We start from the raw sequence: 113549 nt of genomic DNA on the forward strand, positions 1-113549 counted from the left end.
TCCTGGCCTACATGGACTTCCATCCCGACCATTGGACCAAGATCAGCTCGACCAATCCCCTCGAGCGCGTCAACGGCGAGTTCAAGCGGCGCACCGATGTCGTCGTCATCTTCCCCAATGAAGCGGCGATCTTCCGATTGGGAGGGGCCATCCTGCTGGAGCAAAATGATGAGTGGGCGGCCAGCCGCCGCTACATGAGCTTGGAGACCATGACGCCACTGGGGCATAATGACGTTTCCAGGTTGTCCGCCGTGGCAACCTGACCCGGCTCAACCCGCCGGAGAGCGATGACCAACCCCTTCGCTCGTACACCACGTGCCGGGGCACGATCCAATCCCCCCGCATCGATTCCCAGTCGCCGCGCGATTGAGGACCGCACCTCGGCAGGATCAAGGCTTTCCCCTTCGATGGCCGAGGTCTTCACAACATCGCTGGTGAGGGTCGTCAGACTCGCCTCCGCCCGCACGTCGAAACCAAGGGCTTCCATGCGTCCCAGCAAACGGCCTTGTCGGTGGCGGACATCCGCCAGGATCATGGACAGCGCCTCGCTGTCCCACGAGAAAGACGGCCACTCGGGCCGTTCATGGATGAATGCCATAATCGCCGCACTCCTTGCGGAGATTATGCCCTCCAATCCCCGCATCGGCAATAATCACCGCACCGCATGCGGCGAATGCTGCCCTTAATCGCCGCAGCGTCCCGGCAACGCGTCATGCCGTGGGTATCGTCCCGCACAGTTGCCGTCACGTGGGCGGCAATCATGGATTTCGTCTGTTCAACAGAGGGCAACCCGTCCGAATCGCCCGACCGTGCCGCAACGGTCCTGGCGGGGGCGCCGACCATTCGGGCTACGCTGTAGACATCGCCCCCGAAATCGACCGCCACGTCGTCCCAACGGCGATTATGTGGCCGGTCATGGCGGGTCTCCCCTGATGATTTCCACGTCGCGGGCGACACAACCCGCCGAAGGTTGGGAAGCCGTGCGGGGCTTCGTCACCGTAGACATGCCGGTGGTCGCCACTGCCCCGCGCATCGTTGTACCCGACCGGACGCTCCCCGTCCCGGCCATAGATGAGGTGGGGCGTGAACCGCTCCGTCACGGCCAAGCCCGCCCTTGCGACCACTCCGTCCGCATGTCACACCTCGGGTATGGCGAGCCACGGGCCGGCGCGGTCGGCGGAGTGGGGCGGGGGCGGGGCGGGGGAGTGCAGCATGCGGATCGTCGGTGTCGCGGTGCTGGCCGGGCTGGGCATGGCCGTTGCGGGCGGTGGTGTCGTGCGGGCGGCGCCGTCCTTCGATTGCCGGGCGGCGGGGACGCCGGTGGAACGGGCCATCTGCGCCGATGAGGCGCTGGGGACGCTCGACCGGCGCATCGCCGAAGCCTACGCCGAACTGATGGGCGCCGTCGGCGATGCGGAGCGGGCGCGGCTGCGGGCCGGGCAGCGGGAGTGGCTGACCACGGTGCGCAACGCCTGCGCCGGCCGGCCGGCCCCGGGCGCCTGTCTGGCGCAGACCATGCAGGCGCGCGCCGGGGACCTGGAGGCGGCGGTGGAGCCGGCGTACGCGGCGCTGGCGGACCTCGTCCGCTCCATCCCCGACCGGCCCGGCGACGCGGCGGCGGCGCTGGCCGAGCGGCGGGGGCCGCCGGGGCAGGCGTGGCTGGCCTATGTCCGGCGCTACGGCCCGCGGCCCGACCCGGCGGCCGCGGCAGCCACCCTGTCGGGGGCCATCGGCGGCCTCACCGATTCCTTCCCCGCGTCCATCGCCGCCGACCAGGACCTGAACACCGACGAAGGGTTCCTCACCGCGCTGCGCCTGGTGAACGACGTGTATGGCACCGCCATCCCCTGCTTCGTCCTGCTGCGCCACGGCGAGGCGGCGTGGGACGCGGTGCAGCCCATCTACGGCTCGTCGCGCGACGGGGCCGCGCCGATGCCGGACTGTCCGGCGGACGGCGGACCGTTCGATACCGCGGCGTGGCAGGCGGTGTCGGCGCTCATCGACCCGCTGGTCGGCACCGCCTATGGGCGCACCGGCACCATCCGGTCCACCTTCGGGCGGGCGATCGCCGTCACCGAACTGAGGGCAGCGGTCGATCCCGGCGGCTTCCGGGATGCCGGGACGCTGGACGAGGCGGTCGCCATCATCCGCGCCTGGCGCAACCCCCGCTGGGTGGGCGGAGGCTGGCAGGAACGCTTCACCGCGGTATTGGACGGCGCGCTGCGCGAGGTGGAAACCGTGATGGCCACCCGTCACGGCCTGGCGCCGGAGGCGGCGCGAACCGCCGCCCGCGGGGCCGTCGGCGCGGTCCTCCTCATCACCGCCGAGTTCGTCGCGGACACCATCGACCTGGAATCCGACACCCGCGTGCCCGACTGGCTGCACGGCACCCGGGCGTGGACTCTCGGTGGCGGCCGCGGCGCGGGCGAGGCGCCGTCTCCCTTCAACGCCGCGCAGGGACGCCTGACCATCGCCGCCGACCGGCTCTGCGTCGCCGGCGCCGGGGAGTGCCACGGGCCGGAGGCCGGACCCGCCGAAGACGACGCCCGCACCGCCCTGCTCGCCGCCGCCCGCGGCGCCGCTCCGCCCGCCGCCCCCGCGGCCCCCCTCGACGCCGTCACCGTGACGGTGGGGGAGACGCCGGACGTCAGCTTCGACGCGCTGCGCCTCGCCGACGGAAGCGTCCTGGTGCGCATGGACGGCACCCCGCCGTTCCGGCTGACCCCGGTGCGCTGACCGCCCCTGCGCGTTTCCCCTCGCCATCCTGCTGCGCCGCAGCGACGAATTGCTGCGGCGCGGCGACGCAAACGTTTGCGCAAACGGTTCGATGGTCATAGGCTCGTCGATGTTGCGTCGGGAAGGGGAGGCGGGCGCCATGAAACGGATCGGTCTTCTCAACGCGCCGCTCAGCCACGCCATCGCGTCGCTGGGGCACACGCAGTCGCTGGTGATCGCCGACGCGGGGCTGCCGGTGCCCGCCGGGCCGCTGCGCATCGACCTGGCGGTGACGCCGGGCGTGCCCTCGTTCCTTCAGGTCCTCGACGCCGTGGCGGAGGAGATGATGGTGGAGCGGGCGGTGATCGCCGCGGAGATGGCCGCCGCCAACCCGGAGCTGCGGGCCCTGCTGGCCGGCCGGCTGGCGCGGATGGGCACCGCTCAGGGCCGCCCGATCGGGCTGGAGGAGGTGCCGCACGCGGCCTTCAAGGGCCTGACTGCCGACTCCGCGGCGGTGGTGCGGACGGGCGAGTGCAGCCCCTACGCCAACATCCTCCTGGTTTCCGGTGTCACCTTCTGACGGCGAGGGCGCCATGGCTCCGGCACCCGGCACACCCGATCCCGATGCGATCCTCGACCTGCGCGGGGTCGACAAGGCGTTCAACGGCGTGTCCGTCCTGGAAGGGGTGGATTTCAGCCTGCGCGCCGGCGAGATCATGGCGCTGATCGGCGAGAACGGCGCCGGCAAATCCACCCTGATGCGCATCGTCACCGGCATCATCACCGCCGACCGCGCCACGACGATGACATGGCGCGGCGGCCCCGCCGGCTTCGCCACGCCCCGCCGGGCGATGGACGCGGGCATCGCCATGATCCACCAGGAGCTGAACCTGCTGCCGCACCTGACGGTGGCCGAGAACATCGGGCTGGGGCGCGAGCCGCTGACCCGGCTGGGGCTGATCGACCGGGCGCGCCTGCGCCGCGATGCCGCCGCCCTGCTGGCCCGCCTGCGCCAGCCCATCGACGTCGACCGGCCGGTCGGCACCCTCAGCGTCGGTCAGCAGCAGATGGTGGAGATCGCCCGCGCCCTGTCGCTGGACGCCCGCCTGCTGATCATGGACGAGCCCACCGACGCCCTGACCGACGTGGAAACCGCCGTCCTGTTCGAGGTGATCCGCGGCCTGAAGGCGGAGGGCAAGGGCATCGTCTACATCTCCCACCGGCTGGGCGAGATCTTCACGCTGTGCGACTCCGTCACCGTGCTGCGCGACGGCCGCACGGTGCACCGCGGCCCGGTGGCGGAACTGGACGAGGCGACCCTGATCCGCCACATGGTCGGGCGCGCCATCACCGACCAGTACCCCTATCTCGCCTGTCCCCCCGGCCCCGAACGGCTGGCGGTGGAGGGGGTGAGCGCCGAGGGGGTGCGCGACGTCAGCTTCACCGCCGCGGGCGGCGAGATCGTCGGCTTCGCCGGGCTGATGGGCGCCGGGCGCACCGAACTGGGCAAAGCCATCTTCGGCGCCAGCCCGCTGCGCGCCGGCCGCATCCGGGTCGACGGGCAAGAGGTGCGGCTGCGCCACCCCCGCGACGGCATCACCGCCGGCATCGCCTATGTGCCCGAGGACCGTAAGGCGGAGGGGCTGATCCAGCCCCATTCCATCCGCACCAACATGTCGCTGGCGGCGCTGGCGCGGTTCTGCCGCCCCGGCGGGGTGATCCGCCGTGCCGACGAACGGGCCGCGGTCGACCGCTTCATGGCCGCCTTCGCGGTCAGGGCCCGCGGCATCGGCGCCGAGGTCCGCACCCTGTCCGGCGGCAACCAGCAGAAGGTGTCGCTGGCCAAGGCGCTGATGCTGTCGCCGCGGGTGGTGATCCTGGACGAGCCGACGCGCGGCGTCGACGTCGGCGCCCGGCGCGAGATCTATGGCCTGATCAACGAACTGAAGGCCGGCGGTCTGTGCATCCTGCTGATGTCTTCCGACATGCCGGAGCTGCTGGGGCTGTCCGACCGCATCCTGGTGATGGCCGGCGGGCGGCTGACCGGCCGCTTCGCGCGGGGCGAGGCGACCCAGGAGGCGATCATGGCCCGTGCGGTCGGCTGAAGACGGAAAGGGGAGACACGGGATGAACGCGCCGCTGCAGGTTCTGTCGCGCAACAAGCCGCTGATCGGCCTGATCGTGCTGATGACCGCCGTGGCGGTCATGAGCCCCAGCTTCCTGACCGTCGACAACCTGCTGAACATCCTGCGCCAGACCTCGATCAACGCGGTCATCGCCGTGGGCATGACCTACGTCATCCTGTCCGGCGGCATCGACCTGTCGGTCGGCTCCGTGCTGGCCCTGTGCGGCGCGGTCTGCGCCTGGCTGGTGGCGGGCGACGTGTCGGTGTGGCTGGCCATATCCCTCACCCTGCTGCTGGGGGCCGGGCTGGGGGCCATGAACGGGGCGGTGGTCGGGTTCGGCGGGGTGCAGCCCTTCGTCGCCACCCTGGTCGCCATGACCATGCTGCGCGGTGCCACCCTGGTCTTCACCGACGGCCGGCCGATCACCACCGGCACCGGCGCCGGGGCGGACGCGTTCTGGAGCGTCGGCGGCGGCTATGTGGCGGGCATTCCCGTCCCGGTGGTCATTGCCGCCCTGGTCTTCACCGTCTTCGGCCTGGTCCTCACCCGCACCCGCTTCGGCCGCTACACCTACGCCGTGGGCGGCAACGAGGTGGTGGCCCGCCTGTCGGGCATCCGGGTGGGCGTGCAGAAGGTCGCCATCTACGGCGTGGCCGGCCTGCTGGCGGCGCTGGCCGGGGTGATCCTCACCGCCCGGCTGGAAAGCGCCCAGCCCACCGCCGGCGCCGGCTACGAGCTGGACGCGATCGCCGCGGTGGTGGTCGGCGGCACCAGCCTGGCCGGCGGCCGGGGCACCCTGTTCGGCACGCTGGTCGGCGCGCTCATCATCGGCGTGCTGAACAACGCGCTGAACCTGATGGACGTGTCCTCCTATTACCAGATGATCGCCAAGGGGGCGGTCATCCTGCTGGCGGTGCTCGCCGACGGCCGCCGGTCGCAGTGAACCGGTCCGGCCCCACACCGGCCGGGTCCGACAACAACGAGGAAGGAGAGCCCAACCATGCGTACGTTCCTGACCGCCGCGGTCGTCGCGGCCACCGCCCTGGTGGGGGCGGCCGAAGCCCGCGCCGCGGACACCATCGCCCTCGTCGTGTCCACCCTCAACAACCCGTTCTTCGTGACGCTGAAGAACGGCGCGGAGGCCAAGGCGAAGGAGCTGGGCTACACCCTGCTGGTCCTCGATTCCCAGAACGACCCGGCCCGCGAGCTGGCCAACGTCGAGGACGTGGTGAGCAAGAAGGTCAAGCTGCTGCTGGTCAACCCCACCGATTCCGACGCGGTGCGCTCGGCGGTGCGGGCGGCCAACCGGGCGCAGATCCCGGTCGTCACCCTCGACCGCTCGGCCAACGGCGGCGAGGTGGTGTCGCACATCGCCTCCGACAACGTGGCCGGCGGCCGCATGGCCGGGCAGCTCGTCGTCGACATGCTGAAGGGCGAAGGCGCCGTGGTGGAACTCCAGGGGCTTCCCGGCGCCTCGGCCGCCCGCGACCGCGGCCAGGGCTTCCGCGAGGTGGTGGACGCCGCCGCCGGGCTGAAGGTCGTGGCCAGCCAGCCCGCCGACTTCGACCGCACCAAGGCGCTGAACGTGATGGAGAACATCCTCCAGGCCCAGGCGAAGATCGACGCGGTGTTCGCCCACAACGACGAGATGGCGCTGGGCGCCGCCAAGGCGATCCAGGCGTCGGGGCGCACCATCCCGGTGGTCGGCTTCGACGGCACGGATGAGGGAACGGCGGCCGTCGAAGCCGGTGCGCTGGCGGCGACCGTCGCCCAGCAGGCCGGCCTGATCGGCGAGAAGGGCGTCGAGACCGCCGCCAGGGTGCTGAAGGGCGAGACGGTCCCGGCCTACACCCCGGTCGAGCTGAAGGTGGTGACGAAGCAATAGCGGTTCCGGACGGTCGTGACGGCCGTACCCGGAATCAGGGAGCTGTTCCCGTCCGGCAGCCGCGGGGTGCGGTGCCGGACGGGGATGCCGGCGGAGCGGATCCATGGTGACCATCAGGGATGTGGCCGGTGCGGCGGGCGTGTCGGTGAGCACGGTGTCCCACGTTCTCAACGCCACCCGCTTCGTCGCGCCGGAGACGGAGCGGCTGGTGCGCGAGGCCATCGAGCGGCTGGGCTACGCCCCCAACGGCATCGCCCGTGCGCTGAAGGGCAACCGCACCCGCACCCTGGGGATGATCGTCACCGCCAGCTCCAACCCCTTTTTCGCGCAGGTCATCCACGGGCTGGAGACGGCCAGCTCCGACCGCGGCTACAGCCTGATCCTGTGCAACACCGACGACGATCCGGACAAGCAGCTCCGCGCCTTCGAGGCGCTGCACGGCCGCCGCATCGACGGGCTGGCGGTGATGGCCAGCAACGCCGATCTGGGTTTTCTCGACCGGGTCCGCGACCGCGCCCCGGCCCTGCCGCTGCTGCTGCTCGATTCCGATCCGCAGCCGGGGGCCTGCGCGGTGGCCGACGATTCCGCGCTGGGCGGGCGGCTGGCCGCCGGCCTGCTGGCGCAGCGCGGCTTCCGCCGCATCGCCTGCATCACCGGTCCGGCGCGCCATCCCCGCTCCCGCGCCCGGCTGGCCGGTTTCACCGAGGGCCTGCGCGCCGCCGGGCTGACGCTCGACCCGGCGCTGGTGCGCACGGCGGACCTGACCATCGCCGGCGGCTACGCGGCGGCCGCCGCCCTGCTGGACGGCGCGGCACCGCCCGATGCGGTGTTCGCCTTCAACGACCTGATGGCGGTGGGCGCGCTGCGCGCCGCGGCGGAGCGCGGGCTGCCGGTGCCGGAGCGGCTGTCGGTCATGGGCTACGACGACATCGAACTGGCCGCCTACCTCACCCCGCCGCTCACCACCGTACGCCAGTCGGCGGCCCTGTTGGGGGCGCGCGCGGCGGAACTGCTGATCGACCACCTGGAGCACGACCGGCCGTTGCCGGACCTGCTGTCCCTGCCGCCCGACCTGGTGCTCCGCGCCTCGGTCGGCCGGCCCCCTGCGAGGCTTCCATGACCGCGTCCCGTCCCATCGTCGTCTTCGGCAGCGTCAACATCGACGTCTGCGCCTACTGCGACCGGCTGCCCCGCCCCGGCGAGACGGTGCACGGCACCGGCTATGCCATGGGCCTGGGCGGCAAGGGCGCCAACCAGGCCGCCGCCGCGTCCCGCCTGGGCGCCGCGGTCGAGATGGTCGGGCGGATCGGCGACGACGCCTTCGGCGCCATGGCGCGCCGCCGGCTGGCCGACTTCCATGTCCGCACCGGCCATCTGTTGAGCGACCCCGGCAACCCCACCGGCATCGCCGTGATCGGGGTGGAATCGTCCGGCGAGAACTGCATCACCGTGGTCGGCGGCGCCAACATGGCGGTGAGCGCAGGGGACGTGGCGGCGGCGGGGGACCTGTTCGGCAGCGCCGCGGTGCTGCTGTTGCAGCTCGAAATCCCGCAGGATGCGGCGCTGGCGGCGGCGGCGGCGGTGCGCGCCGGCGGCGGCCGCGTCATTCTGGACCCCGCCCCGGCGCCGCATGGCGGCCTGCCCGCCGACGTCTTCCGGGCGGTCGACGTCATGACCCCCAACGAGACGGAGACCGAGGCCCTGGTGGGCATCCGCCCCGCCGACCCCCGGGATGCGGCCGCCGCGGCCGACCGGCTGGCGGAGCGGGGACTGTCCGTCGCCATCGTCAAGCTGGGGGCCAGGGGCGTCTGGTACCGGGGGCCGGCCGGCAGCGGATTCGTGCCGCCCTTCCCGGTGACCGCGGTGGACACCGTGGCGGCGGGCGACAGCTTCAACGGCGGACTCGCCGTCGCACTGGCCCGCGGCGACGACCTGCCGGCAGCGGTGCGCTTCGCCGCCGCCTGCGGCGCGCTGGCCACCACCCGCGCCGGCGCTGCGGAATCGGCCCCGACCGCGGCGGAGGTGGCGGCCCTGCTGGGCTGATCCGCCCGTTCAGGGCAGCGGGCCGGTCCGGTACAGCGTCACCCGCACGCCGCCGTGGGACACCGGGGCGTCGGGCGGGCCGAAGGGCAGGCCGGTGGAGCGGGCCAGCGCGGCGTCGCTGGTCACCAGCCCCACCCGCCAGCCGCCGAAGCGGGCCAGCAACGTCTTCCCCAGCGTCTGATAGAGCGGAAGAAGCTGGCGGGCCTCGCCGATCCGGGCGCCATAGGGCGGGTTGACGATGACCAGGCCGGGCGGGCCGTCCGGCGGGGTGAGATCGCTGATCGCGTGCTGCCGGAAGGCGACCAGGCCGGCGACGCCCGCCCGCTCCGCGTTGCCCCGGCTGAGCGCGATGGCGCCGGCGTCGCGGTCGCTGCCGTGGAAGCGCACGGCCGGCGGCGGTGCCGCGGCGGTTTCGCGGACGCGCAGGCGCTCCCACGCCGCCGGGTCGAAGCTGGCCAGGCGTTCGAAGGCGAAGTGCCGCGACCGGCCGGGCAGCAGGCCGGCGGCGATCTCCGCCGCCTCGATGACGAAGGTGCCCGACCCGCACATGGGGTCCACCACCGGCTCGGCCCCGTCGAAGCCGCACAGACGCAGGAACAGGGCCGCCATGGTCTCGCGCATCGGCGCCTTGTGGACCGCCTCCTTGTGGCCGCGCTTGTGCAGGGACTCGCCGGAGGTGTCGAGGCTGAGGGTGCAGAGGTCGTCGTCGATGCGCGCCTTCAGCACCACCGCGGTGTCGGCGTCCGCGTCGGTGGGGGCGGGGGCGCCCAGCTCCTCCCGGATCGCCCGCTCGATGCGCTGGGCCGCCGCGCCCGCGTGGTAGATGCGCGAGCCCTTGCACGACGCCTCCACGCGCACCGGCACGTCGGGGCGCAGGACGTCGCCCCACGGCACCCGCCGCGCCCGCTTGTCGAGCTGCGCCAGGTGGAAGGCGCGGAAGGCGCCGATGCGCGCCAGCACGCGGGTGGCGCCGCGCACCTCCAGGTTGGCCCGCCACACCTCCGGCCAGCCGCCGCGGACGGTCACGCCGCCCTTGACGGGTACGGGGTCGGCGAAGCCCAGCGCCTGCAGCTCCGCGCACAGGGCGGGTTCCAGGCCGGGGGCGGTCACGACGAAGATCTCGAAGGCGGCATCGCTGTCCATGGCGCCCTGGATATCGCGCCGGCATCCGGCCGGCGACTCCTTTCTCACCGCTTGCCTTGAAACAGATGGCTCCGGCGGTACGTTCAGGGGACCGGAGACCAGGAGGATTCATGGACGGAGCGACCGATCACACCGCCGCGCACCGGCGCCGGATGCCGGTGGCGGCGTTGCTCCTCCTCCTTGTTCCGATCGCCTGCGGACCGGCGCCGGACACGGCCGGCGACGCGGCGCCGCAGCCGCGGCCGGTGCGCGTCGCCACCGTGCAGGACGACGCCGCACCGGAGGTCCGCCGCTTCGTCGGGCGGGTGACCACGGTGCAGACCGTCGGCCTGTCCTTCCGGGTGCCGGGTCGGCTGGTCGAGCTGCCGGTGCAGGAGGGGCAGGAGGTGCCGCGCGGCGGCGTCATCGCCGCCCTCGACCCGGCGCCCTTCGAGCGGGCGGTGCGCGAGGCGCAGGTGCGCCTGACCGCGGCGCGCCAGGAGTTCGAGCGGCGCTCCACCCTGCGCGAGCGGGGCATCGCCTCCGAACAGGCGCTGGAACAGGCGCAGACCGACCTGGACCTGGCCGCCGTAGCCCTGGAGAACGCCCGCCAGGACCTGGAGCACACGCGCCTGCCGGCGCCCTTCGACGCGATCATCGCGCGGCGCCTGGTGGCCAACCACACCGACGTCCAGGCGGGGCAGGAGGTGGTGCGCGCCCAGGACGTCACCGAGGTGCGGGTGGTGGCCGACGTGCCCGAGGCGCTGCTCGCCACCTTCCGCGCGCAGGACGTGCTGTCGCTGGAGGCGGAGTTTCCCTTTCCGGAGCGCCGGCGCTACCCCCTGGCCTACCGCGAGCACGCGACCGAACCGAACGCGGTGACGCAGACCTACCGCATCACCTTCGGCATGCCGCGGCCGGAGGCCGGGGTGATCCTGCCGGGCATGTCCGCCACCGTGGTGGCGGTGCTGGACCGCTGGCGCGGCAACGGAGCGGCGGCATCGGTCAGCGTTCCGCCCACGGCGCTCGGGACCGATCCGGACGGCCGCTTCATCGTCTGGGTGCTGGACGAGGACGCCGGCACGGTGCGGGCGCGCCCGGTGACGGTCGGCACGGCGCGCGCCGACCGGGTGCCGGTGCTGTCCGGCCTGGCGCCGGGGGAGCGCATCGTCACCGCCGGCGTGCCCTACCTGCAGGACGGCATGCCCGTGCGTCCCCTGGACGGCGTGCCCGTGGCGAGCGAGTGAGGGCCACCCGTGAACATCGCGCGCGCATCGATCCGGCGGCCCGTCAACGTCTGGCTGATCGTCCTGGCCTGCCTGCTGGGCGGCGTCTGGGGGCTGCTCACCATCGGGCGCCTGGAAGACCCGGCCTTCACCATCAAGCAGGCGCAGGTCATCACCCCCTACGCCGGCGCCTCCGCTATGGAGGTGGAGGAGGAGGTCACCGAACGGCTGGAATCCGCCATCCAGCAGATGCCGCAACTGGAGCGCGTCACCTCCGTGTCGAAGCCGGGGGTGTCGGAGATCACGGTGGAGATCCGGCGGGAGTTCCGGAGCGCCGTCATGCCCCAGATCTGGGACGAGCTGCGCCGCTACGTCGGCGACGCGGCCGGCAGCTTGCCGCCGGGTGCCGGCCCGCCGGCGGTGCATGACGATTACGGCGACGTCTACGGCCTGTTCTACGCCCTGACCGCCCCCGGCTACGCCCCGGGGGAGGTGCGCGCCATCGCCCGGTCCCTGCGGCGGGAGCTGCTGACCGTGCCCGGCGTCGCCAAGGTCGCCACCGCCGGCGAGCCGCAGGAGAACATCCACGTCGAGGTGGCGCACGACCGGCTGGTGCAGATGGGCCTGCCCATCGACCGGCTGATGCAGCTTCTCGACGTGGAGAACGCGGTGCAGCCCACCGGGGCGGCGCGCTCGGGCGACCGGCGCGTGCGCATTCCCGTGGGCAGCGCCTTTCCCACGGTCGGCGCGGTGGAGGACCTGATCTTCGGCGTTCCCGGATCGACCGAGATGATCCGGCTGGGCGACATCGCCACGGTCACCCTGGCGCCGGTCGAGCGCCCCGACCACCGCGTCCGCCATAACGGGCACGAGGCGGTGACCCTGGGCGTCGCCGCCGTCGCCACCGCCAACGTGGTGGAGGTGGGGGAGGCGGTCGCCGCCCGCCTGGCGGCGCTGCAACCGTTCCTGCCGGTGGGCGTCGAACTGCACCCCATCTACGACCAGGCCGCGGTGGTGGACGCGGCGGTGTCGGGCTTCGTGCTGAACCTGGCGGCCTCGGTCGCCATCGTCATCGGCGCCCTGTGCCTGTTCATGGGATGGCGCGCCGGGGTGGTGGTGGGGTCGGTGCTGCTGCTGACCGTGCTGGGCACCGTGTTCGTCATGCGGGTGTTCGGCATCGAGCTGGAGCGCATCTCCCTGGGTGCGCTGATCATCGGCATGGGCATGCTGGTGGACAACGCCATCGTGGTGGCCGAGGGCATGCTGATCGGCATGCAGCGGCGGCGCACCCGTCTTCAGGCCGCCATGGACGTGGTGCGGCAGACCCAGTGGCCGCTGCTGGGCGCCACCGTCATCGGCATCATGGCCTTTTCCGGCATCGGCCTGTCGCAGGACACCACGGGGGAATTCCTGTTCTCCCTGTTCGCGGTGATCGGCATCGCCCTGCTGCTGAGCTGGGTGCTGGCCATCACCGTCACGCCGCTGTTCGGCAAGTACCTGTTCCGCGTGACCCCGGCGGCGCCGGGCGCCGACCCCTATGACGGCCGGCTCTACACCGCCTACCGCGGCGTGCTGGCGGCGGCGCTGCGGGCGCGCTGGCTGACCATCGGGGCGCTGGCGGCGATCACCGTGGCGAGCGTCTACGGCTTCGGCTTCGTCAACCAGGGGTTCTTCCCCAACTCCAACACGCCGCTGTTCTATGTGCACTACTGGCTGCCCCAGGGCACCGACATCCGCGCCGTCGACCGCGACCTGCGCGCGGTCGAGGAGATCGTGCTGGCCCAGCCGGAGACCGAGGCGGTGAGCGCCTTCGTCGGCCGCGGCGCCACCCGCTTCATGCTCACCTACGCGCCGGAGCCGGCGAACCCCTCCTACGGCCACCTGATCGTGCGCGCCGCCGACCTGGAGGCGATCGAGGCGCTGGCCCCGCGGGTCGTCGCCGCGGTGCAGGAGCGGTTCCCCGAGGCGCAGGTGTCGTCGGAGCGGCTGGTCTTCGGGCCCGGTGCCGGTGCGCGCATCGCCGCGCGCTTCTCCGGCCCCGACCCGCGGGAACTGCGGCGTCTGGCGGCCGAGACGGAGCGGGTGCTGCGGGACGACGGCCGCATCCTCGACATCCGGAACGACTGGCGCCAGCGCGAGATGGTGGTCGTCCCCGTCCTGTCGGAGGACCGCGCCCGCCTGGCCGGCGTGACCCGCGCCGATCTGGCGCAGACGGTGCAGTTCGCCACCGACGGCATCCGGGTGGGCGGCTTCCGCGCCGGCGAGGAGACCCTGCCCATCATCGCCCGCGCCGCGGGGGAGGGGCGGGGCGACGTGGAGGCGCTGCGCGACCGGCTGGTGTGGAGCCGCTCGGAGAACGCCTATGTCCCGGTCATGCAGGTGCTGGACCGCCTGGACACCGCCGCCGAGGAGGTGCTGGTGCGCCGCCGCGACCGGGTGCGCACCCTGACCGTGCAGGCCAACCCGGCGCCCGGGCAGACCACCGCCGAGGCGTTCGCGCGCATCCGCCCCGCCGTTGAGGCCATCGCCCTGCCCCCCGGCTACCGCCTGGAGTGGGGTGGCGAGCACGAAAGCACCCGCGACGCCCAGGGGGCGCTGATGACCCGGGTGCCCATCGGCTTTTTGGTGATGGTGGTCATCTCGGTGCTGTTGTTCGGCCGGGTGCGCCAGCCCCTCATCCTGTGGCTGACGGTGCCCATGGCGATCTGCGGCGTCACGGTGGCGCTGCTGCTGACCGGGCTGCCCTTCGGCTTCATGTCGCTGCTGGGGGTGCTCAGCCTGTCGGGCATGCTGATCAAGAACGCCATCGTGCTGATGGACGAGATCGACCGGCAGGTGGCCTCCGGCAAGCCGCCCCCCGACGCCGTGCTGGACGCCGGCGTCAGCCGCCTGCGGCCGGTGACCCTGGCGGCGGGGACCACCATCCTCGGCATGCTGCCGCTGCTGGGCGATGCCTTCTTCGTCGACATGGCCGTAACCATCTCCGGCGGCCTGGCCTTCGCCACCGTCCTGACCCTGGTGGCGGTGCCGGTGCTCTACGCCCTGTTCTTCGGCATCCGCCCGCCGCCGCAGCGGCAGCCGACCGCGCCGGCGGCCGACGACGGCGGGGCTTCCCGCCCGCCGCCGCTTCCGATATGACGGCGGTCGGCACCGTCGCCCGGCCGGCAAAGGACCGCACCCCCCGTGTACGATTTCGCTTCCGATCCGCTCATCGGTCTGACGCAGACCCGGCTGGGGTGGATGTTCTACCCGCGCAACGACCGGTATGTCGGGCGCTCTCTCGAACTCTACGGGGACTATGCGCGCCTGGAGTACGAGGTGTTCCGGCGCATCGTCCGGCCGGGGGACACCGTCGTGGACGCCGGCGCCAACATCGGCGTCCATACCGTCCACTTTTCCGCACTGGCCGGCCCCGGCGGCCACGTCCTGGCGTTCGAGCCGCAGCGCGCCCTGTTCCAGATTCTCAACGCCAACCTGATGATGAACCGCTGCGCCAACGTGCAGCCGCTGCCCTTCTGCGTCGGGGCGGAGGACGGGTGGGTCGATTTCCCGCAGGTACCGCTGGACACCCCCGTCAACTTCGGCGGCATCGGCCGGGACACTCCGGCCGCCCGACGGGAGCGGACGCAGACCCGGGCGATCGACGGCTTCGGGCTGGAGCGCTGCGATTTTATCAAGATCGACGTGGAAGGCGCCGAAGCCTCGGTGATCGAGGGCGCCCGTCGGACGATCTCCGGCCTGCGCCCGACGCTGTGCGTCGAAGCGGAGAGCGCCGAACGGATCGCCGGGTGGTTCGACGGGCTGCGCAGCTCCGGCTACCGCGCCTTCCGAATGGTCCCGCTGCTGTTCACCCCCGGCAACTGGAAGAAGTGCCGCGAGAACGTGTTCGGCCGAACGATCAACATCAACCTTCTGGCATTCCCCGGTGACGCTCCCGATTGGGCCGCCGATCCGGCGCTGGGGCTGCGTCCGGCCGACACCGTCGACGCCTTCTTCGAGGGGCTGAACACCGCGTCCCGCGCCTGACGCGACAGCCCCGATCGTTCCGGCTACCCCGGCCGTGCCGGGAATGGCGGGGTGCCGGGGAACGTATGTGTTGTGACGTCATGGAGCGCCGGGCGGGACCCCGGGGAGCTCCGGGCTCATGGTGGTGCATCACTGGCCGGGCGCTTCCCGACGGGGGTGTCCGGCCGATCTTTTGCCCGCACCCCCACCCCCCGCGAAACGCATTGGTGCTGCCGCGGCGGCTGTGACAGCGTGCCGCACCATGACCAGCGTTTCCCACGACCCTCCGCCTGCCGCCGGCGCGCCGTCGCGCTTCCGGTCCGCCTTCCGCCACCGTGCCTTCACCCTGTTCTGGGGAGCCCGCATCGCGGCGGCCCTGGCCCTTCAGATGCAGGTGGTGGCGGTGGGGTGGCAGATCTACGCCATGACCGGCAACCCGCTGGACCTCGGGCTGGTCGGGCTGTTCCAGTTCCTTCCCACCCTGGCGCTCGCCCTGGTGGCCGGGCACGTGGTCGACAGCCGGGATCGCCGTCGGGTGCTGCTGGCCTGCCTGCTGGTGGTCACGGCGGCTGTCGCGACGCTGGCCCTGCTGACGGCGGCTGGGCGGCTGACACCGTGGCTGATCTTCTCCGTCGTCTTCGTCATCGGCGCCGCCAAGTCGTTCGAGGGGCCGGGCTATCAGGCGCTGCTGTCGGCTACGGTGCCGGTGGAGGAACTGCCCAACGCGGTGGCCTGGTACTCCTCCGCCCACCAGGTCGCCACGGTGGCCGGGCCGGCGCTGGGCGGGCTGCTCTACATCGCCGGGCCGACGGTGGTCTACGGCACGAGCACGGCGCTGCTGGCCCTGGCGGCGCTGGCCATGCACCGGCTGCGGCCGCGGCGGGTCGACCTGCCGCCGCGCGCCATGAGCTGGTCGACGCTGCTGGCCGGCATCGGCTTCATCCGCAGCCGGCCGGCCATCCTCGGCGCCATCTCGCTGGACCTGTTCGCGGTGCTGCTGGGCGGGGCGACGGCGCTGCTGCCGGTGTTCGCCGGCGACATCCTTCACGTCGGCCCGTGGGGGCTGGGGGTGCTGCGCAGCGCGCCGGCGGTGGGGGCGCTGCTGATGGCCCTGGCCCTGGCGCGGTGGGGGGTGGAGCGGCGTGCCGGGCCGAAGATGCTGGTGGCGGTGGCGGTCTTCGGCGTCGCCACCATCGTCTTCGGCCTGTCGCGGGACGCCGTCCTGTCCTTCGTCGCATTGGCGGCGCTGGGGGCGGCCGATCAGGTCAGCGTCTTCGTGCGCCAGACGCTGATTCAGCTCTCCACGCCCGACCAGATGCGCGGCCGCGTCGGTGCCGTCTCGTCCCTGTTCATCGGCGCGTCGAACCAGTTGGGGGAGTTCGAATCCGGGGTGGCGGCGGTGCTGCTGGGGGCGGTGGGATCGGTGGTGGCGGGCGGCGCCGGGGCGATCCTCATCGCCGCCCTGTGGGCCTGGCGCTTCCCCGCCCTGCGCGGGATCGACCGCCTACGCGATCTCGGCCGCGCCGTCCCATAGCAGCTTCGCGCCGACCGCGATCAGCAGCAGATAGACGATGCGGTAGAACAGCGGCCCGTCCAGGCGGCGCACCAGCAGCACGCCGGCCCGCGTCGCCACGACGGCCAGCGGCATCAGCGCCGCCGCGGTCAGCAGCGTCGGCGCCGTCATCTGGCCCAGCGCCGCGTAGGCCGGCACCTTGATCCAGTTGATCACCGCGAAGAAGACGACGCTGGTGCCGATGAACACGTCGCGCGGCAGGCGCTGCGGCATGACGTAGACCTGAAAGGGCGGACCGCCGGCGTGGGCGATCATGCTGGTGAAGCCGGCCACGGCCCCCCACAGCCAGCCGGCCGCCGTCCCTGCCGGGGCCGCGGGCACCACGGCGCCGCCCCGCTCGACGATCAGGCGCTGCACGCCGAAGACGATGGCGATGACGCCCAGCACCAGCTTGACTGCCCCGCCCGGAACCTGTGCGGCCAGCAGGTAGCCGGCCACGATGCCGACGGTGGCGGCGGGGATCAGGATGGACAGGTTGCGGCGGTCCCGGGTGTGCCGATAGGACCACACCGCCACCACGTCCTGCACCAGCAGGATGGGCAGCATCACCGCCGCCGCTTCCAGCGGCGGGACGACCAGCGCCATCAGCGGCAGCGACAGCACGCCCAGCCCCGACAGCCCGCCCTTGGCCAGCCCCAGCAGCAGGACCGCCGGCACGGCGGCCAGGTAGAACAGCGGGTCGGTGATCACGGGGGCGCAGGCTCCGACGGGGGCAGGATGTCCGGCGCCCCTTACCCCATCACCAGCCCGCCGTCCACATAGAGCGTCTGGCCGGTCATGAAGCGGCTCCGGTCCGAGGCGAGGAACAGCACGGGGCCGGCGACGTCGTCGGGCGTGGCGATGCGGCGCAGGGGTGTCTGGGCGATGATCGCCTCCCGGACCTCCTCCCGCGTGCTCCGGCTGGCGTCGGTGGGGTGGACCAGGCCGGGGGCGACGCAGTTGACGCGGATGCCCAGCGGGCCGAGGTCGGCGGCCAGGGTGCGGCTGAAGCCGATCAGCGCCGCCTTGGCGGTGGTGTAGTCGTGATAGGGGACGGTGGGGCGGGCCACCAGGTCGCTGGCCATGTTGACGATGCTGCCGCCGGGGTGGCGCAGCATCACCGGCAGGGCCGCCCGGCAGACCAGGTAGGTGGCGTGCACTGCCCCGTCCACCTGGGAGCGGTAGTCGTCCCAGGTGGTGTCGGTGAAGGTGCGCCGCCGTTCCGGGTCGAAGCGGTAGGGGCGGAAGGCGTTGTTGACCACCGCGTCGATGCGGCCGGTCTCCCCGGCCACCGCGTCCACCAGTGCGCGCACCGCGTCGGGATCGGTCACGTCGGCGCGCACCGCCCAGCCGTCGCCGCCGGCCGCCCGGCACGCGGCGGCCACCGCCTCGGCGGAGTCCGCGTCCTGCCGGTAGTTGACGGCGACCGTCGCCCCCGCGGCGGCGAAGGCGCGGGCGATGGCGGCCCCGATGCCCCGGCCGGCGCCGGTGACGAGGACGGTGCGGTCGCGGAAGTCCATGAGCCCCTCGCCGCCTTAACGTCCGTCGGGAAGCAGGTCGCTGCGCACCCGCGCCGCCATGTCCTGCGGCTGGCGGATGAGGCCCAGCGCCAGGAAGGTGTCCGCGCCCTTCTGCATGATGTCCGGGTCGAAATGGCCGAGCCCCCTGGCGTCGGTGGTGGCCGACACGGAGGAGGCGTTGCGCAGCTTGATGATCTCCAGGTTCATCGCCTCGTCGCGGCCGTTGATGGCGCGGGTGACGGCCAGGCGGGCCGCCTCCTCCGGGTTGTCGATCATCCACTGCGCGCTGTCGCGGTAGGCGGCCAGGAAGCGGCGCAGCACCGGCGCCTTCGTGCGGTACGCCTCGGCGGTCACCACGAAGATGTCGCTGGGCAGGTTCAGGTGGTCGCGCACCTCGATCACGTCGACATCGCCCAGCCCCTTCCGGCGGGCGACCAGCAGGCCGGTGTCGGTGGCGGCGGTGGCGTCCACCTGCCCCTGGATGACGGGGGCGAAGTTCAGCAGCCCCGTCACCTCGATGGTCACATCCGCCTCGCTGAGACCCGATTGGTGCAGCAGCACCTGCAGGTTCTGGCGGGTGCCGCTGGACAGGCTGTAGACGCCGATCCGCTTGCCCTTGAGATCGGCCGGCGCGGTGATGCCGCGGTCCTTCGGTGAGACCACGTTGAAGACGTTCTGCGGGTAGATGTTGTAGATGGCGACGAGATCCTCACCCTTGTCCAGCGCCAGGTAGAAGGACGCGGGGTCGGTGAAGGCGATGTCGGCCTGGCCGGTCAGCATGTTCTGGATGGCCGAGCCGCCGCCGGTGCCGGGCACGTAGCCGAGGTCGATGCCGCGGGCCCGGAAAAAGCCCTTGTCGGGCTCGGCCAGCAGGTTGGTGATCTCGCTGATGGGCTGGCTCCAGCCGGCCACGGTGACCTTGTCCGGCTCCGCGGCGCGGGCGCCGCCGATCAGGGTGGCGGCGGCGAGCACCAGGGTGCCGAAGAGACGCAGGCACGCGTTCATGGGGTCTCTCATCCTTTCGACAGACGGCGCAGCAGCCACCGTTCCAGGTGGACCGTCGCCTGATAGACGATCAGGCCCAGCGCCGTGATGACGGCGAACAGGGCGAACATCAACGTGGAGTCCATCATCCCCTGGGCGGCGATGATCGAGGCGCCCAGCCCCTGGCGGCCGCCGATGAACTCGCCGACCACGGCGCCCACCAGCGCCAGCACCACCGCCACGCGCACGCCGGCCAGGATGACCGGCAGCCCCGCGGGGATCTTCAGCCGCACCAGCGTCTGCAGGCGGGTCGCCCGCAGCATGCGGAACAGCTCCAGCTTGGCCGGATCGACCTGCCGCAGGGCGGTCATGGTGTTCTCCAGCAGGGGGAAGAAGCAGATCAGCGCGGTGATGACCACGACGGAGGTCATGCCGAAGCCGAACCAGATCAGGAACAGCGGCGCCAGCGCCAGCTTCGGCACCACCTGGCTGGCGATGACGTAGGGGTAGAGCAGGCGGCGCAAGCCCTCCACCTCCCCCAGCACCACCCCGGCCAGGAACCCGACGGAGCAGCCGAGCGCCAGGCCCAGCAGCATCTCCGTGGCGGTGACGCGGATGTGCGGCCACAGCCGGCCGGTGGCCAGCTCCGACACCAGCGTCTCCAGCACCGCCGACGGCGCGGGCACCACCAGCGCCGACACGCCGGACAGGCGGCAGTACGCCTCCCACCCCCCCAGCAGCACCGCCAGCAGCAGCCAGGACCCGGCGCGCGCCCTCATTGCGTGTCCGTTCATGGCGCACCGTCCATGGCGGCGCGCAGGTCGCGGCACAGCGCGTTGAAGTCGGCGCCGTAGCGCAGATCGCGCCCGCGCGGGCGGGGCAGGGGGATGTCCAGGGTGTGGCGGATGCGCCCGGCCTCCATCACCGCCACCCGGTCGGCCAGGAACACCGCCTCCGCGATGTCGTGGGTCACGAACAGAACGGTGGTGCGGCGCAGCGCGCACAGGCGCAGCAGGTCTTGTTGCAGGTCCTCCCGCGTCAGGGCGTCCAGCGCCGCGAAGGGCTCGTCCAGCAGCAGCACCGCGGGCTCTCCCGCCAGGGCGCGGGCGATGGCGACGCGGCTCTGCTGGCCCCCCGACAGCTCCCCCGGTCGGCGCCCCTCCAGCCCGCCGAGCCCCACGAGATCCAGCAGTTCCAGCGCCGCCGCCCGGTCGTCCGGCCCGGGGCGCCGCTTCAGCGACACCGGCAGCAGCACGTTGTCCAGCGCGCTCAGCCACTCCAGCAGCGTCGGCGCCTGGAAGACGAAGCCGACGCGCCCGCTCGGCTCCCGCACCGCCGCGCCGTCGATCAGCACCCGCCCGTCGGTCGGCGCCAGCAGGCCGGCCGCCAGCTTGAGCAGCGTGGTCTTGCCGCAGCCGCTGCGCCCCACCAGGCAATGGAAGGCGCCATGGGCGATGCGCCAGTCCACGCCGTCGACGATGACCTCCCGGTCATAGGTGTAGCGGGCTCCCTCCAGCGTGACGAACCCCGGGGCGTGGGGCCCCGCGGCCGGCGGACGTCGCAGAGCGGCAGTGCGCATGGTGGCCACCGGTCCCTCCTCAATCCCTGTAGGGCGCCAGGGCATCGGCGGCCAGTTCGGCGCCGCGGTCGATCTCGGCCATGGCCACCAGATCCGACAGGTTGAACCGGCCGTCGTGGTGCCATCCCGCCTCCGGCGCGGCCATGGCGCCGGGCGCGCACACCCGCGTCACCCCCGCCGCGCCGAGCAGGCCGGCGATCCGGAACAACTCGCGCGGCGGCGCGGCCACGGCGGCGGTCTGAAGCAGCGGGCGGAACGGCGCCACGCAGGGCAGGGCGTCGTCCAGCCGGTCGACGGCGACCACCGTGACCGTGCGGTTGAGGCCGCAGGGGGCCAGCGGCTGCGGCCGGTCGGCGTAGGCGACGGCCCAGGCGCCGGCGGGGTCGGCCAGCAGCTCCCGCGCGGGATCGGCGACGCCTTGCATCTCCTCCGCGTGGCGCCAGGCGGCGACGCCGCCGGCGTCCCCCGGGTCGAGGGCGCGGCGGGGAAAGCGGATGGCCTGGCAGGCCAGCTCGTGGGCCAGATGGCGGGCGAATCCCCGCGGGTCCACGCCGCCGCCGCGCTCCACATAGACCACATGGGGGGAGTAGCAGCCCTGCTGGTCCCAGCGGGCGACGTCGTGGGCGACACCCCTGGCCGTCGCCCGCACCGTGTGCGGGTCCAGCGCGGCGTGCGACACCAGGGCAAAGCTGATCTTGTGGCCGTAGGGCAGGAAGCGGGTGGTCACCGGCACCCGGGCGCGCAGCGCCTCCAGGGATGCGGTGGAGCCGTAGGCCAGCACCGTGTCGGCGCGGCGCAGCCATTCCGCCTCGCGCTCCGCGTCGCCGCCCTTCCACCAGACCACCGCCAGGCAGCCGGCCAGCCGCGGCTCCACCTCCGCCAGCAGGCGGGCGAACCAGCCGGCGAACAGGGGCTCGGCGCTGGGCACCTTGCCGACGCCGCCGGCCTTGACCAGCAGGCCGCACACCAGACTCCACAGCGGCAGGCCCGGCACGTTGCCGGCCCACACGTGCAGCAGCAGGTCGGGGCCGAAGGCGCGGGCGAAGCCGCCCTTGGGCACGGGCTGGAAATCGTCGAGCACGCCGGGGTTGGCGAAGTCCTCGGCCAGGAAGCGCAGCAACTCCGGCTTGCGGAAGGTCTTCAGATACGACGTCAGTCCGTGGCGGACCATCTCCGCGTCGTAGCCGGTGACCAGCGGCAGCAGCCGTTCGGCCCGGCGGCGCCACGGGTCGTCGCGGTCCAGCAGGCGGGCCACCGCGGCGTCCACCGCCGTGACCACCTCGGCCACCGGCATGGTCTTCAGCACGCTGCGAGCGTGTGCGCGCACGCGCTCCGCCAGGGCCGCGACCTGCGCCGGCGTCAGCTCGGGCACGGCCACCTCCAGGTCCGTGCCGCCGCGGCCGAAGGCCAGCGTCCGCCACGCCACGCTGTCCGGGTCGAGACCCGGCAGGTATCCCGCGACCTCGCGCACCGGCCTCACCCCTGCGCCGCCGCCAGGAACTCCGCGACCGCCATGGAGCACCCTTTCGCCTCCGCCCCGTCGGCGCGGCCGAGCAGCAGGAACCCGCCCGCCACTGCCACCCCGGCATCCTCGGTCAGGATGGCGGACACGTTGTTGAAGTGGGCCAGATCGTGGTGCACCAGCACGCCGGGGGTGCCGACGGGCATCTCCGCCCCGCTCAGCGGATCAATGACGCGGGTGCGCACCCAATGGGGGCCGGACTTGACCGAGGGGCAGGATTCGTTGCCGTCGTCGTAGAACTGGCTGCTCAGCTCCGTCATGCCGTACATGTTGATGCAGCGCCGGCGGGGCACGCCGAAGGTGGCGGACAGGCGGTCGTAGAAGGCATCGGCCTCCATGGTCCGCGACTGGCCCTTGAAGCCGCCGGTGTCCAGGATGCGGCTGCCCTCGGGCAGGGCGACGCGGCACCCGCGCTCCGCCAGCGCGTCCATGGCGTGGACGAAGCTGAAGCTGGCCCCCAGCAGCGCCAGGGGCCGCCCCGCCGCCGCGGCCGTCTCCAGCATCGTCACCAGCCCGTCGACGTCGAGCCCCGAGCCGTCCACCAGGTGCCGGCTGTCCGCCGCGCCGAACTCCCGCACCGCGACGGCCAGATAGTGGGCGAGCGAGGAGTTGGGCATGGCGGCGGCGTCGGGGAACAGGATGGCCATGGGCAGCCGCGCGTCCCCGCCCATGAAACGGTGGCGGAAGGTGCGCGTCATGGAGCGTTCCCACACCGCCATGGTGGGGTGATAGCAGGCGCCGCGCACGCCGGCGCGGGTGGTGCCGCTGGTCATGAACACCCGCTCCGCCTCCTCGGGCGGGCGGCAGCTCAGGGTCAGTTCCTTGAAGGCGGCGATGGGCACCGCGGGGATGGCCTGCCACGAGCGCACGGTGCGCGGCGTGCGCCCGCGCTGCATGGCGACGCGGCGGTAGGCCGCGTTGTGTTCGAACTGGTAGGCGAACAGCCTGAGCGCCATGGTCCCGAACGCCGCCTCGTCGGCATCGTCCAGGGCGAGGAAGGCCAGCAGCTCCTCGACGATCTGCGCGTGCGTCACGACACCAACATCCTTCCGGATACCGAATGCACCAAACGGATCCGGGAGATGCGGCGGCGGCACGGCGATGAGAAAACGGGCGCGCCCGGCGCCCCATCGTCCCGCATCCCTACGCCGGCATGACCCGGATCAGGTTCTGAGGGTCACCGCGTCGCCCGGTGCGCACACCGGACCGGCGGAGTCTCAGCCTCCTATCGAGGCTCCCCTGGGAACGGGGGAAGTGTAGGGATGCGGTATGCGGTGTGTCAAGGAACGGCGGACGCCCGGTCCAGCCGCGCCGCGAGGTCGGCGAAGCCGTCGAGGATGCCGTCGTGGGGCAATTCCTCCAGGGGCACGCGGGCGTAGCCGTGGCGCATCAGGTACACCCGGCGCACCCCGGCGGCGCGGGCGCAGGCCACGTCGTGCTCGTTGTCGCCCACGTACAGGGCGTCGCCGGGCGGTACATCCAGGTCGGACAGGACGCCCAGCAGCGGTTCGGGCGCCGGTTTGCGGGTGGGATAGCTGTCGCCCCCCGCCACCGCGGCGAACCGGTGGGCGATCCCCAGGTCGGCCAGCAGGCGGCGCGTCGCCGTCAGCGGCTTGTTGGTGCACACCGCCAGGCGCAGCCCGCGCGCCTCCAGCTTCTCCAGGGTCGCGGCGGCGCCGGGGAACAGCGCGGTGGTGGCGCCGGGGTCGGCCTCGTACAGGGCGATGAAGCGGCGCACATGCGGACCGGCGTCGCCGCCGGGGATGCCGCCGGTCGCCTCCAGGGCCCGCTCCACCAGCCGGGCCGCCCCGTCGCCGATGAAGCGGGTGACCGTCGGCAGGTCCAGCGGCGGGCGCTCCAGCTCCTCCAGCACCGTGTTGACGGCGCGGCGGATGTCGGGCGCGCTGTCAACCAGCGTGCCGTCCAGGTCGAAGACGACGGCGGCGATCACAGGTTCCGGCTGTTCCCGGTCCATCATGGCGTTCCTTTCCCGGTCGGCGGGGGTGACGGTGGCACTATGGGCCGCCCCGGCCATCAAGGGAAACAGAAGGTTTCTATACGGTCTATAAACCCCGGTTTATGATCGGATGCGGTATCATAGTCGGTCCTTATCGGTTGGGGGCGGCGTCTCCGATGGGGGCGCCCGGCTCGCTGCCGGTGGCGTCATCGCCGGCGGTCAGCGGGCCCGTGCCCCCGCCGCCCATCGCCCCGGCGCAACGACGTGGACGACGTCGTCGACCAGTGCGTACAGCACGGGGATCACCAGAAGGCTCAGAAAGGTCGAGGTGATCAGGCCGCCGATCACGACGATGGCCATGGGAGCGCGGAAGCCGGGGTCAGCGCCGAAGCCGAGCGCGACGGGCAGCATCCCGGCGCCCATGGCCAGGGTCGTCATGATGATGGGCCGGGCACGCTTGCGGCAGGCGTCGAGCAGCGCCTCCAGCCTGGACAGGCCGTGCTCGCGCTGCGCGACGATGGCGTACTCCACCAGCAGGATCGAGTTCTTGGTGGCGATGCCCATCAGCATGATCATCCCGATCATCGCCGGCATGCTGAGATGGGTGCCGGTCACGAACAGCGCCAGCAGGGCTCCCGGGATCGACAGCACCAGCGCCCCGAGGATCGTCACCGGCTGCGCCCAGGCGCGGAACAGCAGCACCAGAACGATGTAGATGCAGGCGATGCCCGTGCCCATGGCCAGTTGGAACCCGTGGCCGAGTTCGTTCGAGGTTTCCGCGGGGCCGATCTCGCTTTTCGTCAGGCCCGGCGGCAGATGCCTCAGAGCGGGCAGTGCCGCGACGCGCGCCTGCACGTCGCCCAGCGCCCGGCCGTTGAGGTCGATTTCGAAGGTCACGTTGCGCAGGCGGTCCAGGCGGTTGATCTGCGCGGGGCCGCTGACGATCTCGATCTCCGCCACGTCGCCCAAAGGCACCGGGCCGCGCGCACCCGGCACGGCGAGCTGACGCAGCAGGTCCGGGTCGGCCGCGGCCGCCTCGGGCAGGCGGACGACCACCGGCACCTGGCGCTGTCCGAGGTTCAGCTTCGGCAGGAACTGATCGTAATCGCCCCGGGTGGCCACCCGGATCGTCTCGGCGATGGCCTCGGTGCTGACCCCCAGATCCGCGGCGCGCGCGGTATCCGGGCGCAGGATCAGCTCGGGCCGTTGCAGGTTCAGGCTGCTGATCACCTGGCCGATGCCGTGCAGACCGCGCAACGCCTGCTCGACCGCGGCGGCATGCCCGGCCAGAAGCTCCCGGTCCTCGCCCGAAAGCACCAGCGAATAGGCTTCGCCGGCCACCAGCGTGATGCGGGCGCCGGCCACATCGCGCAGGCTGTCGCGCATGTCGCGCTCGATGTCCTGCCGGGTCAGGCCGGGGCGGTCCTTGCGTGGCGTCAGGTTGACCGTCAGGGTCGCCATCCGTGCCTCGGCGACCCCGCCGACGGGGTTGTCGGAGGCGCCGCCGCTGCCGATGGCGGTGAAGACGCTTGTGACCTGCGGATGCCCCGCCACGGCGCGCCGCACCTCTTCGGCGGTCGCAAGCGTCCGGCCGTAGGTGCTGCCCGGCGGCAGTTCGACGGTGATGCGGATGCGGCTCAGGTCGCCGGCCGGCATGAAATCGCCCTTGATCGCGCCCGACAGCAGCGGCATGGCGCTGGCCAGACCGAACAGCCCGACGATCGCCAGCGTCGCACCCTTGTGCGTGAAGGCGCAGCGCGCCGCCTTCAGATAGGCCGGCATCCAGAACGGTTCGGCGTGCGGCCGGGCGGGCGGCTTCAGCAGGTGGGCGGCCATCATCGGCGTCAGCATCCGCGCCACGACCAGCGAGAAGAACACGGCGATGGACGAGGTCCAGCCGAACTGCACGAAGAACTTTCCCGCAAGCCCCGGCATGAAGGCCGTCGGCAGGAAGACGGCGATCAGGGTGAAGGTGGTGGCGATGACCGCCAGGCCGATCTCGTCGGCCGCCTCGCGCGCGGCAACCGGGGGAGGCTTACCCTGTCCCATGTGGCGCACGATGTTCTCGATCTCGACGATGGCATCGTCCACCAGGATGCCCACCACCAGCGACAGCGACAAAAGGGTGATGATGTTCAGCGTGAAGCCCAGCCACTGCATGAACAGGAAGGTGGGCAGGATCGACAGCGGCAGGGCCACCGCAGCGATGAGCGTGGCGCGCAGGTCGCGCAGGAAAAGCCCCACCACGACGACCGCGAGCACGGCACCTTCGATCAGCAGCGACATGCTGCCTTCGAAGGTCTCCACCACCGGGTCGACGGCGTTGAATGCCTCGACAATCTCGATGTCCGGGTGTTCCTGACGCAACTCGGCAACGGCCGTGCGGACGCCCTGCGCGACGTCGATGTCGCCGGCGCCGGTGGTGCGCAGGATCTCGAAGCCGACCACGGGCCGGCCGTCCAGGAAGGCGCCGCTGCGGCGCTCGGCCCCGGTGTCGGCGACGGTGGCGATCCGGTCGAGGCGGATCACGCGGCCATCGGGCAGCGGGATGTCCATCGCTGCCAGCTCTTCCGCCGAGGCCGCCCCGGCCACCGTGCGCAGGGTCTGTTCGCCGCCGCCCAGTCTGGCCCGCCCGCCCGGAGCTTCGAGCTGCACCCGGGCGAGCCGGCGCGAGATATCGGCGGCGCTCAGGCGCAGGGCGATGAGCCGGTCGGGGTCTAGCTCCACCCGCACCTCGCGCGTCACGCCCCCCACGCGCGTCACCGCGCCGACGCCGGGCACGGCCAGCAGGCGCCGGGTGATCCGGTCGTCCACCAGCCAGGACAGAGCCTCTTCGTCGCGGCGCACGGAGGCCACCGTGTAGGTCAGGATCGGATCGTTCTTGAACTCGATCTTGCGGATGACGGGATCGCGGAGTGCGGCAGGCAGGTCGCCCCGCACGCGGGCCACGGCGGCGCGGGTGTCGTCCAGGGCTTCCTGCGGCGATGTTTCCAGCCGGAACTCGGCCGATACCGTGACCATCCCGTCCTGCACCACGGTGTGCAGATGCCGCAGGCCCTTCATCGTGGCCATGGCGTTTTCGAGCCTGAGCGCCACCTCGGTTTCCATCTGCGCCGCGGCCATGCCCGGCACGCTGGCCATGACCGTGATCATGGGCAGGTCCACGTCCGGAAAGTTCTGCACCTTGGCGGTGCGGAACGCGAAAAGGCCCGCGAGTGTGAGCATGACGAACAGCAGAACGGCCGGAACCGGGTTGCGGATCGACCAGGCGGAAACGTTCATGGTATTCCCCTACCGCGTGGCCGGGGCGGACGCGCCGCTCCCGGCCGGAACGACGCGCACCGGCAGACCGTCCGAGAGAAAGCCCACGCCGGATTCGACGACCGGCGTGCCGGCGTCCAGCCCCGCCCGGATCTCGACCCGGCCGCCGCGCCGCGCGCCGGCCGTCACCTTCCGTTGCCGCGCCCTGCCGTCCTCGATGAGGAAGACATGGCTGAATCCGTCGCGCAGCAGGACGGCGGTGTCCGGCAGTGTCAGGACCTCGCGCGCGTCCAACAGGATGTCACCGCGGGCGAAGAGGCCCGCGCGCAGCAGGCCGGAAGGTTCGAGATCGACATGCACGATGCCGCTGCGCGTCAGCGGATCGACCCCGGGTGAGACCCGGCGCACGCGGCCGTCGACCGCCCGGTGGCCGTCGAGGGCGAGACGGACGGACCGGCCGGGCGCCAGCCTGGCCAGATCGGGCCCCGGCAGTTCGGCCCGCCATTCCAGCCGGCCCCGGCGTTGAAGGCGCAGGATCTCCTGCCCCGCGTGGACGAGCGCCCCTTCCACGGCGGCCACGGCGCTGATCACGCCGTCATCCGGCGCGTGCACCTCGGTGAACCCCAGCCGCAACCGGTCGGCCTCCACCCGCGCGCGCGCGGCCCCGAGCCGCGCCTCGGCCATGTCAGCCTCTGCGACGGCCTGCTCGAAGGCGCGGGTCGCCAGGGCTTCGCGCCGCTGCAAGGCCCGGGCGCGTTCGGCCGCACGGCCCGCTTCGGCGGCGGCAATCTCGGCTTCCCGAAGGGCCGCGCGGCTGGCGTTCAGTTCGGCCTCCAGCGTGCCCGTGGCGATCCGCGCCAGAAGCTGCCCCTTCGTTACCCGGTCACCGGCCTCGACCAGGAGCCGCGACAGGCGCAGCCCGCCGATCTCGGCGCCGATGACGACCTCCTGCCAGGCGGCGATGCTGCCGACCGCCGGCAGGGTCTCGGGCCAGTGCTCGGGCGCTGCGGCGGTCAGCCTGACCGTCAGGGCCGGCGGGACGGCGGCGGGTGGTTCGGAAGGGGCGGCGTCAGGCACGAGCGCCGGCCATGCGGCGCCGACGGCTATCAGGGCGGCCAGCAGGACGGCCAGCCCGACAAGGGCGACCGGAACGACACGGCGAAGGGTCATGCCACACCTTGTTCAACGACGCCGGTCGCCGGCATCTCGTCCGGCGACGACGGCATCGGATCGGCCAATGCGCCACACTGCGGCGGTGGATCGAAAGCGGTGAAGACGGCAGCGTTCACGGAGCCTTCCCTTCCGGGCACACGGTCGATTAAGTTCGCATTACGAACCTGATTTAGTACTTAATACGAACCATGTCAAGATGGAGCTGCGATGCCGATGCAAGACGACACGTCCCCCGCGCCCGGCGAAGGGTTGGTCGATGCCCTGGTGATGACCGCCTTCGTGACGACGGCCGTCATCAACCGGATCGGCGCCGAGCACGACCTCTCATTGTCGCTGATGCGGGTCCTGGGCATCCTGTGGGACCGCCGTCCGCGCATGACCGAGCTTGCCAACCATCTCGGGCTGGAGAAGCAGACGATGTCGGGGCTGATCGCACGGGCGGAAAAGCGCGGGCTGGTTGCCCGGGCGCCGAACGCAGAGGACGGCCGGGCGACCGACGTCTTCCTGACGCGCGAAGGGGTCGAACTGGTCGCGCGGCTGCGCGCCGAGGGGCAAGGGGCTCTGGCCCCGATCATCGAACGGCTCGATGCCGCGGATCGGCAGCGTCTCGAGGATCTTCTTCGGCGTCTGATCGGCAACCGGCAGGGCTGACGGGTTGCCGATCGGTTGCGGGGCAGATCCGGCAGCGGAATCGGAGATCTGAGCGGGACCGGTGTCCCGGTCGGGCCGGCTGTACTGCTAAGCGGTTCCCGGTGCGGCGGCCTTCAGCAGGTCGCTGATGGCTTCGGCCAGGGCCTCCGGGCGGTAGGGTTTGTGGAGCAGGACGAACCCGTCCTCCACCGCGGCCGTGGCGGCGGTGGAATAGCCGGTGGTCAGCATGATCGGCAGGCCGGCGTAGCGATCGCGCACCGTGCGCGCCAGATCGAGGCCGTTGAGATCGCCGGGCATGACGATGTCGGACAGCACCAGGTCGAAAGCCCGGCCCGACGCCAGGGTGTCCAGCGCCGCACGGGCGTTGTCCACCAGGGTGACGGTGTAGCCGAAGCCTTCCAGCAGCGTCGTGGTGGTCCGACCGATCTCCGGGCTGTCCTCCACCAGCAGGATGCGGCGCCCGCAACCATCGGGCAGACGGGCCGGGCCGGAGCCGGTGGTGCCCGCGACGGTGCCGGTGGCACGCGGCAGGTACAGGGTGACCGTGGTGCCCTGGCCGACCGTGCTGTCCAGGGTCACCATGCCGCCGGATTGCGAGGCGAAGCCGAACACCTGGCTCAGCCCCAGCCCGGTGCCCTTGCCCACCTCCTTGGTGGTGAAGAACGGGTCGAAGACACGGTCGCGCACCGCCGGGTCGATGCCGCAGCCGGTATCGACGACGGACAGGGCGACGAAGTCTCCCCGCAAACCGGCCGGTGCGTCGGGGCCGCCGTCCGGGCGGACGTTCGCGGCGCGCACCGTCAGCCGGCCGCCGCCCGGCATGGCGTCGCGCGCATTCACCGCCAGGTTGAGCACGGCCAGTTCGAGCTGGGCGCGGTCCGCCTCGATCGGCCAGGTGTCCGGCGGCAGGTCGGTGCGAACCTCGATGTCGCCGCGCAGGGAGCGCTTGAGCATGCCATCGACCATGGCGTTCAGGCTGGCGGGAAGGTCGATCGCCTCCGGCTTCAGGGTCTGCTGGCGCGAGAAGGTGAGGAGCTGCTGGGTGAGCTGGCCGCCGCGATAGGCCGCCTGCATGGCGGTGTCGATGAACGGACCGGCACCCTCCGCCCCCTTGGCGGCGCGCGCCTGGGCCAGGTAGAGGTTGCTGGTGATCACCATCAGCAGGTTGTTGAAGTCGTGGGCGATGCCGCCGGCGATCTGCCCCAGCATCTCCAGCCGCTGCACCTTTTCCAGCAACTCCTCGGCGCGGCGCCGCCGGGCCTCTTCCTCGCGGTAGCGGATGACGGCGGCGCGTTCGCTGCGCGCCTTGCGAACCACCAGCCACGATACCGTCGCCAGCAGCAGGGCGAGCGGCACCGCCACCAGGGCGTCGACGGCGAGCCCGCCGGCCCATTGCTCCCGCACCGTCTCCACCGCGCGGCCATAGACCACATAGACCGGAAAGCCCGACAGCTTGCGGTAGGCGAAGATGCGCTCCACGCCGTCGATCTCCGCCGTGGCGCGGAACATGCCCGCCTCAGGCGCCGTCGCGACGGCACGGCGGAAACCGCTGTCCGGGGACAGGGTGACCAGGGGTCCCTCACGGTCGAGCGCCAGAACGGTGCCGTCCGCACGCACCACCCACACCGAGTCGCGGGGATCGTCGATCACCCGCTCGAAAAAGGCGCGAAACTCCTGAATGTAGACCGCCACCAGGATCACGCCGTTGAAGCTGCCGTCCGGCGCGGAGTGCCGGCGCGCGACGTTGAAGCCCATCCGGCCGGTGGTTCGCCCCGGATAGGTGGCGGAGATGAAGACGTCGCCCGCCTCGCCGTCGCGCAGGGCGACGAAGTAGTCGCGGTCGGCCGCGCTGACGTTGCCCGCGGGAAACCGCAGGCTGCTGATGGCGGCCCGGCCGTCCGGCGCGTACAGCCACACGCTGCCCACCTGCGAAAAGCCGTCGTCCACCCGGGCCAGGTAGCGGTGAATCTCCTCCGACGCCGCGATCTGTGCCCAGGACAGCCCTTCGATGCGTTCCGCCGCCGCCTCGACGGAGAAGCGGAAGGTCTCGAACTGGCGCAGGGTGTGCTCGTAGACCAGCGCGCCGGTCCGTTCCACGTGCCGTTCCGCGTGGTCGAACGCCTGGTCGTAATCGCGCCACGCCACCATCGCCAGCAGCATCAGCGGCACCAGCAGGGACGCGATCGGAAGCAGCCAGGTGTCGCCGAAGGTGCTGCGTTCTCTCATCCCGGTGAGGCGATCCATGGTATGGGCGGGTGGGTGACCCTACCAGATCGTCACACCCTGTCATTAGGCCATTCGGGAGTATCCGGACAACGTCACGGTGTGCGGCGCGACATCGGCGCTCTGGCATATGCCGCACCGATCCGTTAGTGTGCCGTCCCGATCGCCGGGCCCCCGCCGCACGGGTTGCGGGGCCACGCGTGCGCACGGGCCCGCGCACGGACCCGGGCACGACGTACGCCGCCGGATCCGGTGCCAACCACTGCTCATCCCCGCCGCCGTCACCCCGGCCTGTCGCGATCCGCGCACCTGGAGCAAGCGCCATGAACCGTTCCGTGGTCATCGCCGGACTCGTCACCGTCGCCGCGGTGGCGTGGGTTCTGTCGGGCCAGATCCGCCCCGCCGCCGTGCCGGCAGCGCCGGAGCCGGAAGGCGCCGCGCCGGCGCCGGAGGAACCCGCGGCGCGGGCCGTGCGCGTCGCCCGCCTGGCCGCCCGGCCGATGACCGACACGGTGGTGCTCCAGGGCCGCACCGAGGCGTCCCGGTCCGTCGAGTTGCGGGCCGAGGTGCGGGGTCGGGTGGAGGCGGTGCCGGTGCCCCGCGGCGCCGCGGTCACGCAAGGCGACGTGCTCGTGCGTCTGGCGGTCAACGACCGGGAAGCCCAGCTCGACCAGGCGCGCGCCCTGCTGGAGCAGCGGCGCATCGAGCATCGCGCGGCGCGCTCCCTCAACACCCGCGGCCACAACACCGACATCCAGCTTGCCCAGGCCGCGGCGGCGCTGGAGGCGGCGCAGGCCGCCGTGCGCAAGGCCGAGGTGGACCTGGCCAACACCGTCATCCGGGCGCCCTTCGACGGCGTGCTCGACCGCCGGCCGGTGGAACTGGGGGATTTCCTGGACACCGGCAACCCCGTGGCGACGGTGGTCGACCTTGACCCCGTGCGGGTGGTCGGCTTCGCCTCGGAGCGGCAGGTGGGGAACCTGCGGGCCGGCGGCTCCGGCACGGCCCGCATCATCGGCGGTGCCGGCGGGGGCGGTGCCGGCGGCGGCGGAAGCGACGCTGAGGGAACCATCGCCTACGTCGCCGCGGTCGCCGACCCGGCGACCCGCACCTTCCGGGTGGAGCTGGAGGTGCCGAACCCCGACCGTCGCATCGTCGCCGGGTTGACCGCCCAGCTCCGCCTGCCGGTGGGCGAACGGCCGGGCCATTTCGTGTCCCCGTCGGTGCTGTCCCTGGCCGACGACGGCACGATCGGCGTCAAGGTGGTGGACGGGGACCGGCGGGTGCGCTTCCTGCCCGTGCAGATCCTCGCCACGGAACCGGACGGCGTGTGGCTGGCCGGCCTGCCGCACGACATCGTGCTGATCACCGTCGGCCATGAGTTCGTGGCGGCGGGCAACCCGGTGGTGCCGGTCGAAGGGGCCGGCGGGGGTGCCACATGAACGCCCTCATCGGTGCGGCCCTGACCCACAGCCGCACCGTCCTGGCGACCCTGGTGCTGCTGCTGGTCGCCGGCTGGGTCGCCTACAAGGAGATCCCCAAGGAGGCGGCACCCGACGTCAACATCCCCATCATCTACGTCTCGCTCCATTACGAAGGCATCTCGCCGGAGGATTCCGAGCGGCTGCTGCTGCGCCCCATGGAGCAGGAGCTGCGCACCATCGAGGGGCTGAAGGAGATGCGCTCCACCGCCTACCAGGGCGGCGGCAACGTGATCATGGAGTTCGACGCCGGGTTCAACGCCGACAAGGCCCTGTCCGACGTGCGCGACCGGGTCGACCGGGCGAAGGCGGAGCTGCCGGCCGGCACCGACGAACCCACGGTCAACGAGGTGAACTTCTCCCTGTTTCCGGTGCTGGCGGTGATCCTGTCGGGCGACGTGCCGGAGCGCACCCTGCTGACGGTCGCCCGCGACCTGAAGGACCGCATCGAAACGATCCCCGCCGTGCTGAAGGCGGAGATCGGCGGCGACCGGGACGAGCTGGTGGAGGTCGTCATCGATCCCCTGCGGGTGGAAAGCTACGGCATCAACCCGGCCACGGTGGTGCAGCTCTTCAACCGCTCCAACCGGCTGGTGGCGGCGGGCAACCTGGACACCGGCGCCGGGCGCTTCCCCGTGAAGGTGCCCGGCCTGTTCGAGACGGTGCGCGACATCCGGGACATGCCGGTCAAGGTCAACGGCGACGCCGTGGTGGCGTTCCGCGACGTCGCCGAGGTGCGCCGCACCTTCAAGGACCCGGAGAGCTTCGCCCGCGTCGACGGCAAGCCGGCACTGGCCCTGGAAATCACCAAGCGCACCGGTGAGAACATCATCGAGACGATCGAGCAGGTGCGCGCCGTGGTGGAGGCGGAGCGCGCCTATTTCCCGGCCGGGCTGATCGTCACCTATTCCCAGGACCGCTCCCGCGACATCCGCGACATGCTGGGCGACCTGGAGAACAACCTGGCGGTGACGGTGCTTCTGGTCATGATCATCGTCGTCGCGACGCTGGGCGTGCGCACCTCGACGCTGGTCGTGGTGGCGGTGCCGGGGTCGTTCCTGACGGCCATGCTGGTCCTGGCGGGCATGGGCCACACCATCAACGTGGTCGTGCTCTTCGGCCTGATCCTGGCCGCCGGCAATGTGGTGGACGGGGCCATCGTCGTCACCGAATACGCCGACCGCAAGATGGCCGAGGGCATGGACAAGCGGCGCGCCTACGGGCTGGCGGCGCGGCGCATGGCATGGCCGATCCTGGCCTCCACCGCCACCCAGCTCGCCGCCTTCGCGCCGCTGCTGTTCTGGCCGGGGATGGTGGGCGAGTTCATGAAGTTCCTGCCCATCAGCCAGTTCGCCACCCTGACGGCGGCGCTGCTGATGGCGCTGATCTTCATCCCCGTTCTGGGTGCGCTGTTCGGCAAGGCCAACGCGCCGCTGCTGCCGCAGGCCCCCGCCAATCGCCTGCGCGCGGACTTCGCCGCGGACGAATCCGACCCGGTGGAGGAGCGCCGGCCACTGGGCGGCTGGTACGTGGCGCTGCTGCGCGGCGCGCTGCGCCATCCCGCCAAGGTGCTGCTGGGCTCCACGCTGCTGCTGGTGGGAATCCAGGGCTATTACGCGCTGCACGGCAACGGCGTGGAGTTCTTTCCCGACATCGAGCCGACCAACGCCACGGTGCTGGTGCACGCCCGCGGCAACCTGTCCATCCACGAACAGGACGCCCTGGTCCGCGAGGTGGAGGCGCACATCCTGCGCCTGGACGATTTCGAAAGCGTCTACAGCCGCACCGGCAAGCCCCCGATCGGGCGCGACGTGCCGGCCGACGTCATCGGCCAGATCACCCTGGAGTTCAAGGAGTGGCAGGAGCGCCGCCCCGCTACCGTGGTGCTGGAGGACATCCGCGCCCGCACCGCCGGTCTCGCCGGCATCGTGGTGGAGCCGCGCAAGCAGGACGAGGGGCCGCCCACCGGCAAGCCGGTGCAGGTGCGCCTGTCATCGCGCCATCCCGACCTGCTGCCCGACGCGGTGCGCCACGTCCGCGCCGGCATGGCGGCGGTGGGGGGGTTGATCGACGTGGAGGACAGCCGGCCGCTGCCCGGCATCGAGTGGCAGGTGGAGGTGGACCGCGCGCAGGCGGCCCGCTTCGGGCTCGACGTCACGGCCGTCGGCGATGCCGTGCGCCTGGTCACCAACGGGCTGAAGATCGCCGAGTACCGGCCCGACGACGCCGACGACGAGATCGACATCGTCGTGCGCTACCCGCGCGAGCTGCGCTCCATGGATCAGCTCGACTCCATCCGCATCGACACCGGCGCCGGGGCCGTTCCGGTCGCCAACTTCGTCGACCGGGTGCCGCGGCCGCGGGTGGGGCAGATCGACCGCGTCGACGGCCAGCGCACCATGACCGTCAAGGCCGACGTCGCCCCCGGCGTGCTGGCCGACGACAAAGTGCGGGCCCTGCGCGCCTGGCTGGCCGCCAACCCGCCGGACCCCCGCGTCGACCATGTCTTCAAGGGCGAGGACGAGGAACAGGCCAAGAGCGCCGCCTTCCTCAGCCGCGCCTTCGTCGCCGCGCTGTTCATCATGGCGATCATCCTGGTCACCCAGTTCAACAGCTTCTATTCCGCCTTCCTGATCCTGACGTCGGTGATCCTGTCGACCATCGGCGTCACCATCGGCCTGATCGTCACCGGCCAGCCCTTCGGCATCGTCATGACCGGGGTGGGCGTCATCGCCCTGGCCGGCACGGTGGTGCAGAACAACATCGTGCTGATCGACACCTTCGATCAGTACAAGCAGACCGAGCCGACGGTCTTTGACGCCATCCTGCGCACCGGGGCGGAGCGCGCGCGCCCGGTGCTGCTGACCGCCTTCAACACCGTCCTGGGTCTGCTGCCGCTGGCCTTCGGCATGAACATCGACCTGCTGACCCGCGAGGTCACCTTCGGCGCCCCGGCGACCCAATGGTGGATCGGTCTGTCCAGCGCCATCGTCTTCGGCCTGGCCTTCGCCACCGTGCTGACCCTGGTGGTCACGCCCTGCGCGCTGATGGTGAAGGCCAACCTGCACGACTGGCGCGTTGCTCGCCAGCGCCGCCTGGCACGCTGGTGGACCCGCAACCGCCCCTGGCGCCGCCCGGACGGCGCGCAGGACAATGCCGGCGTGCGCGACGCGGCGGAGTAGGGGGGACGGTCGTGATCGTCCGAACCGATCACGACCTTCGGAAATACCAATTGGACCGGCGGGGTCCGGGACGGTTAGTTTTGAGACGTTCCAAACAACGGAACACCCGGACACACCGCCGCACCCTGCCGGCGGTGTCGAGGGACGGACGGGCACCCCGGCCCCCCCACCCCCAAGCGGGGTGCCCGTCCGCCCTCCTAACGCGCGAGGCTTCCCCCGGCGCGCCAAGTCTGGCAAGACTCCCTCCAACGGCCCGAAACGGGTGCCGATCGACGAAGGGGGGAGAACCGCATGACCGCCGCAGCGCGCCATCCGTCAGCGCACAACCCGTACGAGATCGACCTGGACCGCAACGCGGCCAACCACGTGCCGCTGACGCCGCTGTCCTTCATCCGGCGCACCGCCGCCGTCTATCCGGAGCGTATCGCGGTGATCCACGGCGCGCTGCGCCGCACCTGGGCGCAGACCTATGAGCGATGCGTGCGCCTGGCCTCCGCCCTGGCGCGGCGCGGCGTCGGGCCGGGCGACACGGTGGCGGTGATGGCCCCCAACATTCCCGAGGCGTTCGAGGCGCATTTCGGCGTGCCCATGGCCGGCGCCGTGCTGAACGCCCTGAACATCCGTCTCGACGCCGAGGCGCTGGCCTTCATCCTGGACCATGGCGAGGCGCGGGTGCTGCTGACCGACCGGGAGTTCTCCGGCGTCATCCACCGCGCCGTGCGCATGCTGGCCCCCGAGCGCCGGCCCCTGGTGGTGGACATCGACGATCCCCTGGCCGCCGGGGGCGAGCGGATCGGCGCGCTGACCTACGAGGCGCTGCTGGCCGAGGGCGACCCGGCCTACGACTGGGCCATGCCGGCGGACGAGTGGCAGGCCATCGCCCTGAACTACACCTCGGGCACCACCGGCAATCCCAAGGGCGTCGTCTACCACCACCGCGGCGCCTACCTGAACGCGCTGGGCAACGTGGCGACCTGGGCGCTGCCCCACCACCCCGTGTACCTGTGGACGTTGCCCATGTTCCACTGCAACGGCTGGTGCTTCCCGTGGACGGTGGCGGTCATGGCCGGCACCAACGTCTGCCTGCGCCAGATCGCAGCCGGGCCCATCTACGACGCCATGGCCGACCACGGGGTGACGCACCTGTGCGGCGCCCCCATCATCATGGGCCTGATCTGCAACGCGCCCGCGGACAAGCGGCGGGAGGTGCCCCGCGGCATCCGCATGATGACCGCGGGCGCGGCGCCGCCGGCCGCGGTCATCGAGACGATGGAGCGCATGGGCTTCGCCATCACCCACGTCTACGGCCTGACGGAAGTGTACGGCCCGGTCACCGTCTGCGCCTGGCACGAGGACTGGGACGCGCAGCCGCCGGAGGAGCGCGCCCGTCTGAAGGCCCGCCAGGGCGTGAGCTACCCGACGCTGGAGGGGCTGGCGGTGATGGACCCGGTCACCATGACCGAGGTCCCGGCCGACGGCCGCACCATGGGCGAGGTGTTCATGCGCGGCAACACCGTCATGAAGGGCTATCTGAAGAACCCCCGCGCCACCGCCGAGGCGTTCTCCGGCGGCTGGTTCCACACCGGCGACCTCGGCGTGATGCACCCCGACGGCTACATCGAGCTGAAGGACCGCTCCAAGGACATCATCATCTCCGGAGGCGAGAACATCTCCACCATCGAGGTGGAGGGCGTGCTGTACCGCCACCCCGCGGTGCTGGAGGCGGCCGTGGTGGCCCGTCCGGACGAGAAATGGGGCGAGACGCCCTGCGCCTTCGTGACCCTGCGCGACGGCATGACCGCGACGCCGGAGGAGATCATCGGGTGGTGCCGCGACCATCTCGCCCACTTCAAGTGCCCGAGGACGGTGGTCTTCACCTCCCTGCCCAAGACATCGACCGGCAAGATCCAGAAGTTCGTGCTGCGCGATCAGGCCAGAGCGTTGTAGCACCATGTCCGGTGAAACCGAGTTCGGGCCTTACCGCGACGGTGACGCCGGCGCGGTGGCCTACCTGGCGCGCCACGCCTTCGGCCTGACGCGCGAGAGTTTCGAGCGGGCGCGCGACCTGTTCGGCGCCGACACCCTGCGCGTGCTGCGCCGTGCCGGCCGGCCGGCCGGGTCGGCGGCGGTGTGGACGTGGAACCAGTGGTTCGGCGGCCGGCCGGTGCCGTCGCGGGCGGTGGCCTTCGTCAGCGTCGATCCGGCGGCGCGCGGCGGCGGACTGGCCACCGGGCTGATGCGCGCGGTGCTGGAGGAGGCGCACGGGGCGGGGTGTGCGCTGGCCGTCCTCTACGCCGCCACGCAGCCGCTGTACGCCAAGGTCGGCTTCGCGCGCTCCGGGTCGTGGTTCCGCTACCGGATCGCCCCGGACCGCCTGGCCGCCGGTCGCCCCGGCGCATTGCCGCAGCCCATGGAGACGTTCGACGCGGATGTGCTGGCCGGCCTGCGGCGGCGCGAAGCGGCGCAGGGCAACGGGCTGGTGGAGCGCACCGAGGCGGCCTGGACCTATGCGCTCCACCCCTTCGGGGAGGAGGGGCGGGCCGATGTCTTCCTTACCGGGCCGGCGGGCGCTCCCGACGGCTATGTGGCGGTGATGCCGCCGTCCGGCCGGCGCCTGGTGGTGGTGGACCATTGCGTGCTCAGCGGATCGGCCTTGCGTCGGGTGCGGGACTTTCTGGCCGGCTACCGGTCGATGGTGGACGAGATCGTGTGGGTCGGCGGGCCCGAGGACCCCCTGGTCCATGGCGCCCATGAGGCCCGCGCCGCCGTCGATGGCTGGGAAGAGTGGCTGCTGCGCGTGGTCGATGTGGAGGCGGCGCTGACGGCGCGCGGCTATCCGCCCGGCGCGACCGGCGACCTGACGATCACCGTGGCCGACCCGCTGTTCGCCTGCAACCACGGGTGTTTCCACCTCACCGTCGCCAACGGCCGTGGCACGGTGACCCGCCCGGCGGACGCCGGTACCGGCGGTCGCGGCGTCCGGCTGTCCGTGGCGGCGTTGGCGCCGCTCTACACCGGGCACCTCGGGCCGGCGGCGCTGGCCCGCCAGGGCCTCATGGAGGGGACCGCGGACGACCTGGCGACGGCGGCGCGGCTGTTCGCCGGGCCCCGTCCCTGGATGCCGGACCGCTTCTGAGACGCTGCGTCGCAAAATAAGCAAAGGCCGATCCATTGGTTATGCGACGTCGCGTCATCTGTAAAACGAGAAATTAACGTTTATGATTTATGGGTATTAGAGTTTATGCGCCGAATGCCGGGGAAGCCACTATGACGATCGGGACGCGCATAGCGCTGGGATTTGCAACCGTTCTGCTGCTGACGGTGGCGGTTGCCTTCGTCGGGTGGAACAGCTTGCGCACCTATGCCGAGCGGGTGGAGTTCGCTGCCCACACGGCGGAGCTTGACGCGCGCCTCAACGCCGTCCGTCTCGAAGAGGCCCGGTTCGTCAGTGAGCGCGGCTCGGTACCCGCGACCGGAGTCACCGGCCTGATCGACGCCTTGCGCGCGGAAGCGGAGGAAACGCGCCGGGCGCTCGGGGCGGGCAAGGGCGGCGCGCTGGTCGGCGACATCCTGTCGGGCATCGAAGGCTATCGCGATGCCTTCGCCCGGTTCGCCGCCCAGGACACCGAGGCGGCCGCCCGCACCCGGTCGATGGCCGAAAGCGCGCGGGCGCTGCGGGTCGTGGCGGAGAAGATCGGTCTTCAGCAGACCGAGCGTTACGACAACAACATGATCAGTTTCAACGACGCGGCGCTGGCCGCCCGTCACAGCCGCGACACCGCCGACGTCGCCGACCGACTGATCGAGCATCTGCTGGAGGTCCGCCGCCTGCAGGGCGAGTTCGTGCGCACGCGCGACGCCGGGATCATCACGGCGGCCGACGAGCGTCTGGGCGAACTGCTGGCCAACGCGGAGCTGCTGCACGCGGAGGTGGTCGGCACCAACGACGAGGAACTGGCGGAGCACATCGTCGCCGCCGTCCAGGCGTATCGCGACACCCTGGCCGAACAGGCCGTCTACGCCGCCGGTGAGGACGATGAGACCTTCCAGGCCCGCATGCTGATCCTCGATCGCCAGGCCGTGCAGGTGCAGGACCTCGCCCACGACATGCAGGACAACCAGATCGCGGTCGCCACCGCCCTTCAGGGGGCGGCCGACTTTGCCAGCGAAGAGGTGAACGAGGCGGTTCTGCTGAGCGGTCTGGCCATGCGCCTCAACACCGCGGCCCAGGCCGCCATGCTGGGCGAGCGCGACTACCGCCTGCGGGGCGGCGACGAGACGCGGGCCGCCGTCGCGTCCGCGGTGGCGGACATCCGCGACCTGGCCCGCCGGGCCGGCGAACTGCTGGTCGATGCCGAAGGCAAGGAGCTGATTGCCGCCGCCGGCACCGCGGTGGACGCCTTCGATCAGAGCTTCGCGGCCCTCGTCACCGCCGTGGAGGCGCAGCGCGCGGCATCGGCGGCCATGGCCCGGGCGGCCACGGCGGTGAGCGGCGACGTCTCGCGGCTGGTCGCCCTGCAGCGCGACGAGCGGGAGGAGGGGCGGGCCAACGCCGGCCTGTTCATCGCCATCGGCGCCGCCGTCGCCCTGGCGCTGGGCGCGGTGCTCGCCTGGTTTATCGACCGCGCCATCACCGTGCCCATGCGCGCCCTGACGCGCGCCATGGACCGGCTGGCCGAGGGCGACCTGTCCACCGACATCCCCGGAACCGACCGGCGGGACGAGCTGCGCCACATGGCCAACGCACTGGGCGTCTTCAAGGCCAACGCCCTGGAGATGCGGCGCATGGAGGACGAGCGGGAGGGCATGCGCAAGCAGATCGAGGCCGACCGCCGCCGCGCGATGAACGAGTTCGCCAACGGCTTCGAGGCGGCGGTCAGCGGCGTCGTGCAGACCCTGTCCGCCTCCGCCGACACGCTGGGCCGCGACGCCCAGGAGATGTCGTCCGACGCGGCGCTGACCAACGCCAAGTCGCAGGCGGTGGCGTCGGCGTCGGAGCAGGCGTCCAGCAACGTCCAGACCGTGGCCGCGGCGGCGGAGGAACTGTCGGCGTCGGTGGCGGAGATCTCCCGCCAGCTCACCGCCAGTTCCCGCGCCGCCCAGGACGCGGCGGAGAAGGCGCGTCAGACCAACAGCATCGTCGAAGGGCTGGCCGACGCCGCTCAGCGCATCGGACAGGTCGTCGATCTGATCGGCGAGATCGCCGAGCAGACCAATCTCCTGGCGCTCAACGCCACCATCGAGGCGGCGCGCGCCGGCGAGGCGGGCAAGGGATTCGCGGTGGTCGCCACGGAGGTGAAGAACTTGGCCGGCCAGACCGCCCGGGCGACCGAGGAGATCTCCAGCCAGGTGGCGCAGATGCAATCGGCGACCGGCGGGGCGGTGGGGGCCATCCGCACCATTTCCGACGCCGTCGACACCATCAGCAACACCGTCACCGGCATCGCCGAGGCGATGACCCAGCAGGGTACGGCAACCCGCGAGATCGCCGCCAACGTCCATCAGGCCGCGGAAGGCACCCAGGAGGTGAAGCGCAACATCACCGAGGTGACCACCGCCGCCAGCAAGACCGGCAGCGCCGCCGACGCGGTGCTGTCCGCCTCGCGCGAGCTGTCCCGCCAGGCGGAGATGCTGCGTGGCGAGGTGCGCGGCTTCCTCAACAAGGTGCGCTCGGCCTGACGGCCGCAGCCCTCGAGGGGGCCGCCGCCCGGTATCACGCCGGCAGCGGCACCCCGTGCGCGGTCAGGGCGACGCGCTGGCGTTCGGCCAGGGCATCCGCGTCGAAATCGCGGATCAGGTCCTGGAACAGCCGGAACCAGTTCACCTCCGCCTTCAGGTGCAGGAAGACCGAGCCCAGGCCGATGGCGGCGCGGTCCATGAAGACGAACTCCCGCGGTATCTCCACCCCGCCCACCCGGCGCAATTCGGCGTGCACCCGCTCCGCCGTCTCGCGGCCGTAATGGCCGGCGTTGGTTTCCTCGATGCGCCGCGCGCGGTCGTCCATGATGGGGGCGTAGACGAAGCGCGCCCAGATGTTCAGCACCTCCACCAGCTCCTTCGACGGGTTGGCGAATCCCCAGGTGCGGTAAGCGGCGACCGCCGCCTCCTCGTCGTCGGTGCGCAGGGCGTTGTAGAGGTCGATCACCCCCTTGACGAAGCCGGGCGGGAAGACCCGGATGCAGCCGAAGTCCAGCAGGTTGACCGAGCGGTCGGGGCGGACCGTGTAGTTGCCCAGGTGCGGATCCCCGTGGATGACGCCGTAGCAGTAGAAGGGCACGTACCACGCGCGGAACATGTTCATGGCCAGGTCGTCGCGGGACTCCGGATGGTCGGCGACGAAGTCCAGGATCTTGCGACCGTCCAGCCATTCCATGGTGAGCAGCCGGCGGGTCGACAGCTCCGGCAGCACGCGCGGCACGTGAACGCCCGGCGTGTCCGCCAGCATGGCGCGGTAGAGGGCGGCGTGGCGGGCCTCCAGCGCGTAGTCCAGCTCCTCGCGCAGGCGGTCGCCGATCTCCGCGTGGATCTGGCGGGTGGACACGGCGCTGTCGTAGCGTTCGAAGATGGCGAAGATCACGCGGAGCTGCCGCAGGTCCGCCTCCACGGCCGAGGCCATGTCGGGGTATTGCAGCTTGCAGGCCAGGCGGCTCCCGTCCGGAGCCTCCGCCCGGTGCACCTGTCCCAGCGACGCCGCTGCCGCCGCCGTGTGCTCGAAACTCTTGAACAGGGTGTGCCAGCGCGGCCCCAGTTCCGCCGTCATGCGGCGCCGGACGAAGGGCCAGCCCATGGACGGGGCGTCGGCCTGAAGCTGCGACAGCTCCGCCACATATTCCCGCGGCAGGGCGTCGGGAATGGTGGCGAGGATCTGCGCCACCTTCATCAGCGGGCCCTTCAGCCCGCCGAGTGCCGCGCGCAGTTCGGCGGCGTGGCGTTCCCGCTCCGGGCGGATGCCGAGGACGCGCTCCCCGGCGACGCGGGCGGCAAAGCCCCCCACGGCGGTGCCGACCCGCGCGTACCGCGCCAGCCGCCCGCCCAGCGTGTTCATTTCTCGATCGGACATGGTGGGTAAATGGGTGCGTGGCGGCGTCCCGGCCAGGGGCGGCCGCCCGTGCTTGACCGCGGGCGGGCAGGGCGGGCAGGGTGCCGGCGGTGTGCGAAGCAAAGGGGAGGTGCTGCGGAATGCTGCCACGGATGGGGGTGATCGGGCCGGTCGCGGCGGTCCTGGTGTCGGGGGCGGCGGCCACCGCGGCGGCGGCGGACCGCGGCGTCTATCTGCGCGCCGACCTGACCTACGATTGGTCGCGGTCGACCGAGTACAATGATTGGAACTGTGGCGGCACCGATCCGACGCGGGTGCCGCTCTATGGCTGCGACGCCCGGGCCGCCGGCGACTTCGGCGGCAGCCCCGGCGTCGGCGTGGGCATCGGCTACCGCTTCAGCCCGCTGTTGCGGGCCGACGCCACGCTGACCTACCGCCGGGGCTGGACCTTTTCCGGACAGGCGAACTTCCCCGTCGCCGGCGACCAGCCGGTCGCAGGCGACGCCACCACGCTGACCGGGATGCTCAACGGCTATGTCGACCTGGCGCCCCTGGTGCCGGGCGGGCTCGGCCGTTTCCAACCCTATGTGGGTGCCGGTGTCGGCCTGTCCTACAACCGGACCGACGAGGTGGACCTGGCCTTCTCCGCGCTGGACCAGCACGTCATTGCGCCGGGCGGCTGGCACAGTTCGCTCGCCTGGCAGGTGAGCGCCGGCACCGGGATCGTCCTGACGGAGGCGCTGACCCTGGACATCGCCTACCGCTATACCGACCTTGGCCGCCTGCAAACCGAGGCTGGCGAGGCGCCGCGCCTGCGCGCCGGCGCCCTGCGGATGCTGGCCATCGACGGCACCGAGGCCCGCCTGCGGGCGCACGGCATCCAGGCGGGCCTGCGCTACGCGTTCTGAGGTCGGTTCAGCCCTGCACCGTCCAGGCGATGCGGGCGGGCGTCTCGCCGGCGTCGGGGGAGCCGATGACGATCTCCCCCGCCCCCTCCAGGACACAGCTCTCGCCATCGGTCAGCAGCGTGGTGCGATCGCCCTGCACCACGCGGGTGCCGTTGCGGCTGCTGTCGGTCAGCACGAAGCGGTCGTCGCGCAGGGCGACGGCGGCGTGGTGGCGCGAGGCCGACGGGACGGGCAGCACGACCTGGCAGTCGCGCGACCGGCCGATCACCAGTTCCGGCCCATCGTCGGGAATGGCGTGATGGCGGCCGTCCATGGTCAGCATCAGCCGGCGGGTGGTGGCCGGAACGGCGGCCAGGTTGATGGTCTCGATGGTCCGTTCCAGCGCCGGAAGCAGGCGGACGCTGTCCACGGTCATGGCGGCGATCTTGGCCAGGAGCTGCTCGGTCAGCAGGTTCGGCACGCCGGCCGCCCGCAGGCGCCGGCCCAGCCCCTCGCGCACGCCGCCCATCGTCACTCCGGCGGGTGCAAGGTCGCGGGCCGTGCGCACGGTGGCAAAGATGCCGGCCACCTGCTGCACCAGCCAGCTCATCCGCCGCCGCCCGAACGGGCTGGTGGCGAGGTCGAGCATATAGCCGATCCGCGCGGCCGGTGAGGCCAGCCAGCCGGCCAGACGCTGCACCGCCATCTCGAACGGCAGATCGTCACCGCCGTGCGCGAAGACCGTCTTGGCCCGGCGGGTCAGCGCCGCCGCCATGGCGGGCCCGCCGCGGTACCCGTCCGCGGCGGCCAGCCGGTCCGCGATGATCCGGAAGGCGATGCCTTCCGCCGGGCCGCCGGTGCGCGTCAGCGGCGTGCGCCCGTCCAGGCCGCCGGCGATGCGGTGCAGCAGCGCGTCGCACACCTGCGGGAAGTCGCCGGACGCGACGGCGTTGGACAGGGCCAGCAGCTCCGCCGTGTGGGGCAGGCGGTCGTCCAGCTCGCCGCTCAGGGTCGCGGCCAGGCTGTTGAGGGCGGCACCCAGATCAGGCGCATAACCGATCAGGGCGCGGATCGGCTCTCGCCCGTCGATGGTTTCGCACAGCAACTCGTCCAGGATGGTCGCCTCGGGGCCGGACCGGCCGTCGTGCAGGCGCAGCAGGGCCGCCACCTTGGCGGGCCAGTCGCGGGCCGGCTCCAGCAGGGCGGCGACGGCGTGGGTGATCACCCGGTCCAGTTCCTCCGCCGGGCGCAGGGCCCGGGCGTCGGCGAGCAGCGCGCCGAGGCCGTGGCGCCGCAGCGCCAGGTCGAAGGGCGCCAGATCGGTGCTGTCCCGGGCCAGCGCCGTGACCGCGGCGAACAGGCGCAGCAGGGCGTCGTACCGTTCCGACGCGGTCACCCCCAGGTCCGGCGCCTGGAGCGCCGCAAGCCGGCTGATGCCGGGGTTGAACAGGGTCGCCTCGCGCTCGAAATAGCGCAGCGGGTAGTAGTGGTGCAGCCGTTCCGCCGGGATCGTCCCCTGATCGTCGCAGTAGGCGCGAAACAGCCGCAGCAGCGTCATCCGGCTCTCGAACCCATAGACCGCCATGACGTCGCCGCACACCGCGGCCCGGTCGATGGTGGAGATGGTGATGACCTTGCCGCCGCCGCGGTAGGCTTTTTCGAAGACGGTTTCCTCGCGCCCGGCCGCGTTGACCCGGAGAACGCGCACGACCCCGTATTTCGCCTGCGCCAGCAGATAGCGGGCGCGCTCCATGGCCGGCCGTTCCTCGGCGTAGACGCCGTCGATGTTGGGGCGTCCGCCCTGCTCGACGACGACCTCGTATGTCGGTTCCCGGCGGCGCGCGGCCATGGCGTCTCCTCATCCCGCCCCGATTCTATCGCACGTCGGCGGAATCCGCGGCAAGCCCGTGTTTTTCCACCGCCGACGGGGGCCGTTCCGGGCTATGGTCCCGGCCATGCCTGCCATTTTCCTGCGCTTGCGCCGCACCGCCACGGGCTCGTTGCTCGTGCTCCTCCTGTTGGTCACCGCCGCCGCAGCCGGCGCGGCACCGCCGGACCGCGCCATGGCCGACGCCACCGTCGGCTATCTGCTGTTCGACGCCGCCGATGGCCGCGTCCTGGAGGAGCGGCAGGCCGACCGGCCGTTCATTCCCGCTTCCGTGGCCAAGCTGGTCACCGCCACGGCGGCGCTGGCGGTGCTGGGGGCCGAGCACCGGTTCACCACCCGTCTCGACGCCGCCGGGACGGTGCGCGACGGGGTGCTGCATGGTGACCTGATCCTGGTGGGCGGCGGCGATCCGACGCTCGCGACCGGCGACCTCCCGGTGTTGCTCGACCGGCTGGCCGCGGCCGGGGTGCACCGGGTGACCGGCCGCTTCCTCTACGACGCCTCCGCCCTGCCGGAGGTGCCGGTGATCGATGCGGGCCAGCCGGTCAGCGCCGGCTACAACACCGGCGTCAGCGCCCTGTCGCTGAACTACAACCGCTTCCAGCTCGTGTGGGAACGTGACGGGGCGGGGCGTGTGTCGGCCCGCGCGTTCTCGGTCGCCGATGCCGGGCGTACACCCCTGGACAGCGTCGGCATCGACGTGGCCGCATCCGGCCCGGTCCCCTTCATTCCCGTTGAAGCCAAGGAGGGGGAGCGCTGGCGCCTCGCCCCGGGGGCGGGCGCGTCGGGCCGCGCCTGGCTGCCGCTGGCGCGGCCGGCGGCGGCGGCGGCCCACGTCTTCCGCCGTCTGGCGGCGGACCGCGGTCTGGCGCTGCCGGCTCCCACCGCGGGGCGCTCCCCGGCGGATGCGATGCCCCTGGCGGAGCACCGCAGCGCGACCCTCGACCGCATCGTCGCGGGTCTGCTGAAGCACTCCAACAACCTGACGGCGGAGCTGATCGGTCTGGCGACGGCGCGACGCCTGAACCCTGCCGTGGCGACGCTGGCGGACTCCGCCGCCGTGGTGGACGGCTGGCTGACGGCGCAGGCGCCGCAGGCGGACTGGCGCGGCTTGCGCCACGCCAACCATTCGGGACTGTCGCCGGCGTCGCGGGCGACCCCCCGCCAGGTGGCGGCGGTGCTGCACCTCGGCGGTGCGCCCCTCGCCTCCCTGCTGCCGGCGGGCGACGAGGAGGGGCCATTGCCGGGCGTGCGGGCCAAGTCCGGCACGCTCGCCTACGCCAAGGGTCTGGCCGGCGAAGTCCGCGCCGCCTCGGGGCGCCGCCTGGGGTTCGTGCTGTTCATCGGCGACGACGGCCGCCGCCGGGCGCTCGACGCCGCCATGGACCTCCGCGTCGCCGAAATGCCGCCGGAAGCGCGCGCCTGGCTCGTCCGGGCCCGCGCCATGCAGGCCGAGCTGGTCGCCGGCTGGGCGGCGCGGTACTGAACTTGATCCCCGTCAAACCGCCGCGAGCGGCGGCGTGCCATGCTCCCATCCCAAGTCCCGTGGAACGGAGGATTCGGACGTGTTCGAGTGGATGGACGGTCGGGCGGACCTGATCATCGCCATGGCCCGGCGGCTGGAAGTGGACCTGCCCGCCGCCTGCACCAACGGGGGCGCCGAGCGGTACGGCGCCATGGCCCGCGCCTGTCTGGTCTGCGGTGCCACCGAGACCTGCCGGGCCTGGCTGGCGGAGGGACGGGCCGATGGGCGGCACCGGCGCTTCTGCCCCAACGCGGAACGCTTCGAGATCCTGCGCACCTACGCCGATCGCGAGACCTGCCGCGCCGCTTGACGCCGGCGCGGTCTACCAGCGGCGCAGCGGGCCGACGTCCACGTGGACGAAATTGCTGTCGGGGTAATAGCCGACCCCGCCGGCCCGCAGGCTGAGGGACGCGCGGTGCAGGGTGCGCAGGGGAATGCCCGGCACCCGGATGTCGATGGCCTTGCCCACCATGTGGTAGCTGAACTTGGCGACGCCATCGGAATCGTTCTCGCGCAGCATGGCGTTGGTTGCCGGGGAACGATAGCCGGACACCACGTGCACCGCGTCCCGGAAGCCCAGCCGGCGCTGGAGCTGGTGCAGGATGTCGAACAGCTTCGGGTCGATGGGGTGGACGTCGCCGGTGCGGTGGTCCCGCAGGATGCGGCTGAAAGCACGGATACCGTCCTTCAAATAACGGCCGCGGGACCAATATTCCCCTTTCAAGCGTTCGCCGGTGTGCAGATTGTGCAAATGCAACTGCCGGCCGGGGACGGCAGGCAACGCCAAGGACTCGTCCGGTGTCAGGATGGTTGCCGCCGCCGCAGTGGCCAACCCGAAACGCAAAACTTCCCTGCGCCCAACCGCAAGCGGCGGGCTCGTCTCATTGACGTCGCCGGTCATCTGTTCCCCTTTATGCCGCACCGGGACGGCACGGCCGCTTTCTTCGTTCGATCCCGGCCTCTTTAAGCCGGCTCCTACCCCCTTTTGTCAAGCAACCAAAGGTTAACGCACCCTTGGGCATGCTTTAATTATGGTTAATGGTCGTTTACGATAATGATCCGCAGCGATTCGCCTTCCCGCTGTGGGGCGGAAAACGGACGCGGCGCCGGCCGGGGAGGCCGGCGCCGCGCGCCGTTCGGGTCCTGTGGAGGGTCGATCAGCCGCCCAGGGCGACCCGCTGGGAGGCCGGCGGCGCCTTGCGGGCGATGGCGCTCAGCAGGTCGGTGTCGCGGCCGTAGATGTCCTCGCGGAACTGGACGGTGCCGTCGGCGTCCGCCCAGGCGGTGTGGTAGAGAAGGTGCACCGCCACCGACGGCTTCAGTGCCACCGTCCGGGTCTCGCCCTTGTCCAGCACCTGCCGGCGACGATCCGCCGGCCAGTCGGTCATCCCGGTCATGACGAAGTCGGCCAGCGCCATCGGGTCGCCCACCCGCACGCAACCGGAGGAGAAGGTGCGCACCGACCGGTCGAATTTCTCACGGCCGGGCGTGTCGTGCAGGTAGACGTCGAACGCGTTGGGGATGTTGAACTTGACCTGCCCCAGCGCGTTGTTGGGGCCGGGGTCCTGGCGCAGCCGCATGGCGCCGATGCCGCGGCCGACCGATTTCCAGTCGATGCGGCGGGCATCCAGGGGGCGGGCGTCGGCCGACCAGCTTGAGAACAGGGTGAAGCCGTTCTTGGCGAGATAGCCGGGGTCCTTCAGCAGCTTGGGCAGATAGTCCTCGCGCGCCAGGCGGACCGGTACGGTCCAGGCGGGGTTGAAGACCACCGACGTGATGGTGCTGCTGAGGATGGGCGTCCGCCGCGCCGGGGTGCCAACGATCACCCGCATGGACAGCACCGTCCGCCCGTCGTCCACCGCCGTGAGGGAGTAGTCGGGGACGTTGACCGCCACATGGCGGGCGCCATAGCCGTCCGGCAGCCAGCGCATGCGCTCCAGGTTGGCCAGGATCTGGCCGACCCGGTCGGCGGCCGGTACGTTCAGTGCGGTGAGGGTCGCCGGCCCGATCACGCCGTCGACCGTCAGGCCGTGGCGGGCCTGGAAGCGCTCCACCGCCTTCTTCAGGGGCGCGTCATAGAGGTCCGACCGCTCGGCCGTCTTGTCCCTGCCGGGGTCGGTGTATTCCCCGGTCACCGCCAGGCGGCGGCGCAGGGCCTTGACCGCCGGGTCGCGCATGCCCGGCTCCAGCTTGGTCACGCGCGGCGACGGAACGATCGGCCAGCCGCCTTTGGCCTCCAGCGCCCGGTAGCGCCGCAGGGCGTCCTTCAGCAGGGCGTAGTCCGGCCGCGCGGGCGCCAGTGCGGCCAGATGCGCGCGGGGATCGGCGGACGCCGCGGTCTCTTCCGCCACAGCCGCCGGGTCCACCGTCAGCGGCGTCACCGCGATGTCCGAGGCGACGGTTTTGGGGAGCACACGGCCCGACCGCAGATGGGCGCCGTAGCGCATGACCGCGTCGGTCAGCAGCAGGTCCAGCTCGACCCGGCTCGCCCTCTCCGGGTCGGTCAGGCGGGCGGCAATGGTGTCGGCGTGGTAGTCGGCGGAGGCCAGTCCTTCCGCATCGGCCGCCCGGATGGCGTCGAGCACGCCCGCCGCAGCGGTCATCGGAACCCCCGCGGCATCCAGCCACAGCGGCGCGAAGCCGCGCCGGGCGTAGAAGCGGCGCAGCCCCGGAAGGTCGACGGGGCGCCCGGCCACGAACCGGGATTCGTCGATCATGCGCCGGGCGATGGCGGTGTCCATCGCCATGTCCGGCGCCCCGGTCACCGCCGGTTCCGGCACATCGATCACCGCGGCATCCGGCGGAGTGATCGCCGTCGCATCGCCCGGAGCGGCGGGGCCGGCGACGGACTCGCCGGGAGTCGGCAGCGCGCCGGCGCCCATCGGGTACAGCAGAAGGACGAGCAGCAGCGTCGCGAAGCGGGACATCGGGCAACCCTTTTGATATGCCGGATCGTTAGTCCATCCGGCGCGGCGTTGTCCAGTTTGTGTTCCCCGGATGCCGCAGGGTGTGATAATGCCGCAACATATTGCGCGACCAACTCGCATGCGCACACCCCGGTCCCGTTTAGTCTTCGGTAACACATGCCGTACGATAATTGCGGTGGTGAAACCCGCAGACCGGCATGGTCCGTTGTCGATGCAAACCGCGTCACTCCCGTCAGCCGTTTCTCCCATCCGGTCCGATCAACTGGCCGAGGTGCTGGAACGGCATGTCCGTTGGGTCAGGGGCCTTCCCGGCGGGGTCCAGGCGAACCTGGCGCTCGCCGATCTGGAAGGAGCCGACCTCGCCCACCGGGACCTGCGGGCCGCCCGTCTGATCGGGGCGCGGCTGAGCAAGTGCCGCCTGCACGCCACCAACCTGTCCGGTGCCGATCTGTTCGGGGTGGACCTGTACGAGGCCGACGTCAGCCGGGCCAACCTGTCGCAGAGCGATCTGCGCGGTGCGCGCCTGCGCGCCGCCGACATCAGTGAAGCCAACCTGGGCGGTGCCGACCTGTCACCGGGCCGCCCCGGCGACAGCGCCGCCACGCGCCGGGCCCAGCAGCAGGAAACCCCGGAGAAGGCGGCCGCCCGCGTGCGCCTGCGCACGGCCGTGCTGGCGCGCACCAGCGCTGCGCCGCGCACGGCGATGGGCGTCAGCACCGACCTGTCGGGTGCCGTGCTGCGCAAGGCGATCCTGACCGAAGCCGACCTGACCGCCTGCATCCTGCAGAACGTCGACCTCTCCGGCGCCGTCCTGATCAACACCAACCTGTCCGATGCCCGCCTCAGCGGCGCCAACCTGTCGGGTGCCACCCTGACGGGGACGGTGTTCCGCAACGCCGACCTGGTGGGCGCGCGGCTGGCCGGTTGCGACCTCGGCGTGGCGGAGATGTCCGGAGCCCTGTTCGCCCGGCCGCTCGACACCCTGGGGCTGGAGCTGCAGCGGGCGATCTTCGACCACGAGCGCTGGATCGACAGCCTGGGGCAGCGCGGGGCGCGCGCGGAACTGGATGGTGTCGACCTCAGCCGCAGCGATCTGCGGGGTGTCAACCTCAGCGCCGCGACGTTGCGCGGGGCCAACCTGTCGGGGGCGACGCTGACGGGGGCGCGGCTGCTCATGGCCGACCTGTCGGGTGCGATCCTGGAAGGCGCCAACCTCGTCGGTGCCGACCTCTCGGGGGCCAACCTCTCCTTCGCCCGCCTGACCGGCGCCGACCTCACCGCCGTCCGGCTGGGGCCGGCGGAGATCAAGGACACCGCCGGCCGGTCCACCGGCCGCTCCTGGGCTGCCAACCTCACCGGCTCCGACCTGACCCGCGCCTTCCTGTGCGGGGCATGCCTGGTGCAGGCCAACCTGACCGATGCCATCCTGGACGACGCCGAACTGCGCGGCGCCGACCTTGCCGGTGCCAAGCTCCAGGGCGCCCGCCCGGCGGGCGGCATCCGCCGGCGGCCGGGGCACGGGGACTAGATCCGCGCGGCCATGTGGTTCGTCACGGCGGTGACGATGGCCGGGATCTCCGCCGGTGGCAACTCATGTCCGACACCCTTCAGAACCATCAGGCGCGCCCCCGGAATGCCCGTGGCGAGCGCCTCCCCGTTGGGCAGCGGCAGGATCGGGTCCTCCTCTCCGTGAATCACCAGGACCGGCCGCGCGATGGCGCGGAAGCGGCCGGGATGGCTGTGGCGGAGTTGCACGGTGCCATGATTGAAGGCGCTGGCGATGCTCCGGGTGCGGGAGAGGACGGCGCCGATTTCCGCACGGGTCCGCTCGACGTCCAACGGGTGGGCCGATCCGGCGCACAGCCGGGCGATGCCCAGCAGGAAGTCGGTGACCGCCTCCCGGTCCGACCAGTCCAGCTCCGCGCTTCCGGCAAAGTGCTCCATGAACGCGGGCGCGATGTGCGGCAGCGGCGGACCGTCCCAGTCCAGCGGTTCGGAGCCGATCAGCGTCAGCGACGCCACGCGCTGCAGATGATCGAGCGTCACCAACTGTCCGATCAGACCGCCCAGCGACATGCCCACCAGGTGCGCGTCGGCCAAACCGTAGGCGTCCATGACGCCGACCAGATCGCCTGCCAGATCCTCCACGGCGTACCCGGCCGCACCCGGCGCAACGGTGGTGGAGCGGCCGGTGTCCCGGTGGTCGTAGCGGATCACGAAGTACCCCCGGTCGGCCAGCCCGCGGCAAAGCGCGTCCGGCCAGCCGAGCATCGATGCGGTAGCGCCCATGATGAGGACGACCGCCGGATGGTCCGGTCTGCCGAACGCCTCGGTCGCAATAACCACATCGTCGAGGTGGACCGTCTTCATTCTGTCTCCCGTCCCATGGGGTTCGCCGGCTATCGGTTCACCAGCACCAGCACCTTTTCTTCGAGCTGTTCGGGTGAGAAGGGCTTGGCGATGTAGGCGGTGACGTCGTGGGCCATCGCCTCCTCCACCGCGATCATGGTGGCGAGCGCCGTGACCATCAGGAACGGCATGCCCGGCCGGGCGGCACGGACCTGCTTCAGGAACTCCAGCCCGGAGAGGCGCGGCATCTTCCAGTCGCAGACGATCAGGTTGATGGAATCCCCGTGTTCGGTGAACGCGGTCAGCGCGGCGTGGCCGTCCTCGGCCGAGAGGATGCGGACGATCCCGAGGTCGCGCAGGATCATCTCCACATAGGAGCGCGCCGCCGGCTCGTCGTCGGCCAGCAGGACGCACAGCTCCCCCATGGAGCGCAGCGGCGTGCCGGCTCCCTCCAGCGTCTCCATGAACCGGGCGAAGGTTTCGGCGCGTCCCTCCGTGTCGGCCTTGCGGCGGGCCAGGAAGGCGCGGAGGAACGGGGTCGTGCGCACATGGTGGCCGATCAGCTCGCGCACCGCGGTGGCGGACTTGCCTTCGGTGAAGGCGCCTTCGGCGCACAGGGTGGCGAACTCCGTCACCTCCTCCACCGACGGGGTGCCCTCGCGGGCGATGCGGGCGAGGACGCGGTTGGTCCGCAGGAAGGTGAACTGGGTCTCGTCGAGCATGCGGACATAGGTGTCCCGCATGGCGTCGGGCAGGCCGGAGCGGGCGATGCGCCGCTGCAGGTCGGACAACGCCTTGATGCGCGCGCGCAGGGTGCGGGCCCCTTCGAACAGGTGCTGCGCGAAGTCGCGCTGATCCAGCGCCCGCTGAACCGCCGCGGTCACCATGCGGCGGCTGCGCTCGCCCATGGCGGCGCCTTCGAACGTCAGAAGCTCCACCAGGCGGGTGTGCAGGGTCTTGCCCCGCTGCATCGCCTCCAGCCGCTCCTCGGTCAGCATCCGGGCGATGCGGGCGTCGAGGATGCGCAGGGTGCGCTCGCCGCCGATGGTGCTTCCCTGCACCCGCAGCGCGTTGGCCAGCGCCGTGGTCGCCATCATCTCGTCGAGGATCGCCGACGCGGCGCGCGGGTCGGCGTCCGGAGAGGCCGACAGCCGCTCGGGCCCCGTCAGGGCGTGCTGGATGGCAAGCTCCAGCCCGCGCCGGGCCGGGGCGGCCGCCCGTGTCCCGATGAAGGTTGCCAGGCGGCGGATGACCGGCGGCGTGTTCGGATGCCCCACCGGCTCGCCCTTCCACAGCCGCGCCATCGCTTCCACCAGGTCCCGCAGCCCGCCGATCCACCCGAACAGCTCATCCACCGCCAGGGGGCTGGCGAGGATCTCGCCGATGATCTGGGACAGCGCCTCGATCCCCTCGGGCGGGATCTGGTCGGCGTCGAGGGCCAGCAGGCGCGTCAGCTTCATCTCGAAGCTGCCGGACTCCGACAGCCAGGCCGCCAGCAGGGCGTCCAGCGCGTAGCGGCCGGCGAACGAGTCCCCGGGGCGCAGCTTGGCGACGGTGGCGGCGAACAGGCGCACGTCCAGCGACGGCGACGGCCCCCGGTGCGCCCGCTCCGCCGTCAGGGCCGCGGCGGCGCTCTCCAGGCGGATCAGTTCCTCCAGCCGCTGAGCCGCGGTCAGGCGGCCCGGCACGGCCCGGGCACGGGCCAACCGGTCCAGCACGGCGGTGCGCCGGTACCAGGAGGTGAAGCGGCGCTGGGGCTCCACCGTGTGGAGGAGTTCCGTCGGCGTCAGACGGTGGCTCTCCAGGAACTCGGCCAGCGTGTCCGCCATCGCGAATCGGCTGGCCGATGCGTAGAGATCCTCCGGCGACCGGCACGGAGCCGGCTCCGACCCCGCCGCCACGCCGTCGTCGCCCGACAGTTCCACCAGCAGGGCGTCCACGTCATAGCAGGCGTCCGCCGGGATGCCGAGACGGGGGGAGGACGGCGGGTCGGCCGGTGCCATGGACATCGGCTCCTCAATCGACCAGGGACCGCACGCGGTCGGCCAGCGCGTCCGGTTCGATGGGCTTGTGCAGGAATCCGACGCTGCGGGTGTCGGACAACAGGTCGTTCAGATCCTCGTCCTGCGGCGGATAGCCGGAGATCAGAAGGATGGGCAGGTCCGGGCACTCCCGTCGCAGCGTGCGCGCCACATCCGCCCCGCCCAGATGCGGCATGACCAGATCGGTGACCACCAGGTCGAAGGCGCCGCCGGCCGCGGCGAAGACGGCCAGCGCCTCCTGCCCGTCGGCCGCGGCGGCGACGCGCAGGCCCATGTCCTCCAGCGTCAGGCGGATGAAATCCCGCACCTGCTCCTCGTCCTCCACCAGCAGCACCGTGGCGGCGAACGGCGATGGGCCGGTCTCGGCACGGCCGGCGGCAGGGATGACAGCCGGCGGCACGGTGCCGGGCCGGCGGTCGGCCTCCCCGCCCGGGACGGTACGGCCGGCGGGGAAATACAGGGTGAAGCACGCCCCCTCCCCCGGTTCGGAGGCCACCTCCACGGCGCCCCCCGCCCGCGTCACCGTGGAATAGACCAGCGCCAGGCCGAGACCGGTGCCGGCTCCCTGCTCCTTGGTGGTGAAGAAAGGCTCGAAGATGCGGTCGATGATCGCCGGGTCGATGCCATTCCCGGTGTCGCGCACGGTCACGGCGACCAGCGGGCCGGGTTCCACGTCGGCGTGGCGCCAGCGGAACGCCTCGTCGGGGTCGGCGCGGTCGATGGTGATGGTGATGGTGCCGCCCGACGGCATGGCGTCGCGGGCGTTGATCGCCAGGTTGACCAGGGTCTGATGCAGCAGCCCCGGTTCGATCATCACCACCGCGTCGGCGTCGCGCAGGTCCGTCTTCACCCGGTAGCGTTCGCCCAGGATGGGGTGCAGGAAGCGGCGCAACTCTTCGATCTGGTCGGCGACGCGCACCGGCCGCGCCGGTTCCGCCGGCCCGGCCCGGCCGAAGCTGAGCAGCTGCCCCGTCAATCCGGCGGCGCGGTCGGTCGCCTTGACGATCTCGCCCAGACACTGGTCGACGCGCGCCCGGTCGCCCGGCGTGCGGCGCGCCATCTGGGCGAACCCGCCGATGGCGGTCAGCATGTTGTTGAACTCGTGGGCGATGCCGCCGGCAAGCTGGCCGATCGCCTGCATCTTCTGCGACTGCTGCAGGGCCCGTTCCGCCCGGTTGCGCTGGGTGACGTCGTCGAAGACGAGGAACCAGGCCGCTTCTCCTTCGACTTCGACGGGATGCACCCCCACCTCCACCTCGCGCAGGGTGCCGTCGCGGCCGGCGACCCGCACCTCAAGAGGAGCGGCGAAGGGCGGTTCGGGGGCGGGGGGCGGCAGCACGGCGAACAGGGGCTCCCCGTCGCCCACCACGTCGCTCCCGACGATCGGCACCGCAGGCATGGCCGCGGGGTCGTCGGTGTCGAGCAGCGCCGCGGCGGCGCGGTTGGCGAAGCGCACCCGCGCCCCGTCCCACACCACGATGCCGTAGGGGGCGGTTTCCACCAGCCGGCGGTAGCGCTCCTCGCTGCGCGCCAGCGCCTCCTCGTGGCGTTTCAGCTCGGTGATGTCGGTGAGGATCTTGACGACCCCGCCGGACCGGGTGGCGTGCTCGCTGATGCGGTACCAGCGCCCGTCGGTCAGCCGGTGGTCGGTGGGCCGGTCGGTCTCGATGTGGCGGCGCAGCCGTTCCTCGATCCAGCCGCCGGGGTCGTCGACGGTGCTGCCGGCGGCCCCGCGCTCCACCGCCTTGCGCAGGATGTCGGCGAATCGCACGCCGGGGCGCAGGACGTCCTTCAGCAGGGGGTAGGCGGCGCGGTAGCGCTCGTTGCACAGCACGAGCTGCCCCTCCCGGTCGAACAGCACGAAACCCTCGCTGACGCAGCCGATGGCGTCCGCCAGCACGGTGCGGATGCGCACCGCCTCGCACACGGCGTCCGCCTCGGCCGGCGGGGCCGGGCAGGGGGAGGAGTCCGGGCCGTCCGGCGCGACCAGGCAGCGCACCGCGTCGTCGTGCAGGGTGACCAGCCGGCGGGCGTTGTCGAGCAGGCGGCTGCCCGCGGCGGTGAGGCGCGGCGGTCCCGCCGCGGCCACGAGCGGCAGCGCCAGCGCATCCTCCAGGCCGCGCACGGCATGGCGCAGGTCAGCCTCGGTCACGCCGCAGCGCAGGGCGGCGGCGGTGAACGAGCCGGTGTCGGCCAGCGCCACGAACCCCCGCAGGGCGGGGATGTCGAGCGCGGGGGCAGGGGCGGAGCGGACTTCCATCATTGATGGTCATTCAAGCATCGCAGCCGGGCCGCCGCCAGCCCATTCCACCGGGTGCGAAGGATTGCCGCCGCGGATCTGACCGGACCATCCATCCGTGTGACCATCCCCGCAGCGATTCGGCCAACGGCAGGGCCGGATGGCGGAGGCGGCCCGGACCACACGGTGCAAGGCGCATGAGGCCACGGATGAGCGCGGACCTCTACGAGACGGATTTCTACGCCCGGGCGAACGAGCAGGCGGCCCTGCTGCGTGCCGGCAAGCTGTCGGCCGCCGACATCGGGCACATTGCCGAGGAGATCGAGAGCATGGGGCGCGGCGAGAAGCGCGAACCGGTCAACCGTCTGGCCGCGCTGCTGCTGCACCTGCTGAAATGGCGGTTCCAACCGGCCCTGCACGGCAATTCGTGGCGGCTGAGCATTGAGGAGCAGCGGTACCGGCTGTCCGATCATCCGGGTGACAACCCGAGCCTCAGGGCCAGGCTTGGCGAGGCGATCACCGGCGCCTACCGGCTGGCGCTGGTCGAGGCGGAACGTGAAACCGGGTTGGCCCGCACGACGTTCCCGACGATCTGTCCGTGGGCGGTCGAGGAGATGATGGACCACGGTTTTGGCCCGGAGCGGATGCGTGATCACGGCCGGGCCACGCACCACCCGCCGCACGTCCGCCCCGGCCTGACCGCCCGGACCCGTGGCGGCGATCACCCGCCCCGGCTGCGGATCCAGGCCGCGGTGGCGGCGTCCATGGTGTTTTTGTGGTTGATGAACCACTCCGGCACCACCTCGCGGACATAGCCGCGGGCGAGCATCAGGTTGCCGGCGGCCAGACGCTTCTCCACGCCCTCCAGCTCCAGGCGGACCCGGTCGTGCTCGTGCTTGTGAATGGGGTAGGGAGGGAAGCCGTAGGTCACCATCAGCTCCTCCTCGCGCGCGAGGTGCTCGCGCAGGTGATCGGCGAAGGCGGCGAACAGGGCGGGAAAGCCGGCGTCGTCCACGGCGGCGAGAGCGGCGAGCTGCTCCACCGTCTCCTTGTGGTCGGCGTCGATGACGGGGTTGCCGACTTCCAGGGACGGGTCCCAGGCGAGGGCGGTGAGGGCGGGCATGGTGCCTCCGGGTGTTCGGGTCGGCGGCACCATAACCCCGGTTGCATTAGGGTCTCTTGATCTCCGTCAAGCGGTCTGCTCCAGCTCGTCGACGAAGCCGCGGATCACGCCCAGCCCCTTCTGCCAGAACGCCGGGTCGGAGGCGTCCAGGCCGAAGGGCGCCAGCAGCTCCCGGTGGCGCAGGGTACCGCCGGCCGACAGCATGGCCAGGTACTTCTGCGCGAAGCCCTTCTCCGCGTCCTGATAGACGGCGTAGAGGGAGTTCACCAGGCAATCCCCGAACGCGTAGGCGTAGACGTAGAAGGGCGAGTGGATGAAGTGCGGGATGTAGGCCCAGTAGTTGGCATAGCCGTCGTCGAAGCGGAGCACCGGGCCAAGGCTCTCCTTCTGGACCGCCAGCCAGATCTCGCCGATGCGTTCGGGCGTCAGTTCGCCCTGGCGGCGCTCGCCGTGGACGCGGGTTTCGAAATCGTAGAAGGCGATCTGGCGGATCACCGTGTTCAGCATGTCCTCGACCTTGGTCGCCAGCATGATCCGGCGGCGCTTCGGGTCGGTTTCGGAATCGAGCAGGGCGCGGAACGTCAGCATCTCGCCGAAGACCGACGCCGTCTCGGCCAGCGTCAGCGGCGTGTCGGACAGCAGGTGGCCCTGGCTTCCCGCCAGGATCTGGTGGACGCCGTGCCCCAGCTCGTGGGCCAGCGTCATCACGTCGCGGGTCTTGCCCTGGTAGTTGACCAGCAGATAGGGGTGCACCGCCGGCACCGTGGGATGGGCGAAGGCGCCCGGCGCCTTGCCGGGGCGCACCGGCGCGTCGATCCAGGGGTTGTCGAAGAACCGCGCGCCGAGATCGCCCAGTTCCGGCGAGAACCGCCGGTAGGCGCCCAGCACCAGGTCACGCGCCTCGGTCCACGGGATGGTCCGGTCGGCATCGTCGGGCAGCGGCGCGTTGCGGTCCCAGTAGTCCAGGTGCTCCTGCCCGAACCAGCGGGCCTTCATGGCGTAATAGCGGTGCGACAGGGCGGGATACGCCTCCCGCACCGCGGCGTGCAGGGCGTCCACCACCTCGTCCTCGACGCGGTTGGACAGGTTGCGGGCGGACACCGGGCGCTTGTAGTTGCGCCAGGTGTCGTCGATCTCCTTGTCCTTGGCCAGGGTGTTGGTGACCAGCGCGAACAGGCGGATGTTGTCGCCCAGCACGCGGCCCACCGTCTGCCCGGCCTCCTTGCGCACCGCCGGATTGCGGTCCGACAGCTTGTTCAGGGCCTCGGCGCAGGTCAGATCCTTGCCGCCGACGGGGAAGCGCAGGGCAGCCAGCGTCTCGTCGAACAGGCGGTTCCAGGCGGCGCGCCCGACCACGTTCTTCTCGTGCAGCATCCGCTCCATCTCGTCGGAGAGCTGGTGCTCCCGGTAGAGACGGACGTCGCGCAGCCAGGGGGTGTAGCGCGCCAGTTCCTTTGATGCGGCCAGGCAGCGCTCCAATTGCGCGTCGTCGATGCGGTTGATCTCCAGCGTGAAGAAGACGAGGTGGGTGGAGATGGCGTTCACCCGCTCCTGCACTGACTGGTAGAACTTCGCGATGCCGGAATCGCTCATGTTGCCGGAATAGACCAGGCCGGCGTAGGACATGGCGCGCGACAGCACCTCGTCGATGCGCTCGTACTCCGCCAGGGCGCGCCCCAGCGCCGGCCCGTCCAGCGTCGCGACCTTGCCGGCGTGGCTGCGGTGGAACGCCTTCGCGGCCTCCTCCATGCGTTCCAGGTCGGCCTTCAGCTCCGGCCCGTCCATGGACGGGTAGAGGTCGCGGAGATCCCAGTTGGGCAGCGGCCCGAGATCGGGGGTGTCGGCGGTCTCCATGGCGGCGCTGCGGTTCATTCGCTCCTCCCGTTGCGTCAACCTGACGGATATAGGGGGAGACGCCGGCCAGGGGAAGCCGCGCTCAGCGGCCGTCCGCCTCCTGCGCCCGGCGGATGGCGGCGGCGATGCAGTGCTGGTGCAGCTTGCGCTTGGCCAGCGTGCGGGCGCGCAGCTCGTCGCAGTCGGCGGTGCTCATCACCTCCACCGTGCAGCCGCGCCAACCATTGGCGTCCAGCGCCCGGGCAACCTCGGCGTAGCCGAAGTAGCCCTTCTCCGGCTGCGGCCAGGGCGGGCGCAGGTCGACGCGGCGCAGCACGAACCGGTTCGACTGGCTGGACGCCCCGACGTTGGTCAGGCGCGCCACGATCAGCCGCTCCCCGTCGGGCTGCACCACGGTGAGGATGGGACGGATGCCGGTGATCGGTGGGTCGATGGTCATCAGGCCGTACGCACGCGATTCGTTCACCCTGGATACAGCCGTACGGGCCGGGATGCCAGCACCATGCGGCCGTCGTGCGGCAAAGGCGCATGGCCGTGCTTCCGATTGCGCAGGTCTCGCCGCCGATAAAACATGCATTGTTGATGAATGTTATTGCGGCATCCGACACGGAGGACCCCACCCATGGCCGACCTGATCGCCAGCCTGAAGCGCGAGCACGAGGAGCTGAAAACCCTGCTGGACCGCGTGAGGAATCTGGGCATCGCCACACCCGAAGGGCAGCGGACGCTGCACGCGGCGCGCACGGTGTTCGTCGACCACCTCGCCCACGAGGACCGGGATTTCTATCCCGCCTTCCTCGCCGCCGCGGCCGGCCGGCCCGGGGCGGAGCGGATGGCGGTGCAGTTCGCGTCCGAGATGACGGCGATCAGCAAGGAGATCCTCGCCTTCTTCGACAAATACCGCAACGGCGGGCAGGGGCTCGACTACGCCCGCGACTTCGGGCGCCTGTCGGCGGCCCTGTACCTGCGCTGGCGAAAGGAGGAGGATATCCTGTACGCCCGCTATGCGGAGCTGGCGGGCGGCAAGGCGGCGTGACGCCGGGACCGCCGGTCTGTTGGGCAGGGGCGGGCCGTGGCGGGGAGGGTGCGATGCGGGGTGCGATGGCTGTCCTGATGGTGCTGACCGCCGGTCTGCTGCCGGCGGCGTGCGCCAACCCGCAGGCCGAACAGGCGCTGGAGGCGCCGCGGACCCTGGTGGGCCTGGCCGAAACGGACCTGCTGGCCTGCGCCGGCGTGCCGGAGCGCCGCGTCACCGGTCAGGGCGGTGCCGACGACCTGATCTATGCCATGAGCCGGACGCGTGTCGATCGGGACGTGAGTTGGGAGGCCGATCCCTGGCTGGGCGCGGCGGGGGTGCGGGCCTACCGCCCGGACGTGTCCACCTGGTCGCGCACCTACCGGTGCGAGGCGACCGTCACGGTGCGCGACGGGCGCGTCGCGGCGGTGCGCTACAACGACCGCCGCGACCTCGACCTCTGCTACGCGCTGCTGGGGACCTGCCTGAGCCGGTGATGCGGCGTCACTTCCGCTCCCACACCTTGCTTTCCATGTAGCGGTTGGCGAGGAAGCGGTAGGTGATCTTCTGGAGTTGCTCGACGGTTTGCGACTTCTCGATGGGGACGCCGTCCCAGGCTTGCAGCAGTTCCTCCCACTCGATCAGCTTCTCGCGCAGATCGTCGCGGATCTTGCGGATGAAGGTCACGGTGGTCTCGAACGACTTCAGGGCTCCGACGATCTCACCGGTCTGGGCGTCGGCCTGTTCGAAGATGGCGTCGTATTCCTTAAGGGGTCGTTTCAGCAACCCTTGCATGCGCGCGATTTCCGACACGAAGGTGCGGTCGGTGCGGTAGATCTGGCTGAGCCGGACCAGGTTGTCGCTGATGGCGCGGATGTGCCGGAACCGGTCGCGCAGCGCTTCGATGTAAGACAGCTCCTGCGTCAGGTCGTCCACGCGATCGGTGATGTACTGGTCGGCATTCTCGGTGATCCCCAGCTTTTCGGCGATGGCGGCGAAGGCGGACTTCAGGCGTGCCTTGGTCTGGGGGTCCTCGACGATCTGCTCCAGCTCGTCGATGTCGACGACGATCATCTCGCTGCCGGTGATCCACGAGACGAGCTGCACCGTCAGGCGGCCGCGGGCGACCAGCCGATGCTTGTCGTCCACCGACCAGGACGCGGACCCGTCGAGGAGTTCGCCGGGAATCTTCTCGCCGGGGCGGATCTGCTTCACGTAGCGCAGGCCGCGGGCCACCGTGCCGAGCAGGCGGGAATCGTGGGAATCCTCGGCGATGTTGAAGGATTCCTTGAGCGTCTGGAAGGGCAGCGCCGCCTTCAGGTCGCCCAGCGTGATGTTCAGGACCGGCTCCTTGGTCGTCGGGTCCGGGGCGAAGAACGCCCCCGACAAGGAGAAGATCTTGTGCTGGAAATCGAAATGCGTGTCCCGCATCGGCGCGGGTGCGGCATCGGGCTCCCCGCCCGGCGCGGCATCCGCGGCAGCCTCAGGATCTGGGACGTCGGTCATGGTTCGCCCGGCTGGAAACGGCAGGATTATCCCTACAGGGAACGTCCGTTCTCCGCAATGCCGTTGCGGCGGCGATGGTCGGGGCGGTTGCCGGGACTCATGACGGTCACAGCAGATCGCGCAGGCGGAACCAGAGCATGGCCAGGACCAGCGCCGGGGTGCGCAGCATGGGGCCGCCGGGGAAGGGCATGTGGGGAATGCGGGCGAACACGTCCAGCCGCTCCGCCGTGCCCGCCACCGCCTCGGCGATGACCCGGCCGGCGATTCCCGCCAGCGCCACCCCGTGGCCGGAATAGCCGTGGGCGAAGAAGGTGGTGGGGGTCAGCCGGCCGATGTGGGGCAGGCGGTTGACGGTGATGGCGACGTGGCCGCCCCACACCTGATCCGTGCGGACGTCCTTCAGCGCCGGGAAGACGCCGACCATCTTGCGTCGCAGGGCCTGCGCCAGCCCCGGATGGTCGAGGCCGGAATAGCTGACGCCGCCGCCGAACAGCAGCCGGTGATCGGCGGTGCGCCGGAAATAGTTCAGCACGAAGTTCATGTCCGACACCGCCACGTCGGCCGGCAGCAACGATGCGGCGCGCTCCGCGCCCAGCGGTTCGGTGGTCAGCATGTAGGTGGCCACCGGCATGATCATGCCCGACAGGGCCGGCACCAGCCCGTTCATGTAGGCGTTGCCGGCCAGCACCAGGTGGTCGGCGCGCACCGTCCCGCCGGGCGTGCGCACCAGGGGCTTGGGGCCGGTGTCCAGCGCCACCGCCCGCGACCTCTCGAACAGGTGCACGCCCGCGGCAACCGCGGCGTCGGCCAGGCCGAGGGCGTAGTTCAGCGGGTGCAGGTGGCCGCTGCCGGCGTCGTACAGGCCGCCGATGTAGCCGGGGCTGCGCACGAAGGCGGCCATCCGCTCCCGGTCCAGCCGTTCGCAGCGGTCGTAGCCGTAGCCCTCGCGCAGCTCCCGCTCCATGCCCGCGAGTTCGGCAACGTGCCGCTCCTTGAGGGCGGCCAGCACGTACCCCCATGTGAGATCGCAGCGGATGGCGTGGCGCTCCACCCGCTCCGCCAGCAGGGCCTTCGCCTCCTCGTTCAGGTCCCACAGGGCGCGGGCGTCGTCGCGGCCGACCCGGCGCTCGACGTCGGCCATCGGCTTGTTGTAGCCGGTGATGATCTGCCCGCCGTTGCGTCCCGAGGCGCCCCAGCCCACCCGCTCCGCCTCCAGCAGGGTGACGTCATAGCCCCGCTCGCGCAGTTCCAGCGCCGCCATCAGGCCGGTGTAGCCGCCGCCCACCACGCAGACGTCGCACCGCCGCTCCCCCTCCAGCACGGGATGGACGGGGTGGGGGTTGGCCGTGTCGGCGTACCAGGAGCGCGGGAAGGGCACGGGCGTCATGGCCGGGCAGTTAAGAGGGCGGCGGCGGTGGCGTCAACAACCCCCGTCCGCATGCCGGCCCTGCGGCCCCGGAGGCGAAACCGCCGGAAAACGGCCGGGGACGACGGAATTGTCGGGGAACACTGGCGTCCGCCCCCCGTCCGGCCCCATATTGACGTGGTCTTCAACAATAAGGAGGCCGTCCGCCGTTTCCCGTGCGGACCGTTTCGTTCATGGCTTTCATGGATGACTTCATCAAGAAGAACCGTATTACGGAAGTCGAATGCCTCGTCCCGGACATGTCCGGCATCGCCCGCGGCAAGATCGTCCCGGCGGAGAAGTTCCTGCGCATCCTGCGCGACCGCGGCCTGCGGCTGCCGGAAGCGATCTTCGTGCAGACCGTCACCGGCGAGTATCCGGACGACGACGACATCACCTCGGACGAGAACTCCGACATCTACATGATCCCGGACGAACGGACGATCCGCTTCGTGCCGTGGTACAAGGAACCCACCGGCCAGGTCATCACCGACTGCGTCTACGCCGACGGCAACCCCGTGGACTTCTCGCCGCGCCATGTGCTCAAGCGCGTGCTGAAGCTCTATGAGGACCGGGGGTGGAAGCCGGTGGTGGCGCCGGAGCTGGAGTTCTTCCTGGTCCAGGTCAACAAGGACCCCGATTACCCGCTGGTGCCGCCGGTCGGCCGCAACGGCCGGGTGGAGAGCGGTCGCCAGGCCTTCGGCATCGACGCGGTCAACGAATTCGATCCGATCTTCGAAGACATCTACGATTTCTGCGAGGTGCAGGACATCGACATCGACACCCTGACCCATGAGGCCGGGGCGGCACAGATCGAGATCAACTTCAACCACGGGGAGCCGCTGGAACTGGCCGACCAGGCGTTCCTGTTCAAGCGCACGGCGCGCGAGGCGGCGATCCGCCACCAGGTCTACGCCACCTTCATGGCCAAGCCCATGCAGAACGAGCCGGGCAGCGCCATGCACATCCACCAGTCGGTGGTGGACAAGGACAGCGGGCGCAACCTGTTCGCCAATCCCGACGGTTCCGACAGCGCGCTGTTCATGTCGCACCTGGCGGGTCTGCAGAAGTTCCTGCCCTACGTGATGCCGCTGCTGGCGCCCAACGTGAACAGCTACCGGCGCCTGGTCCCCAATTCCGACGCGCCGATCAACGTCCACTGGGGCCGCGACAACCGCACCACCGGTCTGCGCGTGCCGGTGTCGCAGCCCGACGCCCGGCGGGTGGAGAACCGCGTCGCCGGGGCCGATGCCAACCCCTACCTCGCCATCGCCGCGTCGCTGGCCTGCGGCTGGCTGGGGATGGAGCAGGGGCTGGAGCCGACGGATCCCATCAAGGGCTCCGCCTACCGGCTGGCCTTCACGCTGCCCCGCCACCAGGGCGATGCGTTGGCCCGCTTCAACGCCTGCAAGCCGCTGCGCGAGGTGCTGGGGGAGAAGTTCATTGCCGCCTTCACCTGCGTGAAGGAGGCGGAGTACGAAGCCTACCACCGCGTCATCAGCTCGTGGGAGCGCGAGAACCTGCTGCTGAACGTGTGATGCCGGTGCCGCCCGTGGCGGCACCCTTCCCCGGTTTCGGTTCTGAACGGGCAGGGGCGATTGAGTCAAATGTCACGCAAAGACGCGCTTCAGTAATCGAATAAGTATAAGATTTCTCGCCTTCTAAAATACCCGAATTTGACGAGCGCTTCCGCCAGGATTACCGTATTCGGCGAATGGTAATCCTGGCAGGGCGGACGGCGATGGCGCGGGGCGGCGGAAGATCGCAGAATGGGGCGGCGCGCCCGGCGCGGTTCGAGCGGTTTCCCGGCGGGCTGGTCGTCGTGATGCTGCTGATCCTCTGCACGCTGGTCCTGGTGGGGGCGGGCGGGGCGATGCTGCTTCAGGTCGGGCCGGCCCACGCGGCCCGCCACGCCGCGGACGGCCCGCGCAAGGCCATGGGCGCCCTGGCCGCGCTGCCGGCCATGGAGTTCACCCTCGCCGACGACCGCCGGGTCCACACGGTGAACCTGAAGGTGACGCTGGAGTTCGCCCCCGGCACCGATGCGGAGGCGTTGCAGCAGGCCATCCCGCGCGTCGCCATGGCGGTCAGCGGCCGTATGATCGAGGCGCAGCCCGCCGACCTGTCCGGCGGCTCCGGCACCGCCTTCGTCAAGCAGCAGGTCAGCATCGCCGCCAACCGCGAACTGGCGCCGCTCAAGGTCCGCTCGGTAATGCTGCAACATTTCCTGGTGCGCTGACGCCCCCTCGACAGTCCGGCGGGAATGGGGAACACTCCGCTCCGATCCAAGGGACGGAAGGAGAGCGTCGTGGCCGAGTTCGATTTCGACCTGTTCACCATCGGCGCCGGTTCCGGCGGCGTGGCCGCCAGCCGCCGCGCCGCCGCGTTCGGCGCGCGGGTCGGCATCTGCGAGGGCAGCCGCGTCGGCGGCACCTGCGTGATCCGCGGCTGCGTGCCCAAGAAGCTGCTGGTCTACGCCAGCCAGTTCCGCGACGCCTTCGCGGACGCCTGCGGCTACGGCTGGGACTCCCACGTCCCCGCCTTCGACTGGCCCACCCTGATCGCCAACAAGGACAAGGAGATCGACCGGCTGAACGGCATCTACATCGGGATGCTGGAAAAGGCCGGGGTGACGCTGGTGCATGGCCACGGCCGCCTGATCGACTCCCACACGGTGGAGGTGGCGGGGCGCCGCTACACCGCGCGGCGCATCCTGATCGCCACGGGCGGCTGGCCGGTGCTGCCGCGGGTGCCCGGCATCGACCACGCGGTCACTTCCAACGAGGCGCTGCACCTGGGCCATCTGCCGCATTCCATCCTCATCATCGGCGGCGGCTACATCGCGGTGGAGTTCGCCGGCATCTTCCGCGGCCTGGGTGCGGAGGTGACGCTGATGATCCGCGGCGAGGAGCTGCTGAACGGATTCGACGACGACATCCGCGTGGCGCTGGCCCGCGAACTGCGCAAGCGCGGCATCGAAATCCTGGCGCGCACCCGCATCGAGTCGATCGCCGAAGGGCCGGGCGGCTTCACCGTCACCGACCATCTCGGGCGCGAGCACTCGGCCGGTCTGGTCATGGCGGCGACCGGGCGGCGGCCCAACACCCGCGACCTGGGCCTGGAGGAGATCGGCGTGGAGCTGACCAAGGACGGCGCCGTCAAGGTCGACGAGTGGTCGCGCAGCAGCGTGGAGTCCGTCTACGCCATCGGCGACGTCACCGACCGCGTCAACCTCACCCCCGTTGCCATTGCCGAGGGGCGGGCGCTGGCCGAGACGCTGTTCAACAACAACCCCATGACGGTCAGCTACACCAACATCCCGACGGGGGTGTTCTCGCTGCCGCCTCTGGGCACCGTCGGCCTGACCGAAGCGGAGGCGCGCGCCCGGTTTGCCCGGGTGGACATCTACCGCACCGACTTCCGGCCGATGAAGCACACCCTGTCCGGGCGGGACGAGCGCATCCTGATGAAGCTGGTGGTGGACGGCGAGAGCCAGCGCGTGCTCGGCTGCCACATGATGGGCATGGACGCGCCGGAGATCGTGCAGGGGCTGGCCGTTGCGCTGAACTGCGGCGCCACCAAACAGGACTTCGACCGCACCATCGCCCTGCACCCCTCCACGGCGGAGGAATTCGTGCTGCTGCGCGAGAAGGTGCCGGACCCGCCGGCGGCCTGAATTCCTGGAACGCTTCTAATCGGCTCCCTGTTGGGGGATGGCGTGGGCGCACCGTCGGTCAGCTCGGATCGGCGGCGCGCCCGATGCCGCTCCATTTCTCCGGGAGGAGTCCCTCTGCCATGTTCATGCACAACAAGCGCCTGATGTACACGGTGCGGGTTTCGGAGCCCAACCCGAAGCTTGCCAGCCTGATGCTGGAGCAGTTCGGGGGCCCGCAGGGTGAGCTGGCCGCTGCCATGCGTTACTTCACGCAAGGAATCGCCGACGAGGATCCGGGCCGCAAGGACATGCTGATCGACATCGCCACCGAGGAGCTGAGCCATCTGGAGGTGATCGGCTCCATCGTGGCCATGCTGACCAAGGGCGTGAAGGGCAAGCTGGCCGAAGGGGCGGAAGAGACCACCGACATGCTGGCCAACATCACCCAGGGCAACGGCAGCCACACGCTGTCACTGCTCTACGGCGGCGGGCCGGCGCTGGTGAACTCCGCCGGTCAGCTCTGGAACGCCGGCTACATCGACTCCATCGGCGAGCCGACGGCGGACCTGCGCTCCAACCTCGCCGCCGAGGCGCGGGCCAAGATCATCTACGAGCGTCTGATGAACGTGACGGACGATCCCGGAGTCCGGGAGGCCCTGGGTTTCCTGATGACGCGCGAGGTGGCTCACCAGAAGATGTTCGAGAAGGCGCTCTACGCCATCGAGAACAATTTCCCGCCGGGCAAGCTGCCGGGCGTGCCGGAGTACACGGACAAGTACTACAACATGAGCCAGGGCCCCGGCGACATGCGCGGCCCGTGGAACCAGGGCGACCAGTGGGAGTATGTGGACGCCCGTCCCGATCAGCAGGCGGTGGACGGCGGCGACGGCAACGCCTCGGTGCGCATGGCGGCGGCCGAGATCGCTGCGGTCGACAAGCTTGCCGCGCGCACCAAGTCGCGCCCGGACATCGACCCCACCACGGGCGCCGACCTGGGCGCCGGGCCGGGGGCCGGGAAGACCAAACCCGTCAAGCAGGTCTAAGGAATCGTTCGTCTAATGGGCGGAGCCGGCGACCGCCGGCTCCGCCGCCTCCGGCCGTTGTTCGGGGATGGGCTCGCGCCGCATCACCCCCATCAGCCACAGCAGGATCAGCAGCCCCGGCACGGCCCCGCCCATGGACAGCAGGAAGAAGGCGGGCCAGCTCATCTGGTCGGCCAGCCAGCCGGAGGAGGCGCCGAACAGGTCGCCGCCCAGCTTGTAGAAGCTGGACAGCAGCGCGTATTGCGTCGCCGTGTAGGAGACGTTGCACAGGCTGGAGAGATAGGCGACGAAGGCGGCCGTGGCGATGCCGCCGCACACGTTTTCCACCGCCACCGTCACCGCCAGCATGCCCACGTCGCGACCCACCAGGGCCAGCGCCACGAAGCCCAGGTTGGACACCATCTGGGCGATGCCGCCGACCAGCAGGCCGCGCAGCACGCCCACCCGGCTGACCAGAATGCCGCCCGCCAGGCCGCCGACGATCGTGGCCCACAGGCCGAAGACCTTGGTGACGTTGGCGATCTCCGTCTTCTCGAAACCCAGGTCGACGTAGAACGGGGCGGCCATGACCCCGGCCAGCACGTCGCCCAGCTTGTAGCAGGCGATGAACGCCAGGATCGCCACCCAGGCCCGGCGCGTCATGAACTGGGCGAACGGCGCCACCACCGCGCCGTAGAGCCAGGCCAGCGCCTCCGCCCGCCGGCCGTGCAGATGGGGCCGTGCCTCCAGCCACTGCGCCACATGCCGTTCGCGCGCCACCATTTCCGGCGATTGCGCCACCTTGGGTTCGCGGGTCAGCAGCACGGTGACCATGCCCACACCGACCAGCGCCGCCATGGCATAGTACGCGACGTGCCAGCCGAAGAAGCTGGCCAGGTAGAGCGCCCCCGCGCCCGACGCCAGCATGCCGAAGCGGTAGCCCAGCACCAGCATGGCGGCGCCGGCCGCCTGCTGGTCCTCCTCCAGCAACTCCACCCGGTAGGCGTCGACGACGATGTCCTGGCTGGCCGAGCAGAAGGCGACGATCACCGCGCACAGCGCCGTCCACCACAGGTCCTGCAAGGGATCCGTGGACCCCAGCCCGATCAGCGCCGCCACCAGCGCCACCTGCGTGGTCAGGGCCCAGCCGCGGCGCCGGCCGAAGACCCGCGTCATCACCGGCAGGCGCAACCGGTCGATCAGCGGCGCCCACACGAACTTCAGCGCGTAGGGCAGGGAGACCAGGGTGAACAGGCCGATGGCGGTGCGGCTGACACCGCCCTCGCGCAGCCACACCGACAGCGTTGCCCCGGTCAGCGCCAGAGGCAGCCCTTCGGAAAAGCCCAGGAACAGGATGGCGATCACCCGCCGGTCCAGGTAGACGGCGGCGGCTTGGCTCCACGACGACGCTTTCACCGGGCTTCCTCTCCAACGCGGCGCTGCTGCCCGGCGTTTATAGGCGGGCAATCGGGTGCCGGCCAGCCCGCAATCCGGTGACATCGGCGTCACCCCGGCAAGGGATGCGACACTATGACGCACAATGTGGGCCGGCAGCGGGCCGCTCCCATGCTGCTGCGCAATATCCGCAGTGAACCAAGGGTTTTGGCCTCGCCGAGCGCCGCTGAACAAGCGGCAACCCCTTGTGTTGCGAGCGGTTTGCAGCTTCTCCGGGATCGATTTTTCGGTAACTCGCGGAGATGATGATTTGCTACATTAGCAATCGCCAATCATCACTGTCGCCGACCGGTGCGAGAAACCGGGCCGCACCCCCGCCACCCGGGGGAAACGGCAACCGGGCAGCACACGCGGCCCGCCGGACCGGACGACCAGGCCCGTTGAGGAGGAACGCACCTATGACCATGCACGGCCCCCCGTCGGCCGGGATGCGCCCGGACATCACCCCGGAGTCCGGACCCGCGGTGCGCTAGCCGCTTCACCCGGTTCCCCGCGACGACCGCTCGCCGCACCCGACCGGGAACCCGACATCCGTCCGCTCCGCCCGACCGCACCCGACCGGCAGCACCGCCGACCGGCGGGGCGGAACGGTCGCTTGCGCCCTGCCGGGGCCGCGGCGGACGGGCACCGCCACCAGAGCACCCCCGGGCCGCCGCTCCGCACCGGGGAGATCAGGGACCACCAGGGAGATTGCCGCATGACACTGTCGAACCTTCGTCTGCTCCTGACCGCGTGCGCGGCGGCCACGGCCTTCGGCACGGCCGTTCCGGCCCTTGCGGACGGGCCGAGCGGGGAGATGCTGGCCAGCACCTGCGCCGGCTGCCACGGCACCGACGGCGCCAGCCTGGGCCCGGCGGCGCCGACCATCGCCGCCCTGTCGACCGACTACTTCGTGCTGTCCATGAAGGACTTTCAGACGGGCAAGCGGCCGTCGACCGTCATGGGGCGCATCGCCAAGGGTTACACCGACGATCAGATCAAGGCGATGGCCGTCTTCTTCCAGTCCAAGCCCTTCGTTCGGACCGGACAGCCCGTCGACGCCGCCAAGGCGAAGGAAGGCAAGGCGCTGGCCAAGAAGTTCTGTGAGTCCTGTCACGAGGACGAGGGCCGCATCGGGGAAGGCGTCGGCGTCCTGGCCGGCCAGTGGCTTCCGTACATGGAGTTCTCGGTGGCGGACTTCCGCGCCGGCACCCGCGAGATGGAGAAGCGTCAGGCGAAGAAGTTCGAGGAACTGGCGGAGGCGCACGGCGACGCCGGGTTCTCCGCGATCCTGCACTACTACGCCAGCGTGAAGTGAGCCGAGGGGGAACGCGCACCATGACCATGATCGATCGCCGTACGTTCGTCGCCCTCGCCGGCGCGGTGTCCGCCACCGGTGTCCTCGGGGCCCCCTCCATCGCCCGGGCCGCCGGCCCGAAGGTGGTGGTGGTCGGCGGCGGCCCCGGCGGTGCCACCGCCGCCAAGTACCTGCGCCGCATGGACCCCACCGTCGAGGTCACGCTGATCGAGGCGAACAAGGAGTATTTCACCTGCTTCATGAGCAACGAGGTGCTGGCCGGTGACCGCACCATGGACGGCATCCGTGTGGGCTACGACGGGCTGCGCAAGACGGGGATCACCGTCGTTCATGATCTGGTGACCGCCATCGACGGCGAGAAGAAGACGGTGACCACCAAGGGCGGCCAGACCTTCGCCTATGACCGCTGCATCGTGGCACCCGGCATCGACTTCGTCTACGACAGCGTCCCCGGCTACAGTGCCGAGGCGGTGGAGACGGCGCCCCACGCCTGGAAGGCCGGGCCGCAGACGGCGCTGCTGCGCAAGCAGCTCGAGGCCATGCCCGACGGCGGCACCTTCGTGATGGTCGCCCCGCCCAACCCCTTCCGCTGCCCGCCGGGCCCGTACGAGCGGGCCAGTCTGGTCGCCCACTATTTCAAGCAGCACAAGCCGAAGTCCAAGGTCATCATCCTCGACCCCAAGGACGGCTTCTCCAAGCAGAAGCTGTTCGAGCAGGCGTGGGCCAGGTTCTATGGCTTCGGCACGTCCAACAGCATGATCGAGTGGGTGCCCGGCGCCAAGGGCGGCAAGGTGTCGAAGATCGACGTCGCCACCCTGACGGCGGACACCGAGTTCGACGCGATCAAGGCCGCCGTGCTGAACGTCATCCCCGGCCAGAAGGCCGGCCGGATCGCCTTCGACGCCGGCCTGACCGAGGGGAACTGGGCGCCCGTCAACAAGAAGACCTTCGAATCGTCGAAGGTGCCGGGCATCCACGTGCTGGGTGACGCGGGCGACGCGGCGGCCATGCCGAAGTCCGGCTATTCCGCCAACTCCCAGGCGAAGGTGACCGCGGCGGCGGTGGTGGCCCTGCTGAAGGGCAAGGAGGCGCCGGAGCCGGCCTACGTCAACACCTGCTACTCCATCGCCGGCAAGGACCACTGCTTCTCCGTGGCGGGCATCTACACCTACGACAAGGAGAAGAACGCCATCGCCGAGGTGCCGGGCTCCGGCGGCCTGTCGCCGCTGGACGCCTCCGACGCCGACCGCAAGCGCGAGGTTGCTTACGCCCACAGCTGGTTCCGCAACATCGTCGCGGACAGCTGGGGCTGACGGTCGCGCGGCCGCGCTCCGCTGCGGGGGCGCGGCCGCCACCTCATGGTCGGGGAGGCGGTGGATCGTGTTCGTTCGTTTGGGCAAGTGGTTCTCGCGCCCCTCCCTTTTCGGGGGCGGGCTGATCTTCATGGTGGGCGGCGGGGCGCTGGTGGCGCTGTTCCTGGGCGGATTCCACGCGTTTTCCGACTACACCAACCGACTGGAGTTCTGCATTTCCTGCCACGAGATGGAGAGCGGACCCTACGCCGAATACGCGAAGACCATCCATTTCAACAACCGCACCGGCGTGCGTGCGGAGTGCGCGGACTGCCACGTCCCGAAGGAGTTCGGGCCGAAGCTGGTGGCCAAGGTGGTGGCGGCCAAGGACGTCTACCACTGGCTGCTGGGCACCATCGATACCAAGGAGAAGTTCGAGGCGCGGCGCCTTCAGATGGCGCAGCGCGTGTGGGGCCAGATGGAGGCGTCCGGGTCGCAGACCTGCCGCTCCTGCCATGATTTCCGTGCCATGGACCTGGAGGAGCAGGGCCGGCGCGCCCGCGCCCGCCACCCCGTCGCCATGGAAGAGGGCAAGCACTGCATCAACTGCCACAAGGGCATCGTGCACGAGCTGCCGCAAGGCTACGAGGGCGACTGATGGTCCGGCGCATGATCTCCCTCCCCGGTCTGCTGGTGGCCATGGCGCTGGTGGCGCTGCCCGCCGCCGCCGCGGCCGCCGACGGCGAACCGGCGTCCATCGCCCGCGGCGGCCGCCTCTACGACCACTGGATCAAGGAGTTGGGCGGCGACGCCCGGCGGGTGGCGGTGCGCGCCGGCGGGACGGCGACGGCGCCCGGGCGCTGCGTCACCTGCCACGGCTGGAACTACCGCGGCGCCGGCGGCGCGGCCGACCCGGGGACGAACCTGGACCACCTGGCCGGCGCCGACGGCACGGTGGTGCTGGGGGCGCTGGCCGACCCGGGGCATGGCTACGCCGACTTCATGGACCACCGGGATTTCGCCGACCTTGCCGCTTTCATCACCCGCGGCCAGGTGGCGACGGAACGATTCATCGACCCCGCCACCGGCCGCGCCACCGGCGACGCCACCCGGGGCGATGTCTATTTCCAGACCATCTGCGCCAATTGCCACGGCACCGGCGGGCAGCAGATCGAGGACGCGCCGCCGCTGGGCGACCTGGCGCGCGGCGATCCGTGGATGGCGCTGCACACCCTGCTGAACGGGCATCCCGGCGGCGACATGCCGGCGCTGCGGGCGCTGCATCCGGCGGTGGTGGCGGACACCCTGGCGCGGCTTCAGGCGCTGCCGTCGCGCGAACCGCTGGCGTCGGTGGTGCGCGGCGGGCGCCTGTACGACACCTGGTACAAGGAGAACCGGCGCACGCCGCCCGGTTTCGTGCACCCCGCCTATCCCGTGGACCTGCCCGCCGGCGTGCTGCCGCGCACCACCTGGCGGTGCAAGGAATGCCACGGCTGGGACTACCGCGGCCGCGACGGCGCCTACGGCGAGGACGCGCACCGCACCGGCATCAAGGGCATCCGTGCCATGGCGGGGGCCGATCCGGCCGCCGTGGTTGCGGTGCTGGGGGATGCCACCCACGCCTACGGCGGCCTGCTGAGTGCGCGCGACATGGCCGATCTCGCGGCCTTCGTCACCCGCGGGCAGGTGGACATGGACGCCGCCATCGACCGCGCCACCGGCCGGGCGCGTGGGGACGCCGCCGCCTACGCCGCCCATTACGAGACGATCTGCGCCCCCTGCCACGGCATGGACGGGCGCGACATCCGCACCATGCCGCCGCTCGGCCGGCTCGCCTCCGGCGATCCCTGGCGGGCGCTGCACGGCATCCTGAACGGTCATCCCGGCGAGGTCATGCCGCCGCTGCGCGCCCTGTCGGACGACACGGTGGCCGGCATCCTTGCCTACACCCAGACCCTGCCGGGCCGCAAATAGGCCCGGCCCCGGCAACTGCCGCTTACGCAGGAGGACGACAGCACATGGAAGAGGTATCGGTCCGTACGCTGGTGGCGGGCCTGGCGTTCCTCGCCGGCATCGTGTTCGGCGCGACCGCCCAGAAGACCCACTTCTGCACCATGGGCGCCATTTCCGACATGGTGGTGATGGAGGACTTCCGCCGCTTCCGCTCCTGGCTCCTGGCCATCGCCGTGGCCATGGTCCTCAGCCAGGCGATGTGGTCGGCGGGGCTGATCAACCTGGACGCCTCGATCTACCGGACGGCCAATCTGGGCTGGGCCGGCGCCATCCTGGGCGGTCTGATGTTCGGCTTCGGCATGACGCTGGCCGGCGGCTGCGGCAACAAGACCCTGGTGCGCATCGGCGGCGGCAACCTGAAGTCGATCGTCGTCTTCATGATCGTCGGCGTCACCGCCTACATGACGCTGCGCGGCCTGATCGCCCTGGCCCGCATCGAACTGGAGAGCGCCACCAACGTGGATCTGGGGGTTCCCCAGGGGTTGGATGCCCTGCTGGGGGGGATCACCGGCATCCCCGCCGGCGGCCTGCGCCCGGTGCTGACGGCCATCGTCGCCGGCGCCATCCTGTGGTGGTGCTTCAAGGACGCCGCCTTCCGCGAATCCCGCAAGGACGTAGCGGCCGGCATCATCATCGGCCTGATGGTGCCGGTGGGCTGGTACATCACCGGCGTGGCCGGCAACGACGACTTCGAGCCGACGCCGCTGTTCTCCTTCACCTTCATCGCGCCGATTGGCGAATCCCTGCAATACCTGATGACCTTCACCGGGTCGTCCATCAACTTCGGCATCGCCTCGGTCGGCGGGATCATCACCGGGGCGTTCCTGATGGCGCTGGCCACCGGCACCTTCCGGGTGGAGGCGTTCACCGGCACCCGTGACATGCTCGGCAACATGGCCGGCGCGGTGCTGATGGGGGCCGGCGGCGTGCTGGCCCTGGGCTGCACAATCGGCCAGGGGCTGACCGGCCTGTCCACCCTGGCGGTGGGCTCGGCGCTGGCCTTCCTGTCGATCCTCGCCGGCGGCTTCTACGGCATCAAGTACCAGGAGGAAGGCACCTTCGGCGGCGCCCTGCGCGCCTCGCTGAGCCGCGGCTGACCCTTCCCCGTCCGCATGTCACCCCTTGTCACCCGCTCACACCATCGGAGGTTCCATGAGCACCGACGTCACCGAGAAGCAGACCCTGGACGTGAAGGGCCTGAACTGCCCCCAGCCGCTCGTCAAGGCGAAGAAGGCCCTGCAGGGCGTGCCGGTCGGCAGCCTGCTGGAGGTGCACGCCACCGATCCCGGCGCGCGCGACGACTTCGCCTCGTTCTGCCGCTCCACCGGCCATGAGCTGGTCGAGCAGAAGGAGGAGGGCGGCGCCTTCATCTTCCTGATCCGCCGCAAGAAGTGAGGCGGCGCGCGCCGGGCGGGGCGGGGTGGCTGCGGCCGCTTCGCCCGTCCCGGCGCGTGCGCCTTTCCATTAGGAAATTCTGAATTTCAGGACGTCCGGTCCGCAAGAAACGGAGGAGCCCGACGATGTCTCACACCAAGGGATGGGCGAGCCGCCGCGCCGTGCTGCAGGGCGGGGCCGCGCTGGCCGCCGCCGCCGCCGGCCTGCTCGCCGGCCCTGCCGCCGCCGGGGTCGAGGACGCGCGCAAGGCGCTGGCCATGCTGACCGGCGGGGCGGTGCCCGTGGAAGGGCGCATCACCCTGTCCATGCCGCAGGTTGCCGACAACGGCGCCACGGTGCCGATGACCATCACCGTCGACAGCCCGATGACGCCGCAGGACCACGTCACGGCGGTGGTCGTGGTGGCCGACGGCAACCCCGCGCCCGAGGTGGCGGTGTTCCGCTTCTCGCCCGAGATCGGCGTCGTCGACGTCAATGTGCGGGTGCGGATGGCCAAAACCCAGTCGGTCATCGCCGTGGCGCAGATGAACGACGGTTCCGCCTACATCGCCCGCGCCGAGGTGAAGGTCACCGTCGGCGGCTGCACCACCTGAAGAAGGGTCAGGCACCATGGACAAACCCCGCATCAGGGTCCCGGCGACCGCCCGCAAGGGCGAGATCGTCGAGATCAAGACCCTCATCCGCCATCCCATGGAATCGGGCCAGCGCAAGGACGCCTCGGGCGCGCTGCTTCCCCGCAAGATCATCAACCGCTTCGTCGTCGCGGCGAACGGCAGGACGATCCTGGACGCCGCGCTGTACCCGGCCATGGCGGTCGACCCGTTCATCGTCTTCAAGGCCCGCATCGACGCCGACACGAAGTTCGAGATGACCTGGTACGAGGACGGCGGCGCGTCGGTCAGCGAGAGTGCCGAGGTGAAGCTGGCCTGATCCGGATGCACCCTCGCACCGGCGTGCAAGGGTGCCTTCGATTCGAAGGAGGTGGAAAAATCCGCACCACCGACGTATAGGGTTGATCCCCCGGGCCCGTGATGGCCCGATGGAGGCCGATCACCCAGGAAAGAGCGCAGGTCATGGCGGAGCGTTGGACCCCCGAGAGCTGGAAAACCAGGACGGTCAAGCAGATGCCCGTCTATCCCGACCGCACCAAGGTCGATGCGGTGGTGCAGCGCCTGTCCACCTATCCGCCGCTGGTCTTTGCCGGCGAAGCGCGCCGGCTGAAGGCGGCGCTGGCCGATGCGGCCGCCGGCAACGGCTTCCTGCTGCAGGGCGGCGACTGCGCCGAGAGCTTCGCCGAATTCCACCCCAACAACATCCGCGACACCTTCCGGGTGCTGTTGCAGATGGCCATCGTGCTGACCTTCGGCGCCGGCATCCCGGTGGTCAAGGTCGGACGCATGGCCGGCCAGTTCGCCAAGCCCCGCTCGGCCGATTACGAGACGGTGGAGGGCATGGAGCTGCCGTCCTACCGCGGCGACATCATCAACGGCTTCGATCCGACGCCGGAAGCCCGCATCCCCGATCCCGAGCGGATGATGCAGGCGTACACCCAGGCGGCGGCGACGCTGAACCTGCTGCGCGCCTTCGCCCAGGGCGGCTACGCCGACCTGCACAAGGTGCACCAGTGGACGCTGGGCTTTGTGGAGCGCTCCCCGGCGGGCGAGCGCATGCGCGACCTGGCCAACCGGCTGGACGAGGCGCTGGCCTTCATGGCCGCCTGCGGCATCACCGCGGAGACGACGCCGCAGATCCGCGAGACCGATTTCTTCACCAGCCACGAGGCGCTGCTGCTGCCGTTCGAGCAGGCGCTGACCCGCATCGACAGCACCACGGGCGAGTGGTACGACGTGTCGGCCCACATGCTGTGGATCGGGGACCGCACCCGCCAGCCCGACGGCGCGCACGTGGAGTTCCTGCGCGGCGTGCGCAACCCCATCGGCCTGAAGTGCGGCCCCACCACCGACCCGGACGAGCTGCTTCGCCTGATCGACCTGCTCAACCCCGCCAACGAGCCGGGGCGCCTGACGCTGATCGTGCGCATGGGGGCCGACCAGGTGGCGGACAAGTTCCCGCCGCTGCTGCGCCGGGTGCAGCAGGAGGGACGAGTCGTGGTGTGGTCCTGCGACCCCATGCACGGCAACACCATCAAATCGTCCAGCGGCTACAAGACGCGCCCGTTCGAGCGGGTGCTGGCGGAGGCGCGGGCCTTCTTCGCCGTGCACCAGGCGGAGGGCACCCATGCGGGTGGCGTCCATTTCGAACTGACCGGCCAGGACGTGACGGAGTGCACCGGCGGCGCCCAGGCGATCACCGACCACAAGCTGGCCCTGCGCTACCACACCGCCTGTGACCCGCGGCTCAACGCCAGCCAGTCGCTGGAACTGGCCTTCCTGCTGGCCGAAGAGCTGAAGAGCGCCCGCGAACGGCGCGACGCGGACCGTCGCGCTGCCGCCCGCGCCGCGGAGTAGCCGGCATTTCTGCCCGCCCGTCCTTCCGCCGGTCCTTCCACCCGGTGGAAGGGCGGCCGCTCCGGTGGCCGAAGCCTCTTCCCTCGCGCACGCCGCCCGTATAATGCTGACCGTTCGGCACAGCGGCGGCCACAGGGCCGGGACCGGGATCACGACATGAACGACGCCAGCAGCGCGCCCAGGGCGCCCCACCATCCCGCGGCGGACGCGGTGGGCGCCTGGACCGACACCTACTTCAAGCGGACCAAGGAAGCCGTCGGCAAGTTCGGTGACAAGCGGGTCACCTACGCCGTCTTCATGCGCCGCCCCGTGGTTTCCGCGCCGCGCCTGGCCGTCGACTGGCTGATCGCGGTGTCCGCCCAGCGCGGCGTCGACGTGGAGGTGGAGGTCAACTACCCCGAGGGCAAGTGGGTCGGGGCGGGTGAGCCGATGATGTACATCACCGGTTCCTTCTACCATCTGGTCGATCTGGAGACGGTCTTCCTGATGAAGCTGGGGCCGGCCTGTGTCGCCGCCTACAACGCCTTCACCATGTGCGCCGACCTGCCGCGGACGGCCTTCCTCGCCATGGACGCCCGACACTGCGCCGGCACCGAAATGGCCGAGATCATGGCCTACGCCGCCTCCGTCGGGTCGGCGCGGGCGCGGCGCAAGGCGGGGGCCCGCGGCTTCGTCGGTAATGCCACCGACGCCACGGCCCATTACTTCGGCGCGGACGGCGGCATGGGCACCATGCCCCACGCGCTGATCGGCTATGCCGGCTCCACCGTGCGCGCCGCCGAGATGTTCCACGAGACCTTCCCGGAACTGCCGCTGACGGTTCTGGTCGACTATTTCGGCCGCGAGGTCACCGACAGCCTGGAGGTGTGCCGCCGCTTTCCCGACCTGGCCGCCGCGGGCACGCTGGCGATCCGGCTGGACACGCCGGGCGGCCGCTTCGTCGAGGGGCTGGACCCGCCCGCATCCTACGCGGTGCTGGAGCGCCATGCGCCCGATGCCATCCGCGGCTACCGCGACGAGACGCAGCTCCGCTACCTCATCGGCACCGGCGTATCGGCGGCGGCGGCCCACCATATGCGTGAGAAGCTGGACGAAGCCGGCTTCCCGGCGGTGAAGATCGTGGCCAGCAGCGGCTTCGGCCCGGCCAAGTGCCGCCTGATGGCCGAGGCGCGGGCCCCCATCGACGTGGTCGGCACCGGCAGCTTCCTGCCCGAGCGGTGGAACGAGACCTACGCCACCGCCGACGTCATCGCGTACGACGGCGAGCGCCGGGTGAAGGTGGGCCGCGAGTTCCTGTTCCGGCGCGGCTGAGCCACCTGTTATCGCGGTCGACGCCGCGACCGGCGGTCCCTATGATGCGGCCTCGAACGATGGGACGCAGGAGGGACTCGTGGGGCAACGGGACAATGGCCAGGCGGGCCGCGGGATGGCGCCGCGCGAGCCCTTCACGGGAACGCCGGCGGACCGGCTGGTCCGGCTGTGGCGGGCCGACGATGAACGGTTCGAGCCGCTGCTGGACGAGGTGCTGAACGCCGGCCGGCAGGCCGTCATCGACGCCGCCGCGTCCAAGCTGCGCGAGGACGAGCGACTGGCCTTCCTCGACGACGTGGAAACGCTGGCCGAGATCATCGACCGGGTGGACGAGCAGGGCCGTCGCGTCACCAGCAGCCTCTACTGGTTCATCGCCGAGGTGGACGGCGCCCTCGCCCCGCCGCCGCCGGCCGAGGCCATCGCCGCGGCGGTGGAGGAATCCGAGCTGTTCGAGGGCGAGGAGCGGCTGCGGGTGGCGCCCCTCTGGCTGTCGCCGGAGGAGCTGTCCTACATGGAGGCGGTGGACCGCCGCGCCCTGCTGCAGCGCGTCGTCGCCTCCTTCGGCGAGGCCGGCCGTTTCGCGGCGGAACAGGAGTTGCTGGCCGACGGCAGCGACGAGGGCGGCCTCATCGCCGTCGTCGGCCTGCTCGACGAGCCCCACGAGGACGCCCTCGCCCGCACCGACGAGGACTGGGAGGACGAGGAACTGTCCGCCGAGGAGGAGGAGCGCATCCTCTCCGCCGTCGCCGCCATCTCCGATTCGGTGGTCGCCCTGGACTCCCGGGTGCGCCGCTTCCGTCCCGTGGGCGGGCTCACCGACCTGCTGGAGTTCGTCTCCGAAGGGGCGTGGGACGAGGAGGCGATGCTGGACGAGCTGGGCCAGTTCCTCGACGTGGCGTCCGACGAGACGTCCGATGGCGTGCTGGACGCCCGCGTGCGCTACGTGGCCGATGGGCTGGAGGTGCTGCTGACCGCCGCCGACGGCCGCATGCTCGACCAGGCCAGCTTCGAGCTGACCGACGAGCAGTTGCCCCTGGCCGTCGACCTGCTGCGCCGCCGCTGCCGCGCCGTGGAGCCGGCGGACGAGGAGCAGGGATAAGGGTCCCGATCCCGCCGCGGTCCGTCGGTGGTGACGCGGGTCAGCCGAAGCGCTGCCTGGGGTAGTCGCCGATCAGGCTGAGGTGGGTGACCAGGCCGCTGTCCGGCACCCACCGGTGCAGGGCCACCGCCGGCGGTTCGGTGGTCCAGCCGAAACCGGCGCCGGGCGCCAGGTCGAGCGCGAACTGATGGGCGGTGGAGGGGGCGCAGAACACCGTCGTGCCGGCCCAGCCGGCGGTGATCGGCCGGTGGACGTGCCCGCAGACGATGCCCACCACGGGGGCCGGGCTGCGGCGCACCAGGTCGGCCAGGTCCGCCGCGCCGGCGCAGCCCATGGTGTCGATGGCCAGCCCGGTCGGGAAGGGCTGGTGATGCATGGCGATCAGCGTCGGCCGGCCCGGCTCCTCGGCCAGCCGGTCGGCGATCCAGGCCAGGCGCCCGGCGCACAGCTCCCCCTCCGGAAAACCGGTCTTCTGGCTGTCGAGCATGAGGATGCGCAGCGGCCCCTCGTCGACCACATGGTGCAGGAACGGGTCTTCGGCGGGCAGGTAGGGAAACAGGCGGCGCAGCGCCGACCGGTCGTCGTGGTTGCCCGGCAGCACCCGGCAGGGCAGGGTGAGCGGCGCCAGCAGCTCTTCCAGCATCTCGTACTCGCCGGGCTTGGGCGTGTTGGCGAGGTCGCCGGTGATCAGCACCAGGTCGGGGCGCGGGTCCAGGGCGTTGAGGTGCGCCACCGCGGCGGCCAGATGGGCGTTGGTGTCCACCCGGCCGAAGGCCCTGGTGCCGGCGGGGGTGACGTGCAGGTCGGTGATCTGGGCGATCAGCATGGGGGGGGCCCGGCAGCGGTTGCGGAATTGGCGCCATCCTAACAGCGCGCACCCCCCTGGTGCAGGTCCGTCACAGAATCTTAATTTCGTGGGATCGGGCGCTGTCGACGGGGCTTGCGATGGCCCATCCGGATGCATAGCTGGTATGATGCACCGCATCCTTTGCCCGATCGAACGCGCCGCTGCGGCGCGGGTTGGCCATGAACAGCACGGACCGCACCTTCTGCCACGATAAATATTGGCTCAAGCGGGCCCGCATCCGGGTTGACCGGGTCACGGGGGCCGAGCCCGGGCTGGTGACGGCGGCGGACGGCACCGCCGTCGTCGACGTCCGCATCGAGGGCGGCTGCATCCGCGCCGTCGTGCCGGCAGGCGGGGCACCGTGCTGCTGCCGCGGAATCGACCTGGACGGCGGCGCCGTCCATCCCCTGGAGGACGGCGGCTGCATCGCGCCGGGCCGTCCCGCCGACCTGCGGGTGGAGCAGGCGGGCGGCGGCCTCGTCCTGCGCGGCGGCCGGCCGGAGGAGGGCACTGCCGCCATCGGGCGTGTCTGCACGCCGCCGGCGCCACGGTCCTGACCGCAACGCCTTCCCCACCATCCCAACCTTCGGTTGGCCCCCTTCCGCCGCCGCCAAGGGCGGGGGAGGAGGGTGTCGGCATCGCTGCCGTGACGGGCGCCGGGGCGCGATCCGCTCGACTCCCGTGCTGAACTGAACGATATAGTTCAGCGACCGCGGTACCCCGCCAGGGTGCCGTTGCGTGTCTCAGCCTCGGACCGACGGGTTTCCATCATGCGCCACACCCTCCGCGCCGCCGCCGTGATCGCCCTGATCGCCCTGGGGGGCGGCGGGTATTGGTACTTCGTCCACAAGGGCGGGACCGTGGAGGACCTGGTGGCGCTTGCCACCGGAAAGGGCGCACCGGGGGGCGGCGCTCCCGCTGCGCCGGCCGGGGGCGGGGGGCCGGGAGCCGGCGGTGCGGGAGCCGGTGGTGCGGGCGGCGGCATGCCGGTGGAGGCGGTGACGGTCCGGATCGGCACCGTGGCGCGCACGGTCACCGCCGTGGGCACGCTTTTGTCGGACGAATCCGTCGTCATCCGTCCCGAAGTGGCCGGGCGCATCGCCGAGATCGACTTCCGCGAGGGCGAGCGGACGGCCGCGGGTACCGTCCTGTTCCGTCTGGACGATTCCGTCGCCCGGGCGACCCTGGCCCAGGCGCAGGCGTCGCTGGCCTTCTCGCGCAGCGAGTTGCAGCGCGCGGAGGAGCTGCTGCGCAACAACGCCGGTTCCGTCCGCACGCGGGAACAGGCCCTGTCCAAGCTTCAGGCGGACGAGGCGACGGTGCAGCTTGCCGGCGCCCACCTCAACCGGCTGACCCTGAAGGCGCCGTTCGACGGCGTGCTGGGCCTGCGCAAGGTGTCGATCGGCGATTACGTCGCCGCCGGCGAGGATCTGGTGAACATCGAGGCCATTGACACCCTGAAGCTGGATTTCCGGGTGCCGGAACTGTACCTGGCCGCCGTGCGGCCCGGCCAGACGCTGGCGGTCAGCGTCGACGCGCTGCCCGGCCGCAGCGTCGAGGGCACGGTCTACGCCATCGACCCGCTGGTGGACGTGAACGGCCGGGCGGTGGTGATCCGCGCCGCCGTGCCCAACACCGACCACGCGCTGCGCCCCGGTCTGTTCGCCCGCGTCGAGCTGACGCTGACCGTCAACCCCGAAGCCGTCCTGGTGCCGGAGCAGGCGGTGGTCGCCGTCGGCAGCCGGCAATTCATCTACAAGGTGGTCGACGGCAAGGCCGTGCAGACGCCGGTGACGCTCGGCACCCGCCGCAGCGGCGAGGTGGAGATCGTCAGCGGTCTGGCGCACGGCGATGTGGTGGTCACCGGTGGACAGATGAAGATCCGCGACGGTGCGCCGGTTCGCGTGATGCCGCCGGCGGGCGCCCCGCCGGGGCCGCAGGCCAGCGCCGCCGGGAAGGCGGGGGGCTGAGCCGTGATCCTCTCCGACATTTCCGTCCGCCGTCCCGTCCTGGCGACGGTGATGAGCCTCGCCATCCTGCTGGTGGGGCTCGTCTCCTACGATCGCCTGTCGGTGCGCGAGTATCCCAAGATCGACGAGCCGGTGGTCAACGTCACCACCGTGTACCGCGGTGCCTCGGCCGAGATCATCGAGACCCAGGTCACCCAGGTGCTGGAGGACAGCCTGGCCGGCATCGAGGGCATCGACGTGCTCTCCTCCGTCAGCCGGGCCGAGCGCAGCCAGATCACCCTGCGCTTCCGCCTGACCCGCGACATCGACGAGGCCGCCAACGACGTGCGCGACCGCGTCGGCCGGGTGCGGCGCATCCTGCCCGACGAGGTGGAGGAGCCCACCATCGCCAAGGTGGAGGCCGACGCCCAACCCATCATCTATCTCGCCTTCTCCTCCGACCGGCATTCGCCGCTGGAGGTGACCGACTTCGCCGACCGCTACGTGAAGGACCGGTTGCAGAACCTGCCGGGTGTGGCGGAGGTGCGCATCTTCGGCGAACGCAGGTTCGCCATGCGCCTGTGGCTCGATCCCCAGCGCATGGCGGCCTACCGGGTCACGCCGCAGGACGTGGAATCGGCCCTGCGCCGGCAGAACGTGGAGATTCCCGCCGGCCGCGTGGAAAGCGTGGCGCGCGAGTTCACCGTCGTCTCGGAAACCGATCTGCGCACGCCCGAGGAGTTCGAGCGGGTGATCCTGCGCGACGCCGGCGGCTATCTGGTGCGGCTGGGAGACGTGGGCCGGGCGGAGATCGCTGCCCGCGACGAGCGGGTGAACGCCCGCTTCACCGGCCGCAGCGCGGTGGCGCTGGGCGTCGTCAAGCAGTCCACCGCCAACCCGCTGGACGTTTCCAAGGCGGTGCGCGAGCAGTTGCCGCGGATCGACGAATCCCTGCCCGATGGCATGTCCGTGGCCATCGGCTACGACAGCTCCATCTTCATCGCCCGCTCCATCGACGCGGTGTTCACCACGATCCTGGAGGCGATCGTGCTGGTGGTGCTGGTGATCTTCTTCTTCCTGCGCTCCCTGCGCGCCACCCTGGTGCCGCTGGTCACCATCCCCGTGTCGCTGATCGGCGCGTTCGCGCTGATGCACGTCTTCGACTTCTCCATCAACACGCTGACGCTGCTGGCCATGGTGCTGGCCATCGGCCTGGTGGTCGACGATGCCATCGTGATGCTGGAGAACATCTACCGCCACATCGAGGACGGGGTGGCGCCGATGCGCGCGGCGCTCGTGGGGGCGCGGGAGATCGGCTTCGCCGTGGTGGCGATGACCATCACGCTGGCCGCCGTCTACGCCCCGATCGGCTTCATGACCGGGCGCACCGGCCGGCTGTTCACCGAATTCGCCCTGACGCTGGCCGGCGCGGTGCTGGTGTCGGGGTTCGTCGCGTTGACCCTGTCGCCCATGATGTGTTCCAAGCTGCTGCGCCACCAGGCCCGGCACGGCATCGTCTACAACCTGATCGAACGGTTCCTGGAAGGGATGACCTCGGGCTACCGGGCGCTGCTGCGTGCCTCGCTGCGGGCGCGGCCGCTGGTGCTGATGCTGGGCGTGCTGGTGGCGGCGGCGAGCTGGACGCTGTTCTCCGGCATCCGCTCCGAACTGGCGCCGGTGGAGGACCGCGGCACCGTGGTGGCCATCGCCATCGCGCCGGAAGGCTCGACCCTGGAGTACACCGACGGCTACACCCGGCGCATGGAAGCGCTGTTCAACCAGGTGCCGGAGGTCGACACCTACTTCATGGTGGTGGGCTTCCCGGTGGTCAACCAGGGCATGAGCTTCGTGCGCCTGAAGGACTGGAACGATCGCGACGTCAAGCAGCAGGAGGTGGTGGCGGGCCTGGCGCCCAAGCTGTTCGGCATCCCCGGCGTCATGGCCTTCGCCTCGAACCCGCCCTCCCTGGGGCAGAGCCCGACCGACAAGCCGGTCAACTTCGTCATCCAGACATCACTGGGGTATCCGGAGCTGCAGCGGATGGTCGACGCCCTGCTGGCCGAGGCGCGCACCTTCCCCGGCCTGGTCAACGTCGACACCGACCTGAAGCTGAACAAGCCGGAGCTGCGCATCACGCTGGACCGCGACAAGGCGGCCGACCTGGGCATCGACATCGACACGGTGGGACGCACGCTGGAAACCTTTCTGGGCGGCCGCCAGGTCACCCGCTTCAAGCGCGACGGAAAGCAGTTCGACGTGGTGGTGCAGGTGGACGGGGTCGACCGTGACGATCCCGACGACATCGCCTCCATCTATGTCCGCGGCGCCGCCGGGCAGATGGTGTCGCTGGCCAACCTGGTGCATGTGGAGGAGCGGGTCAGCCCGCGAGAGCTGAACCATTTCAACAAGTTGCGCTCGGCCACCGTCACCGCCACCCTGGCGCCCGGCACCTCCCTGGGCGACGCGCTGGCCTTTCTCGACGCGGCGGCGGAGCGGGTGCTGCCGCTGGCCGCGCAGACCGACTATGCCGGCCAGAGCCGGGAGTTCCGGGAGTCCGCCGCCGGCCTGTACGTCACCTTCGTGCTGGCCCTGGCCTTCATCTATCTGGTGCTGGCGGCCCAGTTCGAGAGCTTCATCGACCCCTTCGTCATCATGCTGACGGTGCCGCTGTCGATCACCGGGGCGCTGCTCGGGCTCAAGCTGACGGGGGGGACGATGAACGTCTACAGCCAGATCGGACTGGTCACCCTGGTCGGGCTGATCACCAAGCACGGCATCCTGATCGTGGAGTTCGCCAACCAGCTCCAGCGCGCCGGCGTGGACATCCGCAAGGCGGTGGTGGAGGCGTCGGTGCTGCGCCTGCGCCCCATCCTGATGACCACCGGCGCCATGGTGCTGGGGGCGGTGCCGCTGGCCATGGCGGAGGGTGCGGGGGCGGAAAGCCGCCAGGCCATCGGCGTGGTCATCGTCGGCGGCATGCTGCTGGGCACGCTGCTGACGCTGTTCGTGGTGCCCACCGTCTACAGCTACATCGCCCGCAAGAAGCCACTGGCCGATGACGAGGAGCCGGCCGGCCACGGTACGGTCCCTCACCCGGCGGAATAGACGCTCACCCCGCCCCGCCGAGGACGGCGGGACGGGGCCTGCGGCGGGGCTACAGCCGCACCGACGGCGGCACCTGCGTCGTTCCCGTGGTGTTGGGCACGCGGTCCAGCGCCACGGCGGCGACGGCGGCGATCAGCACGGCGGCGGCGAAGCCGATGACCATGGCCTTCATTGCAGTGTCCTCTCAACCCTGTCATGGCGTTCGGCCGAGCATAGAGGAGGGGCCGCGGCGGCGCCAGAGGGCTTCACGGAGAGGTTGTCGCCCGCTTCAGGTAGGCGATGAGGTCGGCGCGCTGCTGCGGATCGGTCATGCGCTGGAGCGGCATCTTGCTGCCGGGCGTCATGGTGTCCGGGCCGATCTCGAAGAGGCGGGAGACGGTATCCTCCGTCCACACGATGCCGCTGCTCCGCAGCGCGTCGGAATAGGGATAGCCGTCCACCGCGCCGGCCACGCGACCGAACAGGCGGTGCAGCGTCGGGCCGGCCCGCCGGCCGCCCTCCGGCCCCAGGGTGTGGCAGAAGGCGCAGGCGCGGAACAGCGCCTCGCCCTTGCCGGGATCGCCGGCGGGCAGGGAGCCGGCGCCCGCGGGGGCGGCCGGCAGGAGGAGTGCGGCAAGCAGCACCGCGCCATGGGGGGTCATGGGGCCTCCCGATCCGGATCGACCGGGGTCAGCGACACCGTGGCGGTGTCGATCAGCAGCTTGCCCGCGTGCTCGAAATTCACCGTCACCCGGTTGCGGATGGCCGATTGAACCTGGCCGAGCCCCCAGTCGGGCCGATCGGGATGGCGCACCCAGGCGCCGGGGACCAGAGAGTCGTCCATGGGAGGTTTCCCGAAAAGTGGGTTTCCCGAAAAGCGGGGCAACGGCGTCGCAATCAATGGTACAAGAAGGTGGGCGTGGCCGGAAAGTTCCCTTCCGGCCGGCTGCCCGTTCCGTCATCAGCCGGGGTCCCCATGGCACTCGACATCCACGTCCTCGAACTGTTGGCCTCGCGCGTCTGCCATGACCTGGTCAGCCCGGTCGGCGCGATCCACAACGGGCTGGAACTGATCGAGGAGATGGAGGAGGAGCCGGCGTCCGGCTTTCTCGGGGAATCCATCAAGCTGATCGAGCATTCCGCCGGCCAGGCCGAGCGGCGGCTGAAGCTGTTCCGCCTGGCCTACGGCATGGCCGGGCGCGACCAGCGGGGCTTTTCCGAAGTGCGCGCGGCGGCCGGCGGCTGGGTCGAGGGGTCGCGCACCCGGCTGGACTGGCCGCCCGGTGCCGTGCCCGATGCGCTGAGCGGCCACGCCGGCATCGGCAAGGTGCTGCTCAACGTCATCGTCCTGGCCGAGGAGGCGCTGACTCATGGCGGCACCATCACCGTGGCGGGCGAAGGGTCGGAGGAGGCCGGGCGCATCACCGTGACCGCCGACGGTCGCCCCGGTGCGCTGAACCCGCAGGCCGCGCGCGCCCTGGCGGACCCCGGCGCCGCCGCGGACCTGACGCCGCGCTCGGTGCACGCGTACATGACCGGCCGCTTCGCCGAGACCTACGGCGTGCGCCTGTCCGCCACGCCGGCCGGCCCGGACCGGCTGGTGTTCCGGTTGGAGTGGTAGGGGAGGGGAGACGCCCTCACTGCAGCAGGTCGGTCACCACGTTGGCGCGTTCGGCCGTCAGGTGGTCGGCACGGGTGCGGTAGTCGGTCTTGCCCGAGAAGCCGCCGGCGGCACGGACCCGCGCCACCCACCCCTCCGACGCGCCCAGCGACACCAGGCGCTTGACCATGGTCTCGGTGGTGCGCAGCGTCATGCGGCCGTTGTCGACCATGCGCGGGGCATGCACCATGAACTCCGCCGTCGCGTCGGCGTAGCGCGGATAGCCGGCGAGGTACACGCCCACGCACATGCTCTCGCACGATTCCCCGCCCTTGACGCGGGTGGCGATGGTGCGGCCGGCGGCCCGCTCGGCCACCATCAGGTCGATCATGCGGTAACCGGCCGAGGTGTAGCCGCCGGGGCTGTCCAGCTCCACCACCAGCGGCCGTCCGGCCGGCAGGGCGCGCAACGCCTCGGTGAAGCGACGCTCCACCCCCTTGGTGATGATGCCGTCGATGCGCAGGATCGTCGCGTCCGCGTGGTCGGTGCGGGTGATCTCCGCATCGGGCAGCGCCGGTATGGTGTTGGTCGCCACCAGCTCCGGCTTGCCGGCCTGTGCCGGGGCCGCCGCCATCGCCGCCACCAGTGCCAGAACCGCCGAAGCCGCTGCCCGAACCGCCATGCAACCCTCCCTGCCTGCCGGGAAGAGTTGCCGGAAAAGTTTACACCTTCGTTAACGGATCACCTGTCCGATGGTGTAACGAACCCGCCCGAGCCCTGTTTGCGAAAGGACAGGTCCGATCGGAGTGTGGTGGTGAAACGAACGATCCCGCTCGTGGCTGTCCTGGCCATTCTGATGTCCGGGGGCGATGCCGCGGCTCACACCCAACAGGCGTCGGCGGGGTGCGGCCGGACGGCGCCCGAGCGACCGCCGGCGGCGATCGGTGCCGGAGGTCGGGAGCGCGGAGTCATCGTCGTTCCGCCCGACGACTACGCGCCGGACCGGCCGCATGCCCTGGTCTTCGCATTCCATGGGCGCACCAACGACAACACGCGGGTGCGGCGCTATTTCGGTCTGGAGGCGCACGCGGCGGAACCGACCATCTTCGTGTATCCCGCCGGGCTGCAGGACCGGCAGGGACGCTTCACCTGGGCCGATCCCGGCGATCCGCCGGACGCGCCGCGGGATGCCGCTTTGTTCGACGCGTTGCTGGAGACGATGGCGACGCTCTACTGCATCGACCTCGGGGCGGTCCATGCGGTGGGGCATTCCCTGGGCGCCTCGTTCGCCAACGGTCTTGCCTGCATCCGCGGTGCCGCGATCCGCGGGGTCGCCACGGTGGGCGGCGGCATCGCGCGGCCGGCCGCGTGCAGCGGATCGGTGGCTGCCATGGTTCTGCACAACCCGCGCGATGCGCAGGTGCCGGTGTCGGAGGGCTACCGGGAGCGAACGTCGCTGCTGCGGCAGAACGGGCTGGCACCCGGCAGCGAACCCGTGGAGCCGCACCGCTTCAACTGCCGCCGCTACGGCCCCGCGGACGGAGCGAATCCGGTGCTCTGGTGCCCTCACGCCGACGATCACACCGGCGCCGGGCGCTTCTATCCGCACCAATGGCCGCCAGGAACCGGTGCGGCGGTCATGCGGTTCTTCGCCGAACAGGGATAGGCGGCGGGGGCGTGGCCAGGGGGGTCAGCCGGTGGGGGCCGCTCCGGAGGCCGCGACGTCGCTGCCGGCCAGGAAGGGCTTGTACCGCATGTCGACCGTCTGGATGTGGTCGATCAGCCAGTCCTTCAGCAGCAGGATCAGGTCGATGCGCAGCATCACCGCGTGGCTGTCGTCGAATTCCCGGCGCAGTTTCTCCACCTCGGCGACGAAGTGGCGGTGGGCGGCCCGGTGAGACTCCAGGTCGGGATAGCCGGCGCGTTCCATCCATTCCTCCTCGCGACGGAAATGGACGTCGGTGTAGTCCCTGAGATCGCCCAGCAGCCCGCTGACGTCGTCCTTGGCGCGGGCCGAGACGCCCCCGGCCAGCAGGCCGTTGAACATGGCCAGCAGGCGCTTATGATCGCCGTCGAGAACATCGACGCCGACGCTCATCCTCTGCTCCCAGGCGACGTAGTCCATGGCCGGGTGTCCTTTGACCGAACGCCGCCGGTCAACGGCGGCTGATGACCGAACGCCGCCGGTCGGCGACGGCCGAATGTTGTGCAGGTCCACTATCTAAACGCGACCATCGACGGCTCTCAAGCCCGATGGCGAGCGGCAAATCCCCGCAGCCGGCGCGACGCGGGGGCTTCCGGGCACCGGGGACTCCCCGTATATAACCGGGCGAACGACGGAGGTGGGCTCGTGGCGCTGCCGGATGACATCAACGACAAGAAGCGCGCACTCGACGCCGCCCGCCCGCTGCCGGGCGAGGTCGTGCATGCCCTGGCCGATTGGTTCGAGCGGGAACTGACCATGGCCGCGGCCCGCGTCGAGCGGGTCGGCCTGACCCCGGCCGAGATCGAGCGGGTGATCGAGAAGGGCGCGGTGCTGCGCAGCCGCCCCATCGACGACCAGCGTCTGGTGGTGAACCACGTCGACGCCCTGCGCGTGGTCGCCCGCCTGTCCTACCAGCCCCGTGGCGTCATCACCGAACGCAGCATCCTTGCCCTGCACGGGGTGCTGTTCCAGGGGATCGACGCGCGGGCCGGCACCTACCGCGACGGCCCCCCCGACGACGCGGAGGCGGTCCGACCCGACGCGGCGGCGGAACCGGTTCCCGATCCTGCCCCCGATCCCGCCAAGCTGCGCGTCTCCATGTCGGCGCTGAGCGGCTGGCTGCGCCGCACCGAACCCGGCCCGGAGAGCGCCGTCGAGGCGCATCTGCGCGTCATGTCCGTTCGCCCGTTCGCCCGCGGCAACACGGCGGTGGCGCTGCTGCTGACCAACCTGCTGCTCAACCGGGCGGGCTATCCGCCGGTGGTCCTTGATGCCGGGTCCCGCGACGCCTACCGCGACGCGCTGGCGCGCGCGCGCGCCACGGGCGACAAGGCGGCGTTCCGCGAGACCATGCTGGGCCTGCTGGATCGCAGCCTGGATGTCTGCCTGGTGGCGGCCGCGCGGGGCGTCGCGCAGGGCGTCGGCGGCACGCCGACCGGGCATCGGGATCACGAATCGTAGCTCATCAGCGCCGTGCACGGCACATCGATGCGCCCGCGCCCGCCGAGGAACGTCAGTTCGATGAGGAAGGCGGCAGCGCGCACGTCGGCCCCGACCCGGCGCAGCAGGTTGACCGAGGCCGCCATGGTCCCGCCGGTCGCCAGCAGGTCGTCCAGCACCACCACGCGCTGGCCCGGCCGGATGGCGTCGGCCTGGATCTCGATGGTGTCGGTGCCGTATTCCAGGTCGTAGGAGTGCTCCACCTTGTCGCCCGGCAGCTTGCCGCGCTTGCGCACCATCACGAATCCCGTGTTCAGGGCCAGGGCCAGCGGTGCTGCCAGCAGGAAGCCGCGCGATTCGATGCCCACCAGAACGTCCGGCGCGTGGGGCCGGATGGCTTCGGCCACCCGCGCCACCGCTTCCTGCCAGGCCGCCGCGTTCGCGAGCAGCGGCGATATATCGTAGAAGAGAATGCCCGGCTTCGGGAAATCGGCGATTCCGCGGATGTGGTCCCGCAGGTCGATGGCGGAAGGGGTCATGGCGAATATCCGGTGATTGCATCGGCCGCCGCGGCCGCCGGAAACGGCGCCCGTTGCGGACGCCGCAGTGTACGCGGGGCGTGCTTTTGGCGCAAATCGCGGTTAACAGGATAGGGTACGGGAACGGGAGGGCTGCGGCATATGGCGCCGCAAGAGGCTTGGATGACGCAGGCGGCGGACACGGACGGCGCCTGGCGGGTGGCGGCGGGCGGGCGCTGGGACCTGGAAGGTGCGGCGCGGCTGGTGCGCACGCTGGACGCGGTGCGGCCGTCCGGCGGTGCCGCCGTGCGCGTGGACCTGTCGGGGCTGGAGGCGCTGGACACCGTGGGCGCCATGCTGCTGACCCGCCTGGCCGACCGGCTGAAAGGGCTGGGCCACGCGGTGGAGGTGGCGCCGGTGCGGCCGGAGCATGCCCCGCTGCTGGAGGCCGTGCGCGCCGCGGCGGCCGCGCCGGTGCAGGTGCCGGAGCGCCCGCACCCCATCCGCGACATGGTCGAGCGCACCGGGCGCGGCACCGTGGGGCTGATGCGCGAGGGGCTGGAACTCCTGGCCTTCCTGGGGGAGATCACCATCGCCTTCGGGCGCATCCTGCGCGATCCGCGGCGTCTGCGGGTGCGCGCGGTGCTGTCGCACATCGAGCAGACCGGCCTCAACGCCCTGCCCATCCTGGGGCTGCTGACCTTCCTCATCGGTGTCGTGCTGGCCTTCCAGGGGGCGGACCAGTTGCGCCGCTTCGGGGCGGAGCTGTTCGTGGTCAACCTGTTGGGCGTGTCGGTGCTGCGTGAGATCGGGGTTTTGATGACCGCGATCATCGTCGCCGGCCGTTCCGGTTCGGCCTTCACCGCCCAGATCGGCACCATGAAGGTGAATCAGGAGGTGGACGCCATCCGCACGCTGGGCCTCGACCCCGTGGAGCTTCTGGTGGTGCCGCGGGCGCTGGCCCTGATGATCACCCTGCCGCTGCTGGCCTTCTACGCCGACATCATGGGGCTGTTCGGCGGGGCGGTGATGAGCTACGTGGTTCTCGACATCTCCTTCGGGCAGTTCCTCCGGCAGCTTCACGGTGCCGTCGGACTCGGCACCTTCCTGGTCGGTCTGATCAAGGCGCCGGTCTTCGCCCTCGTGATCGCCATGGTCGGCTGCTACGAAGGGCTGAAGGTCAGCGGCAGCGCCGAGAGCGTGGGCGCGCTGACCACCAAGGCGGTGGTCGAGGGGATCTTCCTGGTGATCGTCCTCGACGCGCTGTTCTCGGTGCTCTTCTCGTATCTCGGCGTCTAGGGGAAAGGGTGGACATGGCGGTCGGCAACGCGCACATCCGTTCGGCGGCGGGGGAGGGCCGGGACTCCCGGCCGGCGCCCGACGCCGCCGCGGCGGAGCCGGTGATCCGGGTGCGCGGGCTGGTGACGCGGTTCGGCCGTCAGGTGATCCACGACGGCCTCGACCTGGACGTCATGCCCGGCGAGGTGCTGGGGGTGGTCGGCGGATCGGGTACGGGCAAGTCGGTGCTGCTGAAGGAGATCGTCGGCCTGATGCGGCCCGCCGCCGGCACTATCGAGATGTTGGGCCGCGACACCATGCGGCTGAGCGCGCGCGAGGACCGGGCCCTGAAGGCGCGCACCGGCGTGCTGTTCCAGGACGGCGCGCTGTTCAGTTCCCTGACCGTGGCGGAGAACGTCATGGTCCCCCTGAAGGAGCACACCGCCCTGCCGCCGGACCTGATCGCCGAGGTGGCGCGGGTCAAGATCGCCATGGTCGGGCTGCCGCCCAACGCCGGCGCCAAGTACCCGTCGGAGCTGTCGGGCGGCATGCGCAAGCGGGCCGGTCTGGCGCGCGCCCTGGCCCTCGACCCGGCCATCCTGTTCCTCGACGAACCCACGGCCGGCCTCGATCCCATCGGTGCCGCGGCGTTCGACCGTCTCATCCGCAACCTGCAAGGGAGCCTGGGGTTGACCGTCTACATGGTGACCCACGATCTGGACAGCCTGACCTCCATCTGCGACCGCATCGCGGTGCTGATCGACAAGAAGGTCAGGGTCGGAACGCTGGACGCGCTGCTGCGCGACGACCATCCCTGGATCCGCGATTATTTCCACGGACCGCGCGGCCGCGCCGCCCGCCGGGCGGAGGCGTGACCCGATGGAAACCCGTGCCAGCTACATCCTCGTCGGTGTCTTCGTCCTGTCGCTGATCGCCGGCCTGTTCGTGTTCACCGTGTGGATCGCCAAATCCCAGTTCGACGAACAGCGCGACCCCTATCTGATCTATTTCACCGGGTCCGTCACCGGCCTGCAGGAAGGAAGCCCGGTGCGCTACCGCGGCATCCCCATCGGCACGGTGACCGACCTGCGCCTCGATCCCTCCAACGTCGGGCGGGTGCGGGTGGCCATCGCGGTCCAGGCGGGCACGCCCATCAAGGCCGACTCGATCGCGTCGCTGGAGGTGCAGGGCATCACCGGCGGCGCCTATGTGCAGATCACCGGCGGCACCGAGCGCAGCGAACTGCTGCGGGCGTCCCAGTCCGGCGTGCCGGTGATCCCGTCCCGCCCGTCGTCCCTGGCCGAGGTGGTGGACGCCGCCCCGCAGATCCTCAACCGCGTGCTGACCATCGCCGAACGCATCGACACGCTGCTGAGCCCGGCCAACCAGCAGGCGGTGACCGCCATCCTCGCCAACGTCGGCACCATCACCGCCGACGTGGCGGCGGCGACGTCCGATCTGGAGACCACGGCGGCGGAAGCGCGCGCGGCCATGGCGGGCGCCCGGCACCTGACCGAGACGCTGAGCGGAACCGTCGACGGGCTGGCCCCGGACCTGCACAGCACCCTGGAGCAGGCGCGCCGCACGCTGGCCACCCTGGACCGGACCACCGGCGCGCTGGCCGGGGAGGTGACGGCGCTCACCCGCTCGCTGACCGTCACCTCCGGCCGGGTCGGCGAACTGGTGGAGGAAAACCGCGAGCCATTGCGCGACTTCACGGCGACCGGGCTGTATGAAGTGACGTTGCTGGTCACCCAGTTGCGCGATCTGTCGTCGCAGCTTTCGCGGGTGGTGACCCGGATCGAGAGCAGTCCGACGAACTTCCTGTTCGGCGGCACGAGACAAGGGGTGGAGGTGGGACGATGACGGATCGCCGGCGGACCGGACTTCGTATGTGGCGCCCCGCGGCGGCGGTTCTGCTCGGGCTGGCGGCCGTGGTGCTCGGGGCCTGCGCGGCGGCGCTGACGCCCACGCCTCCCAGCCTCTACACCCTCACCCCCCACCGCAGCACCGCCGCCGGCCTGCCGACGGCCGACTGGCAGTTGCTGGTGGAGGCGCCGACCGCACCGGCCGGGCTGGACACGCCGCGGATCGCCGTCGCCCGGTCGCCCACGTCGCTCGATTACTTCGCCAACGTGTCGTGGGTGGACCGGGCGCCGGCCATGGTGCAGGGGCTGATCGTCGAATCGTTCGAGGACAGCGGGCGCATCGTCTCGGTGGGCCGGGACACGGTGGGGCTGCGGGCCGATTTCACCCTGAAGACGGAGCTGCGCGACTTCCAGGCGGAGTACACCGACGGCCGCGCCGTCGGCCAGCCCCAGCGGGTGCGGGTGCGCATCGCCGTCAAGCTGGTGGCCACCCAGCGCCGCACCATCGAAGCGGGCGAGACGTTCGAGGCGATCGTGCCGGTGGATGGCAACGGGTTCCCTGCGGTGATCGCCGCCTTCGATGTGGCGCTGGGCCGGGTGAGCGAGGGCATGGTGGGCTGGACGCTGCGCCGGGGCAACGCGGTGAGGGGGGCGTCGGCGTCCTGACCGGTCGCAATTCCCGTACACATTGTCCGCCGGTCGGCCTAATCTGGTGGCCGGGCTGTGTGCGGATGCGGCTTGCGGGCCGGGGTTGGTGTGATGGGCGACGCGATCGGTGTGGACCTTGCGGCGATGCCGCGGGCCGAGTTGCAGGCGATGGCGGAAGCGGCCGCCGAGGTCCGGAATTGCCGGCGCGTGCTTGCCAAGACCGGCGACACGGTGGTCGGCGAGTTGCTGCGCGGCCAGGGGACGCCGGTGGAATGGCGCCATTATCCCCCCGGCGACGTGTATGACGCGGAGTACCACGCCCAGTACTACTATCACTGCCATCCCGAGGGTGAACGGCCGGCCGGGGAGCACGGGCACTTCCACACCTTCCTGCGACCGCTCGGCATGCCCGACGGCGTGCGGCCCGCCGACGTGCCCGACCCGGAGCCGGTGCAGGGGGACAACGACGCCCTGTCCCACTTGGTGGCCATCGCCATGGACACGCTGGGGCGGCCGGTGCGGCTGTTCACCACAAACCGCTGGGTGACGGGTGAAACCTGGTATGCGGCCGGCGACGTGGTGCGCATGCTCGACCGCTTCGTCATCGACCACGCCCGCCCCTCGTGGCCGGCGAATCGCTGGATCACCGGCATCATGCGCCTGTTCCGGCCACAGATCGTCGCCCTTCTGCACGCCCGCGACGAGGCCGTGCACCGCTGGGCGCAATCCCATCCGGGCACCTGCGTCTATGAGGACCGTGCGCTGGAGGTCCCGTCCGGGATCGCCATCGCGGTTGACGACCAGATCGCCGCGGTGGAGGAGGCACTGCACGGCACGCGTCGCCGGCGCCCCCTGTTTCCCGAGCCGCCGACGTTCCATATCTGACAGGTGAAGGGCCTGTGCGCAGATGCCCTGTCCGGCGGGGGCGAGGGGCGGCGGTTGCCGTTAATGAAGGCTCAATCCTTCCGGCACATGCTTTCGGCAATGGAACGGGCCCGCGTGCGGGCGGCATTGCGGGGAACGGGGGTCGGAGACCCATGACGCAGCATCTGAGCAAGGACGACGTCACGCGCCTGCTGACGGATCCGTCTCCCGGCACGCGCGCCGACCTGGCGGCCAAGCTGGCCCGCGACTTCGAATCCAACACGCTGAACACGGACGAACGCCGCATGGCGGAAGAGATCATCCGTGTGATGGCCCGGGATGCGGTGGTGCGGGTGCGCCAATCCCTGGCCGAGAACCTGAAGTCCAGCCCCGCCCTGCCGCGCGACGTGGCCATGACCCTGGCGCGTGACGTGGAGGCGGTGGCCATCCCCATCCTCAGCGTGTCGCAGGTGCTGACCGACGCCGACCTGCTGGAGGTCATCCGCTCCGGCAGCGAGGCCAAGCAGACCGCCGTGGCCGTGCGGCCGGAGGTGTCGTCCACCGTCGCCGAGGCGCTGGTCGAATCGGGGGGTGAGGCGGCGGTGGCGGCCCTCGTCGCCAACGAGGGCGCGCGGCTGGGCGAGACGGCGCTCGTCCGCGTCATCGACCGCTTCGGCACCAGCGAGGCGGTGCAGGAGCCGCTGGTCCACCGCTCCCGCCTGCCGGTCACCGTTGCCGAGCGGCTGGTCGCGGTGGTGTCGGAAAAGCTCCAGCAGTATCTGGTGACCCATCACGACCTGCCGGCCAAGGTCGCTTCCGACCTGATCCTGCAAAGCCGCGAGCGGGCCACCGTCGGCCTGTTCAGCGGTGAGAGCGACGAGGCGGCGCTGGAGCGCCTGGTGGTCCAGCTCGCCAGGACGGGGCGGCTGACGCCGTCGCTGATGGTGCGCGCCCTCTGCATGGGCGATGTGGCCTTCTTCGAGACGGCCATGGCCCATCGCGCCGGGGTGCCCCTGACCAACGCCCGCCTGCTGATCCACGACGTCGGGCCGCTGGGTCTGAAATCGGTCTACGACAAGGCCAGGATGCCGGCGGCCCTGCTGCCCGCCTGCCGCATCGCGCTCGACGTGGCCCGCCAGACCCATTACGACGGCGAACCCGGCGACATCGCCCGCCACCGGCGCCGGACCATCGAGCGCATCCTCACCCAGTACGAGGGGCTGGAGGCGGACGATCTGGACTACCTCCTGTCCAAGCTGGGCGACCTCATGCGCGCGGGCGAATAGCCCGCGGCCCCCTCCGGTCCCCCTCCGGAACCTTTGCCGCGCCGGCTGTGTTGGATGCCGCAGCGTGACAGGGAGGGGGATCGGCAATGGCAGACGATCGCAGCGAAAGCACACCCGCGGCGCACGACGGGCGCAGCATGGGCGAGATCGAACGGGAGATCGGCGCTATTCGCGCGCGCATGGACGCCACGCTGGACGAACTGGAGTACCGGCTGTCGCCGGGTCAGATGACCGGCCACGTGACGCAGGCGGTCCGGGACGTCATCGAAGGGCGGCCGACCCGCATCGCCCGCGCCATCCGCGACAACCCCATCCCCGTGGCGCTGATCGGGATCGGCGCGCTGTGGCTGGCCTGGGCCATTTCCCGCACGCCCGAACACGACGAGAGCATCGACCACGGCGGTCACCCCGGCATCTCCGACCAGCGCGCGCGCATTCTCCTGACCGGGCTGATCGGCGCCTGCCGGCAGGGGGCCGAAGGGTGCCGGGAAGCCGATGCGGCGCTGTACGACGGCCGTTTGTCGCCGCGCCTGATCGAGGTTTCCAACGAACTGGAGCGGAGTGCTGCGGCGCTGGGGCACGAATTGCGGGTGCGCGGCGGCGTCCTCGACGCGGACGGCCCGCTGCACCCGGCCTGGCACGACCTGTTCCAGGAGCTGGCGGGCGCACGCGGCCGGGCGCAGGTGCTGGCGGCGCTGGAGCGCGGCCTGGATGGCACGCTGGGGCTGTTCCGCGATTGCCTGCACGAGGATCTGTCGCCGGAGCTGCGGGTGGTCGTCGGCGCCCGCTTCCATGAACTTGAAACGATCCGCCATCGCATGGCCAGCCTTCGGGAGGCGCTCGCCTGATGCTGGGCCTGAGCCGCCGCCACCACGACCGCTATCCGCGTGTGCGCAGCGGGCGGGGACGTGATGCCCGCACGCCGGCGGAGATCCCGAAGCGGGGTTGGAAGGACATCCTGTGGCGCGTCTATGAGCAGCAGGCGGCCGATAACCTTTTCATGATTTCCGGCGGCGTCGCGTACTACGCGCTGCTGGCGATGTTTCCGGCGATTGCCGCGGCGGTGTCCATCTATGGGCTCGTCGCCGACCCCACGGCGGTGGAAACCCATGTCGAGCAACTGGCCGGCATCCTGCCCGACCAGGCCCTGGAGGTGCTGCGCCAGCAGGCGGAGAGCGTGGCCTCGGCATCCGGCGGCGGCCTGACCGTGGGCGCCATCGGCGGTCTGCTGCTGGCCCTGTGGAGCGCGTCGCGCGGGGTCAACTCCCTGGTGATCGCCCTCAACATCGTCTACGACGAGGAGGAAACCCGCGGTTTCGTGCGCCTGGCGGCCTTGTCCCTGGTGCTGACGGTGGCCGGCATCCTGTTCCTGGTGTTCACGCTGGCGGTGGTGGTGGTCGTGCCGGCCATCCTGGCCATGGTGCCCCTGGGCGGGCTGGAGCCGGTGGTGCGCTTCGCCCGCTGGCCGATCCTGGCGGCGGCGGTGATGGTGGCGCTGGCCGTGCTCTATCGCTACGCCCCCTGCCGTCGGGAGCCGAAGTGGCGCTGGGTCACCTGGGGGTCCGTGCTGGCAACGGTGCTGTGGCTGCTGGGGTCCGCCGGCTTTTCGATCTACGTGACGAACTTCGCCAGCTACAACGAAACCTACGGCTCGGTCGGCGCCGCGGTGATCCTGCTGCTGTGGCTGAACCTGACCTCCTATGTGGTCCTGCTCGGGGGCGAGCTGAACGCGGAGATGGAGCACCAGACGGTGCAGGACACCACCGACGCGCCATCCCGGCCCATGGGGCAGCGCGAAGCCTATGTGGCCGACACCGTCGGGCGGCGGCGGGCCTGAAGGGGAACCCGCCTCAGCGCGGGGTGCCGGCCGCGCAGGCGGCAACCACCGCGTCCACCAGCGGCCGGCGGGCATCGTCGAGGCGGTTCTGCGTGACGGCGCTCCACAGCCCGGCGCGCTGCAGGTCCTCCGCCGCGCAGGCGCAGAAGTCCGCACAGGCGGCAGCGTTGGTCCCGCCGGTCTCACAGCTCGTCCGGCAACTCCGCGCGAAGGCATCGGCCGCGGGATCGCCGGGGACGATCAGGGCGGCGGCCAACCACAGAGTGCCGAACAGCACGGGCTGGTGCAGCAGATAGATGGGCAGGCTGTACCGCCCGGCCCAAGCCAGGGCACCGACCGCTCCGCCCGGCGGCGGGGCGGCGGCCGGTGCGTGGCGCAGCCACAGCCGGCCGAGGACGATCCCCAGCAGCACCGCGCCGAACCAGGGGATCAGCGGAACATAATCGTTGGACGACGGCTCGAAGCTCATCAGGCCGATCCAGCGCAGGGCCGGGGCGTCGAACGCCGGCACCGGCCCCGCCAGCCGGGGCAGGGCCAGCACCAGGACACCGGCGGCGATCACCGCAGCGGTCGGCAGCCGCAGCGCCGCCAGGCCGAGGACGCTGGCCAGGGCGATGTGATGCAGCACGCCGAAGACGATCGGGCTGTCGGGAAACAGCATCCACGACGCCGCCGACACCGCCGCCGCGGCGAGCACCAGCAGGCCGAGCCGGCGCAGGAACCGCCGGCGGTCGACGCCGCGCGCCCCGGCCAGCGCCAGCCCGACCCCGACCAGCAGCAGGAAGGACGACAGGATGGCGGTCCGGGCGGCCAGCCAGGCGGGGTGGCCGAACAGGTCGAAGGACGCGAAGCCCAGGTGATCCAGGTCCCAGCAGAGGTGATAGATCACCATGGCCGCGATGGCGACGCCGCGTGCCGCGTCGATGGCCGTTACGCGGGGGGCGGCGGCCCCGCGCGGGGCCGGTTGGGCGGGCGAGAGGCTCGTCATGACCGCTTCTTGCCCCAACTGCCGGCGCCTGTCCACCGCCGGCGGGGCCGCGGGCGCCGTCGGGTGCGCCGGAACCCCCCGCGACGCGCGGGGTTTCGCGCCTTCGGGCCTTGAAGGGGGACGGGGGGTGTGCCACGTTAGTTTCGTGCCGTAGAAGATGCCGCGCTCATCCCGAGGCGGCGTTGCCCCAGGCCCGGCCCGGGCTGGCGGCGTTCCCACCAAGAGGCCCATTCGATGTTCGAAATCCCCCGTGGTGCCCTGTATCCGGTCCTGCCGCTGCGGGACATCGTGGTCTTCCCGCACATGATCGTGCCGCTGTTCGTGGGCCGCGAGAAGTCCGTGCGCGCCCTGGAAGACGTCATGAAGGACGACAAGCAGATCCTTCTCGTCACCCAGAAGAACGCCGCGCAGGACGACCCGACCCCCGCCGACATCTACGGCGTCGGCACGGTGGGCACCGTGCTGCAGCTGCTGAAGCTGCCCGACGGCACCGTCAAGGTGCTGGTCGAAGGCGGACAGCGGGCCTCGATCGTGAAGTTCGCCGAGAACGAAGACTTCTTCCAGGCCTATGCCGACCTGGTGGAGGAGAACGCCGGCGATACGCAGGAGCTGGAAGCCCTGTCCCGCGCCGTGGTCTCGCAGTTCGAGCAGTACATCAAGCTCAACAAGAAGATCCCGCCGGAGGTCCTCGTCTCCATCAACCAGATCGAGGAGGCCGGCAAGCTGGCCGATACGGTTGCCTCGCACCTGGCGTTGAAGATTCCCGAGAAGCAGCAGCTTCTGGAATGCGCCACCGTGTCGGAGCGGCTGGAGCGGGTTTATGCCTTCATGGAAGGCGAGATCGGCGTCCTCCAGGTGGAGAAGCGCATCCGCAACCGCGTCAAGCGGCAGATGGAGAAGACCCAGCGCGAGTACTATCTGAACGAGCAGCTCAAGGCCATTCAGAAGGAGCTGGGCGAGTCCGAGGACGGCCGCGACGAATCGGCGGAGATCGAGGAGAAGATCAATAAGACGCGCCTGTCCAAGGAGGCGCGCGAGAAGGCCCTGGCCGAGCTGAAGAAGCTGCGCTCCATGAGCCCCATGTCGGCCGAGGCGACGGTGGTGCGCAACTACCTCGACTGGATCCTCTCCATTCCGTGGAAGAAGCGCACCAAGGTCAAGAAGGACTTGCGCCTGGCGCAGAAGATCCTCGATGCCGACCACTACGGCCTCGAGAAGGTCAAGGAACGCATTCTGGAATACCTGGCGGTGCAGAACCGCATGAACAAGGTGAAGGGGCCGATCCTCTGCCTCGTCGGGCCGCCCGGTGTCGGCAAGACCTCGCTCGGCAAGTCGATCGCGCGCTCCACGGGCCGCAACTTCGTGCGCATGTCGCTGGGTGGCGTGCGGGACGAGGCGGAGGTGCGCGGCCATCGCCGCACCTACATCGGCTCCATGCCCGGCAAGGTCATCCAGGGCATGAAGAAGGCGAAGTCGTCCAACCCGCTGTTCCTCCTGGACGAGGTGGACAAGCTGGGCGCCGACTGGCGCGGCGATCCCTCCTCGGCGCTGCTGGAGGTGCTGGACCCCGAGCAGAACTCCACCTTCAACGACCATTACCTGGAGGTCGACTACGACCTGTCCGACGTGATGTTCGTCTGCACGGCCAACACGCTGCGCCTGCCGCAGCCGCTGCTGGACCGCATGGAGGTGATCCGCGTCGCCGGCTACACCGAGGATGAGAAGGTCGAGATCGTCAAGCGCCACCTGATCAACAAGCAGATCACGGCGAACGGCCTGAAGAAGGGCGAGTTCAACATCTCCGACGACGCGTTGCGCGACCTCATCCGCTACTACACGCGTGAGGCGGGCGTGCGCAACCTGGAGCGCGAGATCGCCAACCTCTGCCGCAAGGCGGTGAAGGAGATCCTGCTGAAGGGGTCCGGCAAGGTGCAGGTCACCCGCCGCAATCTCGACAAGTACGCCGGCGTGCGCCGGTTCCACTTCGGCGAGGCGGAACTGGAGGACCTGGTGGGCGTCACCACCGGTCTCGCCTGGACCGAGGTGGGCGGCGAGCTGCTGTCGATCGAGGCGGTCACGCTGCCCGGCAAGGGGCGCGTCACCACCACCGGCAAGCTGGGTGACGTGATGAAGGAATCCGTCCAGGCGGCGGAGAGCTACGTCAAGTCGCGCGCCACCGCCTTCGGCATCAAGCCGACGCTGTTCGAGAAGCGGGACATCCACGTCCACGTGCCGGAGGGCGCCACTCCCAAGGACGGTCCGTCGGCCGGTGTGGCGATGATCACCTCCATCGTCTCGGTGCTCACCGGCATTCCCGTGCGCAAGGACGTGGCGATGACCGGCGAGATCACGCTGCGCGGCCGCGTGCTGCCCATCGGCGGCCTCAAGGAAAAGCTGCTGGCCGCCCTGCGCGGTGGGCTCAAGCACGTGCTGATCCCCAAGGACAACGAGAAGGATCTGGCGGACATCCCCGACAACGTGAAGCGCGGCCTGGAGATCATCCCCGTCAACTCGGTGGACGACGTGCTGCGCAACGCCCTGGTGCGCCCGCTCGAACCGATCGAGTGGAGCGAGCCGGCGGACACCATCGAACCGGCGGCGAAGCCGCGCGACGGTGAACAGGGAGGGGAAGTGCTCCGCCATTAGGCGGGGATTCGGGCCGTCAGCCCCTGCCAAATCGCTTCCGGCGTCAGCGGTCACTCCCGTCGGCAATTGACGGGTGGTGGCCGCTGTGCTTACATTTTCATCCTGCGAAGTCCTGGGGTGGCTTTGTTTATCAGTTCTTCGCCGAACGGGAAGGGGGATTAAGTGAACAAGAATGATCTCGTGGCACAGGTGGCCGATGTCGCGGGTTTGTCTAAAACGGACGCGACCAAGGCGATCGATGCCGTGTTCGATAGCATCGCCGATGCGATGAAGAAGGGGGACGAAGTGCGGCTGGTTGGCTTCGGCACCTTTGCGGTGGCCGAACGGGCGGCGTCGGAAGGACGCAATCCGCGCACCGGGGAAAAGATCACCATTCCGGCGTCGAAGCAGCCGAAGTTCAAGCCCGGCAAGAATCTCAAGGACGCCTTGAACTGACGGCCGTTTCGGGCCATACATGCGCCGGCCGGTCGCCGACCGGCCGGTTCGTCTTGTCCGGCCTCCTGCCGGAGGGACGTTTGCGGGGGCGATTAGCTCAGCGGTAGAGCGTCTCGTTTACACCGAGAATGTCGGGGGTTCGATCCCCTCATCGCCCACCAATGCATTCAACTGGTTAGAGCAACGCGAACGACCCGGCGCCGACGCGCGGTCCGCCGACGCGCGGTCCGCCGGCGCGCAAGGGCGGGCGTTCAGACACCGGGCGCGGCTGTTGTGATGCGATCCACGGCCCGGCAGCGGGTTGCAGGGCCGGCCGTCTATCAGCTCAGATGCTTGATGATCTGCCAGGCAACCACCCAGGGGGCCCCGGCCAGCACGACCCAGGTGACGATCAGGGGCACGCCGCGCAGCTTCGGCACGACCGGCTCGTGGCGGACGGGGCCGTTGCGGTCGACGGTGGCGCTCAGCGCGGGCGGGCGGGCGGGGAGGGTCGCGTGCATGGGCACCTGCCGGTTCATGGGGTACGGTCAGGGTGCGGCCGGCGCGGTTAAAATTCGTTAAAGGTGCGCGCTCCGATGGCCGGCTCTTTGGGAGTAGGCCGCACCCGACCGACTCGTCCGGCTTCCCGGGGGTAAGCGGTGGGGAAGGGCCATGCGACATCGCGTGCGCGTGCGCTCCGGCACGCTGTGGTAGACTGGATGCCGGTCAGCGCAGGGGCCCGCGGAGGACGATCATGAACGAACCGGCAATGTTGGACGAGCGGCGCCTGGGCGACCGGATACTCCACGCCCTCGAACTGGCGCTGGAGCAGGAGGAGCTGGAGGTCTGTGAGCACCTGGCGCGGGCGCTGGAGGAATCCCTGACCCGATTCGGCGGGCCCGGCCGGTCGGACCGGCGCGATCTGCCGCCGGGTATGGTCGACGCGTTCGAACGGCTGGAGCGCCTGCGACATCATGCCCACAGAATCTAGCGGAGGCTTCCCCGGCACATCGCTTTTTCGTGATTGACAGGGGGGCGGCGCAGGGCTAGAAACCGCCCACCACGACGGACGGCCCGTCGGCGGCTTCCGAAACGGGGACGCCGGGCCGAATTTATAAAGCGCGTGGTCATTGCCGCTAAGGCAATTGCGCGGGTGTAGCTCAGTTGGTTAGAGCGCCGGCCTGTCACGCCGGAGGCCGCGGGTTCAAGTCCCGTCACTCGCGCCATCTTCTCCTTTTCTCTCCTGTTTTCCATCCTATAAAATTCCTGCGTTTTCAAACCCCTAGACGGCGCAAAGCCTGAGCTTTTCCGCATGCCGCGGCTGCTCAAAGCGCTTTCCTTGGGCTTACATCCGGCCTATATTGCGCGGCGTCTGACGGGCTAATCCAGTCTTCACCCACCGCGTGTGGCGCCTCGGCCTTTCCGGGCCGCAGCGTTGCTCGCGTTTGAGGCCCATGGGAGGAACGCGGTGTCCAATCCGCTGATCATTGAATACCTTCCGATCCTGGTGTTCCTGCTCATCGCCGTCGCCCTGTCGGTGGTGATGGTGGCCGGTTCCTACATCGTCGGCCCGAGCGCACCGGATGCCGAGAAGGTCTCCCCGTACGAATGCGGTTTCGAGCCGTTCGAGGACGCGCGCACCAAGTTCGACGTGCGGTTCTACCTGGTCTCCATCCTGTTCATCATCTTCGACCTCGAAGTCGCCTTCCTGTTCCCGTGGGCCATCGCCCTGGGCGACATCGGCATGTTCGGTTTCTGGTCGATGATGGTGTTCCTGGGCGTGCTGACCATCGGCTTTATCTACGAGTGGAAGAAAGGAGCTCTGGAATGGGAGTAGAGGCTGCCAACCGCATGGCGCCCATTCCGCCCGGACCGGAACAGGACGCCTACCTCCGCGCCGTGACCGAGGAGGTCCAGGAAAAGGGCTACATCCTCGCCAAGTACGAGGACGTGCTGAACTGGGCCCGCACGGGATCGCTGTGGCCGATGACCTTCGGCCTGGCGTGCTGCGCGGTGGAGATGATCCACGCGTACATGCCGCGCTACGACCTGGACCGCTTCGGCGTGATCCCGCGCCCCAGCCCGCGCCAGTCCGACTGCATGATCGTCGCCGGCACGCTGACCAACAAGATGGCTCCGGCCCTGCGCAAGGTCTACGACCAGATGCCGGAGCCGCGCTGGGTCATCTCCATGGGCTCGTGCGCCAACGGCGGCGGCTATTATCACTACTCCTATTCGGTGGTGCGGGGCTGTGACCGGATCGTTCCGGTCGACATCTACGTGCCGGGTTGCCCGCCGACGGCCGAGGCGCTCGTGTACGGCATCCTGCAGCTCCAGAAGAAGATCCGGCGCGGCAACCGCATCGCGCGGTGAGCCGCCCCGGCGCCAACGAATCATAAGGACGCAGGCTGAAACCCATGTCCGAACAAGCGCTCAAGGAACTCGGGGACTCCATCGCCGCCGCATTGGGCGAAGACGTCCTCAAGGCGGAGGTCCGGCTCGGCGAGCTGATGGTGACGGTGCGCCGCCCGTCCATCGTCAAGGTGCTGACCTACCTGCGGGACCACTCCAACTGCAGCTTCGAGCAGTTGATGGACATCACCGCGGTCGACTACCCCGAGCGCGAGGAGCGCTTTGAGGTCGTCTACAACCTGCTCAGCCTCAAGCACAACCAGCGGATCCGCATCAAGCTGGCTACCGACGAGGACACGCCCGTTCCCTCGGTTGTGAGCGTCTACAACGCCGCCAACTGGTTCGAGCGCGAAACCTGGGATCTCCTGGGGGTCTTCTTCTCCGACCACCCGGACCTGCGTCGCATCCTCACCGACTACGGTTTCGAAGGGCACCCGTTCCGCAAGGACTTCCCGCTGACCGGCTACGTCGAGATGCGCTACGACGAGGACCAGAAGCGCTGCGTGTACGAACCCGTGCGCCTGACGCAGGACTTCCGCACCTACGACTTCCTGAGCCCCTGGGAAGGCATGACCAACGTCATGCTGCCCGGAGACGAGAAGGCCCAGGCACCTGACACGGGGAGCAAGCCGTGACCACCGCCACGTCCGCCAACCCGAGCGCGTCCCAGACGGCCAAGACCCAGATCAAGCCGTACACCATGAACTTCGGGCCGCAGCATCCGGCGGCTCACGGCGTGCTGCGCCTGGTCATGGAGCTGAACGGCGAGGTCGTCGAGCGCTGCGATCCCCACATCGGCCTGCTGCACCGCGGCACCGAAAAGCTGATCGAGTACAAGACCTACATCCAGGCCATCCCCTATTTCGACCGCCTGGACTACGTCTCGCCGATGTGCATGGAGCACGCCTTCGTGCTCGGCATCGAGAAGCTGCTGCGGATCAAGCCGCCGCTGCGCGCCCAGTACATCCGCGTGCTGTTCTCCGAGATCACCCGCATCCTCAACCACATCCTGTCGATCACCACGGGTGCGCTCGACGTCGGCGCCATCACGCCGTCCCTGTGGGGCTTCGAGGAGCGCGAGATCCTCATGGAGTTCTACGAGCGGGTGTCCGGTGCGCGCCTGCACGCCAATTATTTCCGTCCCGGCGGCGTGGCGTGGGACATGCCGGCGGGCCTGGCCGACGACATCTGGGAGTTCACCGAGCGCTTCCCGAAGTTCTGCGACGACATCGACAACCTGCTGACCGAGAACCGGATCTTCAAGCAGCGCACGGTCGACATCGGCATCGTGACGAAGGAACAGGCGTTCGACTGGGGCTTCTCCGGCCCGATGCTGCGCGGTTCCGGCGTGGCGTGGGACCTGCGCAAGAGCCAGCCCTACGAGGTCTACGACCGCATGGACTTCGACGTGCCGGTGGGGCTCAGCGGCGACTGCTGGTCGCGCTACCTCTGCCGCATGGAGGAGATGCGCCAGTCCAACCGCATCATCCGCCAGTGTCTGAAGGAAATGCCGGATGGACCGGTGCGCATTAATGACCGCAAGGTGGCGCCGCCGCCGCGCGGCGAGATGAAGCGCTCCATGGAAGCCCTCATCCATCACTTCAAGCTCTACACCGAGGGGTTCCACGTCCCGGCGGGCGAGACCTACACGGTGATCGAGGCGCCCAAGGGCGAGTTCGGCGTCTTCCTGGTGTCCGACGGCACCAACAAGCCCTACCGCTGCCACATCAAGGCACCGGGTTTCGCGCACCTTCAGGGTCTCGACTTCATGTCGAAGGGGCACATGCTGGCCGACGCCGTCGCCAACATCGCCTCGATGGACATCGTTTTCGGAGAAATCGACCGATGAGCGCCGCCGCTTCGGCCCCGGCCAACGAGCCGGCCACCTTCGCCTTCACGCCCGAGAATCTGGAGCTGGCGAAGCGGATCATCGCCAAGTACCCGGCGGACCGGAAGGCCAGCGCCTGCATGCCCCTGCTCGACCTGGCGCAGCGGCAGAACGCCAACTGGCTGCCGCGGGCGGCGATGGACCATGTTGCCGATATGCTGGAGATGCCGCGCATCCGCGTGTACGAGGTCGCGACCTTCTACACCATGTACAACAAGGCCCCCGTCGGCCGGCACTTCATCCAGGTGTGCACCACCACGCCCTGCTGGCTGCGCGGCTCCGACGACGTGGTCAAGGCGTGCGAATCCAAGCTGGGCATCCACGTCGGCGAAACCACCGACGACGGCCGGTTCACGCTGGGCGAGGTGGAGTGCGCCGGGGCCTGCGTCAACGCGCCCGTGGTGCAGATCGGCGACGACTACTACGAGGACGTCTCGGCCGAGGCGATGGGCAAGATCATCGACGCTCTCAAGCGCGGCGAGACGCCCAAACCCGGCTCGCAGATCGGCCGCGTTTCCTCCGAACCGGTGGGCGGCCCGACGACGCTCAAGGCTTTCTGCGGTGACCGCGGCGTCACCCGCGGCGACGATTGAGGGAGGGCCGACGATGCTTCGCGATGAAGACCGCATCTTCACCAATCTCTACGGCTACCAGGACTTCGGCCTCGACGCCGCCCGCGCGCGCGGCGACTGGGACAACACCCGGGCGCTGGTCGAAAAGGGCCGCGACTGGATCATCGAGCAGGTGAAGGAATCCGGCCTGCGCGGCCGCGGCGGCGCCGGCTTCTCCACGGGCATGAAGTGGTCCTTTATGCCCAAGGCCGTCACCGGCAAGCCCGTCTACCTGGTGGTCAACGCCGACGAGGGCGAGCCCGGCACCTGCAAGGACCGCGACATCCTGCGCCACGATCCGCACAAGCTGATCGAGGGCTGTCTGCTGGCCGGCGTCGCCATCGGGGCAAGCGCCTGCTACATCTACATCCGCGGCGAGTTCTACAACGAAGGCTCCAACGTACAGCGCGCCATCGACGAGGCGTACGCGGCGGGGCTGATCGGCAAGAACGCCTGCGGCACCGGCTACGACTACGACATCTACATCCACCGGGGTGCGGGTGCCTACATCTGCGGCGAGGAAACGGCGCTCATCGAGTCCATCGAGGGCAAGAAGGGCCAGCCGCGCAACAAGCCTCCGTTCCCCGCCCAGGCCGGCCTCTATTCCTGCCCGACGACGGTGAACAACGTCGAATCCATCGCCGTGGTTCCCACCATCCTGCGCCGCGGCGCCGGCTGGTTCGCCGGGCTGGGGCGGCCGAAGAACACGGGCACCAAGCTCTTCTGCATCTCCGGGCACGTCAACAAGCCGTGCAACGTGGAAGAGGAGATGGGCATCCCGCTGAAGGAGCTGATCGAGCGCCACGCCGGCGGCGTGCGCGGCGGCTGGGACAACCTGCTGGCCGTGATCCCCGGCGGATCGTCGGTGCCCGTGCTGCCCAAGTCCATCTGCGACACGGTGCTGATGGACTTCGACAGCCTGCGCGACGCGCGCTCCGGCCTTGGCACCGCGGCGGTGATCGTGATGGACAAGTCCACCGACATCGTCAAGGCGATCGCCCGCCTGTCGCAGTTCTACGCCCATGAGAGCTGCGGCCAGTGCACGCCCTGCCGTGAGGGCACCGGCTGGCTGAACCGCGTCATGCAGCGCATGGTCAAGGGCAACGCCCGCGTGGAGGAGATCGACATGCTCCACGAGGTCACCAAGCAGATCGAGGGGCACACCATCTGCGCGCTGGGCGACGCCGCGGCGTGGCCGGTGCAGGGTCTGATCCGGCATTTCCGGCCGGAGATGGAGCGCCGCATCCTCGAGTACCGCAACGCCGCCCAGCGCCTGGCCGCCGAGTAAGGAGCCCGAGGTCCCAATGCCGAAACTCACCATCGACGGGATCGAGATCGAAGTCGAGCCGGGCACCTCGGTGCTCCAGGCGTGCGAACAGCTTGGCATCGAGATCCCGCGCTTCTGCTACCATGAGCGCCTGTCGGTTCCGGCCAACTGTCGCATGTGCCTGGTGGAGATGGAGCGGGCGCCGAAGCCCGTGGCCTCCTGCGCCATGCCCTGCGCCGACGGCATGGTCATCCGGACCGACACGGACCTGGTCCACAAGGCCCGCAAGGGCGTCATGGAGTTCCTGCTGGTCAACCACCCGCTGGACTGCCCGATCTGCGACCAGGGCGGCGAGTGCGACCTTCAGGACCAGGCCATGGCCTACGGCATGGACCACGGGCGCTACGCCGAGAACAAGCGCGCGGTCAAGGACAAGTACATGGGTCCGCTGATCAAGACGATCATGACCCGCTGCATCCATTGCACCCGCTGCATCCGTTTCATCAACGAGATCGCCGGCGTCCCCGACATCGGCGCGGTGAACCGCGGCGAGCATATGGAGGTCACCACCTTCGTCGAGAAGGCGGTGGCGTCGGAACTGTCGGGCAATCTGGTCGACGTCTGCCCGGTGGGTGCGCTGACGTCCAAGCCCTACGCCTACACCTCGCGCCCGTGGGAGCTGCGCAAGACCGAAACCATCGACGTGATGGATGCGGTCGGCTCCAACATCCGCGTCGACACGCGCGGGCCCGAAGTGATGCGCGTGCTGCCCCGCCTCAACGAGGACATCAACGAGGAGTGGCTGTCGGACAAGAGCCGCTACCACTACGACGGGCTGAAGCGCCAGCGCCTCGACCGGCCCTACGTGCGCAAGGGCGGACGTCTCCATCCGGCCACCTGGGGCGAGGCGTTCGATGCCATCGCCACCCGCCTGAAGGGTGTCGCCGGGACGAAGATCGCCGCCATCACCGGTGACACGGTCGATGTGGAATCGATGCTGGCGCTGAAGGATCTGATGACGGCGCTGGGCTCGCCCAACCTGGACTGCCGCCAGGACGGTGCGCGCTTCGACGCCTCGGCGCGGTCCGGCTACCTGTTCAACACCGGCATCGCCGGGATCGAGCAGGCCGACGTCATCGTGCTGATCGGCACCAACCCGCGCTGGGAAGGCTCGCTGGTCAATGCCCGCATTCGCAAGCGGTACCTGATGGGCGGCCTGAAGGTGGCCGTGATCGGCGAGCGGCGCGAGCTGACCTATCCCTACGCCCACATCGGCACCGGGCCGCAGGACCTGCAGGACCTGGTCGACGGCAAGGGCGACTTCGCCGAGGTGCTGAAGGGCGCCAAGCGGCCGATGCTGGTGCTCGGCATGGGCGCCTTCCGGCGCGCCGACGGCCCGGCCATCCAGGCCGCCGCCCGCGCGCTCGCCGAGACCTACGGCATGGTGCGCGACGACTGGAACGGCTTCAACGTGCTGCACACCGCGGCGGCGCGGGTCGGCGCTCTCGACATCGGCTTCCTGCCGGGCGAGGGCGGCCGCGACCTGGCCGGCATCCTGGACGGCGCATCGAAGGGGGAGATCGAGGCGGTCTATCTGCTCGCTGCCGACGAGATCGACATGGCCCGTCTGGGGTCCGCCTTCGTGATCTACCAGGGCCACCACGGCGACGCCGGCGCGGCCCGCGCCGACGTGGTGCTGCCGGGCGCCGCCTACACCGAGAAGGACGGCACCTACGTCAACACCGAGGGGCGGCCGCAGCAGGCCCGTCTCGCCACCTTCCCGCTCGGCGAGGCGCGCGAGGACTGGAAGATCCTGCGCGCCCTGTCGGAGCGTCTCGGCCACACGCTGCCCTATGACAGCCAGGCCCAGTTGCGCCGGCGCATGGTGGACCTGAACCCGATCTTCGGCGCGATCGACGCGGTGACGCCGGCCACCTGGCTGGGGTTCGGCGCGGCGGGACCGCTCGATCCGGCGCCCTTCGCAACGCCGATCGCCAACTTCTACATGACGGATCCGATCAGCCGCGCCTCGGTGACGATGGCGCGCTGCACCGAGACCTTCCTCGGATCCGCCGCCCAGGAGAGGACCGGTACCCATGGCTGAGTTCTGGAGCGGCTTCCTGCTGCCGCTGATCATCATCGTCCTCCAGATCCTGGCGATCGTCGTGCCGCTGCTGGTGGCCGTGGCGTACCTGACCTATGCCGAGCGCAAGGTGATGAGCGCCATGCAGCTCCGCCAGGGGCCGAACATGGTCGGCCCGTTCGGCCTGCTGCAACCCTTTGCGGACGGTCTGAAGCTGTTCGCCAAGGAACAGATCCTGCCGGCCGGTGCCAACCGCATCGTCTTCTACATGGCGCCGATGCTGACGTTCCTGCTCAGCCTGGTGGCCTGGGCGGTGATCCCCTTCGACTACGGGCTGGTGCTGGCTGACATCAACGTCGGCATCCTCTACCTGTTCGCCATCTCGTCGCTGGGGGTCTACGGCATCGTGATGGCGGGGTGGGGCTCCAACTCCCGCTACGCCTTCCTGGGCGCCCTGCGCTCGGCCGCCCAGATGGTGTCCTACGAAGTCTCCATGGGCTTCGTCATCATCTCGGTCCTGCTGTGCGTCGGATCGCTGAACCTGACGGCCATCGTGCGGGCGCAGGAGACCGTCTGGTTCTTCATCCCGCTGTTCCCGATGTTCATCGTCTTCTTCATCTCGATCCTGGCCGAGACCAACCGTTCGCCCTTCGATCTTCCCGAAGGCGAGTCGGAGCTGGTGGCGGGCTTCATGGTCGAGTACAGCGCCATGCCCTTCGCGCTCTTCTTCCTCGGCGAATACGCCAACATGATCCTGATGAGCGCGATGACCACGATCCTGTTCCTGGGCGGTTGGCTGCCGCCGCTGGACATCGCTCCTCTGAACTGGATCCCCGGCCCCATCTGGTTCGCGCTGAAGATCGCGCTGTGCCTCTTCGTCTTCATCTGGGTCCGCGCGACCATGCCGCGCTACCGCTACGACCAGCTCATGCGGCTGGGCTGGAAGGTGTTCCTGCCGTTCTCGCTCTTCTGGGTGGTGCTGACGGCCGGCGTGCTGGTGGCCTTCGACTGGCTGCCGCGCTGAGCGGCGGACCGCAGACCGGGACGGACATCAAGCAAGGATCGCGGGCGCTTCGGGTCGGGCGCTCGCGACAACAAGGAGAAGAAGCGGCCATGGCTTTCCTCGATCGCACGGCGCGCAGCCTGTTCCTCAGCGAGCTTGTGACCGGGCTCGGCCTCACCCTGCGCTACATGTTCAAGCCCAAGGTGACGCTGAACTATCCGCACGAGAAGGGGCCCATCAGCTCGCGCTTCCGCGGCGAGCACGCGCTGCGCCGTTATCCCAACGGCGAGGAGCGCTGCA

The 113549-nt window shown here is 70.7% G+C and carries 102 protein-coding genes, 2 tRNA genes and 1 riboswitch (1 of these 105 running past the window's edge); of the genes, 68 read left to right on the forward strand and 36 right to left on the reverse strand.

The genetic code is table 11. The features are described 5' to 3' along the window. Window positions 1-263: transposase (locus tag G472_RS32470; protein WP_029010169.1), on the forward strand; the 263-nt coding region annotated here is incomplete at its 5' end. On the opposite strand, the gene G472_RS40790 is transcribed toward G472_RS32470, so the two are convergent. Continuing rightward, window positions 191-643 (reverse strand): DUF4172 domain-containing protein, encoded by a 453-nt coding sequence (locus G472_RS40790; protein ID WP_425387980.1) that lies wholly within the window; start codon window positions 641-643, stop codon window positions 191-193. The two genes, G472_RS32470 and G472_RS40790, sit on opposite strands and share 73 nt — an antisense overlap. A gap of 569 nt (window positions 644-1212) precedes the next feature. Between G472_RS40790 and G472_RS32475 the strand changes: the two genes are divergently transcribed. The 7 genes from G472_RS32475 to rbsK all read left to right on the forward strand — a co-directional run bounded on the left by G472_RS32475 (window position 1213) and on the right by rbsK (window position 8769). Continuing rightward, window positions 1213-2736, forward strand: coding sequence for a lysozyme inhibitor LprI family protein (locus tag G472_RS32475; RefSeq protein ID WP_035691975.1), 1524 nt, complete (start codon window positions 1213-1215; stop codon window positions 2734-2736). 139 nt (window positions 2737-2875) lie between these two features. Continuing rightward, a complete protein-coding gene (rbsD, locus tag G472_RS0110655; RefSeq protein WP_029008382.1) occupies window positions 2876-3295 on the forward strand; it encodes a D-ribose pyranase in 420 nt (139 codons plus the stop codon). Window positions 3296-3308: 13 nt separating this feature from the next. Continuing rightward, entirely contained in the window at window positions 3309-4820 is a 1512-nt protein-coding gene (locus G472_RS0110660; RefSeq protein ID WP_051340672.1) for a sugar ABC transporter ATP-binding protein, read from the forward strand. A 22-nt stretch (window positions 4821-4842) separates the two neighbouring features. Then, a complete protein-coding gene (gene rbsC, locus G472_RS0110665; RefSeq protein ID WP_029008384.1) occupies window positions 4843-5784 on the forward strand; it encodes a ribose ABC transporter permease in 942 nt (313 codons plus the stop codon). Window positions 5785-5841: 57 nt separating this feature from the next. After that, entirely contained in the window at window positions 5842-6726 is an 885-nt protein-coding gene (rbsB, locus tag G472_RS0110670) for a ribose ABC transporter substrate-binding protein RbsB (protein WP_029008385.1), read from the forward strand. A gap of 103 nt (window positions 6727-6829) precedes the next feature. Further along, window positions 6830-7846 (forward strand): LacI family DNA-binding transcriptional regulator, encoded by a 1017-nt coding sequence (locus G472_RS0110675; RefSeq protein ID WP_029008386.1) that lies wholly within the window; start codon window positions 6830-6832, stop codon window positions 7844-7846. Then, entirely contained in the window at window positions 7843-8769 is a 927-nt protein-coding gene (gene rbsK / locus G472_RS0110680) for a ribokinase (RefSeq protein ID WP_029008387.1), read from the forward strand. Before G472_RS0110675 ends, rbsK begins: the two co-directional genes overlap by 4 nt. A 9-nt stretch (window positions 8770-8778) precedes the next feature. Here the strand turns inward: rbsK and G472_RS0110685 are convergent, their stop codons facing one another. After that, window positions 8779-9912: a THUMP domain-containing class I SAM-dependent RNA methyltransferase gene (locus tag G472_RS0110685; protein WP_029008388.1), complete on the reverse strand. Its 1134-nt coding sequence runs from the start codon at window positions 9910-9912 to the stop codon at window positions 8779-8781. A 110-nt stretch (window positions 9913-10022) separates the two neighbouring features. On the opposite strand from G472_RS0110685, the gene G472_RS0110690 reads away from it, so the two are divergent. From G472_RS0110690 to G472_RS0110705, 4 genes are all read left to right on the forward strand, one after another. Continuing rightward, window positions 10023-11138, forward strand: a complete 1116-nt coding sequence (locus tag G472_RS0110690; protein ID WP_051340673.1) for an efflux RND transporter periplasmic adaptor subunit — start codon at window positions 10023-10025, stop codon at window positions 11136-11138. 9 nt (window positions 11139-11147) lie between these two features. Beyond that, window positions 11148-14255 carry an efflux RND transporter permease subunit gene (locus tag G472_RS32480; RefSeq protein ID WP_051340674.1) on the forward strand — a complete coding sequence of 1036 codons (3108 nt, stop codon included), beginning with the start codon at window positions 11148-11150 and terminating at the stop codon, window positions 14253-14255. A gap of 45 nt (window positions 14256-14300) precedes the next feature. Further along, entirely contained in the window at window positions 14301-15143 is an 843-nt protein-coding gene (locus tag G472_RS32485; RefSeq protein ID WP_051340675.1) for an FkbM family methyltransferase, read from the forward strand. 241 nt (window positions 15144-15384) lie between these two features. Beyond that, entirely contained in the window at window positions 15385-16656 is a 1272-nt protein-coding gene (locus G472_RS0110705) for an MFS transporter (RefSeq protein WP_029008390.1), read from the forward strand. On the opposite strand, the gene G472_RS0110710 is transcribed toward G472_RS0110705, so the two are convergent. The 11 genes from G472_RS0110710 to G472_RS40560 form a co-directional block, all read right to left on the reverse strand. After that, on the reverse strand, window positions 16627-17385 hold the full coding sequence (locus G472_RS0110710) for a sulfite exporter TauE/SafE family protein (protein WP_029008391.1): 759 nt from the start codon (window positions 17383-17385) through the stop codon (window positions 16627-16629). The two genes, G472_RS0110705 and G472_RS0110710, sit on opposite strands and share 30 nt — an antisense overlap. Before the next feature lie 41 nt (window positions 17386-17426). Further along, a complete protein-coding gene (locus tag G472_RS0110715; protein WP_029008392.1) occupies window positions 17427-18194 on the reverse strand; it encodes an SDR family oxidoreductase in 768 nt (255 codons plus the stop codon). Between the two features lie 15 nt (window positions 18195-18209). Beyond that, complete coding sequence (locus tag G472_RS0110720) at window positions 18210-19199, reverse strand: ABC transporter substrate-binding protein (RefSeq protein WP_035691976.1); 990 nt, start codon at window positions 19197-19199, stop codon at window positions 18210-18212. 8 nt (window positions 19200-19207) lie between these two features. Further along, the gene (locus G472_RS0110725) at window positions 19208-19972 is read right to left on the reverse strand and encodes an ABC transporter permease (RefSeq protein ID WP_029008394.1); all 765 of its coding nucleotides are present in this window, start codon (window positions 19970-19972) and stop codon (window positions 19208-19210) included. Next, a complete protein-coding gene (locus G472_RS0110730; RefSeq protein WP_051340706.1) occupies window positions 19969-20757 on the reverse strand; it encodes an ABC transporter ATP-binding protein in 789 nt (262 codons plus the stop codon). The genes G472_RS0110725 and G472_RS0110730 overlap by 4 nt, the downstream gene beginning before the upstream one ends. Before the next feature lie 19 nt (window positions 20758-20776). Further along, window positions 20777-22228: an acyl-CoA reductase gene (locus G472_RS0110735; protein WP_029008396.1), complete on the reverse strand. Its 1452-nt coding sequence runs from the start codon at window positions 22226-22228 to the stop codon at window positions 20777-20779. 5 nt (window positions 22229-22233) lie between these two features. Then, a complete protein-coding gene (locus G472_RS0110740) occupies window positions 22234-23313 on the reverse strand; it encodes a LuxE/PaaK family acyltransferase (protein WP_029008397.1) in 1080 nt (359 codons plus the stop codon). An 89-nt stretch (window positions 23314-23402) separates the two neighbouring features. Further along, window positions 23403-23530, reverse strand: a riboswitch (TPP riboswitch). 28 nt (window positions 23531-23558) lie between these two features. After that, complete coding sequence (gph, locus tag G472_RS0110745) at window positions 23559-24257, reverse strand: phosphoglycolate phosphatase (RefSeq protein WP_245593455.1); 699 nt, start codon at window positions 24255-24257, stop codon at window positions 23559-23561. A gap of 198 nt (window positions 24258-24455) precedes the next feature. After that, window positions 24456-27518 (reverse strand): efflux RND transporter permease subunit, encoded by a 3063-nt coding sequence (locus G472_RS0110755; protein WP_029008399.1) that lies wholly within the window; start codon window positions 27516-27518, stop codon window positions 24456-24458. Between the two features lie 9 nt (window positions 27519-27527). Beyond that, window positions 27528-28667: an efflux RND transporter periplasmic adaptor subunit gene (locus tag G472_RS0110760; protein ID WP_035691977.1), complete on the reverse strand. Its 1140-nt coding sequence runs from the start codon at window positions 28665-28667 to the stop codon at window positions 27528-27530. Next, entirely contained in the window at window positions 28664-28786 is a 123-nt protein-coding gene (locus G472_RS40560; RefSeq protein WP_281173331.1) for a hypothetical protein, read from the reverse strand. Before G472_RS40560 ends, G472_RS0110760 begins: the two co-directional genes overlap by 4 nt. A gap of 151 nt (window positions 28787-28937) precedes the next feature. Here G472_RS40560 and G472_RS0110765 point away from each other — a divergent pair, with 151 nt between their 5' ends. Continuing rightward, a complete protein-coding gene (locus G472_RS0110765; protein ID WP_211100176.1) occupies window positions 28938-29321 on the forward strand; it encodes a MarR family winged helix-turn-helix transcriptional regulator in 384 nt (127 codons plus the stop codon). Between the two features lie 87 nt (window positions 29322-29408). Here the strand turns inward: G472_RS0110765 and G472_RS32490 are convergent, their stop codons facing one another. Further along, window positions 29409-31547: a hybrid sensor histidine kinase/response regulator gene (locus G472_RS32490; protein WP_051340676.1), complete on the reverse strand. Its 2139-nt coding sequence runs from the start codon at window positions 31545-31547 to the stop codon at window positions 29409-29411. A 320-nt stretch (window positions 31548-31867) separates the two neighbouring features. Between G472_RS32490 and G472_RS0110775 the strand changes: the two genes are divergently transcribed. From G472_RS0110775 to G472_RS0110795, 5 genes are all read left to right on the forward strand, one after another. Further along, the gene (locus G472_RS0110775; RefSeq protein WP_029008402.1) at window positions 31868-32986 is read left to right on the forward strand and encodes an efflux RND transporter periplasmic adaptor subunit; all 1119 of its coding nucleotides are present in this window, start codon (window positions 31868-31870) and stop codon (window positions 32984-32986) included. Beyond that, entirely contained in the window at window positions 32983-36207 is a 3225-nt protein-coding gene (locus tag G472_RS32495; protein ID WP_051340677.1) for an efflux RND transporter permease subunit, read from the forward strand. The genes G472_RS0110775 and G472_RS32495 overlap by 4 nt, the downstream gene beginning before the upstream one ends. A gap of 291 nt (window positions 36208-36498) precedes the next feature. Continuing rightward, the gene (locus tag G472_RS0110785; RefSeq protein WP_035691981.1) at window positions 36499-38154 is read left to right on the forward strand and encodes an acyl-CoA synthetase; all 1656 of its coding nucleotides are present in this window, start codon (window positions 36499-36501) and stop codon (window positions 38152-38154) included. A gap of 4 nt (window positions 38155-38158) precedes the next feature. Continuing rightward, entirely contained in the window at window positions 38159-39343 is a 1185-nt protein-coding gene (locus G472_RS32500; protein WP_051340678.1) for a GNAT family N-acetyltransferase, read from the forward strand. Between the two features lie 131 nt (window positions 39344-39474). After that, complete coding sequence (locus G472_RS0110795) at window positions 39475-41886, forward strand: methyl-accepting chemotaxis protein (protein ID WP_029008404.1); 2412 nt, start codon at window positions 39475-39477, stop codon at window positions 41884-41886. A gap of 34 nt (window positions 41887-41920) precedes the next feature. Here the strand turns inward: G472_RS0110795 and G472_RS0110800 are convergent, their stop codons facing one another. Further along, window positions 41921-43252, reverse strand: coding sequence for an ABC1 kinase family protein (locus G472_RS0110800; RefSeq protein ID WP_425387981.1), 1332 nt, complete (start codon window positions 43250-43252; stop codon window positions 41921-41923). 134 nt (window positions 43253-43386) lie between these two features. Here G472_RS0110800 and G472_RS0110805 point away from each other — a divergent pair, with 134 nt between their 5' ends. Beyond that, the gene (locus G472_RS0110805) at window positions 43387-44154 is read left to right on the forward strand and encodes an outer membrane protein (RefSeq protein ID WP_084536576.1); all 768 of its coding nucleotides are present in this window, start codon (window positions 43387-43389) and stop codon (window positions 44152-44154) included. A gap of 7 nt (window positions 44155-44161) precedes the next feature. Here the strand turns inward: G472_RS0110805 and G472_RS0110810 are convergent, their stop codons facing one another. After that, on the reverse strand, window positions 44162-45982 hold the full coding sequence (locus G472_RS0110810) for an FHA domain-containing protein (RefSeq protein ID WP_029008407.1): 1821 nt from the start codon (window positions 45980-45982) through the stop codon (window positions 44162-44164). Between the two features lie 106 nt (window positions 45983-46088). On the opposite strand from G472_RS0110810, the gene dacB reads away from it, so the two are divergent. Together dacB and G472_RS0110820 are read left to right on the forward strand one after the other, a co-directional pair. Next, the gene (dacB, locus tag G472_RS0110815; protein ID WP_051340707.1) at window positions 46089-47507 is read left to right on the forward strand and encodes a D-alanyl-D-alanine carboxypeptidase/D-alanyl-D-alanine endopeptidase; all 1419 of its coding nucleotides are present in this window, start codon (window positions 46089-46091) and stop codon (window positions 47505-47507) included. A gap of 79 nt (window positions 47508-47586) precedes the next feature. Next, entirely contained in the window at window positions 47587-47856 is a 270-nt protein-coding gene (locus G472_RS0110820; RefSeq protein WP_029008409.1) for a DUF6455 family protein, read from the forward strand. Window positions 47857-47868: 12 nt separating this feature from the next. Here G472_RS0110820 and mepK read toward each other — a convergent pair whose 3' ends face one another. Beyond that, complete coding sequence (mepK, locus tag G472_RS0110825) at window positions 47869-48447, reverse strand: peptidoglycan L,D-endopeptidase MepK (RefSeq protein ID WP_051340679.1); 579 nt, start codon at window positions 48445-48447, stop codon at window positions 47869-47871. A 256-nt stretch (window positions 48448-48703) separates the two neighbouring features. Beyond that, a complete protein-coding gene (locus G472_RS32505; protein ID WP_051340680.1) occupies window positions 48704-50473 on the reverse strand; it encodes a L,D-transpeptidase family protein in 1770 nt (589 codons plus the stop codon). A gap of 271 nt (window positions 50474-50744) precedes the next feature. Here G472_RS32505 and G472_RS0110835 point away from each other — a divergent pair, with 271 nt between their 5' ends. Further along, a complete protein-coding gene (locus tag G472_RS0110835) occupies window positions 50745-52001 on the forward strand; it encodes a pentapeptide repeat-containing protein (RefSeq protein ID WP_245593456.1) in 1257 nt (418 codons plus the stop codon). On the opposite strand, the gene G472_RS0110840 is transcribed toward G472_RS0110835, so the two are convergent. Genes G472_RS0110840 through G472_RS32510 form a run of 3 tightly spaced genes read right to left on the reverse strand, consistent with a single transcriptional unit; the run spans window position 51998 to window position 57127 of the window. Continuing rightward, entirely contained in the window at window positions 51998-52843 is an 846-nt protein-coding gene (locus G472_RS0110840; RefSeq protein WP_029008412.1) for an alpha/beta fold hydrolase, read from the reverse strand. The genes G472_RS0110835 and G472_RS0110840 overlap by 4 nt on opposite strands. 29 nt (window positions 52844-52872) lie before the next feature. After that, window positions 52873-54825: a response regulator gene (locus tag G472_RS37050; protein WP_051340681.1), complete on the reverse strand. Its 1953-nt coding sequence runs from the start codon at window positions 54823-54825 to the stop codon at window positions 52873-52875. Window positions 54826-54838: 13 nt separating this feature from the next. After that, window positions 54839-57127 carry an ATP-binding protein gene (locus tag G472_RS32510; RefSeq protein ID WP_051340682.1) on the reverse strand — a complete coding sequence of 763 codons (2289 nt, stop codon included), beginning with the start codon at window positions 57125-57127 and terminating at the stop codon, window positions 54839-54841. Window positions 57128-57312: 185 nt separating this feature from the next. Here G472_RS32510 and G472_RS38025 point away from each other — a divergent pair, with 185 nt between their 5' ends. Beyond that, complete coding sequence (locus G472_RS38025) at window positions 57313-57918, forward strand: DUF29 family protein (RefSeq protein WP_029008414.1); 606 nt, start codon at window positions 57313-57315, stop codon at window positions 57916-57918. Here the strand turns inward: G472_RS38025 and G472_RS32515 are convergent. The 3 genes from G472_RS32515 to G472_RS0110870 form a co-directional block, all read right to left on the reverse strand. Beyond that, window positions 57825-58226, reverse strand: coding sequence for a bacteriohemerythrin (locus G472_RS32515; RefSeq protein ID WP_035691984.1), 402 nt, complete (start codon window positions 58224-58226; stop codon window positions 57825-57827). The genes G472_RS38025 and G472_RS32515 overlap by 94 nt on opposite strands. 66 nt (window positions 58227-58292) lie before the next feature. Continuing rightward, entirely contained in the window at window positions 58293-60098 is a 1806-nt protein-coding gene (locus G472_RS0110865; RefSeq protein WP_029008415.1) for a M3 family oligoendopeptidase, read from the reverse strand. A gap of 64 nt (window positions 60099-60162) precedes the next feature. Further along, on the reverse strand, window positions 60163-60546 hold the full coding sequence (locus G472_RS0110870; RefSeq protein ID WP_245593457.1) for a hypothetical protein: 384 nt from the start codon (window positions 60544-60546) through the stop codon (window positions 60163-60165). Between the two features lie 156 nt (window positions 60547-60702). Here G472_RS0110870 and G472_RS0110875 point away from each other — a divergent pair, with 156 nt between their 5' ends. Both G472_RS0110875 and G472_RS37055 read left to right on the forward strand, forming a co-directional pair. After that, the gene (locus G472_RS0110875; protein WP_029008417.1) at window positions 60703-61116 is read left to right on the forward strand and encodes a hemerythrin domain-containing protein; all 414 of its coding nucleotides are present in this window, start codon (window positions 60703-60705) and stop codon (window positions 61114-61116) included. 53 nt (window positions 61117-61169) lie between these two features. Beyond that, window positions 61170-61592, forward strand: coding sequence for a hypothetical protein (locus tag G472_RS37055; protein ID WP_051340683.1), 423 nt, complete (start codon window positions 61170-61172; stop codon window positions 61590-61592). Window positions 61593-61599: 7 nt separating this feature from the next. On the opposite strand, the gene G472_RS0110885 is transcribed toward G472_RS37055, so the two are convergent. Further along, window positions 61600-62526: a hypothetical protein gene (locus tag G472_RS0110885; protein WP_245593458.1), complete on the reverse strand. Its 927-nt coding sequence runs from the start codon at window positions 62524-62526 to the stop codon at window positions 61600-61602. A gap of 181 nt (window positions 62527-62707) precedes the next feature. Next, on the reverse strand, window positions 62708-63988 hold the full coding sequence (locus G472_RS0110890; protein ID WP_029008419.1) for an NAD(P)/FAD-dependent oxidoreductase: 1281 nt from the start codon (window positions 63986-63988) through the stop codon (window positions 62708-62710). Window positions 63989-64200: 212 nt separating this feature from the next. On the opposite strand from G472_RS0110890, the gene G472_RS0110895 reads away from it, so the two are divergent. The 4 genes from G472_RS0110895 to G472_RS0110910 all read left to right on the forward strand — a co-directional run bounded on the left by G472_RS0110895 (window position 64201) and on the right by G472_RS0110910 (window position 68704). Then, window positions 64201-65544: a glutamine synthetase family protein gene (locus G472_RS0110895; RefSeq protein ID WP_029008420.1), complete on the forward strand. Its 1344-nt coding sequence runs from the start codon at window positions 64201-64203 to the stop codon at window positions 65542-65544. Between the two features lie 176 nt (window positions 65545-65720). Beyond that, on the forward strand, window positions 65721-66245 hold the full coding sequence (locus tag G472_RS0110900) for a flagellar basal body-associated FliL family protein (protein WP_156927077.1): 525 nt from the start codon (window positions 65721-65723) through the stop codon (window positions 66243-66245). Between the two features lie 69 nt (window positions 66246-66314). After that, entirely contained in the window at window positions 66315-67682 is a 1368-nt protein-coding gene (gene gor / locus G472_RS0110905; protein ID WP_029008422.1) for a glutathione-disulfide reductase, read from the forward strand. A gap of 119 nt (window positions 67683-67801) precedes the next feature. Continuing rightward, a complete protein-coding gene (locus G472_RS0110910) occupies window positions 67802-68704 on the forward strand; it encodes a manganese catalase family protein (protein ID WP_029008423.1) in 903 nt (300 codons plus the stop codon). Window positions 68705-68716: 12 nt separating this feature from the next. Here G472_RS0110910 and G472_RS32525 read toward each other — a convergent pair whose 3' ends face one another. Then, window positions 68717-70099: an AmpG family muropeptide MFS transporter gene (locus tag G472_RS32525; protein ID WP_051340684.1), complete on the reverse strand. Its 1383-nt coding sequence runs from the start codon at window positions 70097-70099 to the stop codon at window positions 68717-68719. 736 nt (window positions 70100-70835) lie between these two features. Between G472_RS32525 and G472_RS37060 the strand changes: the two genes are divergently transcribed. The 11 genes from G472_RS37060 to G472_RS0110970 all read left to right on the forward strand — a co-directional run bounded on the left by G472_RS37060 (window position 70836) and on the right by G472_RS0110970 (window position 81013). Beyond that, window positions 70836-71435, forward strand: coding sequence for a c-type cytochrome (locus tag G472_RS37060; protein WP_211100177.1), 600 nt, complete (start codon window positions 70836-70838; stop codon window positions 71433-71435). 20 nt (window positions 71436-71455) lie between these two features. Further along, the gene (locus tag G472_RS0110925; protein ID WP_029008425.1) at window positions 71456-72748 is read left to right on the forward strand and encodes an NAD(P)/FAD-dependent oxidoreductase; all 1293 of its coding nucleotides are present in this window, start codon (window positions 71456-71458) and stop codon (window positions 72746-72748) included. Between the two features lie 67 nt (window positions 72749-72815). Then, the gene (locus tag G472_RS0110930) at window positions 72816-73385 is read left to right on the forward strand and encodes a NapC/NirT family cytochrome c (protein WP_245593459.1); all 570 of its coding nucleotides are present in this window, start codon (window positions 72816-72818) and stop codon (window positions 73383-73385) included. 11 nt (window positions 73386-73396) lie between these two features. Continuing rightward, the gene (locus tag G472_RS0110935) at window positions 73397-74701 is read left to right on the forward strand and encodes a c-type cytochrome (RefSeq protein WP_156927078.1); all 1305 of its coding nucleotides are present in this window, start codon (window positions 73397-73399) and stop codon (window positions 74699-74701) included. Window positions 74702-74745: 44 nt separating this feature from the next. Next, the gene (locus G472_RS32535) at window positions 74746-75837 is read left to right on the forward strand and encodes a YeeE/YedE family protein (protein ID WP_035691987.1); all 1092 of its coding nucleotides are present in this window, start codon (window positions 74746-74748) and stop codon (window positions 75835-75837) included. 55 nt (window positions 75838-75892) lie between these two features. Continuing rightward, complete coding sequence (locus tag G472_RS0110945) at window positions 75893-76135, forward strand: sulfurtransferase TusA family protein (protein WP_029008428.1); 243 nt, start codon at window positions 75893-75895, stop codon at window positions 76133-76135. A 125-nt stretch (window positions 76136-76260) separates the two neighbouring features. Next, window positions 76261-76728 carry a thiosulfate oxidation carrier protein SoxY gene (gene soxY / locus G472_RS0110950; RefSeq protein WP_029008429.1) on the forward strand — a complete coding sequence of 156 codons (468 nt, stop codon included), beginning with the start codon at window positions 76261-76263 and terminating at the stop codon, window positions 76726-76728. A gap of 16 nt (window positions 76729-76744) precedes the next feature. Next, a complete protein-coding gene (soxZ, locus tag G472_RS0110955) occupies window positions 76745-77065 on the forward strand; it encodes a thiosulfate oxidation carrier complex protein SoxZ (RefSeq protein ID WP_029008430.1) in 321 nt (106 codons plus the stop codon). 143 nt (window positions 77066-77208) lie between these two features. Beyond that, window positions 77209-78603: a class II 3-deoxy-7-phosphoheptulonate synthase gene (locus G472_RS0110960; RefSeq protein ID WP_029008431.1), complete on the forward strand. Its 1395-nt coding sequence runs from the start codon at window positions 77209-77211 to the stop codon at window positions 78601-78603. Between the two features lie 156 nt (window positions 78604-78759). After that, window positions 78760-79914: a nicotinate phosphoribosyltransferase gene (locus tag G472_RS0110965; RefSeq protein ID WP_029008432.1), complete on the forward strand. Its 1155-nt coding sequence runs from the start codon at window positions 78760-78762 to the stop codon at window positions 79912-79914. A 115-nt stretch (window positions 79915-80029) separates the two neighbouring features. After that, complete coding sequence (locus G472_RS0110970; protein ID WP_051340685.1) at window positions 80030-81013, forward strand: hypothetical protein; 984 nt, start codon at window positions 80030-80032, stop codon at window positions 81011-81013. Between the two features lie 40 nt (window positions 81014-81053). Here the strand turns inward: G472_RS0110970 and G472_RS0110975 are convergent, their stop codons facing one another. Continuing rightward, entirely contained in the window at window positions 81054-81839 is a 786-nt protein-coding gene (locus G472_RS0110975; protein ID WP_029008434.1) for a phosphodiesterase, read from the reverse strand. Between the two features lie 200 nt (window positions 81840-82039). On the opposite strand from G472_RS0110975, the gene G472_RS37065 reads away from it, so the two are divergent. The 3 genes from G472_RS37065 (at window position 82040) to G472_RS0110990 (ending at window position 86914) form a co-directional block, all read left to right on the forward strand. Next, window positions 82040-82417 (forward strand): hypothetical protein, encoded by a 378-nt coding sequence (locus G472_RS37065; protein WP_051340686.1) that lies wholly within the window; start codon window positions 82040-82042, stop codon window positions 82415-82417. Between the two features lie 213 nt (window positions 82418-82630). Beyond that, entirely contained in the window at window positions 82631-83830 is a 1200-nt protein-coding gene (locus G472_RS32545; RefSeq protein WP_035691991.1) for an efflux RND transporter periplasmic adaptor subunit, read from the forward strand. Between the two features lie 3 nt (window positions 83831-83833). After that, the gene (locus G472_RS0110990; RefSeq protein WP_029008435.1) at window positions 83834-86914 is read left to right on the forward strand and encodes an efflux RND transporter permease subunit; all 3081 of its coding nucleotides are present in this window, start codon (window positions 83834-83836) and stop codon (window positions 86912-86914) included. A gap of 49 nt (window positions 86915-86963) precedes the next feature. Here the strand turns inward: G472_RS0110990 and G472_RS40565 are convergent, their stop codons facing one another. The 3 genes from G472_RS40565 to G472_RS0111005 form a co-directional block, all read right to left on the reverse strand. Then, complete coding sequence (locus G472_RS40565; RefSeq protein WP_281173332.1) at window positions 86964-87086, reverse strand: hypothetical protein; 123 nt, start codon at window positions 87084-87086, stop codon at window positions 86964-86966. Window positions 87087-87159: 73 nt separating this feature from the next. Then, on the reverse strand, window positions 87160-87555 hold the full coding sequence (locus G472_RS0111000) for a c-type cytochrome (protein WP_029008436.1): 396 nt from the start codon (window positions 87553-87555) through the stop codon (window positions 87160-87162). Then, window positions 87552-87737: a DUF3553 domain-containing protein gene (locus G472_RS0111005; RefSeq protein ID WP_029008437.1), complete on the reverse strand. Its 186-nt coding sequence runs from the start codon at window positions 87735-87737 to the stop codon at window positions 87552-87554. Before G472_RS0111005 ends, G472_RS0111000 begins: the two co-directional genes overlap by 4 nt. Window positions 87738-87869: 132 nt before the next feature. Here G472_RS0111005 and G472_RS0111010 point away from each other — a divergent pair, with 132 nt between their 5' ends. Beyond that, the gene (locus tag G472_RS0111010) at window positions 87870-88514 is read left to right on the forward strand and encodes a histidine phosphotransferase family protein (RefSeq protein ID WP_029008438.1); all 645 of its coding nucleotides are present in this window, start codon (window positions 87870-87872) and stop codon (window positions 88512-88514) included. 16 nt (window positions 88515-88530) lie between these two features. Here the strand turns inward: G472_RS0111010 and G472_RS0111015 are convergent, their stop codons facing one another. After that, window positions 88531-89175: an ATP-dependent Clp protease proteolytic subunit gene (locus tag G472_RS0111015; RefSeq protein ID WP_029008439.1), complete on the reverse strand. Its 645-nt coding sequence runs from the start codon at window positions 89173-89175 to the stop codon at window positions 88531-88533. 132 nt (window positions 89176-89307) lie between these two features. On the opposite strand from G472_RS0111015, the gene G472_RS0111020 reads away from it, so the two are divergent. Beyond that, the gene (locus G472_RS0111020; protein ID WP_156927079.1) at window positions 89308-90159 is read left to right on the forward strand and encodes a CE1 family esterase; all 852 of its coding nucleotides are present in this window, start codon (window positions 89308-89310) and stop codon (window positions 90157-90159) included. Window positions 90160-90183: 24 nt separating this feature from the next. Here G472_RS0111020 and G472_RS32550 read toward each other — a convergent pair whose 3' ends face one another. After that, entirely contained in the window at window positions 90184-90618 is a 435-nt protein-coding gene (locus G472_RS32550) for a bacteriohemerythrin (RefSeq protein WP_051340687.1), read from the reverse strand. A gap of 225 nt (window positions 90619-90843) precedes the next feature. On the opposite strand from G472_RS32550, the gene G472_RS32555 reads away from it, so the two are divergent. Then, window positions 90844-91659 (forward strand): Fic family protein, encoded by an 816-nt coding sequence (locus G472_RS32555; protein WP_051340688.1) that lies wholly within the window; start codon window positions 90844-90846, stop codon window positions 91657-91659. Here the strand turns inward: G472_RS32555 and G472_RS0111035 are convergent. Further along, window positions 91647-92162 carry an adenine phosphoribosyltransferase gene (locus G472_RS0111035; protein WP_029008441.1) on the reverse strand — a complete coding sequence of 172 codons (516 nt, stop codon included), beginning with the start codon at window positions 92160-92162 and terminating at the stop codon, window positions 91647-91649. The genes G472_RS32555 and G472_RS0111035 overlap by 13 nt on opposite strands. Window positions 92163-92339: 177 nt before the next feature. On the opposite strand from G472_RS0111035, the gene G472_RS0111040 reads away from it, so the two are divergent. From G472_RS0111040 to G472_RS0111075, 8 genes are all read left to right on the forward strand, one after another. Continuing rightward, on the forward strand, window positions 92340-93455 hold the full coding sequence (locus tag G472_RS0111040; RefSeq protein ID WP_084536581.1) for an MlaE family lipid ABC transporter permease subunit: 1116 nt from the start codon (window positions 92340-92342) through the stop codon (window positions 93453-93455). Between the two features lie 14 nt (window positions 93456-93469). Continuing rightward, on the forward strand, window positions 93470-94309 hold the full coding sequence (locus tag G472_RS0111045) for an ABC transporter ATP-binding protein (RefSeq protein ID WP_084536582.1): 840 nt from the start codon (window positions 93470-93472) through the stop codon (window positions 94307-94309). 4 nt (window positions 94310-94313) lie between these two features. Beyond that, entirely contained in the window at window positions 94314-95300 is a 987-nt protein-coding gene (locus tag G472_RS0111050; RefSeq protein WP_029008444.1) for an MlaD family protein, read from the forward strand. A 26-nt stretch (window positions 95301-95326) separates the two neighbouring features. Beyond that, window positions 95327-95968 (forward strand): ABC-type transport auxiliary lipoprotein family protein, encoded by a 642-nt coding sequence (locus G472_RS0111055; RefSeq protein ID WP_029008445.1) that lies wholly within the window; start codon window positions 95327-95329, stop codon window positions 95966-95968. Between the two features lie 93 nt (window positions 95969-96061). Further along, a complete protein-coding gene (locus tag G472_RS32560) occupies window positions 96062-96835 on the forward strand; it encodes a DUF6969 family protein (protein WP_035692012.1) in 774 nt (257 codons plus the stop codon). A 152-nt stretch (window positions 96836-96987) separates the two neighbouring features. Next, window positions 96988-98100: a SpbR family protein gene (gene spbR / locus G472_RS0111065; protein WP_029008446.1), complete on the forward strand. Its 1113-nt coding sequence runs from the start codon at window positions 96988-96990 to the stop codon at window positions 98098-98100. Window positions 98101-98186: 86 nt separating this feature from the next. Beyond that, on the forward strand, window positions 98187-98948 hold the full coding sequence (locus G472_RS32565) for a DUF3618 domain-containing protein (RefSeq protein ID WP_051340690.1): 762 nt from the start codon (window positions 98187-98189) through the stop codon (window positions 98946-98948). Beyond that, window positions 98948-99937 (forward strand): YihY/virulence factor BrkB family protein, encoded by a 990-nt coding sequence (locus G472_RS0111075; RefSeq protein WP_029008447.1) that lies wholly within the window; start codon window positions 98948-98950, stop codon window positions 99935-99937. Before G472_RS32565 ends, G472_RS0111075 begins: the two co-directional genes overlap by 1 nt. Window positions 99938-99950: 13 nt before the next feature. Here the strand turns inward: G472_RS0111075 and G472_RS32570 are convergent, their stop codons facing one another. Next, window positions 99951-100925, reverse strand: coding sequence for an acetyltransferase domain-containing protein (locus tag G472_RS32570; RefSeq protein ID WP_051340691.1), 975 nt, complete (start codon window positions 100923-100925; stop codon window positions 99951-99953). A gap of 234 nt (window positions 100926-101159) precedes the next feature. On the opposite strand from G472_RS32570, the gene lon reads away from it, so the two are divergent. From lon to G472_RS0111095, 3 genes are all read left to right on the forward strand, one after another. Beyond that, complete coding sequence (gene lon / locus G472_RS0111085; RefSeq protein WP_029008448.1) at window positions 101160-103571, forward strand: endopeptidase La; 2412 nt, start codon at window positions 101160-101162, stop codon at window positions 103569-103571. A gap of 162 nt (window positions 103572-103733) precedes the next feature. Then, on the forward strand, window positions 103734-104006 hold the full coding sequence (locus tag G472_RS0111090; RefSeq protein ID WP_029008449.1) for an HU family DNA-binding protein: 273 nt from the start codon (window positions 103734-103736) through the stop codon (window positions 104004-104006). An 86-nt stretch (window positions 104007-104092) separates the two neighbouring features. After that, window positions 104093-104167 (forward strand) — tRNA-Val (locus G472_RS0111095). 159 nt (window positions 104168-104326) lie between these two features. Here the strand turns inward: G472_RS0111095 and G472_RS0111100 are convergent. Further along, entirely contained in the window at window positions 104327-104506 is a 180-nt protein-coding gene (locus tag G472_RS0111100) for a hypothetical protein (protein ID WP_156927080.1), read from the reverse strand. Window positions 104507-104739: 233 nt separating this feature from the next. On the opposite strand from G472_RS0111100, the gene G472_RS0111105 reads away from it, so the two are divergent. The 11 genes from G472_RS0111105 to nuoI all read left to right on the forward strand — a co-directional run. Continuing rightward, window positions 104740-104976, forward strand: coding sequence for a hypothetical protein (locus tag G472_RS0111105; RefSeq protein ID WP_029008451.1), 237 nt, complete (start codon window positions 104740-104742; stop codon window positions 104974-104976). 158 nt (window positions 104977-105134) lie between these two features. Beyond that, window positions 105135-105211 (forward strand) — tRNA-Asp (locus tag G472_RS0111110). 242 nt (window positions 105212-105453) lie between these two features. Beyond that, window positions 105454-105822, forward strand: coding sequence for an NADH-quinone oxidoreductase subunit A (locus tag G472_RS0111115; protein ID WP_029008452.1), 369 nt, complete (start codon window positions 105454-105456; stop codon window positions 105820-105822). Then, window positions 105813-106358 carry a NuoB/complex I 20 kDa subunit family protein gene (locus G472_RS0111120; RefSeq protein WP_029008453.1) on the forward strand — a complete coding sequence of 182 codons (546 nt, stop codon included), beginning with the start codon at window positions 105813-105815 and terminating at the stop codon, window positions 106356-106358. Before G472_RS0111115 ends, G472_RS0111120 begins: the two co-directional genes overlap by 10 nt. A gap of 44 nt (window positions 106359-106402) precedes the next feature. Further along, window positions 106403-107032 (forward strand): NADH-quinone oxidoreductase subunit C, encoded by a 630-nt coding sequence (locus G472_RS0111125; protein ID WP_029008454.1) that lies wholly within the window; start codon window positions 106403-106405, stop codon window positions 107030-107032. Window positions 107033-107097: 65 nt separating this feature from the next. After that, window positions 107098-108246 (forward strand): NADH-quinone oxidoreductase subunit D, encoded by a 1149-nt coding sequence (locus G472_RS0111130; RefSeq protein ID WP_245593463.1) that lies wholly within the window; start codon window positions 107098-107100, stop codon window positions 108244-108246. Continuing rightward, entirely contained in the window at window positions 108243-108878 is a 636-nt protein-coding gene (gene nuoE / locus G472_RS0111135) for an NADH-quinone oxidoreductase subunit NuoE (protein ID WP_029008456.1), read from the forward strand. The genes G472_RS0111130 and nuoE overlap by 4 nt, the downstream gene beginning before the upstream one ends. Window positions 108879-108891: 13 nt before the next feature. Continuing rightward, on the forward strand, window positions 108892-110184 hold the full coding sequence (gene nuoF, locus G472_RS0111140; RefSeq protein ID WP_029008457.1) for an NADH-quinone oxidoreductase subunit NuoF: 1293 nt from the start codon (window positions 108892-108894) through the stop codon (window positions 110182-110184). Between the two features lie 16 nt (window positions 110185-110200). Next, complete coding sequence (nuoG, locus tag G472_RS0111145; RefSeq protein ID WP_029008458.1) at window positions 110201-112267, forward strand: NADH-quinone oxidoreductase subunit NuoG; 2067 nt, start codon at window positions 110201-110203, stop codon at window positions 112265-112267. Then, window positions 112260-113270, forward strand: coding sequence for an NADH-quinone oxidoreductase subunit NuoH (nuoH, locus tag G472_RS0111150; protein WP_029008459.1), 1011 nt, complete (start codon window positions 112260-112262; stop codon window positions 113268-113270). The genes nuoG and nuoH overlap by 8 nt, the downstream gene beginning before the upstream one ends. A gap of 89 nt (window positions 113271-113359) precedes the next feature. Continuing rightward, window positions 113360-113549 carry the 5' portion of an NADH-quinone oxidoreductase subunit NuoI gene (gene nuoI, locus G472_RS0111155; protein ID WP_029008460.1) on the forward strand. Its footprint extends 299 nt past the window's final position, so only the first 190 of its 489 coding nucleotides appear in the window; the start codon lies at window positions 113360-113362; its stop codon lies off the right edge, out of view.

Source organism: Azospirillum halopraeferens DSM 3675, assembly GCF_000429625.1.
Lineage (GTDB): Bacteria > Pseudomonadota > Alphaproteobacteria > Azospirillales > Azospirillaceae > Azospirillum > Azospirillum halopraeferens.

Excerpts from the sequence above, each read along its gene's own strand:
- G472_RS32515 (WP_035691984.1), bottom strand. The coding sequence starts at position 58,226 with ATGCCCGCCCTCACCGCCCTCGCCTGGGACCCGTCCCTGGAAGTCGGC.
- dacB (WP_051340707.1), top strand. The coding sequence starts at position 46,089 with ATGCCTGCCATTTTCCTGCGCTTGCGCCGCACCGCCACGGGCTCGTTG.
- G472_RS0110875 (WP_029008417.1), top strand. The coding sequence starts at position 60,703 with ATGGCCGACCTGATCGCCAGCCTGAAGCGCGAGCACGAGGAGCTGAAA.
- G472_RS0110690 (WP_051340673.1), top strand. The coding sequence starts at position 10,023 with ATGGACGGAGCGACCGATCACACCGCCGCGCACCGGCGCCGGATGCCG.
- G472_RS0110805 (WP_084536576.1), top strand. The coding sequence starts at position 43,387 with ATGCTGCCACGGATGGGGGTGATCGGGCCGGTCGCGGCGGTCCTGGTG.
- rbsB (WP_029008385.1), top strand. The coding sequence starts at position 5,842 with ATGCGTACGTTCCTGACCGCCGCGGTCGTCGCGGCCACCGCCCTGGTG.
- G472_RS32560 (WP_035692012.1), top strand. The coding sequence starts at position 96,062 with ATGGGCGACGCGATCGGTGTGGACCTTGCGGCGATGCCGCGGGCCGAG.
- G472_RS32545 (WP_035691991.1), top strand. The coding sequence starts at position 82,631 with ATGCGCCACACCCTCCGCGCCGCCGCCGTGATCGCCCTGATCGCCCTG.
- G472_RS0111015 (WP_029008439.1), bottom strand. The coding sequence starts at position 89,175 with ATGGCGGTTCGGGCAGCGGCTTCGGCGGTTCTGGCACTGGTGGCGGCG.
- soxY (WP_029008429.1), top strand. The coding sequence starts at position 76,261 with ATGTCTCACACCAAGGGATGGGCGAGCCGCCGCGCCGTGCTGCAGGGC.
- G472_RS32500 (WP_051340678.1), top strand. The coding sequence starts at position 38,159 with ATGTCCGGTGAAACCGAGTTCGGGCCTTACCGCGACGGTGACGCCGGC.
- G472_RS32510 (WP_051340682.1), bottom strand. The coding sequence starts at position 57,127 with ATGATGGAAGTCCGCTCCGCCCCTGCCCCCGCGCTCGACATCCCCGCC.
- G472_RS0110725 (WP_029008394.1), bottom strand. The coding sequence starts at position 19,972 with ATGAACGGACACGCAATGAGGGCGCGCGCCGGGTCCTGGCTGCTGCTG.
- G472_RS0111040 (WP_084536581.1), top strand. The coding sequence starts at position 92,340 with ATGACGCAGGCGGCGGACACGGACGGCGCCTGGCGGGTGGCGGCGGGC.
- G472_RS0111055 (WP_029008445.1), top strand. The coding sequence starts at position 95,327 with ATGTGGCGCCCCGCGGCGGCGGTTCTGCTCGGGCTGGCGGCCGTGGTG.
- G472_RS0110730 (WP_051340706.1), bottom strand. The coding sequence starts at position 20,757 with ATGCGCACTGCCGCTCTGCGACGTCCGCCGGCCGCGGGGCCCCACGCC.
- spbR (WP_029008446.1), top strand. The coding sequence starts at position 96,988 with ATGACGCAGCATCTGAGCAAGGACGACGTCACGCGCCTGCTGACGGAT.
- G472_RS32535 (WP_035691987.1), top strand. The coding sequence starts at position 74,746 with ATGGAAGAGGTATCGGTCCGTACGCTGGTGGCGGGCCTGGCGTTCCTC.
- G472_RS32505 (WP_051340680.1), bottom strand. The coding sequence starts at position 50,473 with ATGTCCCGCTTCGCGACGCTGCTGCTCGTCCTTCTGCTGTACCCGATG.
- G472_RS38025 (WP_029008414.1), top strand. The coding sequence starts at position 57,313 with ATGAGCGCGGACCTCTACGAGACGGATTTCTACGCCCGGGCGAACGAG.
- gph (WP_245593455.1), bottom strand. The coding sequence starts at position 24,257 with ATGATGGACCGGGAACAGCCGGAACCTGTGATCGCCGCCGTCGTCTTC.
- G472_RS0111130 (WP_245593463.1), top strand. The coding sequence starts at position 107,098 with ATGAACTTCGGGCCGCAGCATCCGGCGGCTCACGGCGTGCTGCGCCTG.
- G472_RS0110945 (WP_029008428.1), top strand. The coding sequence starts at position 75,893 with ATGAGCACCGACGTCACCGAGAAGCAGACCCTGGACGTGAAGGGCCTG.
- G472_RS37055 (WP_051340683.1), top strand. The coding sequence starts at position 61,170 with ATGCGGGGTGCGATGGCTGTCCTGATGGTGCTGACCGCCGGTCTGCTG.
- G472_RS0110775 (WP_029008402.1), top strand. The coding sequence starts at position 31,868 with ATGAACCGTTCCGTGGTCATCGCCGGACTCGTCACCGTCGCCGCGGTG.
- G472_RS37060 (WP_211100177.1), top strand. The coding sequence starts at position 70,836 with ATGACACTGTCGAACCTTCGTCTGCTCCTGACCGCGTGCGCGGCGGCC.
- G472_RS0111010 (WP_029008438.1), top strand. The coding sequence starts at position 87,870 with ATGGCACTCGACATCCACGTCCTCGAACTGTTGGCCTCGCGCGTCTGC.
- G472_RS0110935 (WP_156927078.1), top strand. The coding sequence starts at position 73,397 with ATGATCTCCCTCCCCGGTCTGCTGGTGGCCATGGCGCTGGTGGCGCTG.
- nuoE (WP_029008456.1), top strand. The coding sequence starts at position 108,243 with ATGAGCGCCGCCGCTTCGGCCCCGGCCAACGAGCCGGCCACCTTCGCC.
- G472_RS0110720 (WP_035691976.1), bottom strand. The coding sequence starts at position 19,199 with ATGAACGCGTGCCTGCGTCTCTTCGGCACCCTGGTGCTCGCCGCCGCC.
- G472_RS0111100 (WP_156927080.1), bottom strand. The coding sequence starts at position 104,506 with ATGCACGCGACCCTCCCCGCCCGCCCGCCCGCGCTGAGCGCCACCGTC.
- G472_RS0111105 (WP_029008451.1), top strand. The coding sequence starts at position 104,740 with ATGAACGAACCGGCAATGTTGGACGAGCGGCGCCTGGGCGACCGGATA.
- G472_RS0110910 (WP_029008423.1), top strand. The coding sequence starts at position 67,802 with ATGTTCATGCACAACAAGCGCCTGATGTACACGGTGCGGGTTTCGGAG.
- G472_RS40565 (WP_281173332.1), bottom strand. The coding sequence starts at position 87,086 with ATGAAGGCCATGGTCATCGGCTTCGCCGCCGCCGTGCTGATCGCCGCC.
- G472_RS0110970 (WP_051340685.1), top strand. The coding sequence starts at position 80,030 with ATGGCGCCGCGCGAGCCCTTCACGGGAACGCCGGCGGACCGGCTGGTC.
- G472_RS37050 (WP_051340681.1), bottom strand. The coding sequence starts at position 54,825 with ATGGCACCGGCCGACCCGCCGTCCTCCCCCCGTCTCGGCATCCCGGCG.
- G472_RS0110885 (WP_245593458.1), bottom strand. The coding sequence starts at position 62,526 with ATGCGGGACACGCATTTCGATTTCCAGCACAAGATCTTCTCCTTGTCG.
- rbsC (WP_029008384.1), top strand. The coding sequence starts at position 4,843 with ATGAACGCGCCGCTGCAGGTTCTGTCGCGCAACAAGCCGCTGATCGGC.
- G472_RS0110895 (WP_029008420.1), top strand. The coding sequence starts at position 64,201 with ATGGCTTTCATGGATGACTTCATCAAGAAGAACCGTATTACGGAAGTC.
- G472_RS32490 (WP_051340676.1), bottom strand. The coding sequence starts at position 31,547 with ATGAGAGAACGCAGCACCTTCGGCGACACCTGGCTGCTTCCGATCGCG.
- nuoG (WP_029008458.1), top strand. The coding sequence starts at position 110,201 with ATGCCGAAACTCACCATCGACGGGATCGAGATCGAAGTCGAGCCGGGC.
- G472_RS0111075 (WP_029008447.1), top strand. The coding sequence starts at position 98,948 with ATGCTGGGCCTGAGCCGCCGCCACCACGACCGCTATCCGCGTGTGCGC.
- G472_RS0110925 (WP_029008425.1), top strand. The coding sequence starts at position 71,456 with ATGACCATGATCGATCGCCGTACGTTCGTCGCCCTCGCCGGCGCGGTG.
- G472_RS0110890 (WP_029008419.1), bottom strand. The coding sequence starts at position 63,988 with ATGACGCCCGTGCCCTTCCCGCGCTCCTGGTACGCCGACACGGCCAAC.
- G472_RS0110960 (WP_029008431.1), top strand. The coding sequence starts at position 77,209 with ATGGCGGAGCGTTGGACCCCCGAGAGCTGGAAAACCAGGACGGTCAAG.
- G472_RS0110765 (WP_211100176.1), top strand. The coding sequence starts at position 28,938 with ATGACCGCCTTCGTGACGACGGCCGTCATCAACCGGATCGGCGCCGAG.
- nuoF (WP_029008457.1), top strand. The coding sequence starts at position 108,892 with ATGCTTCGCGATGAAGACCGCATCTTCACCAATCTCTACGGCTACCAG.
- G472_RS32550 (WP_051340687.1), bottom strand. The coding sequence starts at position 90,618 with ATGGACTACGTCGCCTGGGAGCAGAGGATGAGCGTCGGCGTCGATGTT.
- G472_RS0110795 (WP_029008404.1), top strand. The coding sequence starts at position 39,475 with ATGACGATCGGGACGCGCATAGCGCTGGGATTTGCAACCGTTCTGCTG.
- G472_RS32495 (WP_051340677.1), top strand. The coding sequence starts at position 32,983 with ATGAACGCCCTCATCGGTGCGGCCCTGACCCACAGCCGCACCGTCCTG.
- G472_RS0111000 (WP_029008436.1), bottom strand. The coding sequence starts at position 87,555 with ATGACCCCCCATGGCGCGGTGCTGCTTGCCGCACTCCTCCTGCCGGCC.
- G472_RS0111120 (WP_029008453.1), top strand. The coding sequence starts at position 105,813 with ATGGGAGTAGAGGCTGCCAACCGCATGGCGCCCATTCCGCCCGGACCG.
- soxZ (WP_029008430.1), top strand. The coding sequence starts at position 76,745 with ATGGACAAACCCCGCATCAGGGTCCCGGCGACCGCCCGCAAGGGCGAG.
- nuoH (WP_029008459.1), top strand. The coding sequence starts at position 112,260 with ATGGCTGAGTTCTGGAGCGGCTTCCTGCTGCCGCTGATCATCATCGTC.
- G472_RS0110965 (WP_029008432.1), top strand. The coding sequence starts at position 78,760 with ATGAACGACGCCAGCAGCGCGCCCAGGGCGCCCCACCATCCCGCGGCG.
- mepK (WP_051340679.1), bottom strand. The coding sequence starts at position 48,447 with ATGACCGGCGACGTCAATGAGACGAGCCCGCCGCTTGCGGTTGGGCGC.
- G472_RS0111050 (WP_029008444.1), top strand. The coding sequence starts at position 94,314 with ATGGAAACCCGTGCCAGCTACATCCTCGTCGGTGTCTTCGTCCTGTCG.
- G472_RS32565 (WP_051340690.1), top strand. The coding sequence starts at position 98,187 with ATGGCAGACGATCGCAGCGAAAGCACACCCGCGGCGCACGACGGGCGC.
- G472_RS0110785 (WP_035691981.1), top strand. The coding sequence starts at position 36,499 with ATGACCGCCGCAGCGCGCCATCCGTCAGCGCACAACCCGTACGAGATC.
- G472_RS32475 (WP_035691975.1), top strand. The coding sequence starts at position 1,213 with ATGCGGATCGTCGGTGTCGCGGTGCTGGCCGGGCTGGGCATGGCCGTT.
- G472_RS0110685 (WP_029008388.1), bottom strand. The coding sequence starts at position 9,912 with ATGGACAGCGATGCCGCCTTCGAGATCTTCGTCGTGACCGCCCCCGGC.
- G472_RS0110810 (WP_029008407.1), bottom strand. The coding sequence starts at position 45,982 with ATGGCCGCGCGCCGCCGGGAACCGACATACGAGGTCGTCGTCGAGCAG.
- G472_RS40790 (WP_425387980.1), bottom strand. The coding sequence starts at position 643 with ATGCGGGGATTGGAGGGCATAATCTCCGCAAGGAGTGCGGCGATTATG.
- G472_RS0110865 (WP_029008415.1), bottom strand. The coding sequence starts at position 60,098 with ATGAACCGCAGCGCCGCCATGGAGACCGCCGACACCCCCGATCTCGGG.
- G472_RS0111005 (WP_029008437.1), bottom strand. The coding sequence starts at position 87,737 with ATGGACGACTCTCTGGTCCCCGGCGCCTGGGTGCGCCATCCCGATCGG.
- rbsK (WP_029008387.1), top strand. The coding sequence starts at position 7,843 with ATGACCGCGTCCCGTCCCATCGTCGTCTTCGGCAGCGTCAACATCGAC.
- G472_RS0110840 (WP_029008412.1), bottom strand. The coding sequence starts at position 52,843 with ATGAAGACGGTCCACCTCGACGATGTGGTTATTGCGACCGAGGCGTTC.
- G472_RS37065 (WP_051340686.1), top strand. The coding sequence starts at position 82,040 with ATGAACAGCACGGACCGCACCTTCTGCCACGATAAATATTGGCTCAAG.
- G472_RS0110675 (WP_029008386.1), top strand. The coding sequence starts at position 6,830 with ATGGTGACCATCAGGGATGTGGCCGGTGCGGCGGGCGTGTCGGTGAGC.
- G472_RS0110755 (WP_029008399.1), bottom strand. The coding sequence starts at position 27,518 with ATGAACGTTTCCGCCTGGTCGATCCGCAACCCGGTTCCGGCCGTTCTG.
- G472_RS0111045 (WP_084536582.1), top strand. The coding sequence starts at position 93,470 with ATGGCGGTCGGCAACGCGCACATCCGTTCGGCGGCGGGGGAGGGCCGG.
- G472_RS0110705 (WP_029008390.1), top strand. The coding sequence starts at position 15,385 with ATGACCAGCGTTTCCCACGACCCTCCGCCTGCCGCCGGCGCGCCGTCG.
- G472_RS0110800 (WP_425387981.1), bottom strand. The coding sequence starts at position 43,252 with ATGAACACGCTGGGCGGGCGGCTGGCGCGGTACGCGCGGGTCGGCACC.
- G472_RS32570 (WP_051340691.1), bottom strand. The coding sequence starts at position 100,925 with ATGACGAGCCTCTCGCCCGCCCAACCGGCCCCGCGCGGGGCCGCCGCC.
- G472_RS0111125 (WP_029008454.1), top strand. The coding sequence starts at position 106,403 with ATGTCCGAACAAGCGCTCAAGGAACTCGGGGACTCCATCGCCGCCGCA.
- G472_RS0110715 (WP_029008392.1), bottom strand. The coding sequence starts at position 18,194 with ATGGACTTCCGCGACCGCACCGTCCTCGTCACCGGCGCCGGCCGGGGC.
- G472_RS0110660 (WP_051340672.1), top strand. The coding sequence starts at position 3,309 with ATGGCTCCGGCACCCGGCACACCCGATCCCGATGCGATCCTCGACCTG.
- rbsD (WP_029008382.1), top strand. The coding sequence starts at position 2,876 with ATGAAACGGATCGGTCTTCTCAACGCGCCGCTCAGCCACGCCATCGCG.
- lon (WP_029008448.1), top strand. The coding sequence starts at position 101,160 with ATGTTCGAAATCCCCCGTGGTGCCCTGTATCCGGTCCTGCCGCTGCGG.
- G472_RS0110900 (WP_156927077.1), top strand. The coding sequence starts at position 65,721 with ATGGTAATCCTGGCAGGGCGGACGGCGATGGCGCGGGGCGGCGGAAGA.
- G472_RS0110760 (WP_035691977.1), bottom strand. The coding sequence starts at position 28,667 with ATGACCCTTCGCCGTGTCGTTCCGGTCGCCCTTGTCGGGCTGGCCGTC.
- G472_RS0110975 (WP_029008434.1), bottom strand. The coding sequence starts at position 81,839 with ATGCTGATCGCCCAGATCACCGACCTGCACGTCACCCCCGCCGGCACC.